We start from the raw sequence: 110,176 nt of genomic DNA, 5'->3' as shown, positions 1-110,176 counted from the left end.
TCTACTTTGTCCAGTTTAGATTTAGGCTCTTTATCCTATGGAATCTTTCTTTTTCTTCTCTCTTTTTCAGAAGAAATGTCTTCATGCTTTTTAGAGCCAAGAATCTTAGGTTTGGCTTTTTCACCTTTGAGTAAGTTGATTTCATCTCGAAGCTTCTGGTTCTCTGCCTTGAGGAATTCAATCTCTTCATTCTGTTTTTCAATTATAGCAAACAAAATGCGAAAAGCTTTGGCATATCTTTCATCTTTAATTTCATCAGGATTGATGTCCAGTGAAGCAAGCAATTGTTTTAAAGCTTCAAGTTCCATTTTTCTACTCCAAAATATGATAAGGGAAAATGGAACTACTATTATAGTTTTTATGTGGTCGAAAATACATTACTGCTTTCGCCCATACAATTTGAAGAGGATACATATTTTTGACTATGCTTTTGACATAAGCTATATTGGAAAATTATTAAATTTAAGTTCGGACGTGGTTTTATTAAACACACTTGCGCTTATTAATTCATGTTTTAACATCACAATAGTTATCTTTACACTTATCCTAATATTGTGGATTAAATATCTTTACTCAAAAAAACTTTTAATCCCCAAAATTAACAAATATGGTGCAGTTGAACTATCTTCACTGAATGTTTATTCATCATTTTGGTTTTTTATTGGAATTGTGTTTGGCTTGAATTTAGCTATATATGCGTATTTTATTGCAACTCTACATAATATCTCAATAATCGACAATAATTTTTCACTCAATAGAGCAAGATTTGATATTCTATATACAAACTTACTGTATCCAGAATTTCACGTAATTGTATATATAGTAGGATTTTTAGTAAGTTTTGTTTTAATAGTCATATCATATTCTGTAGCTAAATTGTACAATGACCAGGTTATGAAATCAATAACAAATTTTTATAAGTATGATTTTCCCTATATTAAAATTAAAACTGAATCAGGAGAAATTAAAGGTCAACTTAGAGATATACGAAATAATTCTTTAGTAACTCTGAGTGATAAAGGAGAATTAAAAATTGTAGCTTGGGATAAAATACAGATTATGGAAGCCAGTAACCCAAACAAAAATGGACAATTCTTTTTTGATGGTTCTGTAAAATGATTATGTAGTAAATGATGAGCAGAAGAGTCCAACTTATATCAGAATGTTCTTTAAGAACATATATAATACATTTTTTGATTTTTTTACTGTTTTCAAAGCACTTTGATTATCAAAATATACGCTTTAAAGGTCTTTTTCGGTATTTAAGTAAAAGGTTGTACGAATGAAGTCTTAGTTCTTTGTATCACTTGCTTATATTCAAATATAAACCCAGAATAACCTTCCTGAGAAGCTGTACAGCCTCCTATTTCCTGAGAAACTGTACAGCCTTGTTTTCAGTGTGCCACTAATCTCCTGCTGCCCATATACCTGACAGTCAGGACATTTTTTCAGGATATTTTCTTTTTTATAGCACTCAGGATTAGATCATGATACGAGAATCTGCAAGAGGCAGATAATCAATGCCCTCTGTATTCACGGTATAAGCTGCATCACAGATACCGTCTCCGTTCTTATCTGCATGGGTCTGGCTGAAGCCGTCTCCTTTTGGAGTACCCCAGAAATTCCCACCAAGGTAAGTTCCACCAACAATATTCTTTGCCGGTGTCAGGGTTGTATTCAGGCTCGTACCTGCGTTAGAACCTTGCAGATAAATATTGTTTACGTTGCTGAAATAGTTATTATAAATCGAGTTGCTTCCCGAATCAAGAAGGAAAAGCCCATACTCCGAGTTTGAAGTAACCCTGTTACTGTCCAGGATATTACTCCTGGAAGAACCCAGATAGATCCCATACCTGGAGTTTGAATTTGCCTGGTTACCTGACAACCTGTTATCGCTGGAATTTTTCAAATAGAAACCGAATTTGTTATTCGATACGTCATTCTCACTCAGGTTGTTGTTACTGGAATAGGCAATCCACATCCCGTAATTGCTGTCTGAGGCCGAGTTGTTGGAAAACGCATTTTCACTGGAATTCTGCAGATAAATGGAGACATAATTGTTCGAAGCTTCATTATTAATTAACGTGTTTTTGGTCGCTTCCCAGACACTGATTCCGGACACGGTGCTGTCTAACGCAGTATTGCCTGTAAGGACATTTCCACTTGATGTCTTTACATAGATACCGATCTGGTTATTTAATGCCCTGTTGTCGTTCAGCTTATTATCATTACTCGAAGAGTACAGCCATATACCATAATTGCTATCCGACACCGTGTTGTTACTGAGCAGGTTTGCGCTGGAATTCCTCAGAACGATAGAAACACTGTTATTCGAGGCTGTGGAATTGCTTAATGTATTTCCCACAGAATCCCACAGATTAATACCAGAGTTTATGCTGCCTGATACCTTACTGTTGTTCAGTACGTTTCCGCTTGAAACTTTCAGATAGGCCCCGATTTTATTGTTTGACAGAATATTTCCTTCCAGCGTATTATTGTTAGAAGAATCAACCCAGATACCGTAGTTACTGCCGGATACCGAATTATTGAGAAGCGTATTTTCCGCGGAATTACGCAGGAGAACCGAAATTCCGCTCCCTGAGACTGTATTATTGTTCAGGAGATTGTTGCTGGAAGAATCAAGACGGATCCCGGATCCTGTATCCGAACCTGAGTTATTGCTAACCGAGGAATTGTTCCCACTGAAAAGGTTTGAAGTAGGATCTATGTAATTGTTAGAGAGCTGATTGCTTTCGATATTACAGTACTTAACTCCATTAAGGTGGATGCCTGAACTGGGGTAGTCTACAGGCCCAATTATATTCAGCCCGCGAATTGTCACTCCATCCGCAATAATATAGAAAACATCGTCCAGACTGCTGGCTGCCTTGACAATAGTGTCCCCACTGGTGTCCCCATAACTGGAAGATTGGGAGGTCAGGGTCAAATTCGTTACGTATACGTCGACGTTTTCTTCATAGACGCCCGGGAAAATAAGGATTGTGTCACCAGGGAGTGCGTTGTCTATTGCCGCCTGGATAGAAGTATAATCCGCAACCGGCCCGGTACTATTATTTACAGTAATCACTACCGGCTCTAATCCTTTCAGGGGAAGATAGTCTATGAACTGGGTGCCTTCGATATTATACTGTGAATCAAATATTCCGTCAAGGTCACTGTCCCTGGCTTTTTCAGGATATGTAGTCCCATCAGGTTTTGCCCAGAAATTGCCTCCCAGGTAAGGGCCGCCAGCTATGTTGGTACCCTCGGTTTTAGTTGTGTTCCAGGTATTTGTTCCCGAAACTTCTTCGAACTCTACGTTTACCGTATTATTGAAACAGTTATTATAAATCAGATTGTTTGAAGTCCCGTAAATATTCAGCCCTGATTTCGTATTGAGGGTTACAGTATTACCTGCCAGAGTGTTGCCGTTTGATTCGCCTGTAAGATAAATACCTTCCATATTTTTAGAAATTGTATTATTCTCCAGGACATTGATGGAGGAGTCAAAAAGTGAAATTCCATTACTGCAATTTGAGATTGAATTATTGCTCAAATTATTGTACATGCCGCCGCCAATACTAATCCCGGTCAGACAGTTTGAAATTTCATTATTCTCAAGCGTATTGCTTGAGCTCAGTATATATAGATCGATACCGCAGCTGTTATTGAACAATTCATTGTTTTCAATGTGGCATTCAATAAATTCAAAAACATGAATACCTGCGGAATTGGACCCACTTATGCCAAAACCTTTAATGCTTACGTCGTTTGCCCAGATACTGAAGACATCTTGAGAAACGTCGGCTGCCCGGACTACAGTATCGGAGAATTTTCCAGATTCGGAAACAATAGATATGTTCTTATTAATTACAATATTCTCCTCATAAATACCGGGTTTGACAACAATTTCATCTCCTGGATTTGCAGCAGCTACAGCCGCCTGGATGGTAGTAAAATCTGCAGGCTGACCAGTGTTGTTACTTACAGAAAGCACATTAGCTGCTGCACTTCCTGCAGTCATCAGGTGAAGTGCGAGAATTATTAAACAGATAATTTTCAAGATTCCTTTTACATACATCATAATACGCCCCATATTAAAATTTCATAAGTTGTGAGATTCCTCTTTTACAGCAACTATTGCAGTTAATAGCTAGATATGGAAAATTTATGTGAGGTATTACAGGATGTTTCATAACCGAGGAAATTGAGATTAAATCAATTAGATCGGTAAGATCGGTTGAACCTTTTTGACTGGTTTATCGGTTGAACCGCTTTGACTGGTTTATCGGCCAGGTAATTTGACTGAATAGTATGGAATTGCTCATAGTCCCCATAACTCCAGACTTTGAGGTCACATAAAAAAGACGAAAGAAATCAAACACTCACAACAATCTTTTTTATTCTGACTCTTATCCGGTTTATTGTCCTGACAGGCTAGCTGTAATTATAACGTAGAAGAACAGCGTTTTTAAGCAGGAAACTGTACGAATTTTGAAACTAATTGCATATATAAAAAATTTATACTGTTATAAAAAATTAACCCAAGAGTTAAAGAGTGCGCTCAAAAAGATAGAAATCATAACAATAAAACAGCCAAATTTAGAATTTCTCATTGATCAAAATAGGAAAACAGACTCTCTATAGACTTCTCTCTACGAGGATTCAGTTCCAAAATATAGTGATAAAAGTAAGTGTAACCTCACACTACATAGATTTATAATTCTGAAGAAAAAACAGTATTTTAAAACCTGATTTGTATGATAATTAATCTTTAATAACCCCGTCCGTAATCCTGAGCACCCTCGAACACTCCTTTGCAACCTCCGGGTCATGCGTCACAACAAGAATCGTCTGCCCTTTTTCGCTCAACTCTTTGAAGACCCGCACAATTGAATCCCTGGTTTTGCTGTCCACCTCACCTGTGGGTTCATCCGCCAGTATAACCGCCGGCTTATTCGCAAGTGCCCTGGCAATAGAGACTCTCTGCTGTTCTCCTCCTGATAATTCCGAAGGCTTATGGGAAAGTCGGTCTCCAAGGCCAAGTTCTTCTAGCAGCTTTCTGGCCCTGTCTCCTCTTTCTTTTTTGGGCACTCTGGAAAAGCGCATGGAAAGCTCAACGTTTTCAAGTGCAGAAAGCGTAGGGATAAGGTTATAGTGCTGGAAAATAAAGCCTATTTTTTCCCTTCTCACGCGGGGAAGCAGTTTTTCAGGCACAGATGTGAGATCCGTCCCGTCAAGAATGATTTTTCCGTCCGTGGCTTTTTCAAGCGTGCCTATAAGGGCAAGAAGAGTGGACTTTCCGGACCCTGAAGGCCCCATTATCGCAAGCAATTCCCCTTTTATCACAGTGATACAGGCACAGCGAAGGGCATGGACAGGGATTTTGCCCTGGGAATAGGTTTTGGAAAGGTTTTCAACCTGAAGTATGATTTTCTGATCTTCGTTACCCCAATTAAGCTTATTATTTTCTTTTTCCGGCTTATTCGAGACCTCAAGCCCTTCCCCCTCAATCTCGACCTCATGCATGCTTCAAAGCCTCCATAGGGCTCATTTTCGAGGCCCTGTACGCAGGATAAAGCCCTGAAAGAGCCCCTATCAGCAAGGCAAAAAGCATGGCAATTACAAGAAGCCGGGGCGTTATCAGGAAAAGCACTATCCTTGTGTTTGCGAGCCATGCATTCATAATATAGACGGCCACGGAACCTACCAGAATTCCGAGGATTCCGCCGAAAAGGCCCATAAATGAAGCTTCCCCAAGCGTGAGGAGCAAAATATCCTTTGTTTCGGCTCCAATGGCTTTTAAAATTCCAAATTCTCTTGTCCTCTCGGCAACGGACATCAGCATTGTATTCATCACGCAAAGCCCGCCTATGATTGCTGCAAGAAGCCCTGAGCTGATAGTGATTACACTGAAAATCATAAAGGACTGCCTTGCCTGCACCTCAAGCTCTCCGGGAGAAAGGGTGCTTGTGCCTTTAACGCTCAATTCTATGCGTTTGGAGAGTATTTCGGCATCCACTCGTTCGTCAGGCACCGCAAAGATATAGGAAATTGAATTGCCCACATCATATAGATCCTGCGCAGTTTCAAGAGGTATGATTACCGCGTTATCGAAAATCGAACCCGTGTAGTCCAGAATTCCTATAACGGTAAAATACTTGTCATGGATCTCAAACTTGCTCCCGATCTGGAGTTTATATTCCCTTTGTATGTTGCTTCCGACAACAACATTATAAGAGTCTCCCGGATTGAGAAAACGGCCTGCTTTCAGCTCTACGGGATAAAGGGCAACGCTGGATTTTTCCGGTGGGACTCCCAGAATTTGCTTCCCGGTCATTCCCATTTTGTCCTCATCAAAAGTAGTCATTAAAAGCCCATACGCATCTTTCACACCTGCCACCCGGAGTACGTCGCTCACCTTATCGTCCGTAAGCCCCCCTCCAAAGACGCCGCTTTCGGCAAAAACCCGAATTTTGTCGCTGGTCACACTCATGGAACGCTCAAACGTCTGATGGAAATTTTCGGACATCGCACCCATAACTATAACTGCAAAGATCCCGAGGGCAATCCCGCAGACTGTCAGTGCACTCCTGACCTTTCTGTTCATTATATTCCGGATGATGAGGTCAAACATGATGATCCTGCATTCGAATTTTATACTATTTTGGGCTTTCAAGGCTTTCAAAGCTTCCAAAACTTCCAAAGCTTCCAAATTCTTTCAAGATTTTCAAAGCTTCCAGGACTTTTTATTTTCCTTTTTCAGAACTCTTTATTTCCTTTTCCTTCCAGATAAGATTCCAGCACATAGAAAAATCTCCAGAAATGTAAGGAAGCAAATAGCCGGAGATTCTTCAACAGGGGTTGCTTCAGCAACAGGTTCAAAAACCCTCAAAACCGTTTCATGGCTGTCCAGAATTTCTCCTTCGGAATTCAGCACATAGATCTTTACATTATAATCTCCCTTTGGGACTCCCTGCCAGATTATTCCTACAGTATCTTCTTTTCCCGAGATCAGGATATCTGCAGTTTCCTCAAAAATCTGTACCTTCCCACTCTCAGGCGTCAACACAACCCTTACAAATCCGTCAAAGGGCACCTGAGATCTTCCAACAACAGTAACACTTGCTCCGTATTCATCCACATCGATATCCCAGTCAACAATTTCCACTTTTTCTTCGGCCCTGAAATCCGATCTGTAAGCTGCAGTAACATCAGGAGAGTGGGAATGGACCTTCAAAAGAGCAGTGTAGTTTTTATCTTTTTCAAGCAGGAAAGGCCAGTAGCTTGCATTATAATAAGTGCCTGTAACGGGGATATTCTTATGCTTTTCAGAATACACGATTTCCGTTCCTGAGAGAAGTTTCAGGTCAAGGTCGATAACGCCGGGTTCAGGCGCCTGTATACTCCTGAGGTTAGCAGGGCTTGTAAGACTCATTAAAACTAAAGCTTTCTCGGAATCTGCGGAGAAGTCAACAAGTTTAAGCTTTGAAAGGATGGGATTTCGGTCGGAAAACGAAAGTTTTCTGAAAGCAAGGCGTTCATTCCCGTTTTTAACATAAACCTGCGCTGTATAAGAGTCCGTATCTTTTCCAAAATCGTTCTCAATTTCCCAGAAAAGTACTTTTGTAACTTCCTGCCCTTTCTTAACAGACCCTAGAAGAAAAGTTTCCGATTTCAGCAGTTTTTTCTCCGAATTCAAAGTAAAAACAAGAGAAACATTTTCAAGAGGCTGCTCAAACCGTACTGTAGTATCCGCAAGCTCATTGTCCGAGAAAATATCCATGATAACGGCATCTCTCTGCCTTTCCTTTTCAAAGGCTGTCCCATCTACTGCAGCAAAAGCGGGAATGAGATCAGCGCAGAAGATTATCAGGAATAGAAGAATGAAAAAAAAGTGGAAAATAAACCCTCTCTGTCTAAAAGAACTCTTTCTTTCAGGCAAGCTCAAACCCGACTCCTCCTCCCTTTAAGAAATATCAGGACAGAAACTTCAGGAAACTGGCTTTGTAGGAGTTCTAAACACTAAACCGGCACTTCCGTCTGTTTTCTGTTATTAAGATATATGTCGGAACCTCTATGTTTAAGTTTTCATTTTCTGTAAAAATAAAGATTTTGAAGCCAGCTTTTATTTTTCGAACTCTATCTTGTCTGGCTGTTAATACTGGTCTGAGCCTTAATTGGTTTGAACTTTAAGTCTTAATTGGTTTGAACTTTAAGTCTTAATTGGTTTGAACTTTAAGTCTTAATTGGTTTGAACTTTAAGTCTTGATTGGTTTGAGTTTTGAGCCTTAGATCTTTGTCGTAATCCAGGTCCCGCAGGATATGGGAGTCTTTTTAACGGCCTCTCCATCGAGAACTTCTCCGAGCATGGCAGGATTCCGGGCATCCATGACAAGTGCATCGAGCTTGCAGCGTTCTATAATTTTTGCGGCTACAGGGTCAACAGGAGATTTGGAGCCTGCTTTCATCTCGATTGCCATGACTATGTTTATGAGCTTCTCAGGAGAGATTTTATCGTACTTTACTGCCGAAGGGTCACAGTTAGGGTCTGCGGAATAAACTCCGTCAATCGAGGTTGCAATTGCCAGCAGGTCTGCCCGCAGGAACTCCGCAAGAATTGCAGCGACGGCATCCGTTGTCTGGCCAGGGGTAATTCCTCCCATGACGACTACCTTTCCGGGACGTATAGCCTTTGCAGCTTCCAGATAATTTGTAGGAATTTCCGGACAGGCATCGGGCCCAAGAGCTGCAGCAAGCAAGTGTGCATTCAGGCGAGTAATTTCGATACCAATGTAGTCGCATGTAACTTCATCGGCACCAACTGCCCTTGCAGTTTCGATGTAATTCCTTGCCGCTTCTCCTCCGCCGGCTACTACAAGCAGGGTATGTTTTTTCGAGAGCTTACGGAGAACATCCGCATATTTTAAAAAACGATCGGGATCTAGATTTTTTGCGAGAATTGAACCGCCTAATGAGAGTACTATGAGCATGATGATCTCTACACATTAACAATTCGGATTTTTAAATGTATCGCTGGATATTTTTTACTTAAGTTGCCAAAAATCCCTTGTGGACTGCAATACCAGCTAAAAGCCAAGAATAAAATGCCATAAAGTATTTATAATAACTTAATATTAAAACATAAATGACTAATCAGTCAATTATAGAGATAATACATGAAAGAACAGGTCAAAGACAAAAAAACAGCCATTCTGGAAGCAGCCTTAAAGCTCTTCACGGAAAGAGGCTTCCACGGTACATCCACTGCCCAGATTTCAAAAGATGCAGGTGTAGCCACAGGCACGCTTTTCAACTATTTTCCTACAAAGGAAGACCTTATTAACAGCCTTTATTTTGAGGTAAAAGGAGATTTAAGCCGCAGTATGGGAAAAGAAATTGAGGCACAGAATACCTTCAAGGATAAATTAAAAAAAATATGGTCAAATCTAATCAAATGGGGAGTAGCAAATCAGGAAGAATTCCTTTTTGTCGGGCAGTTCTGTTCATCCCCTTACATCACAAAGTTTACACGTGATGAAGTGATGAAAGAGTATGTATTCCTCCATAAGCTTGTGGATGAAGGAATAAAAGCGGGAGAAATCAGAGATTTTTCCGCAGAGCTTACCATTGCAATGTTTTATCAGGGTAGCAGGGCGGTGGTGAACCTTATCATTGATTCAGATTTATCACTGGATGAAAATAAGGTTATAGAAGATGGATTCCAGATTATTTGGAAAGGTCTGGCTAATAACTAATTTTTTTTCACTAGCCCCGTGAGTGATTAGTCAATCATCCATTAAATTAAGGAATCCGCTATCTAAAAGATCAAAGTTGCGCTGGCGTACCCTGCAGCAAGCTAGCGGGATATTCGACTGAAATAAAAAAGGAGATGCACACGATGAAGAAAATATCAGCTCTGACCCTCGTAATAATGACAGGCCTCTTCCTCTCTATCTGCGGATGTGCAGACAGCGACACGACAAATGTTGACGTAAACAGCACACAGGTAGAAGCAGAGGACAATAGCCCCAATGTTACCGCCCCAGAAGAAACCAGTTTGCCAAATATGGAAACTGAAAGTGAGAATCATACACAAATGGATTCAGCGTCAAAAAAAATTCTTGTGGCTTATTTTTCACATACTGGCAATACACGTGTAATTGCTAATCAAATCCACGAAAAAGTCGGCGGGGATATCTTTGAAATTGTGACCGTAAATCCATATCCCACGGATTACGATGCTGTAGTTGATCAGGCAAAGCAGGAACAGGAAGATAACTACAGGCCCCAGCTGAAAACAAAGGTTGAGAACATGGACTCCTACGATGTGGTTTTCATAGGTTATCCCAACTGGTGGGGAACGATGCCGATGTCGGTATTTACCTTTTTGGAGGAATATGATTTTTCCGGGAAAACCATTATACCGTTCTGCACACACGAAGGAAGCGGCCTTGGACGAAGTGTTGAAGATATCACTGAGCTTTGCCCGCAGTCCACGATTCTGGATGGCCTTGCAATCAGGGGATCAAGTGTAGAAACTGCGCAGGATGATGTATCCGAGTGGCTGCGTAAAATCGGAATGGCAGAATAAATGAGGAGAAGCTTTTGGATCGGAAAATCTTGTTTAAGCTAGCCATTGACCTCGTTATGACGGTTATCATGCTAGTAGCCATGGCTTACTACCTAACAGGAAACGTGATCCACGAACTGTTAGGAGTTTCCTTGTTTGCTTTATTCATTGTCCACAATGTTTTAAATCGACGATGGTATCAGACAGTTATAAAAAGAAAGCACAATGGACGCCATGTTCTTAATACATCTGTCAATCTGCTTCTTCTTGTAATGATGCTGATGCTAATGTTAAGCTCCATAATGATTTCCCGTACCTTGTTTGCCTTTATTCCGGTAAGCGGTGGCATGATTGCACGGCAGATACACGTTCTGGCCACATACTGGGGTTTTATCCTCATCTCCATACATCTGGGAATGCACTGGGGAATGATTACAGGTGTGGCCCGAAATACACCGGGAATTCCCTTTCCAAACCGTAGCCACACATTTGCGCTGCGAATCATGGCAGTGTTGATCGCTGTACATGGAGTGTATTCATTCTTTGAAAGAGACGTGGGTTCCAAGCTGATTTTGTACTATACATATTCCTATTGGAACTTTGATGAATCAGCTGTGTTTTTCTTCACGGATTACCTTTCCATCATGGGAGTTTATATTTGTGTGACTTACTATGTTCTAAAATTTGTCCAGAATAGGAAAAAACAGCGCCTATTCAAGAATTATCAATAATATCGGAGAAAGCAAAAAGGAAGTTGAACATAGAAATCTGCCACATGTCGATGGAAAAGTCAGTACTGTTGGCATTGGAGCAGGAGGCCTGCATGAAACTACATCGCAGGAAATCAAAGGCATCTCTTCCGTCTTAACATGAGGATTCCGCTGTGCTGTGTATGCAGAGTAGCTCAGGGTTGTCCGACTCTATTCTGAACTGTCTTACAGTCCGGGCAGAGACGTAAAAAAGCGCAGAATGGGATCTCCAATTAGCTGCGTAAAATTGGAATTACAGAAGTGAAAATATGAAAAGGATTAAAAAAATGGGGTTATATTTACTCAGTTTTTTGCTTCTATTGGGTGTCTTTATTATCTTGTTTATAAACATAGACCCGGCTTTCGGTGGGAATCCAACAAAAGAACAAACAGAAATGTATCAACATTTAAATAATTATGTTGATGGGAAATTTATTAATGAGGATCCTACAGAGTTGGTTATAAATTCCTCAGACGCTTCATTAATGAATGAGGATTCTGCTTCAGAGGCTAAAGACCGCAACCCGAGTGGTCCAATTCCTGTTTCTGCCATTGACTGGAACAAAATTAAAAGTGAAACTGATAGTTTGACCTGGTTTGGACACTCTGCTTTTCTGCTTAGCATTGATAATAAAAAGCTATTGATAGACCCTATGTTGAGTCCTATTGCTTCCCCTGTTTCATTTGTGGGAATTAAAAGATATGAATATAGTAAAGATATTATGCTGCATCTTATTGATGAAATGCCGCCTATTGATGCAGTTTTTATCACACATGACCATTATGACCACTTGGATTATCAATCTATTGTTAAACTAAACAGCAAAGTATCACATTTCTTTGTTCCTCTGGGAGTTAGTGCTCATCTGGTTCGATGGGGTATTCCAGAAGAAAAAATTACGGAACTCAATTGGTGGGAAGAAACGGAATATCAGGGCTTAACCGTTGTTTTGACACCAGCCAGACATTTCTCCGGAAGAGATCCGTTTAATATCGATACTACTCTATGGGGTGGATGGGTCATCCTGGGAAACAAAACTCGAATATATACAAGTGGAGACGGTGGATACGGTCCACATTTCAAGGAGATCGGAAATAAATACGGACCTTTTGATATAACCTTGATCGAAGGTGCCCAATATGATCCGAGCTGGTCGGATATTCATATGGTACCGGAACAATCTGTTCAGGCTAATCTGGATGCGAATGGTGAGACCATGATGTTGATGCATTGGGGAGCATTTACATTAGCTAATCATGGTTGGAATGAACCAATAGAAAGAGCACTAAAGGAGGCAAAAAAAAGAGAAGTAAACATAATTGCCCCGGAAATTGGTGAAACCGTTCTATTAGATTCAAACCTACACATGCCTTCGACTCCCTGGTGGGATTTTTGAAAGAACATTATCTAAGGAGATGATGCCTGGAATGGAGGGATATCAGAGGAAACAAAGTCATAGAGTTGGGATATGAATGAGAAAAGCGGTTTGAGCGAAGGAGAAGAATCCAGGCATGTTGAAAAATTATTTTTCAATTTTTTACATTTTACCTTTCTCTGTATGGCTTACTTTTATATACCATTAAATCCTATACGATGACTGATCAGTCACTCATGAGATTGATCGAGTAAACGATTAAGAAAAAAATTGTGACAATCATAATGAAAGTAAAATAAGAGAGAACATTATGAAAGTTGTCGGTATTAACGGTAGGCCACGGCTAGTAGACTTTTCAGTAAGAATATTTGACATTCAAGAAATTAGGCATCATGAAAAATGAAAAGGGGGACCAAAATATGGACAAATCAAACTTAAGTGAAAGCGTGATCTTTCCGAAAGGAGAAGAACTTCCGGAAATGTTCAGCAAGTATTTTTCAGGTAAAGCATGGCTTAGCATGCTGGTAGACAGGGATAATGAATTTAATTGTCCCATAGGCAATGTGACATTTGAACCCGGCTGTCGGAATAACTGGCATAAGCACCCTGGAGGACAGATCCTGTTAGTAACAGGCGGACGTGGTTACTATCAGGAGGAAGGAAAGCCTGCACAGAAACTTAATCCTGGTGATGTAGTAAAAATTCATCCAAATGTAAAGCACTGGCATGGAGCGGCTCCAGACAGTTGGTTCGTACACCTTTCTGTAGAGACAAATGTCAATGCGGGTCCTGCTGAATGGCTAGAACCCGTAACAGATGAAGAATATAACAATTTAAGTTAACAGCATCATCAAAAATAAAAATTGCAGGAAGCAGAATAGATTGGGTTAAAAGCGATTATTAAAGGCATAATTGGGGCATGAGAATGAAAGTATTATTAGTAAACGGAAGTCCGCATGAGAAAGGCTGTACCTATACGGCTCTTTCAGAAGTAGCAAAGACCTTGAATGAAGAAGAGATTGACACAGAAATTTTTTGGATCGGAAAAAAGCCTCTTACCGGGTGTACTGCCTGCAAGAGCTGTGCCAAAACAGGGCTCTGTGCATTTAATGACCGCGTCAACGATTTTCTTAACATTGCCAAAGATGCAGATGGATTTATTTTCGGTTCCCCTGTGCATTATGCAGCCGCAGGTGGAGCGATTACATCTTTTATGGATTGCGTTTTCTATGCTGATCTACTAGGAGGCAGACAGTCTTTTTATCTGAAACCAGCGGCAGCAGTTGTTTCTGCAAGGAGAGCAGGGACGACAGCCACACTTGACCAGCTTAATAAGTATTTCACCATTTCGGAGATGCCTATTGTTTCTTCTCGCTATTGGAATATGGTTCATGGAGCAAAACCCGAAGATGTGAAAAAAGACCTGGAAGGATTGCAGATCATGCGTGTGCTTGCAAGGAATATGGCATGGTTCCTGAAGTGCAAGGAGGCTGGCATGAAGGCTGGCGTACAGTTGCCGATGAAAGAAAAAAGCATCTATACAAATTTCATCCGGGAATAATCAGTAGTTAATTTTGGATATGAATAAACAAAAAGAAGGCGAGGGACAAGGAATGGCGACTTTAAAAGAAGAGAAATGCCTGATAGCCTGTTTTTCACGTGAGGGGAATAACTATGTCAGTGGAAAGATCGTGAATTTGCCTGTCGGTAACACAAAAGTAGTAGCCGACATGATCCGGGAAATAACAGGAGGCGACGTTTTCCGTATTGATACAGTGAAGTCTTATCCCAGGGATTATACTGCAACAACCAACGTGGCAAAAAAAGAATTGAATAACAATGCCAGGCCTGAGCTTTCCAGCCATGTAGAAAATATGGACTCTTATAATGTGATATTTCTGGGTTATCCCAACTGGTGGGGAACGATGCCGATGCCGGTGTTTACATTCCTGGAAGAATATGATTTTTCCGGAAAGACCATTGTTCCATTTTGTACACATGAAGGAAGCGGATTAGGCCGCAGTGAAAAAGACATTGCAAAACTTTGTCCTAAGGCAACACTTTTGAAAGGGCTCGCGATCCAGGGCTCTCGTGTAAGTGCAGCGAAAAAAGATGTCGCAGATTGGTTGAATAAAATCAGTATGACCTTGTGAGCTGGTCGAGTCCACAGGACATTTGTGGATCATTTAGCAAAGGGAGATAAAATGGCAAAACGATTAGGTTTTGGCTGTATGAGATTACCACTTCTGGACAAAGATGATCAGACATCATTTGACACAGAAGCATTAAACAAATTGGTAGATACATTTTTGGAAAGAGGATTTACTTACTTTGATACAGCATATACATACCATGGATTCAAGAGCGAGGAAGCTGTTAGAGAAGCTTTAGTAAAAAGACATGACAGAGATGAATTTACTCTTGCGACGAAACTTCCTCCCAGAATGTTAAAAGCAGTGGAAGACCAGGATAGAATTTTTAATGAGCAACTGGAAAATTGCGGTGTTGAATTTTTTGATTATTACCTGCTTCACAATATTGGTGTGAGTGCTTATGAGCAGGCATGCAAATTTGATACATTTGGTTTTGCTTTGAAGAAAAAGGAAGAAGGCAAAATAAAGAATCTGGGCATCTCTTTTCATGATACGCCGGAATTACTGGATGAAATTCTAACTGCTCATCCTGAACTGGATTTTGTTCAGTTACAGATCAATTACATTGACTGGGAGAATCCAGGTATCCAGTCAAAAAGATGCTATGAAGTTGCAAGAAAACATAACAAACCAATTGTTGTAATGGAACCCTGCAAGGGTGGAAATCTTGCCTCAGTTCCAGAAAAAGCAGAAGAATTGATGAAAGCATATAATCCTGAATTATCCATTGCCTCCTGGGCAGTCAGATTTGCTGCCAGTCAGGAAGGCGTCATGATGGTCCTTAGCGGTATGAATACCATGGAACAGGTACTTGATAATACCTCATATATGACAGACTTCGAGCCTCTGAATGAGGAAGAATACAGGACCATCAGCCAGGTAATTGATATTATAAATGAAGATACTGCGATTCCCTGCACAACCTGCAGATATTGTGAAGCAGGGTGTCCTGAGAATATTGCAATACCTGATTACTTTGCATTGTATAATAGTGCAAAGCGTGCTGTAACTGATAATATCTCAAGCCAGTTTGTTTATTATCTGAACCTTACTTCAAATCATGGCAAAGCTAGCGATTGCATAGACTGTAAACAGTGTGAAAAGTCATGCCCTCAGCATCTGAAGATAACAGAGTACTTAAAAGATGTGTCAGCGGAATTTGAGGCCGGCCCGGGATTACCGACAAAATAAAGATGAATGAGAATTTGACCGAACAATTTTCGGAACAAACTGGCTGTCAGGAGGAAACGGTGAAACGGTGAAACGGATTCCGAATATCCTCCTGGGCAAAAAGAGAGGTAAATTATGAGTATCAGTGAAACAGCAAACAAGAACCATGAAGAATTATTTCCCAATCATAAATCAACACTAAAAATAACAGATCCGGAACTCATAGAAGTTTTCGATAATTTTGCTTTTGATGAAGTGATCAGTTATGGAAATTTAGATACAAAAACCAGATTGATGGTCATCTTGGCATCTCTAATCGCAAGCCAGACTTTAAGCGAATATAAAGTAATGCTTGGTGATGCACTCAATGTCAGTGTGACTCCAATCGAGGTTAAAGAGGTTGTATATCAATCCGTACCATATGTCGGGATGGCAAAAGCATTTGATTTTATCCATGCCACAAATGAAATACTGGAAAGCAGGGGAATAAAACTACCCTTAGAAAGCCAGTCTACAACTTCACCAAAAACACGATTTGAAAAAGGGCTGGAAGTTCAGAAGGAAATATTTGGTGACATAATCGATAAAATGTACGAGGCAGCACCAGCAGATCAGGTCCATATTCAAAAATACTTATCTGCAAACTGTTTTGGTGATTACTACACCAGAAAAGGACTGGATATAAAAACAAGAGAACTCTTGACATTCTCTGTGATTTTATCCCTTGGAGGATGTGAGCCCCAGTTAAAAGGACATATGCAGGGCAATCTGAATGTTGGGAATGACAAAGAAACGCTGCTCAGCACAGTTACGCAGCTATTGCCATATATCGGATATCCCAGGACATTGAATGCGATTGCGTGTTTGAATGAAGTAATACCCGATTAGGTCTAATGATACAAAGAAATCCATGTGTTAATCCATAACAGGATGCTGGATACAATTTTTTGAGAAGTAAGGATAACTCAAGATATGGAGATAATTTCAATGAGTAAAAAAGTATTGATACTGTCCGCCAGCCCGAGGAAAGGCGGAAACTCCGACATGTTGTGCGACCAGTTTATGCTTGGAGCAAAAGAAGCAGGCAATCAGACAGAAAAGATCTTTTTGAGAGATAAAACAATCAATTACTGCACAGGATGTGGAACCTGTTTTAACATGGGAGAGGGCTGTCCCCAAAAAGACGACATGGAAGAAATCCTGGAAAAAATGATTGCGGCAGATGCGATTGTAATGGCAACGCCGGTGTACTTTTACACAATGAACGGTCAAATGAAGACTCTAATTGACCGCACTTGCTCCCATTACATGGAAATCAGCGATAAGGATTTTTATTTTATTGCGACGGCAGCAAACGATAGTAAGCAGGCTATGGAGAGAACATTTGAAGGATTCAGGGGATTTACTTCCTGCCTTGAAGGAGCAAAGGAAAAGGGTATTATCTACGGAACCGGTGCCTGGAACATTGGAGACATCAAAGAAACAAAAGCAATGGAACATGCATATGAAATGGGAAAAACGGTTTAATCGAAGGACAAGATACAATTAACAAAGCAAAATCATGCGAACAGAAATTTGAATAATTATCTGGAAAGGTCTAACTAAAAACTAATTTTTCCTGTTAAAAAACTCTTTTAACTTACTGTTATTCTTTTTTGCCGCTGCTTGAGCAATCTGCGTCAGAATCCATCTTTCTCCCTTTGATCCCCTCTTTGTGATTCTTCCGTTGTGGTATTTATCTGCAGATTGATACACATTATCGAAGTTGGAGTAAAGTCATGGATCACTTGTATACGATATATGACTGTAATAACAGAAATTAAAAAAGCAAAATAATTTTGGGATAAAATAATTTTGGGATAAAACACTTTTCTATATATTGAAAGGCTGTTTCTATTCAAACTTTTTTTAAAGAAAGTACAATTTCTTTAAATAATTTGTGCAATATCATTATTATAAAGATATTTTGCAGTTGTTTTTATAACTTTAAAATGATTTAATTGCTATCAAGATAGAATTCGCTTAGGCCCAATGGTGAGTACATTTTTGATCTAGTCTGCTTAAAGCAACAAACAAAGTGACCCCTTGATTTTCGGAGAAGGTTCTGAATGGAAGAAAAACTGAGGAAACCTTGTACTGAGAAGAAGCAAGTAGAGGAAGCACTGAGCCAGAATGAGCAATATTTTGGGTTGAAGTTAGATAATAACCTCTCACCTTCCAGGATAGCAGGAAACTTTGAGCTGGCTGATATTCTTGATATTCCAGCGATTCAGTCTCTCATGGATGACTTGTATGAACTTACTCACATTACTACAGCACTGGTCGACCTCAAAGGTAATGTTCCTGCAATTGCTGGGTGGCAGGATATCTGCACTAAATTCCACAGGTTTCATCCAGAGACCTGCAAATACTGCGTAGAAAGTGATACAAAACTGTCCCTGGGTGTTGCTCCTGGAGAACTTAAGCTGTACAGGTGCAAAAATAACATGTGGGATGTTGCGACTCCTCTTATTGTGGGCGGCCAGCATATAGGCAATATCTTCTCAGGGCACTTCTTTTTTGAGGATGAACCTCTTGAATATGAATTTTTCCGGTCCCAGGCTAGAAAATACGGCTTCAATGAAGAGGAGTATATAGCAGCGCTTGAAAAAGTTCCACGGCTTAGCAGACAGGCTGTAAACAAAAACATGTCCTTCTTCATGAAACTTGCCAACATGATCTCGCAACTAAGCCACAGTAATTTCAAGCTTTCACAATCGCTGGCCGAATGCGATACTCTGCTGGATGCGCTGCGGGAGAGCGAGGATAAGTACCGCAACATCGTAGAGACAGCAAACGAGGGTATATGGGTAGTTGACGCTGAAAACAAGACTATCTATGTAAATAAAAAAATGACAGAGATGTTAGGATTTAGCCAGGAAGAAATGATTGGCAGATCTGGGTGGAAATTCACAGATGAAGAAAATAAAGTTGTTTCCATACCGAATATTGAAAAAAGACAGCAATATATTGGTGAGAGCCATGAATTTAAACTAATATGTAGAGACGGCTCACCCTTATGGACTCTTGTAAATACTAGATCCTTCTTTGGCAAAGATGGCAAATTTGCAGGCTCTATAGGCATGTTTACTGACATCACCAGGCGTAAGCAAGAAGAGAACCGTATTTGCAGATACAACCGGATTCTAGAGGGAATAAATAAAATTTTCAGCAATGTAGTACAGGCAAAAACAGAAGAAGAACTGGGAAATACGTGTTTATCTGTCGCCCTGAAAATGACCGGCAGCCAGTTTGGGTTCATCAATGGAATGGACGCCGACGGGTTGCTACACGATGTTGCAAAAAGCGAGCTTGCATGGGAACAGTGCCTTATGTACGACAAGGCAAAGCATCGTAGTCCACCTGGTGATTTTGCTGTTCATGGCCTGTACGGCAGTGTCATTATCAACGAGAAAGCTTTCTTTACCAATGATCCACAGTCACACCCAGACAGCAGAGGCTTGCCGGAAGGGCATCTCCCAATCAGATCGTTTCTGGGAGTGCCCCTTGTTCAGGACGGGAAAACAATAGGCTTGATTGCGGTTGCAAACCGTAAAAACGGCTATAGTTACGAGCAGCAGGAGGATCTTGAAGCTATAGCACCGGCAGTGACGCAGGCCCTGCAAAGGAAAAAGTCGGAAGAAGCTCTGAAATTCTCAAATCTTTATAATCGTAGCCTGATTGAAGCTAGCCTGGACCCATTAATAACCATCGGGCCTGAAGGAAAAATTACGGATGTAAATGGCGCTACAGAACAGGTTACTGGATATTCCAGAAACGAATTGATTGGAACTGATTTTTCATATTATTTCACTGAACCTGAGAAAGCCTTTACAGGATATCAACAGGTATTCCTAGATGGTGAAATTAGGGATTATCCTCTGGGAATTCATCACAGGGACGGACATATAACTCCTGTTTTGTATAATGCTTCATTTTATAAAGACGAGAATGGCAAGGTTATTGGGGTTTTTGCTGCCGCACGTGATATTACAGAGCTTAAAAAGGCAGAAGAAGCTCTAAAACGAGCGCATGATAATTTAGAAAAACTGGTTGAAGAGCGTACGTCAGAGCTTGAGAAATCTTACAATTCATTGAAGGAAAGCGAAAAAAACCTTGCAGAAGCTCAAAAAATAGCACACCTTGGAAGTTGGGAATGGAATCTTATAACTAAGGAAATATGGTGGTCTGACGAATATTATAGAATTTTTGGACTGAAACCCCAGGGATCAACTCCAACTTATAATGAGTTTTTAAGTTATATACATCCTGAAGATCGAGACATTGTGATTAATGCAATTAAAGAAGCTTCAAATGGGAAACTTTTCAGCATTGACCATAGGATTATTTTACCCGGCGGAGAAGAAAAAATAGTTCATGTACAGCCAGAAATCACTTTTAACGAGGAAAATAATCCTGTTAGAATTAGGGGTATACTTCAGGACATTACCGAGCGTAAGAAAACTGAAAAAGCGCTCAGGTTAAGCGAGGAAAGATACCGTATAGTGGCCGAACAGACAGGACAGATCATATACGAGTATAATATTAAGGAAGATACTTTTGCCTGGGCAGGCGATGTCGAGAAGATAACAGGATTTACTCCTGATGAGTTTAAAAATATCGGTTTAAGAAATAAGAATCGTGATTTCTGTCTGTCCCGTATTCATCCGGAAGACCGAGATCTATTCCTTGAAAATCACGAAAACTTTCAGATGCCCGAAGATACTTACAGAATCGAGTACCGTTTTAGAAATAAGAATGAAGAATATATTTTTATTGAGGACAACTTCATCTGTCAGAGAGACGAAAACGGGAATGCATATAGGATTATTGGGGCATCTAAAAACATCACAGAAAGAAAAAAGACAGAAATTTTCCTTGCGAATATCGAAAATGCCCGTAAAAGGGAAATCCATCACCGTATTAAAAACAACCTTCAAGTGATCTCATCCCTGCTTGATCTTGAGGTTGAAAAATTCAAAAGCAGAGGGCGCGTTGAGTATTTGGAAGTTCTTGAGGCCTTCAGGGAAAGTCAGGACAGAATAATCTCAATTGCCCTGATTCATGAAGAACTGCATGAAGGCAATGGAAATAATGAATTGAACTTTTCTCCATATCTTGAGAAGCTTGTTAAGAACCTTTTCCAGGCTTATAGTTTTAAAAATATGAACATTGACTTAGATATGGATCTTGAAGATAATATTTTCTTCGATATCGATATTGCAGTTCCTCTCGGGCTGATTGTCAACGAAATTATTTCAAACTCTCTCAAGTATGCATTCTCAGGCAGAACTAACGGAATAATTCAAATCAGGCTTTGTAAAGAGCTTTGTAAGGAACTTTTTAAGGAAGAAGACACAGGTATTTTAAATGACGCATCAGGAAGCATAAAAGGTGATTACGAAAATAAGGTTGCTAACTTTATCTTAACCGTTTTGGACAATGGAGTGGGTATCCCAGAAAACATTAATATAGAAGGTTCTGATACCCTTGGCTTTCAATTAATTGCTATCCTTGTAGATCAGCTAGAAGGAAAACTTGAACTAAAAAGAGACTCTGGAACTGAATTTACTATAAAGTTTGCAATACCAGTGAAGGAATAAGAATTCTCTCAGGGACTTTCGTTACTCTTATATTTAAGTTTTACAGTAAATATGGGTGTATAATTTCAATCTTAAGAAAAGATTAGAGTCACTAACATTATACCGGGTTATTGCACCAACTCGAGTATAAATAAGAATAACAGTGTCTGTCAGTTATCGAAAAATAACATGTATATAAATTTGCATATGTTTACTCAAAAACAACAAATCCACTCATTTTTTATAATTGATTGACAATTCACGGACATAATCTAAGAAAGATTGATTTTATTACTTTTAAACGGTGTTTAACAATGTCTAAAAAAACTTCTAAACCGATGTCTCGTAGAGAACACGATCAAATGAAACGCAATAGAGTAAATAATAACAAATCAGAATCAGTTAATGAAGGTATAATTGAAAAATGCAAGAACCTTCTCAAGAGAAAAAATTCGGAGAATTAAGTAAATAAAATTGAAAATTACTTTTACCATGATTTCAAGTTCACTATACGCTTTATATAGATACGCATTATATAGAAAAGAAAAACAAAGTTTTTATAATCAATTAAAGACTGTTGATTATTCAGGAATGATAAAAATATAACCTCAAATTTGCAGTTCAGGAACTGACCCTTAATTTCAGTATCCCAATAATGATTCTTGGCAATAAATACTTTGATATTATAATTGAATCATTCCGTCGTCATTTTTATTTTTACTACTTTTTTTTGTTTTCCATTATTTTTTTAATATGAACTGCCCTTCGAGTTATTTTTATATGTTACTCCCGCTTTGAACCTTTTTTGCATTCCAATCTTTACTTCTCGCTGTCAAAAATGTCAAACTGCCAGCAGTGTTAAACAGGTCAGCAGACAGACAATTTATTAAAACATAAGGGATTTTATTAAATTGGGGAAATTATCATGAGCGAGATTAAAATCGGGGACAAAATTCAGGATTTCAGGCTAAGAGACCATAAACAGATAGAGGTGCACCTCTATGATTTCGCTGGCAAGAAGGTTCTTTTATCATTCCATCCACTCGCCTGGACAAGCGTGTGTGCAGAACAGATGAAATCACTTGAGGAAAATCACGAAATGTTCTCCAGATTGAACACGGTGGCTTTTGGCATAAGTGTGGACCCTATACCTTCAAAAAGAGCCTGGGCTAAGGAACTTGGAATTACACACATCAAGCTTCTTTCAGACTTCTGGCCTCATGGGGAAGTTGCCAGAGCATATGGAATATTCAGAGAAAAAGAAGGGGTCTCTCAGAGGGCGAACATAATTATCAACGAGGAACAGAAGGTTATATTCTTCGAAGAATATCCTGTACATGAACTTCCCGATATGGAAAAGATTGTAAAAGTTCTGGAACAAGGGAGTAAGATTCAGCTCTAAAAAACAAAGCAATAGAGAGATAAAGTAAGTAATAAAATTACGGGAAGAAAGAAGGGGAAAAGTAAACTACGAATCGTAGAATGAAAGCGGGAAAAAGAAACCTGGGATTTATATGATTTAATCCATTGTAAATCCCATATTACTTAATTCCGTATCAATGCCCTCAAAGAGTTCCCTCAGTGCGATCCTGAGCCTGCGGACCTCTACCTGCCAGATTCTTTTGCTAACCTGCTTGTCTCCCCCGGCTTTAACAGCTGCTATCCAGGAGTATTTTCTGGCAATTTTTTTGTTGTTTGATGGGAAACGGAAAGCTTTTCCAGTTTTCTGGTTAGCGTATTTTTCGTTGATAAGGAACTCGTATATTTCCTGAACTCTTTCAAGCAGTTTTTTTTCACTTTCAGAACCTGACGATCCAAACAGCACAAGATTCCAGAGGCGGAACTGTACATTATGAAGCTCATGAGAAAGCATCTCGGAAACCGAGATTTCCAGCATCTTCTTAAACTCAAGGTAAATGCCCGTGTTTCCAAAACCTGAAGGCAGGATGTTTCCAAGCGAAATCATAACGTGAATACACTCGTGAAAAAGAATTCTGGCTATCAGGAACTCAACCCTCTCCTGCAAATTCCAGAATTTGTTTACAAGAGCTTCGTCCCAGAGCTGGTAAGGGTTAACGAGGATCATAGACCTGTAGACAATTCTTTTTTCTTTCTGTGAGACCAGGCGCTTGGGATAAAGAGTCATTCCCAGCATTTTTCCAAAAAATTGAATCCTGACGGCAAGATCCCAGCAGTACTCCCACTCCCCTGAACTTACACACTTTACCCTGTAGTAGTTTCCATCAAAGTGAACGTTCTCAAGCAGCCGGTACATATCTTTACTGTGTACCTTGATCAACGACTTTATCATGGGCTCCCTATAGATCCGGAGGTCAAAATAAGGTGCATTCGGAATAAGAGCAGGAAGTGAACTAGGAAGTGGAGCAGGAAGTGAAGTCGGTGAAGAAATATTCAAATCCTGAAATCCATAATTCAAATCCTGAAATCCATAATTCAGATACTGAAATCCATAAGACCATAAATTTGAGTTCTCGTTCAAACCATTGACTTCCTTCTCAACTGGCATGGTCTTCTTTTTCATCCAATTCCCTCGCACAAGATCCCCTGTAATAAGATACCCTATAAGATATTACCCTATACCCTATAAGATATTATTACTGAAGATATATTAAATTGGTCAATAGGCGGCAGGGAATCGAAATAAAGTTTTATCTGGATTCAAAATAGTAAAACTCTCATTTGTTTCCACGCATTGTCTTAAGATTTCCACAAACAGGACAATTATTTAGCTTTGAGAGTGATATTTCGCTGAAATTTCCAGAAAGCCCATTCCAGAACAGGAGGCGACCTTCCAGAAGTTTTCCCTGTCCTGTCAGGAATTTAATGACTTCATTTGCCTGGATGGAACCGATGATCCCTGGGGTTGTCCCTAAAACCGGAAAAACTTCCTTTTTGGAAATACGTGGGAAAATACAGTAAAAACAGGGAGTTTCTCCAGGAACTATTGTTGTTACCTGCCCGTCATAACCGGTAACTGCTCCATGTATTAAAGGAATCCTTCTTTTAATGGCAAGCCTGTTAAGCATATGTCTGGTTTCGAGATTATCAAGCGCATCAACTATAACATCACATTCAGGAACAAGGGCTTCGAGATTTGATTCGGTAAGCATCTCTGCTATAGTTTCAACCTCAATATCCGGGTTCATGGAGAGCAGTTTTTCCTTTGCAGACTCTACCTTAAGCCTTCCGATGTCCTTTTGATGGTGAAGAAACTGTCTATTTAGATTGCTGGGGTCCACGGAATCGAAATCTGCAAGAATTATTTTTCCGATTCCTGCTATTGCTAGATAGGTGGAAACCGGACTTCCCAGTCCGCCTGCCCCGGCAACCAGTACTGTTGCATTCTTCAACTTTTCCTGTCCCTCTTCCCCAAAAAGAAGAATCTGACGGCTGTATTTTTCACGCTCGAAATCATTCATGCAGTGACTTCCGGAATTTGATTTATTTAAGGATGCGATTTTTATTTATTCGTCACCAGGAATATTCTCATTCAGGTGAATTTAAATCATTCTCATTAATCATCACCTTCCTTATGCATAACCCCTTCGGATGGTAAAAGGCAGGATCGGTGGGGCCGATAGGGTCGGAAAAAACTTTTACAAGATGGATCCCAGCGTATGAGACCTTATAAAAACTGGGCTTCAGTATCAAAGCAGAAAGGTATATCTCGGGGAAGAAATATAATCCGCAGGCATATCGGTGGTAGGGATAAGAATTTTTAGAAAAATTAATTAAGGCAAGGCCCATAAAAATAGGAAATTCATTTTTTTATATTATTCTAACCGGCTATTGCAATTCACTATTGTAGCATCTTTCTCACATACTAAAGGCGGGATGCTGAAAAAAAGAAATTTATATAGGTCTTGGAATTTATGAAAATTCTGGATTTAAAGAATACGGTTATCAATATCAAACAGGAGTTTTCAGGCTACTTTAAAGAACGAGATGCTGAAATTAACGGGTCTCTTCTTGCACTCCTCTCCGGCGAGCATGTCCTTTTACTTGGCCCACCCGGAACTGCAAAAACCCTGCTTGCAAGCAAAATCTGCGAAACTATAGAAGGGGGAAACTTTTTCCATTATCTTCTTACCCGCTTTTCCACGCCTGAAGAGGTATTTGGGCCGCTTTCCCTTAAAGCGCTTGAGAGAGACGAGTTCAGCAGGCGGGTAGAAGGTTACCTTCCAACTGCCCATATAGCCCTGCTCGATGAGATTTTCAAGGCAAACAGTTCCATCTTAAACAGCATGTTGACTGTATTGAATGAGAGAAAGTACCATAACGGCAAGGAACTTATTGAGGTGCCTCTGTTTACGGTTTTTGGGGCTTCCAACGAGCTGCCGGAAGAAGACGAAAGCCTCGAAGCTCTCTACGACCGTTTTTTGTTCAGGTACAGGGTGGATTATATTCAGCACGAAGAGAACCTTGAAGACCTGATCTTCAAAAACACCGAAGATTTCGTACCCTCAACGAAACTCAGCATAGAAGATATAAAGGAAACCCAGAAGAGAGCAAGAGACCTCCCTGTTGATCCCGAGGTTCGGTCAATTATAAAGGCACTCCGAAGAGAACTCAGGAACTCAAATATTTTTGTATCGGACAGGCGCTGGAAGAAAATTGTAAATGTACTCAGGGTAGCTTCAGTCGTAAACGGGCATACCAGTGTAGACCGGATGACTGCTGTCCTGCTACAGCACGTACTCTGGGAAGTACCGGAACAGAAAGAAGCAATCAGGAAACTTATTCTGGACAGGGTTGTTTCAGGGGGCACGGATACTGGCAAATTGAAACTGGATGTCCTTGATCTGAAAAATTCCATTTACAGTTGTTTGCAGCAGGAACTTCCGGATCTCGTAGCCTGTAATAAGTGCTACGAAGAAGAAAGAAGGACAACAGGCAGCCTGAAAAGCTCAAGGTTTTCAGGGGTCAAAGCGCAGAGGAACCTCACATTCGACAATGCCCTTGACCTGCTAAAACACCATACCGAATTTCCAACCCATTCTTACAGTTTCGGGCTCGACTACAGCAATGTCAACAGTTCCCTGAACTTTGAGTCCCTGGCAGAACAATTCCGCAGAAAATACGGGTTTGAATTCAAGATCAGCCTTGATTACGGAGATAAGAAGCTCTATGAAAAAGAGTACGAAAATCTGGAAGAAAGACTGAACTATTTCAGAAGGCAAATCCAGGAAGAAGAAAAAGCGCTTGAGAACACCCTGAGAGAAAATCTCTGGGTTTCAGGGCAGGACAGCCAGGAAATCCTGATGAAATATCGCTCCAAAAATACCGATGTTTACGAGATTGCAAGCAGTCTAAACGAGGTAAGGCTCCTGCTTGAAAAACCCAGGGTATTTGATGTAACCATTGAAAAAGCAGAAGAGATAGCTGAAACCTGAATATCTCCAAAATATAGCTGAAAAACCTTTAAAATATGGATGAAAAACTCTAAAATATGACTGAAAAACCTTTGAAATATAGATGAAAAACTCTAAAATATGGCTGAAAAATTCTAAAATATGGCTGAAGAGTTTCTCTGAAATATAATAGATAAGAAGACAACTTAACTATAAAACTCCTAAAACTTATCAAAAACTCCTAAAACTTAGGAGAATTTCCGGAAAAGGAAAAATATGCAGGAATTAAAAAAGCGGAAAGAAGATTTCGAGGGCATTCACAGATTAGGCTCATCTTTATCGTTTAGCCACGCCTTCAATCCTTCCACAATATTGAATATTGAGCTCAGGGGTGTCCTGGCAACTCCACGAAAAATACCAAGGCAAGTCAGGGAAGAAATTGCGGAAATTCTTGTTTATGAGCTCTTTTCAGAAGAGGGATACGAAATAAAAGATGTAAAGCTGTTTATGAGTAAATTTGGAGCTTTTTATCCAATATTTCTAGGCTTAAGGGATTTTGGGGTCTGGGCTGAAATAAAAACTCTTGCAGGAGCCAACAACCTGGCAGGTGTTTTTATACTCAGGGCCCTGCTTGAAGAAATTTTTACACTTCTGGATGACTATGGAAAGTTGGAATCTGAATTTTCAAAAAAGTTCGCAAGAAACCTGGAAAAAAGCCTTAAAGCCCTGAGGAAGCTAATCGATGAAACTCAATCGGCTTGGGAACGAAACAGAATAAGAGATCTTGAAGAAAATTCCTGGTTGCAGGAAAATCCTAACACATCCAATCAACAGGCAACTCAAGAAAGAAGACAGGAAAGTCCCCTCGAACAAGAAAGTTCCCTCACACAGGAAAATTTTCTCAAAGAGGAAAGTTCCCTTACACAGGAAAATTCTCTTACACAGGAGCGTTCCTTCCAGCAGGAAAATTCTCTCAAAGAGGGAAGTTCTCTGCAAGACCTCGAGCATGAGACCTGGGAAAATCCAGATATTCAGACTGGAAATACTGCGGGGTCCGAAAGACTTGCTTCAATGACTCTGAACTTTATGTCTTCAGAAAAGGCAGGAGAAGCTCTTGATTCTGTTATAGAAGAAAGCATCGCTGTAAAAATTGAAGAGCTTATCCCTGTGCTTGAAGACCACCTTGAAATGCTGGAAATTCTCTCAATGCTCTTTCCGGGCAGAGCATGGGATTACTCCTTGAGGGCTCTCCACAGAGAATACTTCGGAAACCTTGAAAAATACGCCGCACTTCTTAGAAAGAGCTCGTCTATTCACGAAATTCTTGAGCAGGTCGGAAGAATCGAACTTGAATACGGTTCAAAAAAGCTGAGTTTATCTCCGTACAGTAAAAGCGAAGTCCATTCGGTCACTTTATCGGGAGATATCCAGACATTACTTCCAGCAGAAACCGTAAAGCTAAAAAATCCCCTATTGAAGCGTAAATTCTATGCTGATATGCTTGAAGGAAAACTCCTGACCTACCAGCTAAAAGGAGAAAACTGGAACTCGGATAATGCAGGAAAAAAGAGAAAAGGGCCTGTAGTCGCCCTTGTAGACACCTCGGCATCGATGCGGGGAAGCCCAGAGCTTCTTGCAAAAGCCGTAGTTCTGGCAGTTACGAGAAGAATGTTAACAGAAAGCAGGGATGTTAAAGTGATTCTCTTCTCCTCTAAGTGGCAGACCGTTGAAATTGAACTTACGAATAAAAAGCGCATGGGGGAGGAGTTTCTGGAGTTCCTGAAGTTTACTTTTGGCGGCGGCACCGATTTTAATACCGCACTTCGCGCAGGCCTTAAGGCTATGAAAAATGAAAAATCCTTCGAGGGAGCTGATCTTCTTTTCCTTACCGATGGTTATTCAGAACTCTCAGAAAAACCCCTTATTAGGGAATGGAATGAGATAAAAGCCGAAAGAAGAGCCAGGATCTTTTCCCTGATTATCGGAAATTATGATGCTGGCGGACTGCAACAGATTTCGGATCACACATATCTCATAGGGAATGCCGAAAATTGGGATGTTGCAGAAAGCCCTGCAAGTTTTGTGAAAGCTATAAGCAAACCTTACAGGTTTTAAGTTCCCGGATATAAGTTCCCGGATATAAGTTTCCAGATATAAGTTCCTGGATATAAGTTCCTGGATATAAGTTCCTGGATATAAGTTTCCGGATATAAGTTTCCAGATATAAGTTCCCGGATATTTTTGATTCTCTAGCATTTTTGACTGCGTGGTATTTATTAAGATGTTTTTGGTATTTCGCACTGTAGATATTTTTTGTCCTTCGTACTTTAATGCCTGCGCTTAAAAAGTTTCTGCAGACCTTCTCCAAAATCTTCCAGGTCTTTCCGTGCTGGGGTCTGGCGCCTGGATATGCTTGAAAGGACGGAAAATGCAGCCTGTTTACTCCGGCTGGCTCCTTTAAGCAGCCCAATCTCGATCATTGCAACAATTAATTCGGAAATGATTTTTTGATCTCTGGGACTCAGGTTATTCCATTTTTCGTTTATCTTTTTCGAGGAATCAATTATTGATTCTTTTCCTTCGGATGCTATTGTTGAGGCTTTTGAGGAAGCTACTTTTGAGGCGTTTATTATCTGTTTTCTTCCATAGGAAGCCGTTTCCAGAAAGACTTTGAAAGCATTCTGTGAGATCTTTTTTAGTCTTGCTCTTTGATTAATAGGGATCTCCTCTCCAGATGCCTTTCGGAAATCATTTTCAGAGCCTCGGCTCTCCAGAATTTTACGGACTTCTCTAAAGATCTCCAAAATCTCCTCCTCAGACCTCGTTTTAAGGTATTCTCTGAGTTTTTCCAGAAGGTCCGAGTCGATTGGTTCTGAATCCGCTTCATGAGATGAGTTCGAATCGCTGAAAAATTCCTTATCTGCCTCAATGTCATCTACTTCAACGTCATCTACTTCAAAGTTACCTACTTCAACGTTATTTACTTCAACGTCATCTATCTCAACGAAATCAGCATCAATTATAGGACTGGACCCAAAGATAGCTTCACGTGATGAAGCCTTTCTGGATTTGGATTTATTCCGGATCTTGAAACCTGCATCTGAAAGTCTGTCGAATACTCTGTCTTTAAGCAAGAAAATGCACTCCTTCCTGAAAATAAATGCCTTCCCTCTTAAAACAAAAAACTTTACTTACACGTGAATAATTCGTGGCCGGGCAACTTTAGCATTAACTAGCTGTTTAATATAATATTATTTAATTACCTGCATATCAATCTAATTACCTATATGGAGTTTAATTTTAAGACTTCATATCTTTTTCTGTTCATCTCTTTTCAGCAAAGTCTGAACTTCCAGATTTGGATGGAAAAGATCAAAGCTCCAACACAATAATGAAATCGTATCCAAGCCGCTTGCACGCTTTCACCCTTCTCATAGGAGTCCACCTCCTGTCCTCTGCGTCTGAAATTCAGGTAAAACTGCAACTGGAGCAATTGAAATCATTTTTTCCCGTACCTGAGTTTGATTACTACAGAGAAAAAGAGAATATGCCAGGCTATTTTTCCATCAAATTAAGCTACAAGTGATAGTTCGGGAACAAATTTCGGGTTTTTACGGAGGTATTCAACGAGCTTTCCTTCATTGGGCTGCCCGAAAGCAAGATTGATTACTTCAGATTTGACGGTAAAAATCTCCTCTCAATTTGAAAAAGTTCGAACCAATATTAAATAATTTTTATAAAAAGTACAGAGCTAATTATCGAGATACCCTTTTTAGTAGAATTTATATGTTTGAGAGATTCATTTAAAGAAAGTTTAAGAAAAAAATGGATTTTATCTGAGTTCATAATTTTACACTCCTCCAACCTGTCCTTATAAAATCTGTAAAACGGAGCTCCATTTATGATCCACCTTTTCAGTGCAGGAAAACTCGCTTTTGGAAGCATTAAAAGTGCAAAGCTGCGTTCGACCCTTACAGTGCTTGGAATCGTCATAGGAGTTGCAGCTGTAATTGCAAATGTGTCTCTTGGGGCAAGTTTCAACCAGCATTTTACGAATGAAGTGACCAATATAGGATCGAATTTCATTTATATTCAGGGGATGCAGCCCAAACTTTTTTACGACAATGAGTTGAAGATCGTTGAGAACACACCCGGGATTTCGGGAGTTTCTCCTTTGAAATCACAAACTGCAGAAGTCACGTACATGTCCGAAACCAAAAATATTATGGTTAGCGGCGTAGGGAAATCCTATGATGAGGTGGCAAACACAAAGCTTCAGAAAGGAGATTTTATCACTGACAACGACGGGTATGTGGCAGTTATCGGGTACAAGGTTGCAAACGAGAAATTCGACCGGAACATCTCGGCCCGGAACTCCATAAACATAACATTCAGGGTAGGAGAAGACGAAAAAGTTACAAAGACCTTTAAAGTTAAGGCAATAATCCAGAACCCGGAGAACACTGTTATCCAGGCGTACAATGACAACGAAGCCGTTCTTATCCCAATCGATGTCATGAACGAGATCCTTGGAGAAAAAGATTATGGCGGGGCTTTTGCAATGGCTGATGACCCCGCAAAAGTTCAGGAGACTTCGGATGAGGTCGACGAGCGTCTTGCCAGAAATTTCGGGATTTCTGAAAGGGAACTTGAAGATAAAGATTCCCGCCCTTATATCATTGTCAATCAGGCAGAGGTACTGGAACAGACGGATATGATGGCGGCAGCTCTAAGTTCGTTCCTGACGGCCGTTGCGTTAATCTCACTGCTGGTTGGCTCAATAGGAATCATGAATATCATGCTCGTAAGCGTAACTGAAAGGACAAGGGAGATAGGAGTGCTCAAATCTCTTGGATTTACAGGCTTTGACATTCTTTTTCTTTTCATGATAGAATCAATCCTGCTCGGAGTTTTCGGGGGCCTCCTGGGGAGTACGGTTGGGATCGCAGGTGCATACAGTGTTGAAACCCTCCTCAAACTTCCTGTCGTCTTTCCTTTCAGCCTCATTGCGGCCGGATTCTTCGTAGCCGTTTTCGTGGGCTTTGTCTCAGGAGTCTACCCTGCAAGAAAAGCCGCAAAAATGAAGCCTGTGGACTCACTAAGGCACGAGTAAAGTTCAGCAAAAATTGAAATGGATAATTTAATTTAAGAATTCGTGACGGATTTTTATCCAATCATTTACTTAATTTTTTACTTGATGATTTATCTGCTTTTAATTTATCTGCCTTTATTTGTGACTTTACCGCTGCCTGAAACCTGCGTGTTGAACTCTTCCGGGTTCCCTCTATAGAATACATTTCCACTTCCGCTTATATTAGTGTCAAGTTTCCGGTCCGCGTAGACATTTGCATTTCCCGCACCCCTGATACTTACTCTGGTCACCTCGGTCCTGAGTTCAGGAGCATCAACACTTCCCGAACCTTCTATATTTATTTCATGTGAAGAGGCATTGCCTTTCAGGAGGACACCCCCAGAACCGGAAATCAGGCTCTTCAGAGAGCTGGCATTTGTCTCCAGTTTGATATTACCTGAACCTGTGATTGCGAGATCCAGGTTTTCGGAATCAATCGGCGTAGTTCCTATAATATCCCCCGAGCCACTGAGGGAAAGGCTCCGGACTTCTTCCATCCCTGCATAGATCTTAATAGTTTTCTGGGGGCGGATGCATTTTTTCGCATTGATTACCAGAACTCCGTTTTCCACGCTGGTCTCCAGGAGGGGCAGGATATTATCTTCTGCTTCAATTCTAAGGCTGCTGTTCCCTTGCTCAATAAATACGTTTCCTGAAATACGTGAATCCAAGCTGTGAAAAGGTTCAATGCTACGGGTTATAGTTTCCACATTTCCTGAGCCACGTTCGCAATCATAGTCCGTACATCCGCTTTCAGCCATCACCACAGCCAGCAATAGGATTCCCAGGAGAAAAACAGAAGTCCCTGCAGGCTTGGTTACGCTCACTTTTCCTTTCATTTTCCCAATCGATATTTTTTCCCATCTTACTTTTCCTGCCCTTTCAAGCCGTTTTATCATTCCCTTCTCATTTCCGGTCATATCTCTATCTTCCTCATACCTTTGTCCCTTTTCTTTTGACATCGTTCCTTTTAGGCACCCTCATATCCTGATAGAAGCGAAGAGCTGAGTCATGGAGTACATACTCATAGTATGTTTGCTTCGAGTTTTTATTCTAGCTCATTTTGAATCAGGGTTTTAAAGAGCAGCATAAGAACTGATGCCTTACCTCGGAGTTTTTAACTGAATAAGAGTAATAGGGTCCTCTTAAATTCACTACCAAACTGGAACTTCTTCCTCCTTTTTTCAGACAATTAACTAAGATAGTAGTGTTTCCAAAAAAATTACCATTTATTTTCAGGTTAAAATCCAATTAACCTTCCTAAAAACCGCAAATTTTGGTGAGGAGCACGTATAATCTCCCCTGGCTATGTATTGTGAAAGCTCCAGTTATATCACTAAACGAAAATTTCAAATGAAAATTGTTATCCAAAATATTAAAAACTTTTTGAGATGAGATCTTGCAGGCAAATACTTACAGGGAGCTCTGTCCAAAAATACTATTCTTTAGCCGTATTTTTACTGGAAATAACTGTAAGTTACGGCATTACAGAAAGAAAGGAATTACAAGCCTTCTCTGAATGAATAAGTCAAGAAGGATCTAAAAACTATATTTCTTAAAGGCTTTTAAGAGCATATAGCCTTAAATAGGCCAGATTAAAGTATTGAGCTTTCAAATCGGCTTATACTGGAAAAAAAGCTTGAAAATTACGAAAACCAGAATAAAGAGCCCAAAACCAATCTTGAGGAGCACTTTCCCACGCTCAATGGCTCTTTTTTGGCTTTAACCGCTCCATATCAGACCTGCCCCAATCCAAATTCCGGAGGGAAAACAGAACGCAGCCTGACGCATGTGATTCGATCTGGATATTACAACCATGGAAAACACGGAAAGCACGGAAGAAAAACGCCTTTACTATTGATTTCCGTGTCTTCCGTGCTTTCAGTGGTTTTCAAAAAATTCATTTCTGACATACTTTGGAATCGATGAACTAGAAAATAAAAAGGCAGAGTAAACTTTCCAGGGTTAATTTGTTTAAAAACGATAACTTCAAAGACTGCTGCAAGAAATATAAAGGACTCAAAAAATAGTAATATCGCTGGAACAACTAAATCATATACAAAGGGGGTTCACACATGGAACAGAAAGTGGGTGAAAAATCTGAAGAAGAATGGAAAAAAGTACTTACTCCTGAACAATATCACGTCCTGCGAAAGAAAGGTACGGAAAGTCCCTTTTCCGGCAACCTGTACTATAACAAGGAAAAAGGAGTTTACACCTGTGCTGCCTGCGGGCAGGAGCTCTTTTCCTCGGACACCAAATTTGAGTCCGGAACCGGCTGGCCAAGTTTCTCTGACGTTATTTCCAGTGACAGGGTAAGGCTCAAAGAAGACACCAGTTATTTCATGAACAGGATAGAAGTAGTCTGTTCTCGCTGCGGAAGCCACCTGGGCCATGTATTTGAAGACGGACCTTCACCAACCGGAAAACGCTACTGCATTAACTCCATTTCTCTTAATTTCAAGAAAGAAGGAGAAGAAGGCAAGTAAGGCGGAGAAAGAAAGTAAAAAGAGTGGAAAAAAGTAGAAAGAGTAGAAAGAAAGTAGAAAGAAAGTAGAAAGAAAGTAGAAAGAAAGTAGAAAGAAAGTAGGAAGTAAAGTTCAACAAGCCAGATCTTGTGATTTATAAGTTTATGGATTGGGGAGAGGGGGCTCAGATAAAACTTGAAACCAGCAAAAATATACTTTGAGATAATTGGCTTTTTTCTCTTCTTAATTTCCTATATTTTATTTTTCAATATATTATTTTCTGTTAAGGGATTAGGGTCCTCTATTTATGTTCCGGGCACACTCCTTTTTGCCCTCTTAGGATATTGGCTGGGAGGGATTCTGTACGAGAAGTATTTCAAATGAAAAATCTGCTCAAAAAATAATCAGGGTATCACAACCTAATAGATCTCTATAGAGATATTATAGAACTTTATTTTTCATAATATTTATTATAGATTATAACAATCTATTAAATAGATGTTAAAAGCAATAATTTTTGATGTGGACGGAGTTCTTATAGATTCCATGCGTTTCCAGGCCGATGCCTGGGTTAAAACCTTCAAGGAAATTGGTATTAACATTACCAGAGAAGACATTTATGAGCTCGAAGGCTCAAACAACAAAAGATTAATTAAATCAATTTTCGAAGAGGCCGGAAAGGAGCCTGAACCCTGGCATTTAGAGCAATTGCCTGAAAAGAAACGTGAAATTCTCGAATTTGATCGGATAAAGCCTTATGAAGGTATCCCGGACTGCCTTAAGGCATTGAAACGGCATTTCAAGCTCGCTCTGGTCTCAGGGTCACATACTGATACCGTAAATAAAGTTGTCAATAAGTATTTCTCTAACTGTTTTGATGTCATAATTACCGGGAGTGACCTTGAGCGCGGAAAACCGGACCCGGACCCTTACCTTAAAGCCCTTGAGAAACTTGACCTGGCAAAAAACGAGTGCATGGTAATTGAAAATGCACCTCTGGGGATAACCGCCGCCAAGAGGGCAGGGATTTACTGTGTTGCAGTTACAGGTATGCTTGAACCTGAAAAGATTGAGCATGCGGATCTTGTGCTCGAAAACCATGCTGCCCTTTTCAAGTATCTGAAGAATCTCATTCCAAAGTGATATTAAAAAGTGATATTAAAAAGTGATATTAAAAAGTGATCATGGTTTTTCCTGATCACTTCCTTCATTATGCAGGATTTGTAGAAGTATTGCGGAAACTGAAGAGGCTTTTCACAAAATTTTCTCATTACAATCTTTTTCAAGCATTTCTCTTACAGCACGAGGCCCGTCCAGTTCTCTGGCAAGTCTTCGTAGCCTTTCGGTTTTATTCCTGTATCTTTTTTCCTCAAGGACTTCCCGAATACATTCGAGTACGACCTCAGGAGGCGTGGAATAGCTGAGCATCCTTCCGTAGCCTTCTTCCTCGATTACTTCAGCATTATTTTCCTGCTCACTATGCCCCCTGTCAGGAAAAGAAAGGATAGGAATCCCAAAGCTCAGGGCTTCCATCATAGTACTGTGCCCTCCTGGAGCTATTACTGCATCAGAACTTTTCAGGTATGGATATGTATCTTTTATGAACTTAAGAATCTGTACATTTTCTGGCAGGCCAACCAGGTTTGAGGGATCGAGGGAAGGACCTGAAATCAGGGTGTAATTAATGGACGACTCAAGTTTTGCTGTTTCAAGCACCTTTCTGAAAATAGGCTCTCTGTATCCGAAGCCCCCTATAAGTGAAACAATATGTGGTTTCTTAAGGGGAATTGACTCCACATCTTCGTATTTTTCTTTTATAAGGGGACCGCTGAAGAATAGCTTTTCCTGAACTCTACCCCGAAAATTAAGGTTTTTCTTGCAAACGGTATAAGGAAGCGGGTAATCAGGAATAATTATTTTATCTACTTTTTCAAAAATCTGGGTATAGAACTTTCTGGTCACTTCTCCAAGAAGCCTCAAGGATACTCCACGGTTTTTGAAAAACTCTTCCATATTTGATTGGTTCAGGATGAGGTATACCGGAATTCTAAGTGTAAAACCAGCGAGAGTTCCCAGATAATAGCTGTCCGAAATAACGACATCAGGACCAATCTCTTTGATCAGTTTAAGGAGTTTTGGTCCTCCTAAAATGTCAGCACTTTTAAGGGTAGCCTCAATTGAACTTGTAAGATCCAGGGCTCCAGCTTTTCCGATCAGCTTTATTTCTGAAGGGATTTCATGTGCCGAATACCCTGTTTTTTCGACCAGCTCCTTTGAATATCCATATGCTCCGAAATGCACTTCGTGTCCGCCAGAAAGGAGTTCTTTTCCCAACGCAAGGCACCGGCTGGTATGACCAAGCCCTTCTCCACATATCAGAATAATTATTTTCATTTATCCGTCCCCCTTAAAAGTACATTTATTTCTCTTTGTTCTCTCCTTAATTCTCGATTTTTAATTCTATATTCCGGGCTTTTTTCAAAGAATTTGCGGATAATTCCTGATCCGTCTAAATAATCGAAAATTAGTAATGTATTCAAAATCAGTATGTAAATTGAGCATTCACAAACCTGGTCATTTCGAGTGCTTATTTCATACACAACCTGATAGAGTTCTCCTGGAAAAACAGATCAAAAATTCAGCTTTAGAAATTGTTGAGGAACTACTGTAACAGCTTCCATACATAAATGAAACATATTAACCCTAAAACGGGATCATTTTAAGAGTTCAAAATTAAAGGAAGAAAAAGTAACATGGGAGAATTATTTTAACTCCTTACTGATGGCACGGTTTTTGTCTGTTCGTATATTTTTTGTCTGATGGTATATTTTTTTGTCCCACGCTACTAATTATCGATACTCCACTAATGTATATATGTTTTTTCTTTTTTTCTATGTAATTATTAAATTAAATATATTCTTATGTTTTGAAAAGATATATTCTCATGCTCTGAAAAAATATTCTGTTCCTCAAATTTAATTGCACGATATTTCGACATTGATTATTTTATTTTTATTATGTTGTTCTATATATTACTTTCTTTTTTTATCGGTCTATTAATTAGGGTAACATCTCGCCCGAGTTCTGCAAGCTTTTTTTGAAAAGGCCTGACCGAAAACCTCAACAACAATATGGTCGGCGTGACCGCAACTCTTTAAAAAAAGCTTGAGCTAAAACATTGTGAAGTGTGGTCAAGTGGGGAAACGCTTGTGATTATAAATTCTATGAATAAAAGTGAAGCGCGTACATGCAAAATTGAATTACACAGGAACTCAGAACAGAAGAAAACGACAAAACCATGCAAAACAAAACAGCCAGAAATATTAAGAATTATGGAGATTCAAAACAAATTTAAAACAAATTTAAAAAAAAAGAGAACCGGAGGGTTCGGCTTAAAGGCCGTAGTTCTCCGGCAGGAAGACTTTAACTTCATTCTTGTATTTTGTGAAGCAGTCGTCCATGAACTTGTCCATGTCGTCTGGAAGAGCTGAGAGAGCTGCCTTTGCGTCTGCGAGGGCTTTGGTTTCGAACCTGGAGAGCTCGAGCTTGCCAGCTGCACCTTCTTCGACAATGTTGCAGCATTCGACTGCAGCGTTCTTTGCCCTGAGGTAGATGTTTTCTCCGTCTTTGACAATTGCCTGACCGACTCTGTATGCATTGTCGTATGCAAGCACATATGCCTGGGGGTCTCTGTATCTGTCAGAGAGCATCATAAGGTCCCTGAGAACTTTTTCGTTCTTGGTTTCAAGAGCGGTGTTCATGAGGGCACAGTCGTATGCGAGGGTTTCAGACCAGCACTGGACAGTTGTACCGCCGAATTCACCGTGATACTCAACAGATTCATTGGACCAGCAGTCACAGCACTGCATGACCAGGTTACCCATTACATCAGAGTGGGCGCAGGTTGAGGTTTTACCTTCCATGGTCATCGGCATACCTGTGATGGCTTTGACGATGATGTTTTCATATCCGCAGTCTTTTCCGGGTCCTACTGCACCTGCTTCATATGCAACAAGGGACCTTGGAGCAGAGATTGCCCTGGCCAGAATTGCAATTGTGTGAGCGAGGTTCTTGTTGAGCAGTCCACCACCAATGAACATTGCAGTGTTTGCCTGTGCACAGTCTGTGTCACCTGCAGAAACAGTGCCGGTCTTCTTTGCAATGTTGGAGATGTCGGTCCAGATCATTTCCATGTCAATGGAGCCGAGACATCCAATTGCGTAGAGCATACCGGGGACATCGTTCCTGAGAACTGCATAGTCGAAAACTTCCTTACCACCCATGCTCTCTACAGAAAGCAGGTCTGCACCACTCTCGGCACACTGTTCGAAGGCCTCAAGGAAGACAGAGTATTTGTCGCCTCTGAGCTGCATGAATTCTCTGTTCTCACGGATGTCACCAATGGTGTGGCGAAGTGCACATTTTATACCGTATTCATCATGGTATTTTTCCATAATGGTTTTCTGGGCGTGTGCAACTTCTGCTCCCCAGGAAGGGTTGTTGGACATCTGCTGAACGTGTTCGGTTTCGAGGATAACTGCTGGGAAACCAACCTGAACCATTCTCTCCATAATGTCAGTGGTGATCCTCTCGTATTCCTTTACGAGTTTTTCCTTGGATGCACCAGCTTCAGGTCTAGGAGCATAATTAATTTCAGGAATAGTGTAACCTGCACCGATCTCGAGGTCAAGACCTGCCTTTACAGGGTACTTGGATACGCCGAAAGTCATTTCGTCTGCGCTTGCGTATGCCATTGAAGTGTATCTTTTTGCTGCCATTTTACTCACCTCAGTGCTTGTGGAATCTCTCTCTTAGTTCTGTGACATCTGTTGTACCTGCAATGATTGCGTCAGCAATCTTGGGGGCATCAGCGGCTTCTTCACCATATACACCAAGTGCAAACTGGGATACGAAGTCCTGATTAACTGCACCGCCACCACATGCGAATGGAATCTTTATTCCGTTTTCAAGAAGCTTGTCATTAACTTCCTTGAATGCATACATGGTGGTTGTCATGAGGGCAGTACCTGTGAGCAGAATTGGCTTCTCTTTTTTGACTGCAGCAAGAACTTCTTCTGAAGGTACATCTCTTCCAAGGTCAACTACATTGTAGCCATTTGCCCTGAGAAGAGCTGTAACGATGTTCTTTCCAATGTCGTGAACGTCACCTTCTGCGACGTGGCAGACAACGGTTCCTTTGGTTTTTGGAGCAGCACCAGAGTGTTCCTTACAATACTCGATACCTTCAAGCATGGCATCAGCAGACATCATGACGTTGGGGAGGAAAATTACACCTTCATCATAAAGTCTTATGACAACTCCCATACCGACCATAAGAGCGTCATCGATAAGATTAATTGGGTCCTTACCAGCTTCGATTGCGGCCTGGAGCCCCTCGATAACGTCATCTTCTTCTCCTTCAAAGATGGCCTTTGCGATAGGGTAGATAAGTTCATCTTTAGGATAGAGTTCTTCTGCGGCTTCTTCAGGCGTCAATGCCTTTTCCAGAGCCACGTTGTATCTGGTTAAAACCTTTTTCAGACTTGCCTCTGTAAAGTCCAACATATTTTTAAACCTCCGTTTTGGTTTTTGGCAAAAAGGTCACTACCGTTGCCGGGTCTGCAGTCCCGGACATGTTCGGTGTCATGATGTTCCGGCTTTACCTCCGTGAAGTCTTTTCTTTCGAGGATATTAAGACCTGGAAATCTACAGTTCATCCGTTCTACAGGATTTGATCTCTAGATTTTACTCAGAGTCTACCAGCGAAAGAATTTTCTCCTTCTCACCGGAACTTTTCCTTTTTGATTAATTCGCGTGTCTGCTAATGCTGACACGTCTTTACAGCATTATTAGGGGAGATTATCACATATACCATAACCGACGGGAATTTTTTTCTGATTTTTACAGGACAATAAGAGGTCTGAAATTTTGAATCCATTACAGAGCATTTTGCCCTGAAATTTTATGTGCCCGTTTTTCATGAGATACAGCCCTTAAATTTTTGAGGTAAATCTGTAATACATTTAAATATTATTTGGATTCCGGAAGTTTTAGATTCGTGAGGAGAAACATGATAAAATTGTTTAAACAATGAGATTATTAAGATAAAGCCTATCAAAAATTTCAATGATCGTACTCTACTATTTCAATTTTATACAACTTGATTATTCTGTCATTTAAGGCAGTAAAAATTTAAAAATGCATTTAATGCTATCGTTTTTATGAGTGCCTGAAATTAGTTTAAGACTTTTTGAATTATATCTACAAGATGCCTTCGCGTTTAAAATTATTAATCCAAACTCTTTTATATAAATGGATATATCGAATCTCAATAATGGCACAAACGCTTCTTCCTATTCAGGTCGTATAAAGCAGACTGAAGGTAGAATTTACATCTGTCTTTGTGCGGAGACTTTAGTGTCACATGATACAGAGATTCTATATTAATACAAAAACGCGATAGAAGTGGTTTGAATGCAACACGAGTTAATAGATGTAGTATTTCGTTCCCAGAAAAGAAAAGACCTCCTTTTACTCTTGGGAGAGGAACCAAGAACAATGGAAGAAATTAAGACCCTTCTTGATGTTTCTCCCACGGCTATCTTACCCCAGATCAAACGGCTTACAGACAGTAACCTTGTTATTCAAAAAAATGGCAGCTATGAATTGACAGATATGGGAGATCAGGTCTTTAAAAAAGTTCAGTCCCTTGTCAATGTCCTTACTTTACTCGAACAAGATAATTACTGGATCGAACACGACCTGAGTGGAATTCCTAAGTATCTCCTCGACAGAATAGGAGACCTGAAGGACTGCAAGCTGGTTGAACCCGATCCTAGCCAGATTTTTGAGCCGAGTACTGAACTTTTGAATTTTTTCTCCTCATCACGTTATCTGATGGTATTTTCGTCTTTCTATAGGCCTGAGTTTCTTCCCCTTTACACAAGGCTTGGAAGGCTGGAGTCAGATATTACCCTTATTTTCACTGAGTCGGTACTCGAAAAAATTATGCAGAATTATGAAAAGAAGATAAGAAAACTTGCTACGCTGGAAAACACCGAGCTTTTTGTATGTAATGACGGGGTCAAGCTGGCTGAACTTATGGTTTCAGACCGTGGGATGATAATTTCTCTCTTTGACAGCAATGGAAGATTTTATTACGAGTATATGTCCTGTTCCGGACCTGAGGCCATAATCTGGGCAAAAGAGCTTATTGAGTTCTATAAATCAAGAGCCTGGCAGATCGAGAACGAGCAATGTATCGATAATTTTATTGGTACAGCCGAAAGCGAAGCTTTTCCGGAATCCATGATGTTCAGCCTGCACTGATAAATAGAGAAACCAGCTGGCAAGAACATATATAAGGCAATTTGTAAGCGGTTGGTAAGGCAGTTTGTTCAGGTGTAAACCATCAGTCGAATCTCCAACCACATTTCAGAATCGCTTCAGAATCCCTTTCCGGAGGTTATATTGAATGAGTACAGAACTTCAGTTAATAGATACAATTTTTTTTTCGGACAAGAGGAAAAATTTGCTTTTACTCCTGAAGGACGGGCCAAAGACAATTGAAGAAATTAAGAAAGGGCTTAAAGTCAGTTCCAGTCCTATAATGGCCCAGATCCGAATCCTTCTCAAAGAAGGGCTGCTGGTGCAAAAAGGGGACAGTTATTGTCTTTCTGTAAGAGGAAAGCTTATTGTCCCAAAAATGGAACCTCTTCTCTCCACTTTTCGGGTCTTCGACGAAAACCATGAATACTGGGCAAGGCAGAATTTGCGGACTCTTCCTCCTCACTTGCTGGACCGAATTGGAGAACTTGGTAGCTGTAAAGAGCTTTTACCTGAGAAAACCCACATTTTTGATTACCCTCCTGAAATTATGGACCCTCTTTACAAGTCCAGGACAGTCATGGAGATTTCTTCAATTTTCCGCCCCGGATATCCGAGTCTATATCTGGACCTTGCAAAAAGAGGCATTGAGGTTTCGCTTGTTCTTGAAAGGCAAATATGTGAAAAACTAGTTTCCGACTACAGGGCAGATGTGGAAGAGTTCTTAAACATGGAAAATACGCACCTTTTTGTCTGTGACCATAAAATTGAGCTCGCTTCCAGCATTGTTACAGATCGCTTTATCTCCTTATCCATGATCTCTAAAGAAGGAAGGTACTATAACCATGAGATGGTAAGTTTCGAGAAAAGCGCCCTTGTCTGGGGACAGGAACTTTTTAACTATTACAAAGACCTGTCCGAACAAATAACTCAAATTTAATTTTTTAATCAATTTAATTTTCAAACCGTTTAGTTTCCAACTAATTTAGTTTTTTAATCAGTTTAGTTTTTAATCAGTTTAGTTTTTGATCAGTTCAGTTTTTGATCAGTTCAGTTTTTGGTCAGTTTAGTTTTTGATCAGTTTAGTTTTTGATCAGTTTAGTTTTTAATCAGTTTAGTTTTTGATCAGTTCAGTTTTTGATCAGTTCAGTTTTTGGTCAGTTTAGTTTTTGATCAGTTTAGTTTTTGATCAGTTTAGTTTTTTTGCTCCCAAAGTTAGAAATAATCGTAAGTTCCAGATTCTTTAGAATGAAAAAGCAAGGTTTCCCACCAGTCATTGACGAAAATACCGAAATCCTGATTATCGGGTCTCTCCCAGGAGACGTTTCTATAAGGAAGCATCAATACTACGGGCATCCAGGCAATGATTTCTGGAGGCTGCTTGGCAGTATTATCGGAGAAGACCTTCAGAGCATGGATTATCAAAATCGGCTTGAGATCCTGAAACGCAATAAAATAGGCCTCTGGGATGTTTTCAAAGCCGGAAAAAGACAAGGAAGCGAGGACACAAAAATAAAGGAAGAAGAAATAAACCAATTTTCAATGCTAAAAGATATGGCTCCGAACCTGAAGCTGGTTCTTTTTAATGGCAAGAAATCAGGAGAATCTGAGCCGATTTTGAGGGCAATGGGGTATGAAACAAAAGTCCTCCCTTCGTCAAGCGGAGCAAACCGGCGATATTTACAAAGTAGAAAATTGGAATGGGAAATGGCTTTCAAGCATTGATTGATTCTTCTTTACTGATCAGCTTTGTACCCATTCTTCCGAATAATCGGATTTTGTCGAATCTATTTAAAACGTGAAATTCCGACTCATTCAAGTTGTTCGATCGTTATGGCTTCATTGGGACAGGCTTCTTCACAGGCTCCGCATTCAACACATTCATCTTCATCGACAACTGCACAACCTTCGTCCTCATCAATAACGATTGCTTCTACCGGACACTCGTCCACACAGGTTCCACAGCCCGTACATTCTTCTTTATTGACTTTTGCTGGCATTCTATATGCGTCTGAAGTCAAGGTTAGCCTGAACCTATTTTTAATTATGTCATATTAAATATATAAAATTTGAATGTATAAATGTTCCAACCCATTTTACCAGCAAAGTTTTCTTTTTGTTCTTTTTCACTTGTCGAGAATTCGGGATTTATCCAACCGATTTAGAATTTCAAGCAGCTTCTTTTTGAACCTGTTGACTTTCCGAATCTGATTAAGATATACTTCCCACTCCTCTTTCTTTCCAATAGATTCCAGCGTCTCCTTTATTTTTCGGAGGTATATTGATGCTACTTCATATGAGTTTACTTTTGTCTTGGAGATCAATTCTTCTGCAATGGTTTTCCAGATTTCAATCGCAACCTCAGGGTACTTGTCCTTAATAGCATTTGCAATTTCTTCTCCTAAGATAGATTGTATGGCTATTTCGGCTGCACCTTTGCTTTTTTTAAGCTCTTCATACCAGTGGACTACCTCATCAGCGTCATTTTCTTGAATAGCTATATGAATCAACAGATCAAGGACAGGAGGTTTAATTTTTTCTAACGAGCTTACTTCCAGCAGCCCTGATTCCGGAAGAATGCCCGGAATGATTGAAAACTCCCCCGTAGTTCTGGACTGGCGGACGGGTAACTCTCCGGTTCGCAAGTACTGGAGGGCAACTTCTCGGATTTCCGGCCACTTCCCAATTTTTATGGCTGCTTTCTGCATTTTAATATAACTGGAAAGTTGGGGATATCTGAAAAAATCTTCCGTTTCAAGGGCAGCTATGAAAAGCCAGTTTCCTTCGCTTTCTTTAATTTCAATAAGGGTTTGCAAGAGCTCGTAGGCAGTGCCAGGGTCATATTCTCTTAGTTCTTTGATCCCTTTATAAATCCAATCTTCTGCTCTCTTTTTTTGCCCGGAATCGAGCAGTTCTCTAACAAGCCTCGTATAATTGCCTGTCATTTCGACTTCGAGCTCGGAGATCGGGATAATCTCCTCCGACCGCCCAGCTTTTCTCAGGGCATCGATAAGTCTGTCAACAATATAATCTCGTTCCCAGGATGACTCGTACAGGATATCGGTTTCTTTCTCTTTTTCTTTTTCAGCTTTTTGCAACCTGACTTTCAGGGTTTCTGCAAATAGATTCCACTCTTCCTGAGAATAGGCTTCTCTCCAGATAACAGGTTCATTAAGAATACTGTGATTATCTTTTAGCTCAAGATCAAGAGCATAAAGCATTTTCTCATGTGCAGGAAGAAAGGATTGAGATAAGGCTCTGAACACCACATCCATGCAGCCGGAGATTTGTGTTCCTATATCCCTTTCTTCGTCATATTCCTCAATTTCATTATATCGGTCCATGAGCTCTTTTCCGATATCAAGAATCTCATCAGGATGACCTGAATCAAGGAGGCTTTCAAGCCGAACCTGTAACTTTGAAAAATCAGGCACTTCTTCGCTTTCGTAAGACCAGAAATCAAAACTTTTTAATTCTCTCCAGAGCCCATCCAGCTCGGAATAGATATTTCCAATAACTCCTTCCGGATTTTCAGATGAAAGGTGCTGACGGTCTGTCAGATATATGCCAAGCATGTTATCTTTTTTTGCAAACGTTGTCAGTATCTGGATTAATTCCGGCTTCTCCAGCTTTTCTAGATATTCCTGGAGAACCTGTGAAGATTTTTCGACCTGGTAAGCTCCAGAAGTTCCGGCTCCTGCAAATCCTCTTCTGGATCTTTTAATAAGTGGGTCTTCCTCAGTAACAACCGGCACATCTTCTCCCTGTTCAATAAGGTCAAGATATTCAAGTACAGCTGCAACTCCGTGTTTGCAGTCATACCCGACAGGACAGGTACAGATAGAACTCAATTTCCCGTTTTCAAGGGAAACTTCAGTGAAATACTCTATCGTCCCCTCTACCCGCGCGACCAGGCTGCCTATGGAAGTGCATTTGATTTCTTTCACCCGACCCTCTTCTTGATACTTGATCCCCTTTGCAGTTGCTTTCCCTCCAGCCCAATCCTGGAGGTCACTCCATTTAAGTTCCTTGAAGTTCCGGGCAGTTTTGCTTTCTTCTGGCATATGTGAGTATTTATATAAACGTGGTATAAAAATAAACTTATAACCTCTGTGATATAGTTCAGTGTTTTAGATATCCTGCTGCAATCCTGCTGCAAAACAGCATTGCTGAGGATGAAATCTTGTTTTCGGGATGTTAACTACTGAACTGGCATAGAGTTACTGCATATCGAAGACGTTCTCAATTACCTCTTTTAAACCCCGATGGCTGTGCCTCAATGGTGTGGAACCGTCAGAGTTTAAGTCCGAAATTCCCTGTGTCAATCCAGTTCATTGAGATAAGAGACCAGAAATCCACTGCGAACTTACTCAGGACATATTCATAGGGCAGCCAACCATATCCCTGATCTCCCCAGCCTGTCCCCCAGGAGTTGCGAATCAGGAGAGCGCCAGTGGTTTCCTGGTTGCTGAGAGTGTTTTTGATTTTTATATCATCGTCATATCCGACAGCAACGACTGCATGACCCCATATTGCCTGTTCTTTGGGGCCTGGGAAAGGGATTCCGCCTTTTACATCTGTATCGTTGAAAGAGGGAAAACCAAAGAAACCAAACATTGAAGGTATTCCTGCTGCAAGGTACTTTTTCACGCTAAAAAGAACATCTGAAGGCAGGATGTTCATACCCTGCGGGTCGTGGCAGAAGTACTTAAGGGCCTCGAAATCGTCGGCAAGCGAATATACAAAATTCGAAGGTTCTTCATCAAAGGTCGGTTCCCCTGCCGGGCCCGGGATTTTTCTGTCAGTATAAGGGTGATATTTTTCAGGAGGGACCCCGCAAAGAACAAGAGCTGCCATAGTATCTCGAAGCCAGGCTCCGGTGTCTCCCTTAACGCCCATCAGGTTTCTTGTCGTCTTGTAAACAAAAAGCCTTGACCCTTCGATGTGCTTTCCAAAAGCCCGCCTCTGGAAGTATTCAATCACTCCTACGCCTGCGTGGGCAGTACAGGAACCCAGATCCATCTGGTTTTCAACCGGCGAACACCAGCTTCTAAGGTCTACCGATGCATGCAGCTCAGAAGCTTTAGATTTCTTTTTGAAAGACAGGAGCCCGAGTTTTTTTGTTATTTCAGGAATTTGGGCATCTTCTTCTGTTGTTCCTTCTGTGTAATCTCTCAAGTCCGGCAATGGAGGAAGCCAACCAGTTGAAAAAGTTTCCCCAGTCTCCGGAATCTTCACCTTTTCAAAAGCAGCTGCTATACCAATCATTTCATTTACCCCACTCACTTAGAATAATATTTTTTATCCATTATGACAATTTATCTACACGTAATTATTATTTTATTTGCATTATTTTAAACATTATTACTTGTGTTTTAATCTTAAAGTTAGTATATTTTCCATGTTTTCCTGGTTCTCGCAAAGAAAGCAAAGCACTTTCGAACTATCAAGACTACTTACTCAAGCAAGTAGTTACTCAAGCAAGTAGCTTCGAAGTAACAGCGAGATTCATCCTAATAATGTCCAGCGCGAGTCCGTAATTGATGTGATCAAGAGTATCATTAGCAGTATGGACATTGAGATTTGAGCTGTCAGTTCCCTCAATCGTGAGAACCGCGGGAATAAGTTCACCGATAAAAGGTACGTGGTCGCTTCCGAATGAGCTTTCTGATGTCTGGACAATCAGGGATGTGTATGTGGCCGCGGCTCCTGCAAGTTCTTCCATTAAAGTCCGGGAAACTGGATCACCCTCAAGCAGGACAGCTTTCGATGCGGTATTTAAGGTCGCGATCATATCCATATTGATAACTGCACTAATACGGATGCGCTCATTTTTTGACAACCCGCTGACATATTGTTTGCTCCCATGAAGTCCCTCCTCTTCTCCTCCAAAAAGGATAAGTCGCAGGTCATTTTTTGCAGGACGCTCAGCAAGCACGCGTGCAATCTCCAGAACTCCTGCAGCACCGCTTGCATTGTCGTCTGCACCTGGAGCAGGTGCATCCGCTCCACCTTTTATGTTAATTGAATCCAGGTGAGCAGTAACAAGCACAAGTTTACAGGATCCACTTTCACTACCTGGTCGATCTGCCACGATATTATAGCTATTGCCGTCTCCAATATTGATTGGATACAGTTTTACCTGATAACCAAAGCTTTGCAACTGATCTGCAGCCCATTTTGCTGCACTGGTAAATTGAGAGCTTAAGGAATGGCGAGTCAGGAAATTCACCAGCGAAGTCAGATAAGAACTATAGGTAGATTGTGATACAACATCGACATTTGCCTGTACTCTGGAAACGGCTGCTCTTACTTCCGGTTTTATTATATCCATAATCACGCTGTCCATTGCCAGAGGGCGTATCGTCCACCAATCATTTTCACGTTTAGAGAAACGGCTTAATTCTTCAGGAAGAAAATCGGCCACCAGGTAACGGCCTTTTTCCACGATTATCCGAACTTCAGGATGTTCATCCTGGAATGCCCTTCCAGTCTGGATAACAAGATAAAACTGACCTTCCAATTTGCGACCTTCTGCCTGGTCGAGACTCATGCCTGCCTCTATGGCTTTATTGGCGAAAGTGTCCCATTCTTTAGAAACTGTCCATACTACAGTTTTATCTCCCAGACGAACCCAGTGCGCTCCGAAGTTCCTTGCAGATTCTTCAACACTGCGTTTTTCGCTTGAATCCGAGAGTACTATATATCTCCCCATAATTTCACCTCGAACACGAATCATGAAGATTCTGGCAATTTCCGCACCTTCAATACTTCTGAATCACATTGAAGGATCTCTATGACTGTAGAAGGTCGAGTGCTCTCTTCAAAAGACACACTTACACGCCCAGAACCCTCTATCTTCCAGTGTCCATTAATTCCACGAGTGGCATCAGTAGGACCAATTTCCCAGGAGATAAACGCTCCATCTGGCCTGAACTCAATACCACCTCGACCGCGAGCTAGTGGAAAATCATACTCCACTGGCCTATACACAGTTATTCCATTCGTATCTTCTTCAAAGGAATGTATCCATTTTCGGAAGATCTCGTCAGGTAATTCGGTCATAGCCTGTCCTTTAGATATACCATACAAAATCAAAAGTTAGCAGTAACCTCATCCACTTATTCAGAACATTTACTGACTGGTTCCATTTTGAGTTGTTTCATTGTGGCACAGGACAAAATTGATACAGAGGAAGAAAACGGCAAGGTATTCCTTCCTCAGGCAATGATACTTTTATCTTCCTCAGAGATACTTCACCTTGGCATAGGCATTTTACCTTCAGATGATGCTCTCTTGACCTCTGCTTTTTGCGCCGCAGTAAGGAATGATGACCGTGGCCCTTCAAGACATGCATTTACACGAACGGCCTGGCCCTGTGTGAACATAACCATGCATCTGTCATCAACGTAGTCCATGTAATTCATGAACATATCACCATTAGGCCCGTTGTTACAACTAATATGTGGAAATGCCGGAACGCCAATGTTTTCATTTGCCTGGTTTGGAGTATCATCAACTTGATCCGAGCGTGAACATGGGTCTTCAAAACTCAATTCATCACCCCATATATGATATAGGTCTAACCAGTGGCCTATTTCGTGGGTAGCTGTCCTCCCTTCGTTAAATGGTGGTCTGGCAGTGCCAGTGGTACCAAATCCTGTGTAAGTAATAACTACACCATCTGTTTCAGCTGGCCCTCCTGGAAACTGTGCGTAACCCAGAAGACCCCCGCCAAGCTTACATACCCACATATTCAGATAACGGTCAGCCGGCCATGCATCCTCACCGCCAGAAGATTTGGATTTAACTTTGTCATCGACAGTGAAAGATGTCACTGAGGTTTGAGTGCGAGTTATTCCTGAAGTCGGATGCCCATCTGGATCTTTCGTTGCGAGAGAAAATTCAATTCCCAGGTCTGCCGTAAGATTGCTCCAGACAGAAGGAACCTGCGATATGTCTGAATTCGACTTGCGGAAGTCTTTATTAAGGACATCTATCTGGCTCTGGATCTGGGCATCAGAAATATCCTCTTCTTCTTTATTCCATACAACATGAACAACCACAGGAATCTGGACAATCCCGGTCCGAGATACTGCTCGAAGCCCTCGTTTATATGCAAGAGCCAGATTTTCAATTTGATCGCGGTTTCTGGCATATGATTCAGATTCCGCTAACAACCTGTGATGAACTTCCATCGCTCCGCATCTACGTTGGGTTGGTGCTTCCGAAGACTCTTCCCTTATCTCCTTATTTTCAAATTTCTTAGCCATGTGTATACATCCCCCTACTCAATTTTACTACCACTCAGTGATTTATTGAAACTTTATTTATTATATTTTATATGTAATAATAATATGGGCATATCGCCTGAAATAAATATGCCATCCAAAATTCCTAGAATGAACGACCGATCAAGAATTATGATTATCTGTTGCCCTGTTACGGATAATATTACGGAATATACGTATTTTGACATCCGAAAAAGAATTTTAAACCTTCTAAATTTAATAAGGCAATTGAATTTAATACGGTAGTTAAATTCAATACGGCAGTTTAGTTTAACAACTAAAAATAAATTAGATCTCCGGAGTATTTAGTTAATCTAATGAATAATATAAATATAATATAATAATAACCGAATTTAAGATCCTTAATAGTACTCAGGAACATTAAAAACTCTTTCAAAAGCCTTTCATTTCATTTTCAGGTTTTTCGCAAAAAAAGAAAGCTCAGGCCCTCATTAGATAAATCTCTCTTGTACCCAATTAATACATCAATTTCATCTTTTTGCAATATTTTGTTTTGAGAAATAACTTACACTTGAATCAAATCCATGGAAAACCTTTGTATATATTGTAAGATGTTTCTATATTATGGCTAAAGTTCCATAGGATGGTAATTGATGACAATTGGTGAAACGGCAAATACAGTGATGCATTCTTCATATGCCACATTTGAAAAGAATAAGAACACAAATGAATATACTGAAGAATATATTACAAATTCAATAGAAGAATGCGATCTTTTAATGGAAGATGCATTGAGTAAACTCAGCGATGTCATAGAAGCTCTTTCACGAGATTACTTCAAAGAAGAGAAAGATCAAATGTCAGTAACCGATGCTACGGCAATGCTTTCTCTTCGGAATGAATTTATCCGTGAGTTATCTGAAGCAAGAAATTACCTGATTGCAGAACTTGTAGGCTATCGAAAGTACGTCAACGAGATGTCGAAAGAAGTAGATACTATGACGGAAACATTCTGATGAAACATTCTGATGAAACAGTCCAATAAAAGTCAGTAAGGTCAAGACCTGGGCATTACAACATTTTATATTATTATAAAGTGGGGGAAAACGTAGACAGCATTCTGAAGGAACAGAGTTGCCCTGAAAATTAACAGCTTGGTTTATAAATAGATATTTCCGTTACTTAATGGTCTATGAAGACAGATTCTGAACCAAAAACAAACAGCTGCCAGAGGGCTCGAACCCTCGGGCCTGCTGATTACAAATAAGCCACTATACCTATAAGCAATAAAGATAAATGCGCAGGAAAAAATAAGCAGACTGAAAATGGCGATCAAGATTAATTATTTTTCATTTAAGAGCTTTTTTCTCGATATTAAGGTTTAAATTTTCCCGTCCCAGTCTGACAATTTTAAACGAAAGAACGAAATGGGGGGTGTTTTGGATAGATCCCCCAAGTTCTCCACATGAACTACCCCTAAGATAAAGACTCAGGGGTTTTACGCTTCGTCATATAAATCAAACAAACATGGTGAAAGCCACATAAGTTATTATTACCATGCTTACGCTGTACTTCAGGCCCAGATACGCCGAGCCCTGTCCCATCTTCCCGGCAACAATCCCGGAAGTGAAAGCCTGTACCAGGGCGGAGTGGAACATGAGCATACTGTACTCTTCGACGTTAAAATATCCGCCGATTCCCCCCATACCCTGCGAAGAGGTGGAAAAAGAAGCCGTTTGTGGGAAGAAGTTAGTAGCAAGGATATAAACTATGAAAAGGAATACGAAAAAGGCTACATAGATTGTAATAACGTAGACTACCATTGCTGATGAGCGCTCTTTTTTCATATCCTCGTCATTTCTAACCTGTCTAGCAGTAATCGAGAGCACGTTTTTAAGGTCACTTGTTGATTCATTTGCTTTTACTAGAATGTGAAGGATTCGGCTTGAAGAAGGTGTTCTGATGCTGTTTTCAAGGTTCAGAAGGGCTTTAGAGGTGGAAGTACCCCAGGAAAGGTCTTCTTTTAACTTTTTAAGTTCTTTACTGAGGATCCCCATTTTGGATTCAGCAATTATTTTTAAGGAGTTGGCAAGCATAATCCCCGATTCATTCATGCTGGAAAGGCTTTTCAAAAAATCAGGCATTTTCTCGTCGATTTTGCGCATCCTCCAGGCCTTTATTTCGTAAAAAATTATAAAAGGAATAAGGGCAACGACAATAAAGATGACAAAATAATCATCGACAGCAGTAACTAGCTTTATAGCACTGTCAGTGACATGGTCAAAACTTATGTTCAGATGATGAAAACTAGAAAATAGGCTGTTTCTGAGGTTTCTTGGAAGTTGGGTAAGATAGTACAATCCGAGCGGAACTCCGAAGAAAAACGTGTATCTTGGCTCATTCCGGATAGTCCTGTAAGGGTTAAGCACCATGTCTTTTAGCCTGTGAAGCTCCCTGTACAGCATGTACATCTTTTTCCTTTTTTCCTCCACCTCTTCAGTAAGTCCGGAGTCGATTTCCGGGATATCGGAAAGGTTTATTGTAAAACTTCGAATATCACCTTTTTTCGGATCAATGGAGAGTTCTCCCACAGTATCGAGAAGTACTAAATAGAGCAGGGTTGCGAGAGGTAATATTATATAAATAAGCATGTAAAGGATCTGAGCTGAAGCCGGCCGGAAAAACTGTAGCACAACAAGGGTTACCATTACGAAAAGAGGACCTGCAACAAGAGCCGTCACGTAGATTTCGGCAAGTACATCCAGTCTCTGTAATAAGTTTCTATTTGCCATCTCGGCCAGACCCTGATATTGTTCAGACTTATTTTTGATATATTCGGTTATGGTCCCACTGCTTGAAACAATAATCAATCCATCAACAAAGTCTTTGAAAATTTCAGAAGGAGTACGTTCCTTGGCAATTTTAAGGGAACTTATGAAATCTTTTCCCAGATAGTCCATGTCTCTTACAACGTAGGAGATTTCTTCCGCAGTTGCTCCAAATATATAGCTGTACCTGCTCAAAGACCGGAAAACGTCATAAATTGACATGCCTCCTTTTGTCAGAGCATACATGTAAGTTATTGCCGGAAGCATGGATTTATCGATAGATGCTTGCCGGTTATTTGCCTGGAAATAAGGATAGATATATGCCACGAGAAATACGGCAAAAAAACTTACAAGAAACAGTATAAGGCCAACTAGAAGCGCAAGAGGATATACATATTCACCTGCAATGTCGGCACGTCCAGGATCTGCAAAAAGGCTAAGTCGGGAAACCGGATTCCCAAAGATTTTTAGTCCCAACCATAAGCCAAAGATTCCTGAAGTAATTCCTACAATTACGGAGTACATGAAGGTAGAAGCCAGATATTGGTCTACTGACATAGAGATATGAGAATGACGTATTTTTACCTTTAAATCCTGAAAATATTCTTTATTTTTATAGAAGAAGTCCCCATAAAATAGGTATGCTAATTCATCCAGAATAGTATAAGTCATATTCCCCCTCTTAAGCAACCATATTCCTGTACAGAAACCGTTAAGTGCAACCGTTGACCCGCAACTGTTGACCCGCAACCGTTGCGCCGGTTGATCACGCCGATAGGGTTTGGGGATAAGTTCATCAAACCCAAATATTGGCTCATGGTTTTCGGTCAAGCCTTTTTTGAAAAGGGTTGCGGGCAAGCCTTTTTTGAAAAGGGTTGCGGGCAAGCTTTTTTTTAAAAGGCTTGCAGGCAAGCAGTTTTTTTAAAAAGGCTTGCTCTTAAGCAGCTATACTCTGTATCATACTCTCCAGAGTATCGTTATCTATAGCTTCCATAACCATCTTTGGATGAGTCTGGTATGCCTGAACTACAATGGACACCTGAACATAGTTCCTTATGCTTTTTTCGTACATATAAGCCAGAATTTTTCTCCGATTTTCCATCTCGTTTCTCAACTGACTGGTATCCCACCCTCTTACATTCATAATTTCCTGCAGGATATGAGAATCTCCTACCTTAGTGAAGCAGTCCTCTAAAGGTTCCCAGTTAAAAAGCTCATTTATACCCAGATCTCCTGTTTCAGGATCGACATTCAGGACTTCTACAAGACTTCGAGTTCGTCTAACTCTTTTTTCTTCTATGTACACTTGCTCCTGAATACAGAGCACATTCAGAGACTGCAGCATGACGTGAGGCACGTTTATTGGCTCGTGGGTGAGCCTGTTTACAACGGTCTGTACATCTCCTGCGTGCATTGTTGAGCTTGTTGCATGTCCTGTTGACATTGCCTGGAAAAGAGTAAGAGCTTCACTGCCTCTCACTTCACCCACAATAATATAATCTGGGCGCTGTCTGAGAGCAGCTCTCAAAAGGTCGTACATGGTAATTTCTCCCGAAGAGTCTGCAGCAAAACCCTCTCTTGCAACCCCGGAAACCCAGTTATTGTGGTAGAGTAAGAGTTCCCTTGTATCTTCTATCGATACTATCTTCGTTGTAGAAGGCATGAACAGGGATGTAGCGTTCAGTATAGACGTTTTTCCTGACGCCGTCCCCCCTGCAAAAAGCATGTTGTGGCCGTTTTCGATAACCATCCAGAAATATACAAGCATGTCAAGGTCGCACGTCTTATAGCCAAGCAGGTCTATAGGAGTCATTGGATCTTTTCTGAACTTACGGATAGTAAAAGAACTGCCTCTGGGAGTAATCTCTCTTCCTAGAACAGCCTGAAGTCTTGAACCGTCCTGAATTGTTGCATCCACGATTGGCTGGCTTACAGAAACGTGTTTATTGTTCAACTGGCACATCTTGATTACAAGAGCATCAAGTTCCTCTTCTTCAAAAGTAATATTACATTCAACATTGAGATATCTGTTATGATAAACATAGAGAGGGACTCCCACTCCATCACATGAAATATCTTCTATATAAGGATCATAAAGGAGAGGATCGATTTTCTCGTAGCCTAGCAGGTTTCTTCTAAGATAATAGATAATTTTTAGAAGTGTGGCTTTCGAAATGTCAGCTTTATAACGTTCAAGAAGAAAGAGGGCTCTATCTACCAGAAATGCATCCTTTTCGGCTTTGGAATGCGTAGACCCAAGAATCAGGATATCTTGAAAATCTTCATATATTCTTTCAAGAAGCTCCTTATCAAATTTTGTCAGAGAAGGTTCAATAAGCCTGTAATATGTTGATCTACGGTCTTCCAGGATCGAGACAAAAGAGTAAGGTTCCTGAAGCCAGTATCTTTCGAGTTCTTTTAACCCGTCAGGCACTATAAAATCTACAAGAGGCCCTTCTTTTTCCGAGTCATAAGCTGGTAGAGTCCTCAAAGGCTTATCAAAGTAGCTTCTAGCCTTTTTTACGACCTCAGCTATGGAGTTGGAGTTACTTTTTTTCCCAAATAACTCCGAAACAAACTTATTCTTCGCTATCTTTCCTTTTACATCATTCAAACTCTCGCCCTCAGGTTTCTTCTTAGGTCATATAAGTTGAACATCTTATAAAAACTTTACATGTTAAGATGGGCCCTGGTAAACAGTAAGATATCCAGATCAAAATTTCCTAATGCAACATGCTGTTTTTCTTGATTCTAAACCATTTTCACGAGAATTCGGCTTGCTTATAATCCTTAAAAAAGTTAAATAAGTTTAATTACAATTTAGGAATTGGTCGTGTCCTTGAGTTTCCAAAATAGATTTCTCATAAATATAGGGATTGAATAAAGATTGTCCTAATTATGGAATGAAAATCAAAGGAATATAGTCCTTAAAGAAAGATACGGTAAAAATAACTATGAACTTCTTAAATGTAAAACCTGCAAGCATTGCTTTAGTGAAACCAGAGGTACAGCATTTATTGGACTCAGCATTTTTTGGACTCGACAGTCTTCAGAAAAAAGTTTTAAGAACCTGGAATGATTCCTGAAAGTTGACTCTGGAAATAGAAAATGGTTCCAAAAAACTCCATCAGTGGCCAAAAAAATAGCTGATCACATGTAGAGTGTAAAGGAAATTATTAACATTCAGAATTCCGGTTCAGTAACTTAGAGACGCAACCCGGTCACGTAAGCATGCAAGAATTATAAAGCTGGAAATTCATTGTTTTTTAGCAACTAAATAGATTCTTTTAAACTTTAAGTTAATCATTCCTGAATTATCTGCCTGTTCTTGAAGAGCTTCTTTAACTAATTCACGAAAAGCACTAATATAATCATCTGTCAAAGTTACTGTGTAAAACGATTGGTTCAAGTAACCGTTTTCAGCTCCTGATTGATATATTTTATACGCCTGTTCAACAGAAAAGAGAGTTGACTCTTCACGAAGTTCGCTATAAATTATATCAAATCCATGATTTCTAAAAAGTTGCTCGTATTCGTCCTTGCTGTCAAAGAAAAACCATGGACTTTTAAAGTGATTAAATACCTCTCGTGTATATGGATGCATACGGATTTTTTCTATTGCTGAAATAAAGTTAGGGCAATAAGCTTGAGTAGCCGGAGCCTGTATCCCTATTCTACCTCCTTCCTTAAGCACATTAAAACAACGCATTAATACTTGTTCTGGTTTTTGAAACCACTGAAAACACGAGTTACACACAATAACATCAAATTTTGTATTTAGCTCAAAACTTTCAGCATCCATGACAGAATATTTTAAGTTGGGAAGCTCTTTGTTGGAACTTACTGCCTGTTCTATCATACCTTGAGAGACATCGATGCCCAGTACAGTTCCTTTTGTAATTTGTGCAATTTTTTTCGTGATATGACCTGGCCCACAGCCTATATCAAGTATATCTTCTTCAGGTTGAATTGATAATAAATTCAAGAGAACTTCAGAGGCTGACTTTTGAACCAGTGCATTATCTGCATATGTAAAAGCCTTGGAATTAAAATTAACTTCTGACATAGTTTTAATCACTTTCCTCAATCAGTGTTTATATTATTTAGGACTTGCGTGGTTGAACCGGAAAATCGATATGCCTTTACCCTTCAACTATCTAAAACGCATATTTTACATCAATGTCTTTTGTGCTTAATTTTGCACCCCAGGTGCCCTACAGTCCGATTATTATTCCAAAATCAAATTTACTGGTATACAAATTCAAGCAACGGTAGATTATATTCATCAATTTCAATTATCGATAACAAGAAAGATGAACCTGAAAGATTTCCTTATCTAATGGCTTTTGAGACTATCCGATAAATTTTCTTGAAGAATAGCAATCTTGAAAATTCTGTATTGATTAAGCCATATTACTACAATTCAGCCCTCTTGAGCAAAGCGGAGCGAGCGAAAAGGGCACCGTCCTCCCGAGACGGGACTCGGGAAGTTAAGAAACCAATGCCTTAAGCCCTGCAACTGCATTTACCAGTATATCCACTTCTTCGTCGGTATTATAGAGTGCAAAAGAAGCTCTTACAGTGCTGTCTACATTTAGGAAGCGAATGGTCGGGATTGCACAGTGATGCCCACTCCTGACACAGATTTTCCTTGTCTGGTCAAGGATCAGTGCAACATCATGGGCATGAAGCCCTTTTACATTAAAAGGTACTATCCCTGCCCTGTCTTCAGGCCCATATACCTCTACATGCTCAAGTTCGGAGAGCCTTTTTGCAGCTTCCCTGGACAACTTTATTTCATGTGCCTCGATTTCCGGCACCCCTATTTTTTCTACATATTCGACTGCTCTTCCCAAGCCTATAACTCCAGGGATATTAGGAGTGCCGGCTTCAAAGCAGGCTGGAGAAGGCTCCAGCACGTAAGTACATCCCTCAACATCCGAAACCGTACCGCCCCCCACTGAAGCGCTATCGAGCACATCCGGTTCTTTGATATAGAGGACGCCAGTACCCTGCGGCCCAAGCAAGCCTTTATGTCCGGCAGTTGCAAAAAAATCACAGTTAAGGTCTTTAAGGCTGACCGGCATATGTCCTGCAGACTGAGCCCCGTCAACCAGGACTTTTATGCCGTATCGGTGGGCAAGTTTAGTAATGGTTTTTACATCCTGGACAGAACCGAAGACATTTGAAATATGATTTATGGCCACCAATCTGGTTTTTTCAGTAAAGGCTTTTTCTATCGAAGAGATATCGATTTTTCCATTACTGTCCGGACTTACAACCGTAACATTTACTCCTTTTTTCTGCAGGCGCAGCCAGGGCAGGAGATTAGAATGGTGTTCGAGAACGGTTGTAACGATATGGTCTCCAGCCTCCCATGGGTAACTGTTTGCAATAAGATTGATTCCCTCAGTGGTATTTTTCGTAAGAACGGTCTTTGAAGGCTCAGCATTCAGAAAATGCGCAACTGTTTCCCTTGCATCTTCATAGCGGTTTGTAGCCTCCCTGGCCAGACGGTGGGCTCCTCTCCCGTGATTTCCAGCATACCTGTAAAAGTACTCTACCATAGCTTCAACTGCAGGTATCGGAGTCTGAGTAGTTGCCGTACTGTCAAGGTACACGACTTCTTTAAGAACAGGGAAATCTTCACGGACCGCATATACGTCGTACATGCTTCTTTTGTAGGAACGAGAAATAAAAAAAGGTTTTGCAGGTTATTTACCCTGCACCCCGCCTATCATAAAGCGGTAAAGGTCTAGTTCATCTGAGTCCAGGTTGTCGGTACAGCCTTTTACAACGGCATGATAACCATTTTCCTGGTGCTTACGTCCATATTCTTTTCTTTTTCTGTGTTCGTGCATTAATTCACTCATAAAATTTCCTCCTGTCTCTTCAAAACCTGCGCTTAAATGTGGGTCATAGTAGTCCTTGCGGATTTGAGGGCCATGCAATTCAGGTTAAAGTTTTCAGCCTTTTCGGGAGCGGCAATTGAATGCAGGTTAGAATTCCCAGTCCCTTCAGGGAAATTCAATCAACGTCATTCTCTAAATCCCTGTGGACAAACTCCTGCAATAAGGTCCAGAACCTCAATTGTTCTGGATAAAACCTGAAAGCGGGCCAGAATTCTTTTCCTATGGGCTAAAAACCCCATGACAGCGCAGCATGCGTTGTTCTCCACAACAAGTATTAATTGTCAATCGTAATATATATTGATTCCGGAATTTCTTTTAGATACGCTTGAAATTTTTTTAATTGAGTTAAATTTTTTGATTAAACGATTGGAATAACCCCCAATTTTTAAACTTTAAAAAAATTAGTATGTGTTTATTATTTAGCTTCCAAATTTGCCATAAGCCCAGAGAGATGAGCCGGAATCGCCCCTATGGCAGTACAGGTCTCAAGAGAAAGCCCTTTGCAGGTAATGTCAAGATGGTATTTTCCTCTCTCGAAAAGCTCTTTTGGAAGCCCTTTGTGCCCGAGCCCTACAAGAAACAGAAATGAACGGTTTCGAAGAGCTTCTTCGGCAATCTTTATGGGCAGAACCTGTCTTTTGGGATCAGGTTTTGAGGTAGTGATTACGATTTCCCCAAACTGGGAAGGAAACCCTTTTTTTGGAAGATCGGATACTGACAAGTGGTTTTTTTCATAAAGGATTTTGAGATAACTTCCCGATTCTCCTATTGTGGTTTTTTCCATCACATAAGCTACCAGTTCTTCTGCGGTCATCTTGAAAGGAAAATCGTAAAGAGCGAGGTGGAATCCAAAAGCATGGCAGATCGGAGCAGCTCTTGCTATTGCCCGATAATGCGCATCTAGAACCTTGATTTTATCGTAGGTATTTACTATTCCAAGAGTGAGCATAAGGTGCTTCATTATTCTTTTTCGTAAAATAATGTTTCGTCAACTTTTATTGATTTTTCTTAAGTTTTTCGGGTTTAATAACTCCTTAAACAGTCAGTTACTTAAACCGCATTTAAAATAACGGCCTTCAAATAGATAAAAAGGAATAAAGCTCCTGTTCTTCAGTTTGATATTTTACTATTTAATTTACAGCAAAACAAAAAACAGAAGTTTGTCAGCGTAACCTAATAACTCTGAATAATCTTATTATAATTCTGTATTTAAGATTTCAGAGGTTTCCTGTAAAAAATGATTATAGATTCCACAGTAGTTTTTATCCAATGTTTTTGTACATGTGTAAGAATCATCTTTATACCCAGCACACCTCGATCTGTATTCACATTTATTGTGAAGCAGATTTGTTGTCCCAAAAGCTATGTTAAAAAATTTCATATATTAATATATACTTTTTACATATTTAAATTTATCAAACCGTATCAGGATATGGAACATCTCGTCTCAAGCTGTCTCAAAACCCAAGCCATTTTTACTACAGATTAACCTTATAGTCAAATATAATATCTCAATTGTAGAATCGAGTTCATATTTGAGACAGTCTATATGATAATTTTCACTTTATTATGTATCGGTTTTACGACTCTATCCTAAAATCTGTTTTATACTGAATCATCAAGAATTTTCAGGCTCATTTTCCATGATCATATATTCGACTAACTGTTCCAAATTTGAGGTTCAAAAATCAAATTGTGAGTTTCGATATAGATTCATGTATAAGTGTTCCACTTATTTTTATATGTTGCATTGTGATATATTTTTTAATATAATATGCTTATTTTTTGGAGAATTTGAGATTTCGCCTGCTGCTGGCTATACTATCGCTAGAAAACCGAATAAATATAAAAATTTTTGTGATTGAAATCCCAACCATGTTCAATAGTTATCAAATGAATGTTGAGTTTATATAAAAATACCTTGTGACTTTTTAATATTATAGATGTTGACACAAAAAAATAAGAGAATAGCTGAGACTATCTCAAGTTGGTTAAAAATAAATTAAAGAATTGAATTTAAGATCAATTAGTGAAAAATTATTAAAAAATTTCAAATCTGACAAAAGGATTACTTTCGCCTTTTTGTCAGATTTGATCGATGATCATACATATCCTTTTAACCTTGGTCTTTTTTCGTTTTTCAATTTAAGTGTTTATTTGCTTTCAGAGTATATACCGGGTCTTGTATTTGTTGTCACTTTTATGTAATTTGTTTTTGTTACAGTACTGCTGCCTGCCGCATTGCTTACTGTAAGTGTAATCTTATATTTTCCTTCCTGTAAATACTGATGTTTTGGATTTTGCTGAGTTGAAGTCTTTCCGTCTCCAAAACTCCATTTCCATTTAGTTGGTATTCCCGTACTTTTATCAGTAAAAGCAACATTTAATGGTGCTTTTCCTGTGGTTGGAGAGGCAGAAAATGAAGCAACCGGCTTTGTTACTACTTTTATATAATCTTTTTTTGTTACCGTGTTACTGCCCGCAGCATTCTTTACTGTCAAGCTGACTGTATATTTTCCTACTTTGGAATACTTATGCGTTGGGTTCTGCTTGGTTGACGTTGTTCCGTCTCCAAAAGTCCACTTCCATGACGTTGGCGATCCTATACTTTTATCAGTAAAGGTTACAGTTAATGGGGCCTTTCCTGTAGTTGGAGATGCAGAGAAAGCAGCCGAATTGAGAGTACCCATATAGACATCAGCATTTCCGTTACGCATATCTGTCCATACTATCCTGTCGCCGTAGATCTCGGGATCGTACTGATCTGATTTCTCTGTAGTGTGACATTCCTGGCCAGTGGCTAGATCGTACACATAGATATCCCAATTTCCGTTGCCGTCATTCCATGTTATCTTATCACCATAAATTGTAGGATAGTATGAATCCGATGGATTGGTGGTGATCTGAGTTTCCTTTTCAGTAGAAAGATCGTACATATAGATATCCCAATTTCCGTTGCGTGAATCCATCCACACTATCCTGTCCCCATAGATCTCGGGATCGTACTGATCTGATTCGTAGGTGGTAATCCGAGTTTCCTTTTGAGTGGAAAGATCATACATGTAGATATCGGAAAATTCATTGCGATAATCTTCCCATACTATCTTGTTACCGTATATTGCAGGATAATATGAGCATCCATTGTTGGTTATCATTTTTTCCTTTTTGGTGGAAATGTCGTACACACAGATATCATACCAATCGGAGAAGTCACCGTAGGGACAAGCTATCCAGACAATCTTATCACCATAGATTGAAGGATTCCAGAGATACCCTTCATTGTTTGTGATTTGAGTTTCTTTTTTAGTAGAAAGATCATACATGTAAATGTCAGAGGTTCCACTGATATCCTCAGGATTTCTATTACGCTCATCTACCCATACTATCCTGTTACCGTAGATATATGGAAAGTACTGATTTGATTCATTGGTAGTGATCTGAGTTTCCTTTTTAGTAGAAAGATCGTACATGTAGATATCCCAGTTTCCACTGCGATTGTCATGCCACACGATCTTGTTATCATAAAGAATTGGGTGCCACTGTTCTGATTTATCGGTAGTAATTTGAGTTTCAGTGATCTTGAGCCCAGCAGGTTGTATAGATTCCGAGGCTGTATCAGTTACTTCTGTAGATAATTCATTTAAAACAACTTTGTCATCGGAAGAAGCTCCGGATCCAACTGTGATTGCTGGTGTGATGAAGCTGTGAAGATCTTTTTCAGGAAGCCCCGATGCCGTAGATGAGACAAAAATCAAAAATAAAATAATAAACGTTGAAACTAAAGCTATTGAGTACGCTTTTTCTCTCTTTATCACTTATTCGTCCTCTTTTCCATTTATTTTAATGATGATTATTCTCCAGGGTTGTCGAAATAGAATATTGATTCTGCTTGCAATTGGCTACAGTAGCTAGAAAATCTGAAAATATCAAAAATTTATTTCTTAAGCGCTTAGATATTTTCAATTGTTGTCAAAAGAATGTCAAATACTTATATAAAAATACTTTGGACTTTTGATTATTAGATGCTTTGACAGAAAAAGTGAGGAGAAGACAGAAAACATCTCAAATTAGCTTAAAGAAGTTAAAAGGCTGGATTTTAAGATCAATATTGAAAATTGTAAAAAAGAATTTTCAAATCTGACAAAATGATTACTTTTGCCTTTTTGCCAGATTTGATCGATATTCCTACCTAACCCTTAGACCTAATCTTTTTACTCACTTTTCAGTTTAAAATATTCATCTTTTGGAAACCGTAATGTATCCAGAAACAGTTTTGGTATTACTGCCTTTTGCATTCTTAACTGTTAAGCTGACAGTATATTTTCCGGCTTTACTATATTTGTGTGCAGGACTCTTGGATGTTGAATACGTTCCATCTCCGAAACTCCATTTCCAGGAAGTCGGACTATTGGCACTTTTATCAGTAAACTGCACCTTCAGTGGGGCTTTTCCTGATCGAGGAGAAGCTGAAAAAGCAGCAACTGGCGCTTTCAACGCATTTACAACAATATAGTTCTTTATTGTTTTCGTGTTGCTTCCTGCAGCATTCTTTACTGTTAAGCTGACAGTATATTTTCCGGCTTTACTGTATGTGTATGAAGGATTCTTGGATGTTGAAGTTTTTCCATCTCCAAAGCTCCATTTCCACGAAGTTGGAGAGCCTGTACTTTTGTCAGTAAATTTTACTTTCAGTGGAGCGTTTCCTGAGGTTGGAGATGCAGAAAATGCAGCAACTGGAGAGGTTGAAAGAGTACCCATGTAAATATCAGCATTTCCATTGCGCATATCTGTCCATACTATCCTGTCGCCGTAGATATCTGGATTGTACTGGTTTGATTTATCAGTAGTATGACTTTCCTGGCGAGTGGCTAAATCGTACACATAGATATCCCAATTTCCATTGCGATCATCCTCCCAGACTATCCTGTCACCGTAGATTTTTGGAGAATACGAAGCTGATGGATTGGTGGTTATTCTTTTTTCCTTTTTAGTGGAAATGTCGTACATGTAGATATCAGCGTTTTCATTGCGCCAATCCGTCCACACTATCCTGTTACCATAGATTGCAGGAGAGTTTGCGAGTCCGTTATTGGTAATTTGAGTTTGCTTTTTAGTAGAGAGATCGTACATGTAGATATTGCTAAGTCCAGCGTTATTGTCTTCCCACACAATCCTGTTACCGTAGATAGCAGGAGAATATGCTTGGGCAGCTATCATTTGTTCCTTTTTAGTGGAAATGTCATACATATAAATATTGTAACCTTCGTAGTCTTCACCCGGATAACCTGTCCAGACAATTTTGTTACCGTAAATTGCAGGATCCCAGTTAGCTACTTCATTAGTGATTATACGAGTTTGTTTTTTATTAGAAAGATCTTCCAGATAGATCTCAGTCTTTCCGTTACGCTCATCTGTCCACACAATCTTGTTACCGTAGATGTCTGGAGAATACTGATTTGATTTATTGAGAGTAGAGATTTCCTTTTTAGTAGAAAGGTCATATATGTAAATATCCCAGTTTCCATTACGATAATCTTCCCACGCAATTTTGTTACCATCGATAACAGGGGAATACTGCTCTGCTGCATTGGTGGTGATACGCTTTTCAGTGATCTTGGGTGCGGCAGAAGGTTGTATAGATTCCGTGGCTGTATCGTTTTCTTCTGTAGATAACTCATCGGACAGAATCTGGTCATCTGAGGAATCACCTGCTCCACTGCTGATCTCCGGTGGAGCAACGGTTCGCTGATTTTGTTCAGGAGCCGCCGATGCTGCAGTTGAAATAAAAAGCAAAAATAAAATTAGAAACGTTGAAGCTAAAGCTATTGAATACACTTTTTCTTTCTTTTTCATTTGTCCTTTCTCTCCCATCTTTTTCATTTATTTTAGTGCTTATTATCCCCCAGAGTTGTCGAAATTGAGTACTGATAAATCTGTCATTGATTTTACTTGCAACTGGTCACTATTGCTAGACAATCCGGAGAACATTGAGTACTTATTGAGCTGAGACTACAACTCAAAATTACTTTTTTAGATCGCATTTTGTAAGTGAGCCAATCCCTAAACTCAAAATTGCATATCTGAATTTTCAAAAACCAAATAACCAATCGAATTTCCAATCGTGAAAAGGTTCTGAAATTTTTGATATGATAAATAAAATTAGTTTTGGGACGAACTCAGTAACTAATCGAGCTTTGAGATTTTTGGGTTCCAATCGTTAGTTTTCACACCCGATTGAAGTCCAAACATTACAACTTATTAACATCTATATAATTTGTATTACCAAAGTATCTAACAATTAGCACTTTATGCTCAGTTCCAAAATATAGTATTATGGCAACTTAATTATCAAGCATAATTTTAGATAGTTTTTCGTTAATAGATAGCGATTTAGAGTTAAAATATGTTTAATAACTAAATTTTCAAAATACTAGTGGTTTTTGTATATCTTTATAGTGTTTTTAAACTCTCAGCAAGGCGTTTTAATCCCTTTTTATAATTAATGAAGAAAGCTATGAATGTCCTTAAATAGAATACAGTTGAAATCTTTTTAATTCCTTTTGAACTCGTCAAAATTAGGTACTAACCCGGCAACAGTTAACTCATCAATTTAAAATTCCGAATATGAAAAAAAACTCTTGTTTTCTCGAGTTGCCTAACAGAGAATATGGATATTGTGTCCGGAAAATCTGGAGTGGAGGTTTAACAATTGAGTTGGAAGTTTATCACTTACAAGAATACTTCATTGCATGCTGCGTGCACTTTTCAAAATGCTCACAATTTTCACAATCTTTCCAGAGGGATAACTTTTCAGAATTTTCTACTTTTTTAAAATTTAGTTTTTCAAAAAAGATGGGGGCAGTTGTCCTGACATACAAGTCGCAGCATGAGCCCCCAGTAGTTGTTAGAAGATACTTAACAAGCCTGGTTCCAACACCTTTTCCCCGGAAGTTCGGATGGACTGCAATAGAATGAATCTCCAGGAAATTATTACCGTGGAATTCGGATTTTATAAGGGCAGCACATCCTGTAATTTTTCCATCGATTTCAGCCAGCACAAAATCTTCCGGTGCAAGTCCTTCCATGTCAAGAAAGTAAGTTGACAGTAACCTTTGAATTGCCAGCAGGTCAGATTTTCTGGCTTTTCGAATGCAGATATCTCTCATAATTTTCCTTATTTTCCGTAGTTGTTTTCTTGTAGTCAGGCTTTCTTCATCTGGTAGTCAGATTTTCTTCATCTGGCAGTCAGGCTTTCTTCATCTGGTAGTCAGACTTTCTTCATCTGGTAGTCAGTTTTCTTCATCTGGTAATCAAGCTTTCTTCAAGGTATAAGGTTCATCCATGCTCCCGCTCCGAAAGCCCTCAAGATCAAGAGTTACGTAGTCAAAGCCCAGGGATTTCAAATGACGCGAAATTTTCTCTCTTTTCCGCAAAGCATGTTCAAATTCACTTTGAATAACTTCTATACGGGCTAAATTTTCGTGCATTCTGACTCGGAACTGAGTAAAACCCAGGGAAAAAAGAAATTCTTCAGCTTTTTCGATTTTCTGGAGAGCCTCTGCCGTGATTGGTTGTCCGTAGGGAATTCGGGTGGCAAGGCAGGCTGCAGACGGCCTGCTGGCTGCTGAAAGAGAAAGTTCAGAAGCGAACTCCCTGATTTCTTCCTTTGTCACGTTAAAGTCCACAAAAGGAGAAAAGACCATTTCTCCGGCTTCCTGGACCGCCCTGTATCCCGGACGGTTTTCCCCGTGTATTTCAGAGGAATTAGTGCCCTCAAGTACAGCATTATATCCCGATTTTTCCGCGAAATCCAGCAGGGCTTCAAGCAGCGCTTTTTTACAGAAATAGCACCTGTTTAGTGTATTTGCGGAAAAATAAGGAAGGCTCAACTGAGAGAAAGAGAGTATTTTGTGCTCAATCCCGATCTCACAGGCTGTCTTGACAGCTATTTCAAGTTGTGTCCTTGGAAAAAGTGGAGAATTTATTGTTACGGCAAGAGCTCTTTCTCCAAGTACCTCAAAAGCAAAGGCTGCAAGAGTAGCACTGTCCACCCCTCCTGAAAATGCAATGACTGCACTTTCTCTGGCTTTTATAGCTTCCTTTATCAGTTCTATCTTTTCACTGGCCATTAATAACGGGTTTTTAGCTAATAAGATATATGTATTTGCCAGCCCTATAATCAGATAATTTGAAACAGCCGATAGAGAAGATTTATGGATTTACTAATGGATACTATTTTTAAGTTTGAGGATCTTCTCAAAATAGAGGCATTTTGAAATCATTGTAGTGTTTTTATTACCAGAGCTTCGTTCCATATCAGAGCTCTATTTATTATAATAATTCAAAGTAAAGAGTAAATTTGCCTGAACGACAGAATTTTCATTCAAATTATAAAGACGGAGATCTTACATGGCATTATTCGGAACTAATGGTGTACGTGGTATCGCCAATGAATATATAAATCCAGAACTGGCAGTCAATTTAGCCAGAAGCCTTGGTACATATATGGGTTCAAAAGGCACGGTTGCTATAGGCTGTGATACCCGGATTTCAGGTCAGATGCTGAAGTCTGCCGCAATTGCCGGGGCTCTTTCAACAGGTCTGAATGTAATTGACGTGGGAACTCTCCCTACTCCTTCTATTCAATACTATGTGCGTGATTATGCCGATGCAGGAATCGTTATTACTGCGTCTCACAACCCAAGACAATATAACGGAATCAAATTAATTGCTGGAGATGGTACGGAGTTTCCCAGGGATGGAGAAAAAGATATAGAAAAAATTTACTTATCTGGAAAATATTCCATTGTATCCTGGGAGAAAACCGGCAGTTTCAGAGTCGATCCAGGAGTCAATGACTATTATATCAGAAATATTATTAACGCAGTAGATGCCGAAAAGATTCGCAGCCGCAAACTCAAAGTAGTCATTGATACAGGTTCCGGAGCAGGTTCGCTTACTCTCCCCTTCCTGCTCAGAGAACTGGGCTGCAATGTGCTGACTCTTGGAGCTCAGCCCGATGGAACCTTCCCCTGGCGAAATCCCGAACCCATTCCTGATGCTTTAACCGAGCTCTCCGAACTTGTGAAAATGACCGGGGCCGATCTCGGAGCAGCTCACGATGGGGACGCAGATAGAATAGTCTTTATGGATGAAAATGGCGAGTTTTTAAATGAAGAAGTTCTGCTTGCCATGATGGCAAAATATATGCTTGAACGCGAAAAAGGTCCTATAGTAACTCCTGTTAGCTCCTCACAGCGGATGGCTGATGTAGCAAAAGAAGAAGGAGTCGAGCTTTACTGGACAGCAGTTGGCTCCATCAACGTCGCCAGGAAGATGATGGAAGTAAATGCAGTATTCGGAGGCGAGGGCAATGGAGGCCTTATTTTCCCCAAACATCAGTATTGCAGGGATGGAGCAATGGCCTGTGCCAAAATCCTTGAAATCCTGGCTGGTGGGAAAAAGCTTTCCGAGCTTGCTAAGAGTGTACCTCAGTACTTCAACGCAAAAACCAAAGTTCCTTCTGTAAACACGCAAGCTACGATGGAAGGAGTAAAATATGAAGCTTCAGGCCTAGGGCTTAAAATGGACACCATCGACGGAGTCAAAATCCGGTACGAAGACGGCTGGGTCCTTATCCGTCCCTCGGGCACGGAACCGATTTTCCGAATCTTTGCCGAAGCAAAGAAGCAAGAACGGGCCGAAGAACTCATGCAGGAAGGCCTGCAAATGGTCATAAGAGCAGAAAAAGCTTCAACTCCCAAATAAGTCCCGAATCTCCTGGGACTTCCACTCAAACATTTTTTCAAAATGGTTGTCCCACAACCGTTGCGCCGGTTGATCACGCCGATAGGGTTTGGGGATAAGGTCCTCAAACCCAAATTTTTTCCGGGTTTTCGGTCAAGCCGTTTTTGAAAAGGGTTGCGTTCAAGCCTTTTTTGAAAAGGGTTGTGATCACGCCGGAGAGGGGCTGGGATAAAGTCCTTAAACTCAAACTTTGAGCAGTTTTTGCTCAAACTTTTTTAAAAGACTTACACCACTTTGAGCTTTGGTTAAGCTTTCTCCGGGAAGGTTGCAGAACTCAGATGAGTATTTTATTTAATTGGTATGCTTTATTTAGAGATTAGTAGCAACAAATTATAAATACATTAATCACTTTATTACATATGGGACTAAAAATGAACGGTCCTAAGTTATAGAAGTGTGTCAGTATAAGAGCCTCCTAAGCTCAAAGAGTATCTATTCTAAACTGGAAATGTAGTAAAAGCTCTAAGTATTGTTTGATTAAAAGAACAGCCGGTAGTACAAGATCAATCGAAAGTGCAAGACCAACAAATAAATTTACAAATAAATTTGAAAATTGCAGACTCTGTCAAAATGAAACTAAATAAAGCCTATTCAAAAAATTAAATGTGGAATGAAGCTATGGACTAGAACTCGAATTCAAGTTATGGAGTTGATAGGAGAAAGATAGAAGAAAGATAGCAACAGAACCAGAGTAGATAACATGTGCGTAAATCTCAAAAATAAATAAATTGTGCTCAACGTCTCAGGGAATTTACGAATCCAGAACAATAAGATTTGGTTTCAAAGCCGGTAACGAAATCCGTATATCGACCTTCAACCTTATCCCTCTAATTTTACTTTTTATCAAATTTTCGGTGTTTTTCCCAGTATCCTGTAAGTTTGCCCCCAAGGGCAAGTTTTCCAAGCTCTCGCCTGACCCTATCGCTAACTTCTGAGGGAACAGCCGATGCATATGGAGTTCCCGGCAAAGGGGTCAGGTAATGGGCCCTTACAGTGCCTTCTTTCTTGCAGATCCAGCGGACAAGGTCAAGGCTTTTTTCCTGGTCCTCCTCAGTTTCGGTGGGAAGGCCAAAAATGAAATCAACAGCGGGAACAATTTCATGTTCCAGACAGCACTCAACTGCTGAAATACTGTCTCCAACAGTATGCCCTCTGCGGATCTCCTTTAGAATTCGGTCACTGCCGGACTGAGCTCCAAGGCTAAGACTATCGTTTGCGCAGTATTTTCTTACAAGTTCAACCGATTCATTGGTTACGAATTCTGGGCGCACTTCCGAAGGAAAAGTCCCGAAAAAGAGTTTCTTATCAGGCAGTTTATGAAGTGCAGAAAGCAATTTTTCCACCTTATCAAACCTGGGGTGAATTCCGTCACTGCCGTAACCAAAGGCATTGGAAGCTATAAAGCGGAGGTCATTATAGTACCCTGCATTTTTCACAATGGAATCTATGCTTCTGTGCCTGACTTCTCTTCCGAAAAGCCTGGGAGTCTGGCAGTACTTGCAGCCCCAGGGACATCCCCTGCTAATTTCAATAGGAGACCGGAGTTTATGAGGGTCAAAGCAGGGGTAGGAATCAAGGTTTACATATGGCCTTTTCGGAGTTATGGCAACCTTGCTTGTTTTTACATCCCTGTATGCAATGCCAGGTACTTTTCGTGGGTCTCCATTTTCCTGGATCGTTTTCACAAGTTCCGGAAGGGTTTCCTCTCCTTCCCCGATCACAACATAATCAAAGTATTCAAGTGTCTCTTCCGGAGCGCCGGATGGGTGAGGTCCTCCAGCAATAAAAATCGAATCCGTGCCTGCATTTTTCACTTCCATAAATACTTTTGCTGTCTGGCGCGTTGTAAAACTGTAGATCATGATCCCGTCTACGGGTCTGTCCACAAAACCGGCTTCAGGCAGTAAAGGCGAAAGGACTGCAAAGCTGTAAGAATTTTTCTTGCTGTACCGGAAGTGCACGTCCATTATTTTTTCTCCGTTTTTTAGAAATCCAGACTCTTTCAGGGAATTGGCTTAAAAGGTATCAGAGTAAAGCAGAGTAAGCCCAGGATAAAGGTAATGATCCCTATAAAAATGCGTTTTTTATCCAGTTCGACTTTATCGTGCAGGGGAGACGGATGCCCTACCGCAGCAAAAATCCAGAGGAAAAGGGCCCAGGAAATCCATATAAATCCGTCTTCCTTCAGCCAGTAAATTACATAAAGCCCTATCAGGAACAGGACACGCGGCATCATAAATGAAATTTTTTCCGCTTTCTTACCCAGCATAGCCCTCAGGATGTGCCCACCGTCAAGCTGCCCGGCAGGAAGGAGATTGAGCAGGGTAACAAACATTCCTACCCAGCCTGCAAAGGCCACGGGATGAAGGTTTTCTCCTGTAACTCCAACAAGGTTCTGGATAAACACGAAAAGTGGAGGCAGGCCAAGACCGAGCATCATAGACTCCGAAAGGGGATTTACTGCAGGCGCCTTAAGGTTAAGTCCAATTACAGTCACTGCGACCGACATGAACAGACCTACCAGTGGCCCTGCAACTCCAACATCAAAAAGCGCTTTTCGACTGGGTACAGGCCCTCTGTAGCGAATTAATGCTCCCATAGTGCCAATAAAAGTCGGAAAAGGAATGAAATACGGAAGAGATGCCTTCATTCCATGGTATCTGGCCATTACATAGTGAGCCATCTCATGAGAACCAAGAACTGTCATTATCGCAAGGGTAAATGGTAAGCCCCGGATAAGCTGGGAGGGATCGATTTCGAGGTCTGCTCCTGACATCCAGGCCCCGCAAACCATAGTTGTAAAAAAGGTTGCTATGAAAAGGACAAGGTTTATCCAGGTCTTTTCCTTTGCCTTCTTTTCAGGAGAAACCAGCAGTACATATTCCCCAAGCTCATACTTCAACGTATACCCAAACCCAAAATGCTGTAAAGGTTCCCAAAGTTCTCCTGTAACATTTTCGGAATTAGTTCTAGGGGTTCCATAGAAGTAAAGAGCTTCCCCGGAATTCTGGACCTCATAAACGTCGAATACCCTGGCTATGTAAGGATATAGACGCGAGACCGTTTCTTCGGCGTTGAATTTTCCCTTGCCTTTCTTATGGTTTTCCGGGTTCATTTTGGAGTTCCTGTGTCCCATCTTAAAACTTAATTTTTGGGTTTATCCATTCAATGTTATCAGTTAAATTTGATCAGTTAAATTTGATCAGTTAAATTTGATCAGTTAAATTTTATCTGTTCAGCTTTCAGGACTTAAATAACCTTTTTTCGTTTGCTGATTATGTTTCAGTTTCTTTTCAGCTTTCAGGAGTTAAATAACCTTTTTTCGTGTGCTGATTATTTTTCAGTTTTGCTCTTTTTCAGTTTTAATGGTTTCCTGTTTGAGAAGTTCAATATATCCTTTACTTCCGTTAACCAGAACAAGATCTCCATTATTTAATACTTCGTAAGGGTTTCTCTCAAGCATATCAACAAGTGGGATTTCGGAAATAATGGCTCCAACTGCAACTATGGGCTCGGTTTCCAGATTTATTATCGCTGAAGGGGCGACCCCATTTTTCTTCAGTTGATACATAACATACGAGCCAACTGTAGAGCCTTTGCCGTGTGGAAAAACAAGAACTTTATTCTGGATTGATTTTCCTTCAAGGACGTGATTCTCTTCAATTACAACCCCGGTTTTCGGGTCTACACTGCCAAGGAATGAAATGGGATCTCTGGAGAGCAGTACTTCCCCCTGTGCACATCCTCTTGAAATCGTCCTGCCTTTAAGTTTAATAGGAACCACCTGCCTTTTTTACTACCTTCTTTGCTACTTCGCCTACTGCTTCCTTGACACAGGCCTCCATACTTCCGTATACGGCTTCAGCTCCGCACATCCCCGGCACGTAAGCAAGCGCTTTTCCTGAGTTCACCATGACACAGGAATAGCTGTTGGTAGCAGGAGAAACTACCATGCAGGTGTCACAGACAACCTTAGCTCCACTTTTTTCAATGGTCCCGACATACTCAGGATAGCGCTTTGCAAGTTCCCTTGAAGTAAAAATCCAGAACTCTTTTGAAACTGTTTTTCCTCTCAGGAGTTCGGCTGCTTTTTCGAGCTCTGCTGCCGAGCAGTGAGGACACCCTATGGTTATCAATTCAGGCTCTTTGCAGGCTTTTTTCAGGCTCGCATAAACCTCGTCAAGCTGGCTTTTCTCAATAGTTATTTTTTCTGACGGCTCCTCAAAATCCACCCTGCGAATCTCAGGTGTGACTCCTTCAACGTGGTAAAGGGCAACTGCTCCTGACGCTGCCATTGCAGCTCCCAGCGCTTTTAACTCATCCGCATCCGGAGTACTCCTTAAATGAAAAACAGGCACCCTGCTCCCTGCAAGTTTCCCAGCTACATAACCGAGTGCACCATAATCCGATCCCTTCAGTGGATATTCTACATCAAATGAAATCTCAGGCACACGGTTTTCATCCAGATGGAATCCATAGTTTGCGGTTTTCCCAAGAAGTGCAGCAGAAAGGGCTGAAGGCCCACCTTCCCGGTTAGTCCTGGCCCCAAGTACGGAATTTGCATAGGAAACGGCTGATGATTCGCTCCATGCCAGGTGGTCACCGTAACCGACATCAAAACCCTCGAGATTATAAGGCGTACATGTACACTCACACCGAATTCCCAGTTTTTCGTATGCCTGGACAATCAATTTTTGTTTTTCCGCAAACTCGGGCGAGATCCTGAGCCTTTTCCAGTCTTGCAGATCCATCCCGGCAGGATTTAGAATCGCAGGAACCTTAACCTTCCCCTGCAGGTCTGAAATCCATTCAAGACCCGCATCGCCCATAGTTTTGTAAGAAACCCCTGCTATCTGGGCACTTTTGATGGGAATAAGCCCGTCTGCACCGTAAATATCCCCAAGGGCCACCAGGATTTCAATAGCTTGCCTTAGAGTCTCTCCGGCGTCTCCATTCAGGATTTGCTCTTCTTCTTTTGTAAGATACATTGAAATTCACTCGGTAATTACCAGATGCTTAAAATAATTTTTACTTATTATTCAGGAATTATTCAGGAATTATTCAGGAATTACTGCCCTTTCAAAATTTTCCTTTTCTACGAGCACTTTTGTAGCATCAATTCCCACTTTTGTGGTCGTTCCATCAGGAGCTCCTCGTGGGTCAAGGGAACTTCCCCGAACATTGGGGATAATCAAAATGTCCATATCCCCTTTTACCCTGGTAGCAATTGCAAATTCAACATCATTCGGATCAAAAATATTTATATCTTCGTCCACAACTACCACGTGCTTAAGGCTCGTATGAGCTGCAAAGGCTGCCATGATAGCGTTTTTCCCATCCCCTTCAGTCTGCTTCTCAATCTGAACAACTGCATGGAGATAACAGCATCCTCCTTCGGTCAATACCACGTTCTTGACTGTCGTAACCTCCCCTACGGATCTGTAAATCCTTGGCTCGTAAGGCACTCCCATCATCAGGAGATGTTCAGGGCCAGCTGGCAGAATTCCGTGATAAATCGGGTCTTTTCTATGGATAATTCGGGTGATATGGATAACAGGTTCTTTTCTTACCACATCATAGGTTCCGGTTATGTCTACAAAAGGCCCTTCATCAATCCTCTCTACAGGATCAATATAACCTTCAAGCACAATCTCCGCATGAGGAACTTTTACCCCGTTTGCACACTCAAAAAGCTCAATTGGAGCGCCTCTAAGGGCGGCTGCGTATTCAAATTCTTTTCCTACAGGAACCCTTGTCGAAGTCGCGTAAATAATTGTAGGGTCGCATCCAAGCACGATTGCAACAGGCAGAGGTTCACCTTTTTCGGTGGCTTTTTTATGCAGGAGATAGGTATGCCTTGGAGGAACCAGCCGGGATGCAAGTTTATCTTTTCCTGCTAGCATAAGCCGGTGGATAGAAGCATTAATCGTACCTCCGTATTCGGAAACCACAATTCCTGCAGTTATATAGGGAGCTCCATCTTTTTCAAAATGCGTGAGGATAGGAAGTTTTGTCAGATCGACCTGGTCTTCTATAACCTCAAGCGTTGGAGATTCTGACACCAGCTTCACTTCCCCTTCAGGAGAAACTTCCGAAAGCTTCTTTATAATCTCTTCTTTAGGGACTCCGAGCATGGAGGCCAGTTCATCCCTTGACCCAAGCAGGTTCATTATGACTTTTGAACCTGAAATATCATGGAAGAGAACGGGAGTTTTTGTGTTTTTTGCAATTTTTGAAGCTTCAAATCTCGGAGACACAGATTGGAATATTTCTACCAGTTTTCCATTTTCTTTTAACTGGTTGATAAAAGTTCTAAAACTCATGGGTATCTGGATATCAGAAAGCTGTCAGATGATAAAAAGATTATCTGACAAGTTTTTAAGAATAACTTGTAAAAAACTTGCCTGCAAGACTTTTTTAAAAAAGCTTGACCACAAACCTTTTCAAAAAAGGTTTGATCGAAAATCCGTAGCAGTGGTGGGAACCTTTTTAAAAAAGCCTGAAAAGGTCATCTTAACATTCATCAAGCATGAAAGCCCTGGGCCTTATGATTCTTTTCTTTTCGTACTGGTCAAAGCAGTGAGCGATCCAGCCTGAGACCCTGCCGATTGCGAAGATTGATGTTGCAAGTTGAGGGGGGATATCCATATACTTGTAAATAACTCCCGAGTAAAAATCAACGTTCGGATAAATTGGCTTTCCTTTCTTTTCTACGAGTTCGCGGACAACAGTGTTTTCTACTATTTCAGCAATATTGTACCAGTGCATATCCCCTTTTGCTTCTGCGAGTTGTTTAGCAAGCTGCTTGAATATCGTGCCTCTAGGATCATAAGTTTTGTAAACTCTATGTCCAAAGCCCATAATTTTTTCTTTTTTACTCAGCTTATCAAGGACATAACTCTCCGCGTTTTCGGGGCAAGTGATCTCTTCGATCATGGCTGTGACTTCTGCCCTTGCTCCCCCATGCAGAGGACCTTTAAGAGTGCAAAGCCCGGAAACAACAGCAGAATAGAGGTCTGAAAGAGTCGAAGCAGTAACTCTTGACGAAAAAGTAGAGGCATTTAGTTCGTGTTCGGCACTGAGGATGAAGTCTTTTTCCATGACCTCAGCTTCCAATTGAGTTGGTTTGTTTCCTCTTAACATATACAGGAAGTTAGCTCCATGGGATAGGGACGGATCGGGAGGAACAGGTTGGTTTCCGTTTGCGATTCTATAATACGCAGCAACTATGGTTGGTATCTTGGCAATTAACCTTATGGCTTTTCTCTTATTTCCTTCAGGAGAGCTGTCGTTGATATCCGGATCGAACTGTGATATAAAAGAAACGATTGTACGCAGCGCTTCTATAGCTTCAATGTTGAAATTGCACATATGGATAACGTCTATCGCCTCCCTGTTGACTTCACGCTCCCCATGCAGGCAGGCTGAATACTCGGCAAGTTCCTGATCTCCGGGGAGATCTCCGAGGATAAGCAGATAGGAAACGGCATCATAAGGAAGATCAACCAGCTTGTTAATGTCTATCTCCCTGTATTTCAGAATGCCTTCTAACCCATCAATGAAACAGATATTTTTACTCATTTTATACCTCACAGTTATGCCAAGAGGATTTTCAAAAAACTTTGAAGTTTGGGGAATCCTCTACTTATATGTGGAAAATTTAACGCAAAGGGTCTTACAAGACCCAAAAATAGGGTGACAATGCATTCCTATTATCGTTGAATAAGTATATTAAATTTGTTGAAATTATATTTCAGTACCATTATAATTATTTTTTTAATATTAAGGCTGCTACGGCCTTAAACCTCTAAGTTACATTAAAAATGAAATGTGCTCATTTCAGAATAAAGTTTTCCTTAAAAATGCCTGTAAAATTAAAAAACTCTTTATAAATCTCTTTCCGATCCTGGAAAAGAAAAAGGTTTCAAAAAAGCAGGAAGCTTTATGTAAAGCTTGCGAAACCTTCTCAAAAAGATTCTTTATTTAATTCCGGCATTTCTAACCTGTTATTTTTTCTTCACTGAATCCCGCAAGAACTTATGCAAAATTCCGCCGTTCAGGTAATACTCAACTTCCACAGCAGAATCCAGCCTCAAAGTTACCTGAAACTGCACTTCATTACCATTTTCGTCCTTTGCACTTACAGTGAGATTTCCGTGGGGTTCCATGTATTCAATGCCCAGAATATCATAGCTTTCCTTTCCTGTGAGGCCCAGGATATCGGCATTTTCACCTTCTTTAAACTGCAATGGAAGAACTCCCATGCCGACAAGGTTACTTCTGTGAATACGCTCGAAAGACTCGGCAATAACTGCTTTAACTCCAAGCAGGAACGTACCTTTTGCTGCCCAGTCCCTGGAACTGCCTGTCCCGTATTCCTTTCCTGCGAGAACGATAAGAGGAATGTTATTTTCTGCATAAAGCATAGCTGCATCATAAATCGGGATTCCTCCGCAAGTGTCCTCTGGGAAGTCTTCTTTTCTGGAATGGTATACGGTCCATCCTCCTTCCCTGTCCACGAGCCTGTTCCTGAGTCGAATATTCCCAAAGGTTCCACGCATCATTACCTCATGGTTACCCCTCCTGGACCCATAAGAATTGAAATCTTCAGGGCTCACACCCCAGGAAATCAGGTACCTGCCTGCAGGACCATCTGAAGGAATGTCCCCTGCAGGGGAAATATGGTCCGTGGTAATGCTGTCTCCAAAAAGAGCCAGAACTCTTGCATTCTTTATATCCGCAGGCGAAGGTGGAGCAGGCGGGAAGTCCATAAAATAAGGTGGTTCCTGAATATATGTGGACATAGAGTTCCAATCATAGAGGGTGCCTGTCGGGGCTTCCAGCTCTTTCCAGCGTTTGGGACCCTCTAGAGCACTCGAGTATTCTTTTTCGAACATTGAAGGTTTGATGCTGTTCTTTTCAGCGTCCCTTATTTCTTCTTCTGCAGGCCAGATTTCCTTGAGGTAAACAGGGCGTCCGTTGGGATCATAAGCAAGAGGATCGGTTTCAAGGTTGATGTTCACGGTACCTGCGATTGCATAGGCCACAACAAGAGGCGGAGAAGCAAGGAAGTTTGCTCTGACAAGCGGGTTAATCCGCCCTTCGAAGTTTCGGTTTCCACTGAGTACGGCTGCGACAGTAAGGTCATTTTCCTTAATTTCTTTTGAAACTTTTTCAGGTAAAGGCCCACTGTTTCCGATACAGGTTGTACAACCATAACCAACCTGGTGGAAACCAAGTGCTTCGAGATAGGGCAAAAGTCCTGCCGTTCTCAAATATTCCGTAGCTACTCTTGAGCCTGGGGAAAGGCTTGTTTTTACAAAAGGTTTGACATGAAGGCCCTTTTCTACAGCCTTTTTGGCGAGCAGTCCGGCTCCTATTAAAACTGAAGGGTTTGAGGTATTGGTACAGGAAGTAATTGCTGCAATCACTACGGAGCCATGTGTTACCCTGAAAGCCTTTTCCGAAGATTTCTTTATTTTCTCTTCGGCACCGAGAATTTCAGGTCCCTCTAAAGGTTTCCCTCCGTCTTCTGTCCAGCGCTGGTAAGCAGGGTCCTGGGAAAGTTCAAGCCCTGACTCTTTCTTTCGGATAAAGGTCTGCTGCATAGTTTCACGGTAATTTTCAGGCACCTCACTCAAGAAAAGCTGGTCCTGAGGACGCTTCGGGCCCGCAAGACAGGGCTTTACCGTGCTCATATCAAGTTCCAGAGTAGTGCTGAAAACGGGATCAGGTTCCTGAGACGAATAGAAAAGGCCCTGGGCTTCCAGATACTTTTTGACAAGGTTAACCTGCTCTTCACTTCTGCCAGTTCTCCTCAGGTAGTCGAGCGTCTCTGCATCAGGCGGGAAAATTCCAAGGGTTGCACCATATTCAGGTGCCATGTTGGAAATCGTTGCCCTGTCCGGAAGACTCAGTGAATTTAACCCGGGCCCATAAAATTCCACGAATTTGCCGACAACTCCCTCTTTTCTAAGCATCTTCGTAATTGTCAGGACAAGATCGGTGGCAGTGACTCCAGGTGCAGTTTTTCCATAAAGCTTGAAGCCCACTACCTGAGGCACAGGCATATAATAAGGCTGCCCGAGCATTACGGCTTCAGCTTCTATGCCTCCGACTCCCCAGCCGAGTACTCCAATTCCGTTAATCATTGTAGTATGGGAGTCTGTCCCTACAAGAGTATCAGGGAATGCAGACAACTCACCGTCTTTCTCTTTAAGGTGCACAAGTGGAGTCAGATATTCAAGGTTCACCTGATGGATAATTCCCCTTCCGGGGGGCACGACTCTGAAATTGTCAAAAGCTTTCTGGGCCCAGCGAAGGACGGAATAACGTTCCGTGTTGCGTTCAAATTCCTTTTTCTCGTTTTCCTCTAGGGCATATGCCGTGCCGTAGGAGTCCACCTGGACCGAGTGGTCAATAACAAGATCAGCAGGAATTACAGGGTTTATTTTTGCGGGATTGCCTCCGAGGCGCTGCATTGCCGAGCGGAGAGCTGCCAGGTCTACTACAGCCGGAACGCCTGTAAAGTCCTGCATTATTACCCTTGATGGGATGAACGGAATATCCCTGTCACTTATATTTTCAGGACTCCAGCGGGCAAGAGCCTCCACATCCTCAGCCGTTATTATATGCTTTTCAGTATCTGCATGCCTTAGCAGAGATTCCAGCAGGATCCTTATGGAGTAAGGAAGAAGGGAAATTCCTTCATAGCCCTTTTCTTCCAGTTTGCCCAATCTGTAAATCGTAGCTGTTCCGGCAGCTGTTTCAATAGTGTCTCTGACCCCAAATGGGTCCGGCCCTTCTCTCATGTATTTCTTACCTCCAGCAAAAATATGAAATTAAAATTATGATATTATAGATATTTTCTTTATCGTATGTATCTCTTTATTGTGTGAAAGCCCCATCTTATCTTCAGACTATTTTATTCCTTCGGGTTCACTATTCCCTTTTTACATACAAAAGTTTGCTCCCATTGAAATGTTGTCCTCTACTTTTTTTGAAATATCCGAAAATTGCGCTCTAATATATCATTAAGCAGTGTAATAATTGTGTATCCTCTTCAAATTGTGTATCCTCTTCAAATTCAATCGAGAATTTTCCAGCTCGAAAAATGTGTAACAGTTTGAGTATACAGTTGTAAAGTTGAATGTATCGTTTGAGGTTGTTAGTTAAATTTGGGAAAATTATTAAATTTTCAGCAAATACATGAAATTTACTTTTACCCATACAATTTCAAGGGAATACGAAAAAGAGGATTTTAAGTGGGTAAAACATGTGAAATTGAGTAAAAAGCGTAAAGAAGCAGATGCCAAAAAGAACAGGATATTCTTTGAATAACATGTACAAACAATGAAAATGCTTGCAGATGGCACATTTTCATGTTAAAACAAAAAATATTAAACTGAAAAAATCAGAGAAGCGGGATCAGGCTTGACTCGCTTTTTCTAAACTCAGGACCAGAAAAAGGAGAAGCTGAAACCAATTTACCGAGTTCTCTTGCTTTTTCAAGCAGCCTGGGCCTGAATGAGACTTCAAGATTATCCGTGCCAGCCGCAATAACCGTTTCCAGGACATCAAAGCCGAGATAATAGAGAAGGCCGGCTGTGTATTCAAAATACAGTTTGAAGGCATCCCTGTCTGAACTGCCCTGGGAAAAAACAAGGATCAGTTTTTTATTATCAAGCCTGCTTGAAAAATCGGGTTTTAAAAAAGCTGTCAGACGGTCAATTAAGAGTTTAGTTTGGGCCGTCATCTGCCACATGTAAACAGGAGAGCCGATTACAATAGTGTCTGCAGCCTGGATTTCGTGGTAAAGTTCCTGCATGTCGTCGTCTATTGCACAGCAGCCTGATTCCTTGCATCTGAAGCAGGCGTCACAACCTTTAATATTTAGAGAAGCTAGATTGTAAATTACTTTTTCGGCACCGTTTTCAGCAGCTCCGTCGAGAATTGCATTTACAAGCTTTGCAGTATTCCCATTGATATTAGGACTACCCACCAATCCAAGAATTTTAATGTTAAGACCCCCATTGAAGAGTTTAAAAAGTTAAAATGTCAAACAGTATAACAAAAGTATAAATGATAAGTAAGCATAAAAAAGTTTCTCTTATTTTAAAAAACAAAGAAGTTTTCATGAAAGTTCTGGGGAAAGACAAAGAAGTTTTCATGAAAGTTCTGGGGAAAGACAAAGAAGGTATGGGGTAAGACAAAGAAGGTATGGGGTAAGACAAAGAAGGTATGGGGTAAGACAAAGAAGGTATGGGGTAAGACAAAGAAGGTATGGGGTAAGGAGGAAAAAATATGACTTATAGTCAGTATCTTATGTTCTTAAGGCAATGTACATTAACGGTTTGGGGTTTGCCGAGCGTCGTCTTTTACCTATCCTTTTTTTGAAAACTTACCCGCTGAAAGGTTACTGGGAAAAGGTGTCGTGAGAAAATACCTTAATGATGACGTTAGGACTTACGCACTGAATGTGAAAACTCAAGCACAATAGACGCTGAGGCTAAAGGCATATTTTAGATAGTTGAAGGTTTAATTATTGAGTTTTCATTTAAACCGCGTAAGTCCTGGTAACTTTTCAATATACATTACTGACTTTCATGATCGTCTCTTAACTTTTCTTTCCTTTTAAAAGGGCAAAAGCTCCAAGCCCCGCAAGAATCACCGCGAGGGTGTTGAATCCGGGAATTGGGAACCCCTTCTCTTCTGTTTGTGTTTGAGGCAGTCCTTTATAAGTATCGTAGTTGAAAATCGAGACTCCCAGGAAAGCCGAATCATTGGAATAATAGTCTGAAAGGCCGGTAAAAAGCCGGCTTATTGAATATTTATCCTTAAAGCCTTCTTCCACAGAGATTTCTATTATTCCTCTTGAGCCAGCGCCTCTTATCTCTCCCATTTCAAGGGCAACGGCATCAACAATGTTGGAAACGGAATTAAGCTCTTTATCTTCGCCGGGATAAGCCTTGATAATAAAGAAATCAACAAAAGGAGCGATTTCCTTGATTTGAGAAGCAGTATAATTAAGCGGAAGGCTTGCTGAGATGGATACGCTTTCTTTAGCCTCTTTATCGGCTGTTTCAAACAGTGTCCTGTAATCGATTGCGTTTTCTTCAGAGCTTTCCCAGCCAGAAGAGTTTACGTCGATATCAATCCCATCAAAGGGAGCAAGGGATTTTTCATTATAATCAAGTACTGTGTCCAGAGTATTCTGGCAGATGTCACCAGCTCCTTTTTTTGTGCAATTTACGTCTTCCAGAAGCACAGCATGTACGAAAATCCCCTTTTCATGAGCCATTTTCACAAAACGTTCATATTGCCATACGTCTTCGCTGTCTACGCTGAGGAAAATCGTGTTTATTCCTGAGGAATTCAGTTCATTTACAAGGTCAGAGAAATTGAACTCGTATGGGGAAGAAAGCCTGATTCCGGAAGTTTCGGAATTTGGTTTGGATCCAGCCGCGGTTTGAGGCTCGGAAATGTTTTCAGAGCTGCTTTTAAAGCTATATTCAAAGTTGTCTTCAGAGACGTTGTCAGAGTTATTTTCAGAGATACTCTGTTCAGAAATACTCTGTTCAGAGGTTCCATTTGAATCATTTCCTAAAGAGTTCCCATAGTTAGTCTCAGAAACGCTTTCAGAAGAAACTTTGCTTTCGTCCTGAGCTGAAATAATCTTCACTGTGGGTTCGGCTCCAACAAATTTCCGAACCAGCACATAATCGACTGCCATAGAGCCTGTATTTTTTGAGGCATCCTTGTAAGAAGCAGCATACAGATAAACATGCATTGGGATATTGGTTACGGAATCGTTTGAGGCGAAGTCCATTCTCGGGTCACGAACACCGTTTTTAAACCAGGATATTTTGCGAGTATTGTTCTCTTCATACCAGGCAATTCCCGAGACATACCATTCTCTTTCAGGAACATTGACATCAGTAAGATCATAGAGGTTCTTTTTTTGTTTCCTGTAAATCGTTTCCAGGTTCACTCGGCTTTCGTTTGCAAGCTCGGTCTCATGCTTGATTTCGTTTTTTTTGCTGTCTATATGGTCTATGAAACCCTGCTGCAACACAGGCCCTCTATTGTCCGTACCCGTGGTGACTTTCATCCTTTTGACTACAAACATAGAATTTATCTCAAAATTTTTTTTGCTGTAGATCATAGAGGAATCATAGGCATGGACCTTAGGAGCTGAGACGTTACAGATCCCGTTTTTAACCTCAACCAGTCCTCCTCCTGCACTTTCAGCGCTCCAGTCCAGTTCGTTAAGGTAATTGCCCTCAAAATCATCAAAAAAGTCAAAAGTTTTTTCTCCACTGCTTACGGCTTCGGCCCCGGAGTTATCGTATCTCATGAGAATTTTAGTGGTTTGATTCGCAGAAAGAGACGGAAGCCTGACCCAGATAAGAGCTTCCTCGTTTTCAGGGTCCCAGGTTTCAATCCAGTAATTGAATGTTCTATTTCCTGAGGAAAATCGAAGGTCAGAGCCATCAATTTTTGCCTCTGAAAAGTTAAAATTCGAAGAGTTCAAAACAACAGCAACAGGGTACCCTTGCAGGTCTTTACCGGCGTTCTCAGTAATTAGGATTTCCTTAGAGCAATTCCATGAATTCTTTTCTGTGGGAAGACCCGACGTGCCGCCCGTGGCAGCCAGGGCACAGCCTGTTAATAAGAATATGAAAAATACAAAGGAAATCACGTATACAGTAGATCTTTTTGCTATCATTAAAAGCCTCTCGTAAGCTCGTTATTAAAACCAATTGAGCATTAGTTTGAATATTTAGGATGAAAATACTGCCATCTGCAAGCACTTTCATTGGTTGTGCATGTTATTCGAAGAATATCATGTTCGTTTTGAGAGTTAGTGATTATGAATATCTTGATAGGTAGTGGTTATTTACCTGATAAGAATAAACCTTTTCATAAATTCTCGTTTAATATAATAAAGATAATAATATTAGTACTTGAAATAAAAATCAAAGAGGATAATATCCAGAAAAGGATAAAACCATAACATGAAATCCGAAACAGTAATAAAGAATCTTTGCAATTACATTTCCGATGACGCTTCTATCCAGCACCGAACTGAGAAAACTTATACAGGCAAAGCCTCCTTTGCTTGAAAATGCCATTGATATAGAAACCCAGATCCAGCCTAACGGACTTGAGCTTACCCTGAAAGAAGTGAAAACAATAGAAGGTTCTGGAGCTGTGGATTTTGATAACTCTGAACGAAAGCTTCCAGATGGAAAAACTCTTGAATTCGGAAATGATGGTTGGATTCACCTGCCTGAGGGGATTTACAAGGTACTTTTCAATGAGATTGTAAATATTCCCATGAATCTAGCTGCGATTGCAAAGCCACGTTCAACTCTTATTCGATGCGGAGCTACCCTTGAAACCGCGGTATGGGATGCAGGATACAGAGGCCGCAGCGAGTCGATGCTGGTGGTTTATAATACGGCAGGATTCAGACTGAAAAAAGACGCCCGAATTATGCAGCTTTTATTCTATACTCTGGATGCTGAAGTAGAAAAAGGATATTCAGGGATTTATCAGAACGAAAATACAAAATAAGTCATCAAAAAACGTTTAAATTTTTTTTAACATTTTTAATGGTTCTAACCTTTGTAACCTTTGTAACCTTTGTAACCTTTGTAACCTTTGTAACCTTTGTAACCTTGTAACCTTTGTAACCTTTGTAACCTTCGTTAACCTTCTTAACGTTTATAATTTCAATTAACCTTTTTAATTTTTTAACCTTCACCTGAATTTTTTAAGTTCTTGTTCACAAATCATGTAAATTTTTTAAAGCAGAGTAAGTTTTCTAGTCTCTGCCTCCCGAAAATCTGATTCATGAAAAGTAAGCAAGAGAAATCCTGGCATTTGGTTCCTTAAAGATATACTGATAAAGTTTATATTCTCTAATTCGAAATATGCAGCCTATGAACACTATAGGTAAATCCGTGAGGCTGGAACGTATATTCAATCGAAGTACCGGTAATGCAATTATTATTCCTATGGACCATGGAGTTAGTGCAGGTCCAATTGAAGGGCTTAAAAACCTTCAGGAAACTGTAAACAAGGTTGCAGAAGGCGGGGCAAACGCCGTGCTCGGACATATGGGGCTTGCAAAGTACGGACACCGTGGATACGGACATGATGTGGGCCTTATAATACATCTTTCAGCTTCAACTTCTCTTTCTCCTGATCCAAACCATAAGGTTCTGGTGACAACCGTAGAAGAAGCTATAAAAGTAGGGGCCGATGCCGTATCAGTTCATGTAAATATCGGGGCTGAAGACGAGTATGAAATGCTGCAAGGGCTAGGCTATGTGGCAGGAAAGTGCGATGAATGGGGAATTCCTCTTCTTGCGATGATGTACCCACGCGGAAAAAAGGTTCGTTCTGAATATGATGTGGATGTTGTAAAACATGCAGCTCGAATTGGAGCCGAACTTGGAGCTGATATAATCAAAACAAATTATACCGGAAGCCCTGAAACTTTTAAAGAAGTAGTTGAAGGATGCCCTGTACCTGTAATCATCGCAGGCGGTCCAAAAATGGATTCTGAACAGGAACTGCTGGAAATGATCGCAGGGTCACTCGAGGCAGGAGGAAGAGGTGTTGCTATAGGAAGAAATGTTTTCCAGTCCCGTGACCCAACAGGCCTTGTCCAAAAAATTGCAAAAGTTGTTCACGGGGGCGTAAGTGTGGAAGAAATATCAAAGTCGAACAGGTAAATCCTGAAGGTTAAAAAGACTGATGTAAAAATTAAAAGATAAAGTTTAACTGAAAAGGAAAAGTGGAATTTAAAATCATACCGAAAGAAGAAGGTCAGAGGGGTAAATTCCACTTTTTCCAATGGAAATAAACGGGTTATAATTTTTTAGATAGAGTTTTTCTGCTAGATATTATGAAGAAACACATTAGAAAAATAATAATGGGCTTGGATAAGACTTAAAAAATTCCTAAAAGTAAAAAGCCTCGGTTAAAAACTTTAAATTTCATGTTCTGTACTCACTAATTAGTCATAGCTTGTTATTTTCCAAAACTTTACTCCAATATTCAAATTCGTTCATTTTTCTATTTTAAAGCTTCCAACCTAATATCTATCAAAATCGAACCATCTATCTAAATTGAATTCTATTTTAAAGCTGCTAACCTAATATCTATCTAAATTGAACCCTAAAAGTTACATTTTAACAAATAGTTCTCAGGTACATAGCCTAAGAACAAATTACCTTAAAATCATCTCACATGCTATGTACAGAACGAACAATAAAAGAAAAATGCCGAATGATAAGTGAACAAATGCAGAATAAGTGAACGAATGCAGAATAAGATAAAGTGCTTTTTAAGCGGCATGAACTCTTTTTGAGATATTTTTTGCGTTTTTTTGAAAAAGCCGGAGTTAAACTCAAGTGTATGTATATATTCCATGAAAACCCGGCTGTTAACCAATAGATTCCAGTGGAAATGAGGGGGTACTGAAATTATCAGGAACGAAAACAAAAAGATCAGATTGAATGCGATAATAAAACAAACATTTGAGTACAGTAAGCGAACTGCCGACGGGTTATAATAAATATAACTGGATAAAAAGTGTTTCAAAATTTTTAAAAATTACATTAAAAAAGTAAACAGAACCGTTTTCACATAAAAATTAAAACTCAAAGAACAAACTAAAAAAATATATAGAACTACAAAAAAAAAGAAAAAAGTAAAATTCTCAATAGCAACAAAAAAAATTAACCCGTGGAAGTTTCCAGTGGAAATTATGGGGTTCCTCTTAAAGAAATAAAAGCAGAAATTATGTGGTTGAAATGGAATATAGCATTAAACCTTTAGTTGCCTAAAATGCAGGTTTAACAGAAACATATATTGTACCTGGTTTTACTACTTAAGTCATAAGTTCCGTTTACTACAGGCTCTTTGAGAAAAGGCAAATTTTCAAAAGAAAAAAGAAAAAAGTGGAAATTAAAAATCAACGAAGGGAACGAGGTCGCAACCTGTACATTTCAGGCACATTGTCTTTGCAAGCCCTGGATCGAGCCCGTATTTCTTGAGTATTTCGGCTTCAAGTTTTGCAAGCGTTAAAAGACGCTCAGGGGACGGACGTTCTGTAAAGCAATCTCCGGCCCTCAGAGGATGCGGGTTTACAGGCCGCAGGACAGGAATCACTCCCATTTGTGCAAGGGTCTCGATTCCATCTCTTACAGAATCGTCACTTTCCCCAAGCCCTATTATAAAATTACTGAAAACCCGGTTTTTCCCGAAAACGTCAACAGCTTCCCGGAGTCTATCCAGAATGTAATCAAGGGAAAGGTCTCCGCAGACTTTTTTGAAGATTTCCTGGTCCATAGTTTCAACATTGTACTTGACTTCAGAAGCTCCGGCTTCATAGAATTTTCTGGAACATCCTTCAGTAGGGTACACCGAAACTCCAATGGGGACATTGTATTTCTTGAGAGCAGGAAGCAATTTAAGCACACGTTCAACCTCTCCTTCTATTGAGGTTTCAACTCCCGAAGTAAGGGAAATAGCTTTCAGATTTCCTGCTCGTAAAACATCATCGATTATATTCAGGACTTCTTCATCACTCTTAACGTGCCCCTGTAACTTGGGTACAGGACAATATTTGCAGTCAAATACGCACCTTTCACAAAGGGTTATAAATGCCTGATCAGGGCAGTGCGCAGGTGCAGGTTCAAGTTTTCCCCTTACGAGCTCTTTTCCTTGATAGAAGACTCCAACATCTCCTTCACCTTCAACTTTCAAAATCGAAAGCGGAGAGTCTTTATTTATGCTGAGCCTTACCCGTTTATTTCCCGACCTGAAAAAAACTGAACTCGTACCTGCCCCCGGACCCGCAGTCGAACCTCGGGACCGTGGGATAAGTGAGAGGTCTACGGAAACCGAACCTATAGAAATAAGGAAAGCTTTAATTTCCGGCGTAATTAGCTTGCTTTGCATGCAAATTCTCCTGAGAGTGATTACAAAGTGAATACAAGGGCAACTATCAAGCGACTACTAAGTGATCACAAAATGATTAAAAGGGATTAATCACAAGTAATTCCAAAAATTAATTTAGTTCTGCAGCTTCGTTATTTTCTCTCATCATTAAAGAAATATATAAATTATTCTGTTATTTCAGAATAATTTTCGATCTGAATTTAAAGGTAACAATTCCAATTATCCAGTTATAGAAGTGGGTCAAATTTGAGACAACCTGTTAAATTGTTTTCAGCCAATTCAATACCAGAAGAAATATTTTTCAGATCTTGCTGCCCTAACCTTTGCTTAGAGTAGCTTGCCTCTGACCGTTGCCCTAAATTTATCCCCTCAAACCAGGACTCACGCACCTGAAAAACAAAATCAATTGCGTTAAAGGTTGCGAATTAAAGTCACGTTTTATATAGTTAACGATTTGATGCTGTCGAGTTTTCAGTTCAACTGCATATAGTCCTGGTTATAACAATCATATAAGCTTAGAATAATGGATTGAAATTATAATGATATGCTAATATCAAGATAACTACATAACATTCTGTGCTAAAAATATTATATATGGTAAGCGCATAGTATGAATTGCGTTCTCATCCCTTTAACACCCAATTCATTAGTATCTACTCCATAATTAAGGGGATCAAACGGAAAGAGAATTAACCAAAGCTCGCAACCCGTGAGTCCAGTACCTCAGTATCTCTTCCCATATAAAAATCTCTTAGAGCCGTTCAGAACTTCCAGGTTCCTTGATGAGAACGCAATCTTTTTTTTCAAATATTAAGGCCAAATAGCCGTATGCGTCGACGGTTAAGAGTTATGATTAAGAGGGAAATATAAAAAACCATTTATAACATGTCTATTCACTATTACCTGGAAATACCAAATGATATCATTGGTTCCCAATGCTAATGCCATAAATGGAAACAAAGCTGAATGGCACATGCTCAAGGATCCTAGATGAGAGAAGTCTATGTAAAGTGTGAAACACCGTTTTTGTCTGGACTGGGAATATTCAAACTTTGCATATTCTATTGACAGCGTTTATTCTGCTTAAGAAGAAGTAAACCAGTTATATACTAGTGTTATATTTTTATTTTTGAAATAAGATCAATGGTGTGGAAATTTATGAAATTTGGTTTCAGAAAACCATCTTTGAAAAAGTCTATTAAAGCAAGGACTACAGGCAAATTAAAACGTAAAGTAAAAAAGGCTGTAGTACCATTTTATGGAAAAAAGGGAACGGGACTTATAAAGAATCCAAAAAAAGCAGTGTATAACAGGATTTACTATAGGACATCGTTTAGTATATTTGGTTTTTTAAAAAAGCGATCTAAAAAATAAATTCAACATGTCTATTTAGAATCATTCAAATTGCCCGGGAAGTCGGAAGAAAACGTTGACAAAATAAGATACAAGAAATTTATAGGACGAAGCTTAAAACCCCTGAGTCTTTACAAGCTGTCCGACAATTTCTCCCGGTAATAAAAGAATTTATTCTTTTTTGGTTTAAAGGTCTTAGTTGCTTCTTTTTAGCAATTTTCGACCATGTCGTTGTTCGAGGTTTTCGTTCAAATTTTTGATAAATGGCTCGCAGGCAAGCAGTTTTTAAAAAGGGTTGAGCTGCAATTCTGCTGATTCGGGCGGCACTGCCAATTTTATATATATCTTAAAATAGATTATACCACTCGACCGTCTAAAAAACAATTTTATTATTGAAAAAAGGAGAGAGACATGAAAGTCATGATCATAGGAGGTTTTCTCGGAAGCGGGAAAACAACCACTATACTGAAAATCAGCAGGCAGCTCAGTAACGCAGGAAAGAAGACTGCGATTATTGTAAATGAAATAGGGGAAATAGGGCTTGATGGGGATATTCTTACAAGGCCTGGCATTGTAACCGAGGAACTTACAAGTGGCTGTATTTGCTGTACACTCAGGATAAGCATGCAGTATACCCTTCAGACTCTTGAAGAAGAGTTTATGCCTGACGTTGTTATTATCGAACCGACAGGAATCGCCTTCCCTGGTCAGATACGAGAAGAAATCGAAACAATGGGACTCTCTGAGCTCTCCTTTGCCCCGATAGTAACCCTTATAGATCCTGGCCGGTTCGGGACCGAGGCAAAACAGATCCCGAGGTTTATAGAGACGCAGATAAAAGATGCTGAAGTTCTCTGCATAAACAAGATAGATGTAACGCCTGTAGAAACTGTCCTGGCTGCTGAGAAAATGCTCTACGAGATGAACCCGGAAGCCCGGATTCTGAAATTTTCCGCAAAACATGAAGATGAACAATTCGAAAAACTACTTCTTCACCTCGCTGTACCGGGATTTAAAAAGCCTTCCCAGGAAAAGAAAAACTCCATTGAACTCTCTGAAGTTTCAGCTTACTCAGCTCTCTATACCCTTGAACCACGGGAGTTCAGCCCTGAAGAAAGTGTACGTTTCGTAGAAGAAAACCTTCAGACCATTCAGGATAGAGTTCGGAAACTTAATCCTGAGTTTATAGGGCATGTAAAGCTTTCCATGAAACTTCCGAAATCTGCGGTTAAGGGCAGTGTAACCTCATCTAAAGAAGTGCCTCAGGTAGAGCTTCTTCCTGCTCTGGAAAATGAGAACATAGAACTCAGGCTCCTTTCCGCAATTACAAAGGTCTCAAAATATAAACTCATAGAGATAATTGAAAGTACTATTGAAGGAAATCTCGAGAAATCAGGTTTTGTCTTTGAAAAAGAGGTTCATGAGCATGGTACTGATGCTCACGCTGAGAGTCATGGTGAACATGAAAATGAGCAAATATGCAAGGTTAATATATACAGGAAAGACGATTAAAAATATGTCAGGCTCAACTTAAAGATAATTTAATGCTGAACTTAGGCTTGACTCAAAGTTAAATTAAAGCTGGACTTACAACTAAACTTAAAGGTATGGTAGAAACCTGTAAATTAATTAAGAGGTTTGCAATCACACTTATCCTTTTCGGAACTGTATAAAAAAGAGTGGAGATTTTATAATTACAAAAAAATAATGGAGTCTTAACATGAGCGAGGAAATTGATGAACTTGATGCTTATTTCGAAAACAAAAGAGAGCCTACTGAAGGCGAAGCTGTCAAGATGGAACACATGATGATGGAAAAGATTTCCGTAAGCCCTGAAAGAAGAAAGCTCCTCCGGATTGTTGGAATCTTTGGAAAGACTGAAAAACAGCTAAAGGATGAATCCGGATTAAATGACTTCTTCTTTAAGTTCCATATGGATTTCCTGCTAAAGGAAGGCTTTCTGAAACTCGAAGATGGAATGTATCGCCTGACCGCTTCTGGAATTTCCATGCACGATTCGGTGTGTTAAATAAATTTTTTTTAATTTTCCCTTTATTTTATAACTTTCAATAAGATTTTTTAGTTGCCTGGTGGTTAACTCCATCCTGATTTTAGAAGGCTTCCTTTTGCTAAAAAGCGATAAGTTTTTATGTTTGTCTTGTCAATGGCGTTATGACCAAACTTTTCGATATCCTATGGAAGTTTCAAAAACGTCCCATTTAATTTCCGTATATATCGAGTAATCAAAAAGGAGTGTGAATAAATATGCCAGCAACAGTTAATGCAGATGAATGTTCCGGATGTGGAACCTGTGTAGATGAATGCCCCAATGATGCAATCACTCTTGATGAAGAAAAGGGAATCGCAGTAGTCGACAATGACGAATGCGTAGAATGCGGTGCATGTGAAGAGGCATGTCCGAACCAGGCAATTAAAGTAGAAGAGTAAAAAGGTAACTAGTTGGAATAATCTATTTATTCCAATTTTCTTTTTCCTTTTTATCAATCGGTTTTATTAATCGTTTTTATCAGTTGTTTTTATCAATCGGTTTTATCAGTCGGTTTTATAAATCGTTTTTATCAGCTGTATTTATCAGTCGGTTTTATGACTCTGTTCCAAAATCTAGTGATTTTTGCATTTTTGGATTGAAAATCTGAATTAACCACGAAGAAGCCAGTTATCATCAAAATCAATATTCGACATCTAAAGACTTCAATTCTTAAGTCGTATCACAAGGATTGTGACTAATTACAAAATCTAGTGATTTTGAACTTTACATTCATCACTAGATTTTGGTACTGAATCGGTTTTATCAATCAGTTTTATAAATCGGTTTTATCAATCAGTTTTATCAATCAGTTTTATCAATCAGTTTTATCAATCAGTTTTATCAATCAGTTTTATCAATCAGTTTTGTCAATGACTCTTATCTTTCCGGAGGTAGCTTAAATGGTAGCAATTAAAGCGGGTATTTTAGGCGCCACAGGCGCTGTTGGGCAGAGATTTGTAGAAGCACTTGCAAACCACCCCTGGTTTGAGATTACAGCCCTCGCAGCATCCGAGAGAAGCGCCGGCAAAACATATAAAGAAGCCGCAGGCTGGAGGTTAGATACAGCTATGCCGGAAAGCGTTGAAGATATCAAAGTTGTTCCGGTAGATCCAAAAGCCGTAGATGCGGACGTTGTGTTCTCGGCCCTTCCTGCAGACCTTGCCATGACAGTGGAACCCGAATTTGCAAAAGCCGGATTTGCAGTGGCAAGCAATGCCTCATCCTACAGGATGGAAAAGGACATACCTCTTGTGATTCCGGAGGTAAATCCAGAACATCTCGAGCTTCTCGAAGTCCAGCAGGATGCAAGAGGATGGGACGGATATATCATTACAAACCCCAATTGTTCCACTATTGTCATGACCGTTACCTTAAAGCCTCTTATGCAGTTTGGACTTGAAACCATACAGGTAGCCACAATGCAGGCGATCTCAGGAGCAGGTTTTTCCGGAGTTGCCGCAATGGCAATTTACGACAATATCATTCCGTACATAGGAAACGAAGAAAATAAGATGGAAACTGAAACTTTAAAGCTCCTTGGAGAGTTCAACGGCTCTGAAGTCGTGCCTGCAGATATGAGAGTCAGTGCTTCCTGCAACAGGGTTCCTGTAATAGATGGGCATACCGAAGCCATCTGGGCCGGAATGAGGGATAAACCGACGCCTGAAGAAGTAAGGAAAGCTTTCCTGAAATTTGACCCCAGGCTGAAAGAACTTCCTTCCGAACCTGCAAAACCTTTAATTGTAAGAGATGAAATTGACAGGCCTCAGCCGCGCCTTGACCGCAACATGGGCAAAGGCATGAGTGTCTCAGTAGGCCGTATAAGAGAAGGAATCCGCTACATCGCAATGGGACATAACACCATCCGTGGAGCAGCCGGGGCAAGTGTGCTGAATGCGGAACTCCTGCATTCAATGGGCAAACTTTAAATCTGGATGGCTTACAAGCAAAATAGAATGAAAAGTGAAAGCCTCACAGTTTAAGAAGGCTTTTGCTTTCCAGCTTTACTTTTCAGACTTACTTTTCAACTTTACGTTTCAACTTTACGATTCAACTTTACTTTTCAGATTTACTTTTCAACTTTACTTTTCAGCTTCGCTACTCATTTTAAATCTGTTTCGTTCTTTATTTTTTTACTGATTTCAGACCTTTTAAGGATTTCATGAGAAAAGCTTTCTTGCAGCTTCCTCTGCCTTTCTCATAACCTCTTTTACAGGGATGCCACTCGCTTTTGCGATTTTTTTGCAATCCTCAAACTCGGCAGAAATATTGAGCAGTATTCCCTCAGAGTCCCTGGCAATCTTGACCGCAGATTCATATATCTGCCCTTTGACCTCAAACTTAACCGGTTCTATTCGTCTGGCAGCCATCAACCTGTGCCGGGTAGGGATAACTCTCACACCCAGAGACCCTGTTTCGATAATGATTTTCCGGGCGAGTTTTTCAGTGTCCTCAGGTTTTGCAATGACCTTAATAACATGAGCAGGACGGCCTTTTTTCATCGTTGCCGGGAGAATTGCAACATCCCTTGCCCCCATAGCAAGTAACTCCTCAAACAGGTTCCCCAGTACTTCTCCGCTCACATCATCAGCGTTCGTTTCGAGTACCTCAATTATATCCGGAATCAGGCAGGAATCAAGTTCACATAACATTCCCTGCAGCACATTGGGCCCGGCAAGCTCGGAATCCCCGGCTCCATAACCTATTGAAATTACTCTTCCCTGAGGAAAAGCTTTCAGAGGTCTTGCAAAATGAGCAAGAATGGCAGCCCCTGTAGGAGTAAGAAGCTCCTTTTGCTCAGCCCCTCCCCTGAAATAAAATTTTCCTTTCTTGAGAAGCTCAAGGGTTGCAGGTGCTGGCACAGGAAGAACTCCATGTGCGCATTCTATTGTCCCACTGCCTACATTTATAGGAGTGCAGTAAACGGAATCGCAGTTAAGGGAATAGATAGCTGCCGAAGAGCCGATTATATCAGCAAGCGCATCACTCTGCCCAACCTCATGGAAATGAAGCTTCTCAAGGTCAGTCTGCCCATGAACTGAAGCTTCGGCCTCGGCCAGCTTCGAAAAGATATCAAGGGCACTTGCTTCCACACCGAAGGGCAGTTTTGCGGCCTTTACCACGTCCAGAATTTCTGGATATGTACGGACTGGTTCTTTTTCAGGTACGTTAATCCGGACATCCAGGGCCTTTATTCCCTTTTTCATAACTTCTCTTATATCTACGGATACGTTGACAGAAGCTTCTATCAGCTCTTTAACCATTTTTCGGTTAGCTCCGAGATCGAGAGTGCATCCAAGGATCATATCTCCTGCTGCCCCTGAAAAAGGGTTGAATACAAGTGCTTTCATAAAACTCTTTCCTGCATTTCGATTCCTTTTCCTTTTTCTTTTCCTTTTAGTCCTTTTTTATTCCCTTTTTATTTCCTTTTTATTGCCCTGTTACCCTCTTGCCTGCCCTGCCCTATCTTCTTTGCCGTGGGCATAAGCAGCCGCAATCATATTTGCGATTCTGGCCGCATACGCTCCCGCAACAAAGCCTGCATCAATATTCACAACTGCAAGTGTGGAACAGGATTGGAGCATTGACAGCAGGGCAGCCTTTCCTCCTCCACCTGCTCCGTAGCCTGTCGAAACCGGAAGCCCTATTACAGGCACGTCAACTAATCCTGAGACTATTGTGGGAAGCGTTCCTTCCCTCCCGGCCGCAACGACGATTGCTCCTGGCATCCTGGCTTTCAGTTTATCCAGCGCCGGGATAAGCCTGTGGATTCCCGCAACTCCCACATCATAAACCGCAACCGTCTCACAACCCATTTCTGAAGCTACAACCCTGGCTTCTTCCGCAGCCGGGATATCTGCCGTGCCTGCTGAAACGAACCCTACGACTCCCCCGGTCCTAGGGGCAGGCGTGCCGTCATGGATAACAACTGTACGAGCCCTGCTGTTCCACTCCAGTTTATCCTGGCCAAAGGCCTGCTTTAAGGCTTCGAGATGCCCTGGCGAGACCCTTGTAATAAGGGCTCTTTTGCTCTCAGCAACCATGACCCTCGCAATTTCTACCACGTCATCAGGATCTTTACAATCGGCAAGAATAGCCTCGATTACTCCTGTTCTGCTTTTTCTGTGAGAATCAAGTTTTGCTATATCCATATAAGAGACGAACCCCAGGCCCCGAGCCTGCTGCTCCGCACTCTCAAGATCCATTTTTCCCTCTTTAACAGCCTTAAGTATGTCAGTAAGATCCATGTATTAACCTTTGCTTAAAAGAATTAAATGCTTTAGCAATAAACAGTTTAAATATCAAGTTGTTGGATAACAATTTATTCGTATGGAGACTTTTTAGAGTTTGACTTTATAGAGTTTAGCACTATACTCATACAAGCTAGCACTATACTCATACAAGCTTGATTTTCAGAATTATCTGGTTGTTGCTTTGCAATTTGAGGTAAAAATTCACAATTTCAAAGCTAAATGAATATAATTAACTAAACATAAAGATGAACAGCGGAAAATGAAGATATCGTTTTGTCTGATTTTTAAAGATTAAAAGATATCTTCATTTGCTTTTTTGGCACTTAGAATTGTTCTCGCTTTTAAATTTGCTTCTTGAACAACTGCTTTGCCATGCCAACTCTCTCCTCCAGGTCAGATCCTTCAAGTTCTTCGACAACGGATTCAAGCATCGTTGGTATATCAATGTGCTGGGGACATTTTTCAAGGCACTGTCCACATTGTACGCACTGGGATGCAAATCCGGATTCGCCAACGGATATGGCACCACTCAACTGTGCAGCATAGAAGAACTTTACATCGTCTGCATTGTTGGACATGTAGAGATTGTTGTACAATTCGAAACAGAGTGGAATGTTCACCCCTGACGGACAGGGCATACAGTATCTACAGCCTGTACAGCCTACTTTCATCAGTTCGCGGTACTTCTGTTCTACTTTCTTTATTAGCTGCAGTTCGGTTTCTGTCAGGGAATTCGGATAAGCCTCTCCTGCCACCTTAAGGTTCTCTTCAACATGTGTTTCCTCATTCATTCCGGAGAGGACAACCGTGACTTCGGGGTGGTTCCATACCCAGCGAAGAGCCCATTCTGCAGCGGTCCTCTTCGTCGGAGCCTCATCCCAGATCTCTTTTACAGCAGAGGGTACTGGATTTGTGAGGTTTCCCCCACGGAGAGGCTCCATAATGATTACTCCAAGGCCTTTTGAAGCTGCATATTCCAAACCCCTGGTGCCTGCCTGATTCTTTTCGTCCAGGAAGTTATACTGGATCTGACAAAAGTCCCAGTCATAGGCATCCACTATTCGATTGAAGTCTTCTCCCGAACCGTGGAAGGAGAAACCTGCGTTAATTATTCGGCCATCGGCTTTGGCTTTGTCAAGGAAATCAGCTACACCAAGCTTTTCAATATTGTCCCACAGGTCACCAACAAGAGCGTGGATAAGGTAATAGTCAACGTGGTCGGTTTTGAGTTTCTCTAATTGAGCATTGAGGAATCTATCCATATCTTCTCGGCTCTCTATAAGCCACGAAGGGAGTTTTGTTGCGAGTTTCACTTTTTCACGGTATCCGTCGGCAAGGGCATGACCTAAGAAAGGCTCGCTCTCTCCCATGTGATAGGGCCAGGCAGTATCAATATAGTTTACACCCTGGTCGATTGCATAGCGCACCTGCTTGATGGCTCTTTCTTCATCTATACTACCGTCTTCTTTTACGGGGAGGCGCATGCATCCGAATCCAAGTATCGAGAGCTCGTCCCCGTTCTTTGGCATTTTTCTGTATAACATTTTAATTCTCCTGAATTTTTGAATTGTTTAGCTGCATTGTGATTGACTAATCACGTACAGGCGAGACCGAAAATAAGTATCCAGCCTGCCATCTCCAGATAATTGTTCAAATTTCGGTTTGTAGAACACCGCTCTGTTCATTTGTGTAACCTAGATATTTTGCAAAGAATGATTCTAATTTGTCAAATGGAATCATGTCGGTCCTGTCGTACAGATCAATATGTCTTGCTCCCGGAACTATGTAGAGTTCTTTGGGTTCGGCAGCTCTTTCATATGCATCTTCACTGAAATATCTTGAGTGAGCATTTTCGCCGATGATGAACAAAATTGGTCTTGGTGAAATGGTATCAATATAGTTCATCAAAGGGAAGTTCATGAATGACATGCTACTTGTAATAGTGAATGCGGCTCCTGCATTCGGATGATGTCCACGCCCCATTCCGTAGTATTCAAAAAATTCACTTGAAATTGGATCTAATCCTTCTGGAATTGAATCAGCTGGTTCACCCGGGAAACCCAACGGCACTTCTGGAGTGCCATTCTCAAAGTCTTTCCATCGCTGCTCGCCCAACTGAACTAAAGTTTGAGCACGCTGTTCATCAGTCATTGTTTTCCCAAATCCATCTCTTATCATGCTACTTATATCATACATACTTGCAGTAGCAACTGCTTTGATACGTGGGTCAACTTGAGCTGCAGTAATTGAAAATCCGCCACTTCCACAGATACCGATAGCACCAATCCTGTTCCTGTCCACGAAAGGACGTGTCCCCAAAAAATCTACTCCCGCACTAAAATCTTCAACAAATATATCCGGGGAAGAAACATGTCTTGGTTCACCACTGCTTTCGCCATTAAAAGATTCATCGAACGCAATGGCAACGAATCCTCGTTCTGCCATATTCTGTGCGTAAATACCAGCACCTTGCTCTTTTACACCACCATAAGGTGTTCCTATGGCAATTGCCGGATATTTTTTGGACTTATCCATATCTTTTAATAAGTACATGTCTGCTACAACAGTAATTCCGTATCGGTTTTTATAGGATACTTTTTCTACAGTTACTTTTTCACTGAGTTCAAAAGTTTTCATACTTGATTCATTTTTAGATTCCATATTTCCCGACATTTTTAATTCTCCTGAATATTAGAATTGTATCACATAACATCGCCACTGACTGACTGAACAGTCAGTAATGATATGGCTTTTAGTATATGTATTTTTTGATTGACTAGCCACTCATAAAAAACCCACATGAAATTCTTCGAATAACAGGCACAAATCAAAGTTGCGCTGGCACACCCCGCAGCAAGCAACGTGGTATTCGACTGAAATGATGAGTGAAATATTTGCAATTACGAGAAAAGAGGACGAAGAGAGCTCGTAAAGAAGAGATCCCCATATACTTTCATGTTAAACGTACATGATACTCTTCGAATAACATGCACAACCAATGAAAATGCTTGCACATGGCAGCATTTCATGCCAAATTAGCTCCTTACGAATAAGGATATCGGTGCATTTTTCAATGACTTTAAACGTTTTTGAACACTCATATAGTCACAAGTGCCTGTTCTCACCCAAACTGACTCTTTGGAATAGTAGTAAAGGCTCTTCGCTGTTTTGTGCGGATTGATAATAATTGCTCAGTTAGAAAGTAGCCAGGTCAAAAAGAGAAACATGAAGCTTGAATATGATTTTTCACAATAAGTGTATCTAGATATTAGATATGTTACTTTAGCATTTAGGAGATGAATAAAAGTTACCCATACAAAACAGCGAAGAACTGGATTCAAAATTAGTAAAAAGCCCCGTGCGTGATTTGAACACGCGACCTAGTGATTACAAGTCACTCGCTCTACCGGGCTGAGCCAACGAGGCAATTAGAAAATACTGCGACTTACCTAAATACAATACTCACAGATAAACTTTATGGCCGGATTCTTTATCCGGAAGCCAGCCGTCTTTATTTGCCTGTGATCTATTCTCTTTTTTGCCGGGTACCAGAGGAGATAGTACATAAACCTCAGAGAGTCCTGTGTTTATCTCGCTTAAGACATTATATCCAGGGTAACTAATAGAAGGATCCGACTCCTGTGATTTCTACTTTTGAAGCAGAGAGAAAGCAGAGACATTATTGAGAGTAGCAAAGGAAGCACAGGAAAGAAAAAGACTTTATGAGATGTGGAAAAAGGAAGTTTACGAGGCTTGGCCATGGATCGAAGACAACGTATTGAAAAACACGACTGGTTACTCTCAAAAACTCAAAGCATACTTAAACATTATATCTGTCCTGAATCATGTAATGCGAGTTGCTGCAAACATCATATTATTGACTTTCATAGAAAAGAATATGAGAAAATATTAAAAAATGCAGATAGAGAAAGTGCGAATATTTTAAAATCGAATGCGGTAAAATCAGAGTTGGAAGGATGTTATAAAGCAATAAATGCCGTCGAGCAGTGCCCATTATTGATAAATTCGAAATGCAGAATATACGATAACAGATCGGAAGCATGTAGAACATTCCCGTTTGTAATATTTCAGGATGAGGAAGCAGGATTTGGTTTAACGTTGTTATTGTGTCCGATGTCTGTTAACATAATTCACGATTATGCGCAATGGTATAAACCAGTAAACTCAACAATGTATAATCAATTAACTTCCATGTACGAACAATATAAAAACATAGACAAAAATAATGATTTTTGTATTCAAATGAAAGAGCAGAATTTAGATTCTTTCATAGAATTTCTTGAAAGGACGTAATCATTAATTTTTCCTTTTTGTGTGATATTCTTAGAAGAAAAGCAGGTTTAGTATTTTAGAGGTTCTTGTTATTGGTGACTACAAGGACCCAAAGGATCTTTTGAAGAATAGAGCTGAGGTTAGCGTGCCCATTAAGCATACGCTCAAAACAGGTGAAGTTTCATAAAATTAACAAGATTAAATGGACTATAGTTTCAGATTTTTTAGACTTTAAGAAGAAAAGAAGAATTATTAGAGTCTTTTTTAGAAACATAACCGCAAACTTCTAAGCAATATATATTATTAACCAAATGTGTAATATACCGCTTACGATGTGGCAGGAAATCTCGAAATATGGGCGCAAGCTGGTTGAACACGGACTTGTTGAATCCAACTTTGGAAATATCAGCCTAAGGGCTGGCGACAGGATGCTTATCACCCGGACAGGCGCCGCACTTGATGAAATCACAGAGAATAACGTTGTTGAAGTTGACGTTTGGGACACTTCTTCCCTGGATATAATTGCATCTTCTGAAGCTGTCGTGCACAGGGAGATTTACAAGCAAACCTCAGCACTTGCAATCATTCACGCTCATGCTCCATATGCGGTTGTTGAGTCCCTGCTCGCAGGCCCTGAAGGAAGAATTTCACCTGTAGATAGTGAAGGGCAGTACTTCCTTGGGGAGATTCCAGTCGTAGGAGGAGGGATAGGCAGCCGCAAGCTTGCAGGAAATCTTGCAAATGCACTCTCAAGGCATAGAGGCGCTATAGTTTACAGTCATGGAACTTTTGCAATTGGAAGAACACTTGGAGACGCCTATATAGTGACCACGCAGCTTGAGCATTCCTGCAAAGTTAAGTACCTGTACGAGCGTGCAAAAGCAGAAAAGAAAAATAAATAAACTATAAACGCTCGCTTGCAAATGCTTGTTCGTGTGATTCCTTTCTATCCTTAAGAGTGTGACAGACGAAAGAGAAAATGAGTAAACATAAACGTTCGCTTGTTTAATCCACGAGTATAAGTAAGAGCTTGAAAAACAGGAAATAAAATGAGTAAACTTATCTATTGAGTAAGTGGATAACCATACAGCTTAAGTATAAATATAAAAAAGCAGGTAAACACAGAAATGAATAAATAAGCAAATCCAACCCAGAATACCGAGTAAGACGAGACGCCTGTTTCTGGAGCAGCTTTCTGTTACGAGTATCACCTAAAGAAAAATCTCGAGTACCATGACGTTTAACACCCTGAGACCTTTTGCCTCAAAAGTTATCGACCCACTGGCAGACTATTTCATTAGATATGAGGTATCACCCAACACGGTTTCCATAGCCTCCCTTATATGTGCATTCTTTGCAGGACTGAGTTTTTATTATTCGCCTGCATCCAGGGAATTTATCCTGCTGGCAGGCATCCTGGTAATACTTAACTCTATTTTTGACGCCCTTGACGGGATAATTGCACGGAAATCAAATAGGGCAACCCCAAGAGGTGACTTTCTGGATCACGTCATTGACCGTTACTCGGATGTTTTTATAATATGTAGCATCTTTTTTGCAGGTTACGTTTCCTGGCAGTTAGGAGTTACGGCAATTGTAGGTGTGCTCCTTACCAGCTATCTCGGAACCCAGGCCCAGGCGCTCAGCCTTGGAAGATACTATGGAGGGATAATGGGCAGGGCTGACCGACTTGTAGTTATAATTCTTGCAGCCTTTGGCAACTTTGTATTTCCAGGTCCAATTGCAGGTTTTTCAATTCTTGGCTGGGCCGTCATTCTGATTGCTGTAACCAGCCATATAACAGCAATCCAGAGAATCTACTATATATGGAAAGAGTTGCAGTAACAACATCCTTTTTTTAATAATTTTGCAACTTAGTTTTATTTCAATTAGAGTTCGGTCTCAATTCGTTGTCCAGATTTGTTGTCCAGATTTGTTGTCTAGATTCGTAGTCTAGATTCGTAGTCTAGATTCGTTGTCTAGATTCGTTACCCGAGATAAGGGAAATTCTTAGGCCTTAAAACAGATTTATGCGGCAAATAAGTTAATTAACAAAAAACACAATTACCTGGCTATGTCATCTCAAGGAAAACAGTATGAGTATCTGGATCACACTGCAGATATAAAGTTCCAGGCTTACGGAAAAACACGAGAAGAAGTATTTGAAAATGCGGCTCTCGCTATGTTTAATGTTATAATTGATACAGGAAAAATCTCGGGAGACACCGCAAGAGAAATTTTTCTCACGTCACCTGACCTGGAATCCCTGCTTGTGGACTGGCTTTCTGAACTTCTATATCTCTTTGAAGTTGATGAAATCGTTTTTAGGGAGTTTCGAGTTGAGAAAATAAGGGAAGAAAAAGGTGAATATTCAATAACAGCTCAGGCACTGGGCGAAAAGTACTATCTAGAAAAACTCCCCTTTGAGACTGAAATTAAGGCCGTTACCTATAACCAGTTAGAAATAACGAAGACTGCTGACGGCTGGAAGGCTCAGGTTGTTGTGGATATTTAAAGGCGCAGAAGTTTTCTTCCTATCTCCCGGAATTGGTTCACCGAATACTGGCTGTTTATCCTCTAACTACTAGCACCATGCATATCTTCATGTATAGGAATTATCCTATTCTGCACTATAATATATCAAGTACTATAATATTTCAAGTATATCTCAAGTTGAATTATCTAGTCCTGAATTGGTTCAGTCATATTTAGATCGACTTTGTTATATCGAACATTTAGATAGACTTTGTTATATCGAACCGATCTTAATCATCCGTTTCCAAAATTCATTGTGGCTCTAATCCAGCCTGACACAGTATATCTTGATCACATTTCCAAATTAATACGCAGAACCTTAGAAAACGGAAGATAAATTAGTAGTTCCAGGATTATATCTAAAGCATGAAGGAGCAGGGAGCATAAATCATGGTAGAGAGTGAAGATACAGCTATTGAGGAATTAAGCACGGAAAATATACAGAAGGATGTAAAGGGTATGGTCAGGAAGCTTTCCGAAAACGAATGGGAAATTCCTGTTGGCCACATCCCTAACATGCGGGTTCCAGGCCGCCTGTTTGTATCCCAGAGTTTGCTTGAAGGCATTGAACCCGAGACTATCGACCAGATTGCAAATGTAGCAACCCTACCTGGTATTCAGAAGTACTCCATGGCAATGCCTGATGCTCATCTTGGCTATGGCTTTGCTATAGGAGGAGTTGCCGCTTTTGATGTAGAAGAAGGTGTTATCAGCCCGGGTGGGGTGGGCTTTGATATCAACTGCGGAGTAAGGCTAATCCGCACCAACCTTCAGAAAGAAGAGGTAGTTCCAAACATAAAGAGGTTAACTGACGAGCTTTTTAGTAATGTGCCCGCAGGCGTTGGTTCCAAAAGCCGGATCAGGGCTTCGGATAAAGAACTGGACAGTGCTTTTTTAGAAGGGGCAAGCTGGGCTGTAGAAGCCGGGTATGGCGTAGAAGCTGATGTCAAGCACTGTGAAGCTAATGGGTATATGGAAGGAGCTGACCCTGCCCAGGTAAGCACAAAAGCCAGAAACAGAGGAAAACCTCAGTTAGGAACTCTTGGAAGCGGCAACCACTTCCTTGAGGTTCAGTACGTTGATAAGATCTATGATCAGGAAATAGCCTCAACTTTTGGGCTTCAAGAAGGCCAGGTTACGGTAATGATCCACTGTGGGTCAAGGGGTGCCGGGCACCAGATCTGTACTGACCACTTAAAGGAACTCTCTCAGGCCGTAAAAAACTATAAGATAGAAATTCCGGACAAACAGCTTGCCTGTGCCCCTGCTAAGTCAAGGGAAGCACAGAACTATTTTAAAGCCATGCTCTGTGCTGCAAATTATGCATGGGCAAATCGTCAGATAATTACTCACTGGACAAGAGAATCATTTGAAAAAATATTTGAGATAGATGCTGACGACATGGGCATGGATTTGCTTTATGACGTTGCTCATAACGTAGCAAAACTTGAAAAACATACCGTGGACGGCAAGAAAAAAGAGGTGTATGTGCACAGGAAAGGAGCAACAAGAGCCTTTCCTCCAGGGCACCCCGAAGTCCCGGCCGTATACAGAGATGTAGGCCAACCGGTGCTGATTCCTGGGAGCATGGGGACTCCTTCTTATATACTATGCGGTTCAGAAGAGGCTATGAATGTTTCTTTCGGTAGTGCCTGCCATGGGGCTGGCAGGGTCATGAGCAGAGCACATGCAAAGAAAGAATTCCGCGGACAGAGCATAAAAGAAAACCTTGAAGCTCGAGGCATTACAGTAAGAGCCACCCATCCTTCAGTCATTGCAGAGGAAGCTCCGGAGGTATACAAGTCCAGCAGCGAAGTGGTAAATGTCGTGCACGAACTCGGAATTGCCCGTAAGGTTGCAAGAGTTCTTCCTTTGGGGGTTACAAAAGGTTAACTCAGGTAAAACAACCGGTTTAAACAATAAGTGTCAGAAATTATAGGTTTCAGTACCTGAAGTTTCTATGGGAACTTTAATCTACGGGCTAAAGTTTTACCCTTTAATTTTAACCCTGAATTTTACCCTTTAATTTTAGCCCTGAATTTTTTCAATGGGGTCATAAAAATATTTTATTTATTTTCTGGTTCTGGCCAATATACCTTTGAACTCAGTAGACCTTTGAACTCCAGTAAACCTTTGAACTCCAGTAGACCTTTGAACTTCTTCAGGTTATTCTGATCAATTTAATCGGGATCTTTCATTGATTCTATCAAACATAAATCTGAACTGTCAGGTTCTTGCCCCTGGAAGAACCGAAATACAATCATGCTTGAATATGAAAATGTCTCAAAAGGCGTGCCGTTTTCCCGGAATATATTTGAAAAATACTTAACTAGATTACGAATAACCCTTTCATCTTTGAAGTCATGGAAAATGGTTACTGATTCGTTTCCAGGTTCAAGGGAGATTTCTATATTTTTGACAAGCTGAGTTGCAAGGTACATTTTTCTAAAATGAACCAGCAAGTCCGGAAGAGTCATTTCACTTATCAACTGCTTGCAAAGACGCTCAAGAATTTTTGTCGGGTTTGGGACTTCTCCAGTTGCAAAAACTTCAAACTGGCTCCGATGAAGAGTCACGAGATTGAACCGCTCAGCACTATAAGTATACATAAGCTGAGTCCAGAACTCAGTATTGTCGTCCAATTCCTTACATAAAATATCAAGATATCCAAAATTCTTCCGGATTCCGGGCATAATCTCGTTCGATGAAATAGAGGTATTTCTTTTGAAAGAAATCTGGGTCGAGTTTGATCTCCTGAAAACATGCTCAACATCAAGCTGTTTCCATCTTGAAAGAAAATGAGCCACAAGCTGAGCAAAAAAGTCTCTACTGTATACTGTCGAGTTGGAAATAATTACCAGTGCAGATTCAGGATTATTAATATCTTCACACTTTATTGAAGTTCGAATTACCCATTGATAGCTTCTGGAAACCCTATTAAGGTAATCTTCGAGTTGTTTCATATCCTGAATCTCAAATGGATTGATAAGCTCATTAACAAGATCTTCATCCGTTAGCCTACCCCTGGTACACCTGAACAGCCATTCAAGCATCGTTTTATTTATAACGATATTCTCTCCGTTCTGGATTGTCTCATTTAACTCTTCTTTTGCAGGAGTTTCTTTTAAAAATCGAATTGCTTCATCAATACTTTTATGACATAAAAGAGCTGTATCCGCAACTTCAATGGTATCCCTGACTGCGGCACTCAAATTTCCATTATTGGCATCCAGAAGGGGCTGCAACTTTTTAAGGTATTTATCATCCAGGGAAATGTTCTTTCTGATCAGCATATTTCCACCCGATAGATCCGGTTTCCTGGCTATTTATGCTATGATCCGTTTTGATGCCCGTAAGATCAGGACTTTTTGTGGTTTCCGGTTAGAGATTTAGAAAAACATTTTTTCTGAAGAAGTACACTTTGAGTTCTAAAAGTTCTTATTTAGGACTCTATTTATGATACTGGTAAGTGCTACCGAATATTAAATCTTTCTATTTATTACTACTCTTTGATTATTAGGATTAAAAGACGTTCCATCCAAAGTCCCGATTAATTTTAAAATATAATAACAATATTGGCATACCTATAAATTCCGTCGAATTGTCTGGATGTATATTTTAGAATGTTGTCCTACTTTCAAAGTGTAATTAAGTTTCGTTAGAACGTTGAACTGAAAGCTTGACAAACGACCAGAAACGAATGGTACTGGTTCACAACTCTTTATATATATATGTTAAGAGAGTGTACAATATGTAAATTAAAAATATTGGGATGTAAGTCGGACTGCTATAACCTGGAAGATCGCATTATTGATTTCACCCTATCCTTACAGTTTGTTTAACCTTCGATTATCTACCCTAATTTAATTTCGAGAGTATAGGTTGACATGTTCAAAAGCCGTGAGTTTCTGAGTAGATTGTATAGCTCCTGCTTAAGCGCAGGATAAAAACTCACAGGTTATTACAATTTTCCTGAAAACTCACAATCTTCAGAGGCGATAACAGTCCCAAAAAGCGAGTTTGGGAGTGGAGTCATAAGTACCTGGCAGGTTCAGATGGATTATTTAGCCAGCCAGGGACTTTTCTCCTGATGAAGGACAGAAGCTTATCATTATCTTTTCCTTTCTAGCTCATTCATAACACACTTATTTGCCCTTAAATTCATATTATTCCTATTCACTGGCATTATTTCCTGGCTTACCAGAATATTCTATTTTTGGCTCTTTGCCATCCTATGACAAAATGATTTTCAATTCAAGACCACATTTAGTCACAAAGCTAAATAATGCAACTGCCAATGAGGCACAGTGGAGTTTTTTTGTTGCAACAATTACAGGCATAACTATTGGTTTTTATGAGAATATTGTGAGAATATCCACACAAAACAACGAAAAATCCTATCATCTGGAGATTATATTCAAGAGTAGACAAACATAATATGAAAGTAGACAAGTCAAATAAAAATATTCTCAAAGTAATATAGAGAATAAAGACAGAAAGCACTGAGGGAAGCAAAAACCAAAAAATCAAGAATAAGAACCTGAATTAGAGAAAAAGACTACAAAACTATTTAAAAGAAGAAAAAAGCAAAGGAAAATTTCCTCTGCTTTTGAGTCCTGAGACTCTCTGTAATTTTTTTCTTTTTGATTATGTCAACTTGGTTACCGGGTGGTTTGCCAGGTCTGCGATCTCGACACCAAGTTCCTTTGCAGTTTCACCGAGCATGATGTCTACCATTGCAACAGCCGGGAAAATCTGGTTTACGTTCTCGATTGGGCCGTAGAGCAGGTAGTCGGACCCTGCAATCAGAGCCACCAGGTTGGTACCAATGTCTGCAGGCATGTAGATTGCCTTGGGGTCAGGCTGAGTCTTCTTGAATTTGCGGAGCCAGTCCCATGCAGAAGCCATGTTGTGGTATCCGCCACCGATTGGCAATCCGAACTTTGCTTTCAGTGTGGGTACCGAACGGATTGTTGCACCTGAGCCTGCACCAAGAGGCATGGCTGCAACGTCGATAATGGGATACTTTATTCCACATTCCTCTCCGACCTGGAGCATACCCTTGGTCTGTCCGGAACCACCGACTTCAAGGATATCTACCTTTCCTTTTACGGTCGGGTCGGTTGCATTGAAGGCAAGAACGATTGCAGCTGATACGTCGCTTTCTGTGAGAATATCGATTTCTTCCTGTTCAATACTTGCGTTGATCGAGTTGTGGATTGCCCTGTCTGCAACACCTATTTCAGTACAGTACTGAGCTGCGGCTGCACGCACATTTCCAGCGGAGGAGTCGATCAGGAAAGGTGTCCTGTCGTCAATCTCAATGAACCAGTCAATATAGCGCTTGATCGCTTCAGGGGTTTCTCCTACAATCTGGTTCACATAGGGGAGACCTGTGGCGTCGCTCAGTGAAACCTGGGTGTTCCAGAGGGTTTCTGCAGCTGCCCTGTCGAAGATACCCTTATCTTCATCGGTCACAATCTTGTGCCTTGCATAGAACATAGTACTGACTAATACGGTTGGGTTTTCACCCGGCTGTCCACCGAATTTAACTCCACCTATTTCAAAAACTTCCTGTTTCTTGTCAAACTTGAACATTTTGATCCCTCATTTACATGAACATTGATGATACCACGGTATATATCAGGAAGAGCAGCAGGCCAATAAATCCGCCGTACAGAATTCCAATGTCCCTTCCTACTTTCTTTCCGATTTTTTGCGCAACTTCACTGTTGACAAACTCAATCTTTTCATCGATCTTATCGAGCCTTTTCATTACTTCGTTAAATTCACCTGGCTCTACAAATGCTGCTGGTGCTTTTCCATCCATATTATTTCACCTCTCACCAGACTAGTAACGGGAGTACGATGACCATCAGCAGCGAAAAGATGAAACCTGCTGCAAAGCCGATCACTCCGGTAGCCGCAACCCCGGAATCCAGCTTCTGGTTTCTCGCAATCAACTGTGCTCTATATCGAATGCTCTCAACAGTAGCATCAATCGCGCCCATCTGAGGGGCAAGCACCATTGGGACGCCTTTATCGTAGTCTTCTGCCATTTCCATTACCTCCCTAGCAGTAAGAACCCAAGCAGGGATATGGTTATTGTCAAACCGATCATGGCACCTTCGATCTTTCCTGCGTGAACTCCTGAGTGGAACTTGTTCAAGTTTCCTATATCAAGCATGCGGGATTCAATTGCTTTCAGTCTGCTCCGGATAACTGCAATTTCCCCGGAGACAGGCCTGACAACACCGCCCTCTTCTTCTTCTCCGCCCTCTTCACTGATTTCCACAACCAGTGGTTCTGCATCAAAGGCACCCGGGTCTTTTGAGGCGAGTTCTCTCACCTTGGAGGTAATAGCACCCATGTCTTCAGTATCCAGAAGGTTGACAACCTCAACCTGTTGCTGGAAGCGGGCAATTGCATCTGCATTCAGGTTTTCCACATATGGAATTGCGCCTACTGCCCCTGCAATCCTGTTTTCTTTTACACCGTTTGCATGGAGGGCCATAATTGACTGCCCGGTAACGTGCCCCTTAACTTCAGAGCCAGTCACAAGCAGATACCTGATATTAGGATTTGAGATAACGTGGGCAACTACCTTTTCAATACCAAGATTTTCGGTTTTACAGGACCCTGTAACGGCTGCTCCTGCATCAAGGACTGGCTTTCCCGGGAGGTGTGATCCGCAGGTAATTACCAGTACACAGTTCTTGGCATCGCCTACTTCATATTCTCCTTTCAGGATAGGCCATCCTGGGGCTGGTTCTCTCTTATCTGCCATTTTACACCACCCCTTTCATCAAACTTGATATATATATGATAAGAGCCAGTAGCCCGCTGAAGGCAAGACCTACAACAACTCCGTAGAAAGTGTTTCCATAAAATCCTGCCATATAGGAGGTATTCTCACGGCCTGGCCAGGAATTAAGAAGCGGTTTGCTGGGCGAAAGGGAATTCAGCAGGTCTTCTGCAATTGCGTCCAGTTTGTCCACTCTCTCAAATACGGGTTCCATAGAATACTGAATCGAGTCTTTCCGTTCTTGTGTCACGGTTCCCGTGTCTGGGTCCAGAACTAAATTTATCTCGGGAGCTATTCTAACCATGCTCATTGTAGTTCCTCCGGACTTGGCAGCATACCACTACCAACCACTGCGTATGCATCTCTCTTAATGAGTGCGTAGTGCTTGCTAAAGGCAACATACCAGATGACAATTCCTATAAGCATGTTTAAGCCAGCAGACATTAGTCCTTCATGGAGTGAAGAAGCAAAGCCTGCAATTATTAATGCAATTGCTCCCTTTTCAACAGCAAGCATGAGGGTTCTGTCCTGCTTCTCATCAGGTCCCAGGCTAGCGTTGAAGGGGTGAAGGATTCCCATACCACCTATTATAAAGATCAGTGCAATGTATCCGTTTGCAACGACGTTTTGGACAACTGCAGCAAAATCGAAGGATCCAGCAATGACGACACTCAGCCCGAGAATTACAAGAGTACCTGCACCTGCAATCTCTACCATTGCCTGTTCCATAATAGGAATACCCATGCCGATTATTTTGTTCGCAAGGGCACCAATAACACCACCTATAATTGCTGCTACAATGAATGCAACTATGGGTCCTGCAATGCCTCCTATTGAAAGCCCGAAGAGGGATGCTAAAATACCCATACCAAGGGCAAGCATACCGATTGATGGGACACCTGTACCAAGTCCATAGCTTGCAACACGGCGAACCGCATCAGCACCCCAGACCGTTGCGCAGATTGCCCCAATTCCTCCGAAGAAGGAATATGCTGGAGGCATGAAATTACCAAGGTAGATTCCGACAAGGCCGCCGACTATACCTAAAGCCATTATTGTTTGTGGAGGATAACCGCCTTTGGCTTCTCCTCCTGCTCCACCTGCAGACATTTTAGATACCTCCAAGCTGTGCAATTGCAATTACCGCCACGATAGAACACAGTAATGTTGC

General features: G+C 40.6%; 93 protein-coding genes, 1 tRNA gene and 2 pseudogenes (1 of these 96 running past the window's edge). 40 read left to right on the top strand and 56 right to left on the bottom strand.

What is annotated here, in order from left to right; translation table 11 throughout:
• Positions 1-35 precede the first annotated feature (35 nt).
• A complete protein-coding gene (locus FXW07_RS10380; RefSeq protein WP_229395360.1) occupies positions 36-308 on the bottom strand; it encodes a hypothetical protein in 273 nt (90 codons plus the stop codon).
• A gap of 91 nt (positions 309-399) precedes the next feature.
• Here FXW07_RS10380 and FXW07_RS10375 point away from each other — a divergent pair, with 91 nt between their 5' ends.
• Positions 400-1,119 (top strand): hypothetical protein, encoded by a 720-nt coding sequence (locus FXW07_RS10375; RefSeq protein ID WP_229395359.1) that lies wholly within the window; start codon positions 400-402, stop codon positions 1,117-1,119.
• 361 nt (positions 1,120-1,480) lie between these two features.
• On the opposite strand, the gene FXW07_RS10370 is transcribed toward FXW07_RS10375, so the two are convergent.
• The 5 genes from FXW07_RS10370 to pyrH form a co-directional block, all read right to left on the bottom strand.
• Positions 1,481-4,084 carry a NosD domain-containing protein gene (locus FXW07_RS10370; protein ID WP_229395358.1) on the bottom strand — a complete coding sequence of 868 codons (2,604 nt, stop codon included), beginning with the start codon at positions 4,082-4,084 and terminating at the stop codon, positions 1,481-1,483.
• A 683-nt stretch (positions 4,085-4,767) separates the two neighbouring features.
• Positions 4,768-5,529 (bottom strand): ABC transporter ATP-binding protein, encoded by a 762-nt coding sequence (locus FXW07_RS10365; protein ID WP_229395357.1) that lies wholly within the window; start codon positions 5,527-5,529, stop codon positions 4,768-4,770.
• Positions 5,522-6,637: an ABC transporter permease gene (locus tag FXW07_RS10360; protein ID WP_229395356.1), complete on the bottom strand. Its 1,116-nt coding sequence runs from the start codon at positions 6,635-6,637 to the stop codon at positions 5,522-5,524. Before FXW07_RS10360 ends, FXW07_RS10365 begins: the two co-directional genes overlap by 8 nt.
• A gap of 135 nt (positions 6,638-6,772) precedes the next feature.
• Entirely contained in the window at positions 6,773-7,951 is a 1,179-nt protein-coding gene (locus FXW07_RS10355; protein ID WP_229395355.1) for a hypothetical protein, read from the bottom strand.
• A gap of 340 nt (positions 7,952-8,291) precedes the next feature.
• Complete coding sequence (gene pyrH, locus FXW07_RS10350) at positions 8,292-8,993, bottom strand: UMP kinase (RefSeq protein ID WP_229395354.1); 702 nt, start codon at positions 8,991-8,993, stop codon at positions 8,292-8,294.
• Between the two features lie 186 nt (positions 8,994-9,179).
• Between pyrH and FXW07_RS10345 the strand changes: the two genes are divergently transcribed.
• From FXW07_RS10345 to FXW07_RS10295, 11 genes are all read left to right on the top strand, one after another.
• Positions 9,180-9,758, top strand: a complete 579-nt coding sequence (locus FXW07_RS10345) for a TetR/AcrR family transcriptional regulator (RefSeq protein ID WP_229395353.1) — start codon at positions 9,180-9,182, stop codon at positions 9,756-9,758.
• A 143-nt stretch (positions 9,759-9,901) separates the two neighbouring features.
• Positions 9,902-10,594, top strand: coding sequence for a flavodoxin (locus tag FXW07_RS10340; protein ID WP_229395352.1), 693 nt, complete (start codon positions 9,902-9,904; stop codon positions 10,592-10,594).
• A 56-nt stretch (positions 10,595-10,650) separates the two neighbouring features.
• Positions 10,651-11,304, top strand: coding sequence for a DUF4405 domain-containing protein (locus FXW07_RS10335; protein WP_346655648.1), 654 nt, complete (start codon positions 10,651-10,653; stop codon positions 11,302-11,304).
• Positions 11,258-11,446 (top strand): hypothetical protein, encoded by a 189-nt coding sequence (locus tag FXW07_RS10330; RefSeq protein WP_229395351.1) that lies wholly within the window; start codon positions 11,258-11,260, stop codon positions 11,444-11,446. The genes FXW07_RS10335 and FXW07_RS10330 overlap by 47 nt, the downstream gene beginning before the upstream one ends.
• A gap of 145 nt (positions 11,447-11,591) precedes the next feature.
• The gene (locus tag FXW07_RS10325) at positions 11,592-12,719 is read left to right on the top strand and encodes an MBL fold metallo-hydrolase (RefSeq protein ID WP_229395350.1); all 1,128 of its coding nucleotides are present in this window, start codon (positions 11,592-11,594) and stop codon (positions 12,717-12,719) included.
• Positions 12,720-13,117: 398 nt separating this feature from the next.
• Positions 13,118-13,540, top strand: a complete 423-nt coding sequence (locus FXW07_RS10320) for a cupin domain-containing protein (RefSeq protein WP_229395349.1) — start codon at positions 13,118-13,120, stop codon at positions 13,538-13,540.
• Between the two features lie 83 nt (positions 13,541-13,623).
• Positions 13,624-14,259, top strand: a complete 636-nt coding sequence (locus tag FXW07_RS10315) for a flavodoxin family protein (RefSeq protein ID WP_229395348.1) — start codon at positions 13,624-13,626, stop codon at positions 14,257-14,259.
• Positions 14,260-14,311: 52 nt separating this feature from the next.
• Positions 14,312-14,851, top strand: coding sequence for a flavodoxin (locus FXW07_RS10310; RefSeq protein ID WP_229395347.1), 540 nt, complete (start codon positions 14,312-14,314; stop codon positions 14,849-14,851).
• Between the two features lie 51 nt (positions 14,852-14,902).
• The gene (locus FXW07_RS10305; RefSeq protein WP_229395346.1) at positions 14,903-16,042 is read left to right on the top strand and encodes an aldo/keto reductase; all 1,140 of its coding nucleotides are present in this window, start codon (positions 14,903-14,905) and stop codon (positions 16,040-16,042) included.
• A 114-nt stretch (positions 16,043-16,156) separates the two neighbouring features.
• Entirely contained in the window at positions 16,157-16,909 is a 753-nt protein-coding gene (locus FXW07_RS10300) for a carboxymuconolactone decarboxylase family protein (protein WP_229395345.1), read from the top strand.
• Positions 16,910-17,008: 99 nt separating this feature from the next.
• The gene (locus FXW07_RS10295; RefSeq protein WP_229395344.1) at positions 17,009-17,548 is read left to right on the top strand and encodes a flavodoxin family protein; all 540 of its coding nucleotides are present in this window, start codon (positions 17,009-17,011) and stop codon (positions 17,546-17,548) included.
• A gap of 87 nt (positions 17,549-17,635) precedes the next feature.
• Here FXW07_RS10295 and FXW07_RS10290 read toward each other — a convergent pair.
• Positions 17,636-17,779 (bottom strand): annotated as a pseudogene (locus FXW07_RS10290) (transposase); the annotation flags it as partial.
• 350 nt (positions 17,780-18,129) lie between these two features.
• Here FXW07_RS10290 and FXW07_RS10285 point away from each other — a divergent pair.
• Positions 18,130-21,663: a PAS domain S-box protein gene (locus FXW07_RS10285; protein ID WP_229395343.1), complete on the top strand. Its 3,534-nt coding sequence runs from the start codon at positions 18,130-18,132 to the stop codon at positions 21,661-21,663.
• A 904-nt stretch (positions 21,664-22,567) separates the two neighbouring features.
• Positions 22,568-23,044, top strand: coding sequence for a peroxiredoxin (locus FXW07_RS10280; protein ID WP_229395342.1), 477 nt, complete (start codon positions 22,568-22,570; stop codon positions 23,042-23,044).
• 117 nt (positions 23,045-23,161) lie between these two features.
• On the opposite strand, the gene FXW07_RS10275 is transcribed toward FXW07_RS10280, so the two are convergent.
• The 3 genes from FXW07_RS10275 to FXW07_RS10265 all read right to left on the bottom strand — a co-directional run bounded on the left by FXW07_RS10275 (position 23,162) and on the right by FXW07_RS10265 (position 25,410).
• Positions 23,162-24,184: a hypothetical protein gene (locus tag FXW07_RS10275; RefSeq protein WP_229395341.1), complete on the bottom strand. Its 1,023-nt coding sequence runs from the start codon at positions 24,182-24,184 to the stop codon at positions 23,162-23,164.
• Positions 24,185-24,338: 154 nt separating this feature from the next.
• Entirely contained in the window at positions 24,339-25,082 is a 744-nt protein-coding gene (locus FXW07_RS10270) for a HesA/MoeB/ThiF family protein (protein WP_229395340.1), read from the bottom strand.
• Positions 25,083-25,149: 67 nt separating this feature from the next.
• Entirely contained in the window at positions 25,150-25,410 is a 261-nt protein-coding gene (locus tag FXW07_RS10265) for a hypothetical protein (RefSeq protein WP_229395339.1), read from the bottom strand.
• A gap of 125 nt (positions 25,411-25,535) precedes the next feature.
• Here FXW07_RS10265 and FXW07_RS10260 point away from each other — a divergent pair, with 125 nt between their 5' ends.
• The gene (locus FXW07_RS10260; protein ID WP_229395375.1) at positions 25,536-27,056 is read left to right on the top strand and encodes an AAA family ATPase; all 1,521 of its coding nucleotides are present in this window, start codon (positions 25,536-25,538) and stop codon (positions 27,054-27,056) included.
• 234 nt (positions 27,057-27,290) lie between these two features.
• Complete coding sequence (locus FXW07_RS10255) at positions 27,291-29,129, top strand: VWA domain-containing protein (RefSeq protein WP_229395338.1); 1,839 nt, start codon at positions 27,291-27,293, stop codon at positions 29,127-29,129.
• 212 nt (positions 29,130-29,341) lie between these two features.
• Here FXW07_RS10255 and FXW07_RS10250 read toward each other — a convergent pair whose 3' ends face one another.
• Positions 29,342-30,148: a hypothetical protein gene (locus FXW07_RS10250; protein WP_229395337.1), complete on the bottom strand. Its 807-nt coding sequence runs from the start codon at positions 30,146-30,148 to the stop codon at positions 29,342-29,344.
• A gap of 257 nt (positions 30,149-30,405) precedes the next feature.
• Here FXW07_RS10250 and FXW07_RS10245 point away from each other — a divergent pair, with 257 nt between their 5' ends.
• Both FXW07_RS10245 and FXW07_RS10240 read left to right on the top strand, forming a co-directional pair.
• The gene (locus tag FXW07_RS10245; RefSeq protein WP_229395336.1) at positions 30,406-30,600 is read left to right on the top strand and encodes a hypothetical protein; all 195 of its coding nucleotides are present in this window, start codon (positions 30,406-30,408) and stop codon (positions 30,598-30,600) included.
• A gap of 315 nt (positions 30,601-30,915) precedes the next feature.
• Positions 30,916-32,127 (top strand): ABC transporter permease, encoded by a 1,212-nt coding sequence (locus tag FXW07_RS10240; RefSeq protein WP_229395335.1) that lies wholly within the window; start codon positions 30,916-30,918, stop codon positions 32,125-32,127.
• A 104-nt stretch (positions 32,128-32,231) separates the two neighbouring features.
• On the opposite strand, the gene FXW07_RS10235 is transcribed toward FXW07_RS10240, so the two are convergent.
• Positions 32,232-33,107: a head GIN domain-containing protein gene (locus FXW07_RS10235; protein ID WP_229395334.1), complete on the bottom strand. Its 876-nt coding sequence runs from the start codon at positions 33,105-33,107 to the stop codon at positions 32,232-32,234.
• 1,113 nt (positions 33,108-34,220) lie between these two features.
• On the opposite strand from FXW07_RS10235, the gene msrB reads away from it, so the two are divergent.
• Entirely contained in the window at positions 34,221-34,634 is a 414-nt protein-coding gene (msrB, locus tag FXW07_RS10230) for a peptide-methionine (R)-S-oxide reductase MsrB (RefSeq protein WP_229395333.1), read from the top strand.
• Positions 34,635-35,111: 477 nt separating this feature from the next.
• Complete coding sequence (locus tag FXW07_RS10225; RefSeq protein ID WP_229395332.1) at positions 35,112-35,756, top strand: HAD family phosphatase; 645 nt, start codon at positions 35,112-35,114, stop codon at positions 35,754-35,756.
• 111 nt (positions 35,757-35,867) lie between these two features.
• Here the strand turns inward: FXW07_RS10225 and FXW07_RS10220 are convergent, their stop codons facing one another.
• The 3 genes from FXW07_RS10220 to mtaC form a co-directional block, all read right to left on the bottom strand.
• Entirely contained in the window at positions 35,868-37,007 is a 1,140-nt protein-coding gene (locus FXW07_RS10220; protein WP_229395331.1) for a glycosyltransferase, read from the bottom strand.
• A gap of 998 nt (positions 37,008-38,005) precedes the next feature.
• A complete protein-coding gene (gene mtaB / locus FXW07_RS10215; RefSeq protein WP_229395330.1) occupies positions 38,006-39,391 on the bottom strand; it encodes a methanol--corrinoid protein co-methyltransferase MtaB in 1,386 nt (461 codons plus the stop codon).
• A gap of 10 nt (positions 39,392-39,401) precedes the next feature.
• Complete coding sequence (gene mtaC / locus FXW07_RS10210; RefSeq protein WP_229395329.1) at positions 39,402-40,178, bottom strand: methanol--corrinoid protein MtaC; 777 nt, start codon at positions 40,176-40,178, stop codon at positions 39,402-39,404.
• A 17-nt stretch (positions 40,179-40,195) separates the two neighbouring features.
• On the opposite strand from mtaC, the gene FXW07_RS10205 reads away from it, so the two are divergent.
• From FXW07_RS10205 to FXW07_RS10190, 4 genes are all read left to right on the top strand, one after another.
• Complete coding sequence (locus FXW07_RS10205) at positions 40,196-40,348, top strand: hypothetical protein (RefSeq protein WP_229395328.1); 153 nt, start codon at positions 40,196-40,198, stop codon at positions 40,346-40,348.
• Positions 40,349-41,087: 739 nt separating this feature from the next.
• Positions 41,088-41,942: a winged helix-turn-helix domain-containing protein gene (locus FXW07_RS10200; protein WP_229395327.1), complete on the top strand. Its 855-nt coding sequence runs from the start codon at positions 41,088-41,090 to the stop codon at positions 41,940-41,942.
• Positions 41,943-42,087: 145 nt separating this feature from the next.
• Positions 42,088-42,879, top strand: a complete 792-nt coding sequence (locus FXW07_RS10195; RefSeq protein WP_229395326.1) for a winged helix-turn-helix domain-containing protein — start codon at positions 42,088-42,090, stop codon at positions 42,877-42,879.
• Between the two features lie 308 nt (positions 42,880-43,187).
• Positions 43,188-43,664 carry a DNA-deoxyinosine glycosylase gene (locus FXW07_RS10190; protein ID WP_229395325.1) on the top strand — a complete coding sequence of 159 codons (477 nt, stop codon included), beginning with the start codon at positions 43,188-43,190 and terminating at the stop codon, positions 43,662-43,664.
• Between the two features lie 86 nt (positions 43,665-43,750).
• Here the strand turns inward: FXW07_RS10190 and FXW07_RS10185 are convergent, their stop codons facing one another.
• The 6 genes from FXW07_RS10185 to FXW07_RS10160 form a co-directional block, all read right to left on the bottom strand.
• On the bottom strand, positions 43,751-43,939 hold the full coding sequence (locus tag FXW07_RS10185) for a 4Fe-4S binding protein (protein WP_229395374.1): 189 nt from the start codon (positions 43,937-43,939) through the stop codon (positions 43,751-43,753).
• 126 nt (positions 43,940-44,065) lie between these two features.
• Positions 44,066-46,003 (bottom strand): SWIM zinc finger domain-containing protein, encoded by a 1,938-nt coding sequence (locus FXW07_RS10180; RefSeq protein ID WP_229395324.1) that lies wholly within the window; start codon positions 46,001-46,003, stop codon positions 44,066-44,068.
• A gap of 229 nt (positions 46,004-46,232) precedes the next feature.
• Positions 46,233-47,207: a C1 family peptidase gene (locus FXW07_RS10175; RefSeq protein WP_229395323.1), complete on the bottom strand. Its 975-nt coding sequence runs from the start codon at positions 47,205-47,207 to the stop codon at positions 46,233-46,235.
• Between the two features lie 208 nt (positions 47,208-47,415).
• A complete protein-coding gene (locus FXW07_RS10170) occupies positions 47,416-48,654 on the bottom strand; it encodes a M28 family metallopeptidase (protein WP_229395322.1) in 1,239 nt (412 codons plus the stop codon).
• A gap of 20 nt (positions 48,655-48,674) precedes the next feature.
• On the bottom strand, positions 48,675-49,004 hold the full coding sequence (locus FXW07_RS10165; protein WP_229395321.1) for a hypothetical protein: 330 nt from the start codon (positions 49,002-49,004) through the stop codon (positions 48,675-48,677).
• Positions 49,005-49,195: 191 nt separating this feature from the next.
• Positions 49,196-50,212: a zinc metalloprotease gene (locus tag FXW07_RS10160; RefSeq protein ID WP_229395320.1), complete on the bottom strand. Its 1,017-nt coding sequence runs from the start codon at positions 50,210-50,212 to the stop codon at positions 49,196-49,198.
• Positions 50,213-50,844: 632 nt separating this feature from the next.
• On the opposite strand from FXW07_RS10160, the gene FXW07_RS10155 reads away from it, so the two are divergent.
• A complete protein-coding gene (locus FXW07_RS10155) occupies positions 50,845-51,207 on the top strand; it encodes a hypothetical protein (RefSeq protein ID WP_229395319.1) in 363 nt (120 codons plus the stop codon).
• Positions 51,208-51,708: 501 nt separating this feature from the next.
• Here FXW07_RS10155 and FXW07_RS10150 read toward each other — a convergent pair.
• The 11 genes from FXW07_RS10150 to larE form a co-directional block, all read right to left on the bottom strand.
• A complete protein-coding gene (locus tag FXW07_RS10150) occupies positions 51,709-53,904 on the bottom strand; it encodes a type II secretion system F family protein (protein ID WP_229395318.1) in 2,196 nt (731 codons plus the stop codon).
• Between the two features lie 52 nt (positions 53,905-53,956).
• Positions 53,957-55,633: a type II/IV secretion system ATPase subunit gene (locus tag FXW07_RS10145; RefSeq protein ID WP_229395317.1), complete on the bottom strand. Its 1,677-nt coding sequence runs from the start codon at positions 55,631-55,633 to the stop codon at positions 53,957-53,959.
• A 642-nt stretch (positions 55,634-56,275) separates the two neighbouring features.
• Entirely contained in the window at positions 56,276-57,085 is an 810-nt protein-coding gene (locus FXW07_RS10140; RefSeq protein WP_229395316.1) for a methyltransferase domain-containing protein, read from the bottom strand.
• A 424-nt stretch (positions 57,086-57,509) separates the two neighbouring features.
• A complete protein-coding gene (locus FXW07_RS10135) occupies positions 57,510-58,691 on the bottom strand; it encodes a cysteine desulfurase (RefSeq protein ID WP_229395315.1) in 1,182 nt (393 codons plus the stop codon).
• Between the two features lie 42 nt (positions 58,692-58,733).
• Positions 58,734-58,892 (bottom strand): hypothetical protein, encoded by a 159-nt coding sequence (locus FXW07_RS10130; RefSeq protein ID WP_156150929.1) that lies wholly within the window; start codon positions 58,890-58,892, stop codon positions 58,734-58,736.
• A 164-nt stretch (positions 58,893-59,056) separates the two neighbouring features.
• A complete protein-coding gene (locus FXW07_RS10125) occupies positions 59,057-59,197 on the bottom strand; it encodes a hypothetical protein (protein WP_229395314.1) in 141 nt (46 codons plus the stop codon).
• A 149-nt stretch (positions 59,198-59,346) separates the two neighbouring features.
• Entirely contained in the window at positions 59,347-59,892 is a 546-nt protein-coding gene (locus FXW07_RS10120) for a DUF531 domain-containing protein (RefSeq protein WP_229395313.1), read from the bottom strand.
• Positions 59,893-61,084: 1,192 nt separating this feature from the next.
• A complete protein-coding gene (locus tag FXW07_RS10105; RefSeq protein ID WP_346655642.1) occupies positions 61,085-62,746 on the bottom strand; it encodes a PKD domain-containing protein in 1,662 nt (553 codons plus the stop codon).
• A gap of 421 nt (positions 62,747-63,167) precedes the next feature.
• On the bottom strand, positions 63,168-64,784 hold the full coding sequence (locus FXW07_RS10100) for a PKD domain-containing protein (RefSeq protein WP_229395312.1): 1,617 nt from the start codon (positions 64,782-64,784) through the stop codon (positions 63,168-63,170).
• An 872-nt stretch (positions 64,785-65,656) separates the two neighbouring features.
• On the bottom strand, positions 65,657-66,097 hold the full coding sequence (locus FXW07_RS10095) for a GNAT family N-acetyltransferase (RefSeq protein WP_229395311.1): 441 nt from the start codon (positions 66,095-66,097) through the stop codon (positions 65,657-65,659).
• A 144-nt stretch (positions 66,098-66,241) separates the two neighbouring features.
• Positions 66,242-67,060, bottom strand: coding sequence for an ATP-dependent sacrificial sulfur transferase LarE (gene larE / locus FXW07_RS10090; RefSeq protein WP_229395310.1), 819 nt, complete (start codon positions 67,058-67,060; stop codon positions 66,242-66,244).
• Between the two features lie 280 nt (positions 67,061-67,340).
• On the opposite strand from larE, the gene glmM reads away from it, so the two are divergent.
• Complete coding sequence (gene glmM, locus FXW07_RS10085) at positions 67,341-68,699, top strand: phosphoglucosamine mutase (protein WP_229395309.1); 1,359 nt, start codon at positions 67,341-67,343, stop codon at positions 68,697-68,699.
• Between the two features lie 872 nt (positions 68,700-69,571).
• Here the strand turns inward: glmM and FXW07_RS10080 are convergent.
• The 8 genes from FXW07_RS10080 to FXW07_RS10045 all read right to left on the bottom strand — a co-directional run bounded on the left by FXW07_RS10080 (position 69,572) and on the right by FXW07_RS10045 (position 80,757).
• Positions 69,572-70,705, bottom strand: coding sequence for a TIGR04013 family B12-binding domain/radical SAM domain-containing protein (locus FXW07_RS10080; RefSeq protein ID WP_229395308.1), 1,134 nt, complete (start codon positions 70,703-70,705; stop codon positions 69,572-69,574).
• 35 nt (positions 70,706-70,740) lie between these two features.
• Positions 70,741-71,874: a site-2 protease family protein gene (locus tag FXW07_RS10075; protein WP_229395307.1), complete on the bottom strand. Its 1,134-nt coding sequence runs from the start codon at positions 71,872-71,874 to the stop codon at positions 70,741-70,743.
• Between the two features lie 204 nt (positions 71,875-72,078).
• Positions 72,079-72,522, bottom strand: a complete 444-nt coding sequence (locus FXW07_RS10070) for a DUF126 domain-containing protein (RefSeq protein ID WP_229395306.1) — start codon at positions 72,520-72,522, stop codon at positions 72,079-72,081.
• Entirely contained in the window at positions 72,509-73,726 is a 1,218-nt protein-coding gene (locus tag FXW07_RS10065; RefSeq protein WP_229395305.1) for an aconitase X, read from the bottom strand. The genes FXW07_RS10070 and FXW07_RS10065 overlap by 14 nt, the downstream gene beginning before the upstream one ends.
• A gap of 69 nt (positions 73,727-73,795) precedes the next feature.
• Positions 73,796-75,061, bottom strand: coding sequence for a UbiD family decarboxylase (locus FXW07_RS10060; RefSeq protein WP_229395304.1), 1,266 nt, complete (start codon positions 75,059-75,061; stop codon positions 73,796-73,798).
• 190 nt (positions 75,062-75,251) lie between these two features.
• Positions 75,252-76,319 (bottom strand): citrate/2-methylcitrate synthase, encoded by a 1,068-nt coding sequence (locus FXW07_RS10055; protein ID WP_229395303.1) that lies wholly within the window; start codon positions 76,317-76,319, stop codon positions 75,252-75,254.
• Positions 76,320-76,744: 425 nt separating this feature from the next.
• Entirely contained in the window at positions 76,745-79,549 is a 2,805-nt protein-coding gene (gene acnA, locus FXW07_RS10050; RefSeq protein WP_229395302.1) for an aconitate hydratase AcnA, read from the bottom strand.
• A gap of 602 nt (positions 79,550-80,151) precedes the next feature.
• Positions 80,152-80,757: a flavodoxin family protein gene (locus FXW07_RS10045; protein WP_346655647.1), complete on the bottom strand. Its 606-nt coding sequence runs from the start codon at positions 80,755-80,757 to the stop codon at positions 80,152-80,154.
• Positions 80,758-80,819: 62 nt separating this feature from the next.
• On the opposite strand from FXW07_RS10045, the gene FXW07_RS19315 reads away from it, so the two are divergent.
• Both FXW07_RS19315 and FXW07_RS10040 read left to right on the top strand, forming a co-directional pair.
• Entirely contained in the window at positions 80,820-80,945 is a 126-nt protein-coding gene (locus FXW07_RS19315; protein ID WP_255679021.1) for a hypothetical protein, read from the top strand.
• Positions 80,946-81,052: 107 nt separating this feature from the next.
• Positions 81,053-81,198 (top strand): annotated as a pseudogene (locus tag FXW07_RS10040) (DUF4277 domain-containing protein); the annotation flags it as partial.
• Between the two features lie 156 nt (positions 81,199-81,354).
• On the opposite strand, the gene FXW07_RS10035 reads toward FXW07_RS10040, so the two are convergent.
• Complete coding sequence (locus tag FXW07_RS10035; protein ID WP_229395301.1) at positions 81,355-83,466, bottom strand: DUF2341 domain-containing protein; 2,112 nt, start codon at positions 83,464-83,466, stop codon at positions 81,355-81,357.
• A gap of 335 nt (positions 83,467-83,801) precedes the next feature.
• Here FXW07_RS10035 and FXW07_RS10030 point away from each other — a divergent pair, with 335 nt between their 5' ends.
• The gene (locus tag FXW07_RS10030; protein WP_229395300.1) at positions 83,802-84,317 is read left to right on the top strand and encodes a deoxyuridine 5'-triphosphate nucleotidohydrolase; all 516 of its coding nucleotides are present in this window, start codon (positions 83,802-83,804) and stop codon (positions 84,315-84,317) included.
• A 4-nt stretch (positions 84,318-84,321) separates the two neighbouring features.
• On the opposite strand, the gene FXW07_RS10025 is transcribed toward FXW07_RS10030, so the two are convergent.
• Positions 84,322-84,507 (bottom strand): hypothetical protein, encoded by a 186-nt coding sequence (locus tag FXW07_RS10025; protein WP_229395299.1) that lies wholly within the window; start codon positions 84,505-84,507, stop codon positions 84,322-84,324.
• Between the two features lie 178 nt (positions 84,508-84,685).
• Between FXW07_RS10025 and FXW07_RS10020 the strand changes: the two genes are divergently transcribed.
• Complete coding sequence (locus FXW07_RS10020) at positions 84,686-85,483, top strand: 2-amino-3,7-dideoxy-D-threo-hept-6-ulosonate synthase (RefSeq protein ID WP_229395371.1); 798 nt, start codon at positions 84,686-84,688, stop codon at positions 85,481-85,483.
• Positions 85,484-86,720: 1,237 nt separating this feature from the next.
• Here the strand turns inward: FXW07_RS10020 and FXW07_RS10015 are convergent.
• The gene (locus tag FXW07_RS10015) at positions 86,721-87,716 is read right to left on the bottom strand and encodes a radical SAM protein (protein ID WP_229395298.1); all 996 of its coding nucleotides are present in this window, start codon (positions 87,714-87,716) and stop codon (positions 86,721-86,723) included.
• 1,158 nt (positions 87,717-88,874) lie between these two features.
• On the opposite strand from FXW07_RS10015, the gene FXW07_RS10010 reads away from it, so the two are divergent.
• From FXW07_RS10010 to asd, 5 genes are all read left to right on the top strand, one after another.
• On the top strand, positions 88,875-89,090 hold the full coding sequence (locus FXW07_RS10010) for a hypothetical protein (RefSeq protein WP_048117226.1): 216 nt from the start codon (positions 88,875-88,877) through the stop codon (positions 89,088-89,090).
• Positions 89,091-89,480: 390 nt separating this feature from the next.
• Positions 89,481-90,581: a GTP-binding protein gene (locus tag FXW07_RS10005; RefSeq protein WP_229395297.1), complete on the top strand. Its 1,101-nt coding sequence runs from the start codon at positions 89,481-89,483 to the stop codon at positions 90,579-90,581.
• A 208-nt stretch (positions 90,582-90,789) separates the two neighbouring features.
• Positions 90,790-91,098, top strand: coding sequence for a hypothetical protein (locus FXW07_RS10000; protein ID WP_229395296.1), 309 nt, complete (start codon positions 90,790-90,792; stop codon positions 91,096-91,098).
• Positions 91,099-91,334: 236 nt separating this feature from the next.
• Positions 91,335-91,517 (top strand): 4Fe-4S binding protein, encoded by a 183-nt coding sequence (locus FXW07_RS09995; RefSeq protein WP_048117218.1) that lies wholly within the window; start codon positions 91,335-91,337, stop codon positions 91,515-91,517.
• Positions 91,518-92,018: 501 nt separating this feature from the next.
• Positions 92,019-93,047 carry an aspartate-semialdehyde dehydrogenase gene (gene asd, locus FXW07_RS09990; RefSeq protein WP_229395295.1) on the top strand — a complete coding sequence of 343 codons (1,029 nt, stop codon included), beginning with the start codon at positions 92,019-92,021 and terminating at the stop codon, positions 93,045-93,047.
• Positions 93,048-93,278: 231 nt separating this feature from the next.
• On the opposite strand, the gene larC is transcribed toward asd, so the two are convergent.
• The 5 genes from larC to FXW07_RS09965 form a co-directional block, all read right to left on the bottom strand.
• Positions 93,279-94,469 (bottom strand): nickel pincer cofactor biosynthesis protein LarC, encoded by a 1,191-nt coding sequence (gene larC / locus FXW07_RS09985; RefSeq protein ID WP_229395294.1) that lies wholly within the window; start codon positions 94,467-94,469, stop codon positions 93,279-93,281.
• A gap of 90 nt (positions 94,470-94,559) precedes the next feature.
• Positions 94,560-95,366, bottom strand: coding sequence for a nickel pincer cofactor biosynthesis protein LarB (gene larB / locus FXW07_RS09980; protein WP_229395293.1), 807 nt, complete (start codon positions 95,364-95,366; stop codon positions 94,560-94,562).
• A gap of 347 nt (positions 95,367-95,713) precedes the next feature.
• Positions 95,714-96,916, bottom strand: a complete 1,203-nt coding sequence (locus FXW07_RS09975) for an aldo/keto reductase (protein ID WP_229395292.1) — start codon at positions 96,914-96,916, stop codon at positions 95,714-95,716.
• A 106-nt stretch (positions 96,917-97,022) separates the two neighbouring features.
• Entirely contained in the window at positions 97,023-98,045 is a 1,023-nt protein-coding gene (locus FXW07_RS09970) for an alpha/beta hydrolase (RefSeq protein WP_229395291.1), read from the bottom strand.
• Positions 98,046-98,724: 679 nt separating this feature from the next.
• Positions 98,725-98,798: transfer RNA gene (locus FXW07_RS09965), tRNA-Thr, on the bottom strand.
• Between the two features lie 333 nt (positions 98,799-99,131).
• On the opposite strand from FXW07_RS09965, the gene FXW07_RS09960 reads away from it, so the two are divergent.
• The 5 genes from FXW07_RS09960 (at position 99,132) to FXW07_RS09940 (ending at position 104,093) form a co-directional block, all read left to right on the top strand.
• Positions 99,132-99,686, top strand: a complete 555-nt coding sequence (locus tag FXW07_RS09960) for a YkgJ family cysteine cluster protein (protein ID WP_229395290.1) — start codon at positions 99,132-99,134, stop codon at positions 99,684-99,686.
• 290 nt (positions 99,687-99,976) lie between these two features.
• Positions 99,977-100,567, top strand: coding sequence for an aldolase (locus tag FXW07_RS09955; RefSeq protein WP_346655641.1), 591 nt, complete (start codon positions 99,977-99,979; stop codon positions 100,565-100,567).
• Positions 100,568-100,898: 331 nt separating this feature from the next.
• Positions 100,899-101,510, top strand: a complete 612-nt coding sequence (locus FXW07_RS09950; protein ID WP_048117197.1) for a CDP-alcohol phosphatidyltransferase family protein — start codon at positions 100,899-100,901, stop codon at positions 101,508-101,510.
• Positions 101,511-101,739: 229 nt separating this feature from the next.
• Positions 101,740-102,180: an archease gene (locus tag FXW07_RS09945; protein WP_229395289.1), complete on the top strand. Its 441-nt coding sequence runs from the start codon at positions 101,740-101,742 to the stop codon at positions 102,178-102,180.
• Between the two features lie 410 nt (positions 102,181-102,590).
• Complete coding sequence (locus FXW07_RS09940) at positions 102,591-104,093, top strand: RtcB family protein (RefSeq protein ID WP_276573347.1); 1,503 nt, start codon at positions 102,591-102,593, stop codon at positions 104,091-104,093.
• Between the two features lie 287 nt (positions 104,094-104,380).
• Here the strand turns inward: FXW07_RS09940 and FXW07_RS09935 are convergent, their stop codons facing one another.
• The 8 genes from FXW07_RS09935 to mtrD form a co-directional block, all read right to left on the bottom strand.
• Positions 104,381-105,493 carry a hypothetical protein gene (locus FXW07_RS09935; protein ID WP_229395288.1) on the bottom strand — a complete coding sequence of 371 codons (1,113 nt, stop codon included), beginning with the start codon at positions 105,491-105,493 and terminating at the stop codon, positions 104,381-104,383.
• 1,354 nt (positions 105,494-106,847) lie between these two features.
• Positions 106,848-107,798, bottom strand: coding sequence for a tetrahydromethanopterin S-methyltransferase subunit H (gene mtrH / locus FXW07_RS09930; protein WP_229395287.1), 951 nt, complete (start codon positions 107,796-107,798; stop codon positions 106,848-106,850).
• A gap of 13 nt (positions 107,799-107,811) precedes the next feature.
• A complete protein-coding gene (gene mtrG, locus FXW07_RS09925) occupies positions 107,812-108,030 on the bottom strand; it encodes a tetrahydromethanopterin S-methyltransferase subunit G (RefSeq protein WP_011306266.1) in 219 nt (72 codons plus the stop codon).
• A gap of 13 nt (positions 108,031-108,043) precedes the next feature.
• Positions 108,044-108,265 carry a tetrahydromethanopterin S-methyltransferase subunit F gene (locus FXW07_RS09920; protein WP_229395286.1) on the bottom strand — a complete coding sequence of 74 codons (222 nt, stop codon included), beginning with the start codon at positions 108,263-108,265 and terminating at the stop codon, positions 108,044-108,046.
• Positions 108,265-108,987 (bottom strand): tetrahydromethanopterin S-methyltransferase subunit A, encoded by a 723-nt coding sequence (mtrA, locus tag FXW07_RS09915; protein ID WP_048117178.1) that lies wholly within the window; start codon positions 108,985-108,987, stop codon positions 108,265-108,267. Before mtrA ends, FXW07_RS09920 begins: the two co-directional genes overlap by 1 nt.
• A 1-nt stretch (position 108,988) precedes the next feature.
• The gene (locus tag FXW07_RS09910) at positions 108,989-109,315 is read right to left on the bottom strand and encodes a tetrahydromethanopterin S-methyltransferase subunit B (protein WP_048117176.1); all 327 of its coding nucleotides are present in this window, start codon (positions 109,313-109,315) and stop codon (positions 108,989-108,991) included.
• Positions 109,312-110,115, bottom strand: coding sequence for a tetrahydromethanopterin S-methyltransferase subunit C (gene mtrC, locus FXW07_RS09905; RefSeq protein WP_229395285.1), 804 nt, complete (start codon positions 110,113-110,115; stop codon positions 109,312-109,314). The genes FXW07_RS09910 and mtrC overlap by 4 nt, the downstream gene beginning before the upstream one ends.
• 1 nt (position 110,116) lies before the next feature.
• Positions 110,117-110,176: the final stretch of a tetrahydromethanopterin S-methyltransferase subunit D gene (gene mtrD, locus FXW07_RS09900; protein ID WP_229395284.1), read on the bottom strand. 693 nt of this gene lie beyond the right edge of the window; 60 of the gene's 753 nt are visible here — the last part of the coding sequence; its start codon lies off the right edge, out of view; the stop codon is at positions 110,117-110,119.

This window comes from Methanosarcina sp. DH1 (genome assembly GCF_020804205.1).
Taxonomy (GTDB): Archaea; Halobacteriota; Methanosarcinia; order Methanosarcinales; family Methanosarcinaceae; genus Methanosarcina; species Methanosarcina vacuolata.
The sequence above is the reverse complement of the archived record's forward strand: the minus strand, read 5'-3'. Positions and strand labels throughout refer to the sequence as shown.

Excerpts from the sequence above, each read along its gene's own strand:
- FXW07_RS10380 (WP_229395360.1), bottom strand. The coding sequence starts at position 308 with ATGGAACTTGAAGCTTTAAAACAATTGCTTGCTTCACTGGACATCAAT.
- FXW07_RS10370 (WP_229395358.1), bottom strand. The coding sequence starts at position 4,084 with ATGATGTATGTAAAAGGAATCTTGAAAATTATCTGTTTAATAATTCTC.
- FXW07_RS10365 (WP_229395357.1), bottom strand. The coding sequence starts at position 5,529 with ATGCATGAGGTCGAGATTGAGGGGGAAGGGCTTGAGGTCTCGAATAAG.
- FXW07_RS10360 (WP_229395356.1), bottom strand. The coding sequence starts at position 6,637 with ATGTTTGACCTCATCATCCGGAATATAATGAACAGAAAGGTCAGGAGT.
- pyrH (WP_229395354.1), bottom strand. The coding sequence starts at position 8,993 with ATGCTCATAGTACTCTCATTAGGCGGTTCAATTCTCGCAAAAAATCTA.
- FXW07_RS10345 (WP_229395353.1), top strand. The coding sequence starts at position 9,180 with ATGAAAGAACAGGTCAAAGACAAAAAAACAGCCATTCTGGAAGCAGCC.
- FXW07_RS10340 (WP_229395352.1), top strand. The coding sequence starts at position 9,902 with ATGAAGAAAATATCAGCTCTGACCCTCGTAATAATGACAGGCCTCTTC.
- FXW07_RS10335 (WP_346655648.1), top strand. The coding sequence starts at position 10,651 with ATGACGGTTATCATGCTAGTAGCCATGGCTTACTACCTAACAGGAAAC.
- FXW07_RS10325 (WP_229395350.1), top strand. The coding sequence starts at position 11,592 with ATGAAAAGGATTAAAAAAATGGGGTTATATTTACTCAGTTTTTTGCTT.
- FXW07_RS10320 (WP_229395349.1), top strand. The coding sequence starts at position 13,118 with ATGGACAAATCAAACTTAAGTGAAAGCGTGATCTTTCCGAAAGGAGAA.
- FXW07_RS10315 (WP_229395348.1), top strand. The coding sequence starts at position 13,624 with ATGAAAGTATTATTAGTAAACGGAAGTCCGCATGAGAAAGGCTGTACC.
- FXW07_RS10310 (WP_229395347.1), top strand. The coding sequence starts at position 14,312 with ATGGCGACTTTAAAAGAAGAGAAATGCCTGATAGCCTGTTTTTCACGT.
- FXW07_RS10305 (WP_229395346.1), top strand. The coding sequence starts at position 14,903 with ATGGCAAAACGATTAGGTTTTGGCTGTATGAGATTACCACTTCTGGAC.
- FXW07_RS10300 (WP_229395345.1), top strand. The coding sequence starts at position 16,157 with ATGAGTATCAGTGAAACAGCAAACAAGAACCATGAAGAATTATTTCCC.
- FXW07_RS10295 (WP_229395344.1), top strand. The coding sequence starts at position 17,009 with ATGAGTAAAAAAGTATTGATACTGTCCGCCAGCCCGAGGAAAGGCGGA.
- FXW07_RS10285 (WP_229395343.1), top strand. The coding sequence starts at position 18,130 with ATGGAAGAAAAACTGAGGAAACCTTGTACTGAGAAGAAGCAAGTAGAG.
- FXW07_RS10280 (WP_229395342.1), top strand. The coding sequence starts at position 22,568 with ATGAGCGAGATTAAAATCGGGGACAAAATTCAGGATTTCAGGCTAAGA.
- FXW07_RS10275 (WP_229395341.1), bottom strand. The coding sequence starts at position 24,184 with ATGAAAAAGAAGACCATGCCAGTTGAGAAGGAAGTCAATGGTTTGAAC.
- FXW07_RS10270 (WP_229395340.1), bottom strand. The coding sequence starts at position 25,082 with ATGAATGATTTCGAGCGTGAAAAATACAGCCGTCAGATTCTTCTTTTT.
- FXW07_RS10265 (WP_229395339.1), bottom strand. The coding sequence starts at position 25,410 with ATGGGCCTTGCCTTAATTAATTTTTCTAAAAATTCTTATCCCTACCAC.
- FXW07_RS10260 (WP_229395375.1), top strand. The coding sequence starts at position 25,536 with ATGAAAATTCTGGATTTAAAGAATACGGTTATCAATATCAAACAGGAG.
- FXW07_RS10255 (WP_229395338.1), top strand. The coding sequence starts at position 27,291 with ATGCAGGAATTAAAAAAGCGGAAAGAAGATTTCGAGGGCATTCACAGA.
- FXW07_RS10245 (WP_229395336.1), top strand. The coding sequence starts at position 30,406 with ATGAAATCGTATCCAAGCCGCTTGCACGCTTTCACCCTTCTCATAGGA.
- FXW07_RS10240 (WP_229395335.1), top strand. The coding sequence starts at position 30,916 with ATGATCCACCTTTTCAGTGCAGGAAAACTCGCTTTTGGAAGCATTAAA.
- FXW07_RS10235 (WP_229395334.1), bottom strand. The coding sequence starts at position 33,107 with ATGTCAAAAGAAAAGGGACAAAGGTATGAGGAAGATAGAGATATGACC.
- msrB (WP_229395333.1), top strand. The coding sequence starts at position 34,221 with ATGGAACAGAAAGTGGGTGAAAAATCTGAAGAAGAATGGAAAAAAGTA.
- FXW07_RS10225 (WP_229395332.1), top strand. The coding sequence starts at position 35,112 with ATGTTAAAAGCAATAATTTTTGATGTGGACGGAGTTCTTATAGATTCC.
- FXW07_RS10220 (WP_229395331.1), bottom strand. The coding sequence starts at position 37,007 with ATGAAAATAATTATTCTGATATGTGGAGAAGGGCTTGGTCATACCAGC.
- mtaB (WP_229395330.1), bottom strand. The coding sequence starts at position 39,391 with ATGGCAGCAAAAAGATACACTTCAATGGCATACGCAAGCGCAGACGAA.
- mtaC (WP_229395329.1), bottom strand. The coding sequence starts at position 40,178 with ATGTTGGACTTTACAGAGGCAAGTCTGAAAAAGGTTTTAACCAGATAC.
- FXW07_RS10200 (WP_229395327.1), top strand. The coding sequence starts at position 41,088 with ATGCAACACGAGTTAATAGATGTAGTATTTCGTTCCCAGAAAAGAAAA.
- FXW07_RS10195 (WP_229395326.1), top strand. The coding sequence starts at position 42,088 with ATGAGTACAGAACTTCAGTTAATAGATACAATTTTTTTTTCGGACAAG.
- FXW07_RS10190 (WP_229395325.1), top strand. The coding sequence starts at position 43,188 with ATGAAAAAGCAAGGTTTCCCACCAGTCATTGACGAAAATACCGAAATC.
- FXW07_RS10185 (WP_229395374.1), bottom strand. The coding sequence starts at position 43,939 with ATGCCAGCAAAAGTCAATAAAGAAGAATGTACGGGCTGTGGAACCTGT.
- FXW07_RS10180 (WP_229395324.1), bottom strand. The coding sequence starts at position 46,003 with ATGCCAGAAGAAAGCAAAACTGCCCGGAACTTCAAGGAACTTAAATGG.
- FXW07_RS10175 (WP_229395323.1), bottom strand. The coding sequence starts at position 47,207 with ATGATTGGTATAGCAGCTGCTTTTGAAAAGGTGAAGATTCCGGAGACT.
- FXW07_RS10170 (WP_229395322.1), bottom strand. The coding sequence starts at position 48,654 with ATGGGGAGATATATAGTACTCTCGGATTCAAGCGAAAAACGCAGTGTT.
- FXW07_RS10165 (WP_229395321.1), bottom strand. The coding sequence starts at position 49,004 with ATGACCGAATTACCTGACGAGATCTTCCGAAAATGGATACATTCCTTT.
- FXW07_RS10160 (WP_229395320.1), bottom strand. The coding sequence starts at position 50,212 with ATGGCTAAGAAATTTGAAAATAAGGAGATAAGGGAAGAGTCTTCGGAA.
- FXW07_RS10155 (WP_229395319.1), top strand. The coding sequence starts at position 50,845 with ATGACAATTGGTGAAACGGCAAATACAGTGATGCATTCTTCATATGCC.
- FXW07_RS10140 (WP_229395316.1), bottom strand. The coding sequence starts at position 57,085 with ATGTCAGAAGTTAATTTTAATTCCAAGGCTTTTACATATGCAGATAAT.
- FXW07_RS10135 (WP_229395315.1), bottom strand. The coding sequence starts at position 58,691 with ATGTACGACGTATATGCGGTCCGTGAAGATTTCCCTGTTCTTAAAGAA.
- FXW07_RS10130 (WP_156150929.1), bottom strand. The coding sequence starts at position 58,892 with ATGAGTGAATTAATGCACGAACACAGAAAAAGAAAAGAATATGGACGT.
- FXW07_RS10120 (WP_229395313.1), bottom strand. The coding sequence starts at position 59,892 with ATGAAGCACCTTATGCTCACTCTTGGAATAGTAAATACCTACGATAAA.
- FXW07_RS10100 (WP_229395312.1), bottom strand. The coding sequence starts at position 64,784 with ATGAAAAAGAAAGAAAAAGTGTATTCAATAGCTTTAGCTTCAACGTTT.
- FXW07_RS10095 (WP_229395311.1), bottom strand. The coding sequence starts at position 66,097 with ATGAGAGATATCTGCATTCGAAAAGCCAGAAAATCTGACCTGCTGGCA.
- larE (WP_229395310.1), bottom strand. The coding sequence starts at position 67,060 with ATGGCCAGTGAAAAGATAGAACTGATAAAGGAAGCTATAAAAGCCAGA.
- glmM (WP_229395309.1), top strand. The coding sequence starts at position 67,341 with ATGGCATTATTCGGAACTAATGGTGTACGTGGTATCGCCAATGAATAT.
- FXW07_RS10080 (WP_229395308.1), bottom strand. The coding sequence starts at position 70,705 with ATGGACGTGCACTTCCGGTACAGCAAGAAAAATTCTTACAGCTTTGCA.
- FXW07_RS10075 (WP_229395307.1), bottom strand. The coding sequence starts at position 71,874 with ATGGGACACAGGAACTCCAAAATGAACCCGGAAAACCATAAGAAAGGC.
- FXW07_RS10065 (WP_229395305.1), bottom strand. The coding sequence starts at position 73,726 with ATGTATCTTACAAAAGAAGAAGAGCAAATCCTGAATGGAGACGCCGGA.
- FXW07_RS10060 (WP_229395304.1), bottom strand. The coding sequence starts at position 75,061 with ATGAGTTTTAGAACTTTTATCAACCAGTTAAAAGAAAATGGAAAACTG.
- FXW07_RS10055 (WP_229395303.1), bottom strand. The coding sequence starts at position 76,319 with ATGAGTAAAAATATCTGTTTCATTGATGGGTTAGAAGGCATTCTGAAA.
- acnA (WP_229395302.1), bottom strand. The coding sequence starts at position 79,549 with ATGAGAGAAGGGCCGGACCCATTTGGGGTCAGAGACACTATTGAAACA.
- FXW07_RS19315 (WP_255679021.1), top strand. The coding sequence starts at position 80,820 with ATGATAAGTAAGCATAAAAAAGTTTCTCTTATTTTAAAAAACAAAGAA.
- FXW07_RS10035 (WP_229395301.1), bottom strand. The coding sequence starts at position 83,466 with ATGATAGCAAAAAGATCTACTGTATACGTGATTTCCTTTGTATTTTTC.
- FXW07_RS10030 (WP_229395300.1), top strand. The coding sequence starts at position 83,802 with ATGACGCTTCTATCCAGCACCGAACTGAGAAAACTTATACAGGCAAAG.
- FXW07_RS10020 (WP_229395371.1), top strand. The coding sequence starts at position 84,686 with ATGAACACTATAGGTAAATCCGTGAGGCTGGAACGTATATTCAATCGA.
- FXW07_RS10015 (WP_229395298.1), bottom strand. The coding sequence starts at position 87,716 with ATGCAAAGCAAGCTAATTACGCCGGAAATTAAAGCTTTCCTTATTTCT.
- FXW07_RS10010 (WP_048117226.1), top strand. The coding sequence starts at position 88,875 with ATGAAATTTGGTTTCAGAAAACCATCTTTGAAAAAGTCTATTAAAGCA.
- FXW07_RS10005 (WP_229395297.1), top strand. The coding sequence starts at position 89,481 with ATGAAAGTCATGATCATAGGAGGTTTTCTCGGAAGCGGGAAAACAACC.
- FXW07_RS10000 (WP_229395296.1), top strand. The coding sequence starts at position 90,790 with ATGAGCGAGGAAATTGATGAACTTGATGCTTATTTCGAAAACAAAAGA.
- FXW07_RS09995 (WP_048117218.1), top strand. The coding sequence starts at position 91,335 with ATGCCAGCAACAGTTAATGCAGATGAATGTTCCGGATGTGGAACCTGT.
- asd (WP_229395295.1), top strand. The coding sequence starts at position 92,019 with ATGGTAGCAATTAAAGCGGGTATTTTAGGCGCCACAGGCGCTGTTGGG.
- larC (WP_229395294.1), bottom strand. The coding sequence starts at position 94,469 with ATGAAAGCACTTGTATTCAACCCTTTTTCAGGGGCAGCAGGAGATATG.
- larB (WP_229395293.1), bottom strand. The coding sequence starts at position 95,366 with ATGGATCTTACTGACATACTTAAGGCTGTTAAAGAGGGAAAAATGGAT.
- FXW07_RS09975 (WP_229395292.1), bottom strand. The coding sequence starts at position 96,916 with ATGTTATACAGAAAAATGCCAAAGAACGGGGACGAGCTCTCGATACTT.
- FXW07_RS09970 (WP_229395291.1), bottom strand. The coding sequence starts at position 98,045 with ATGTCGGGAAATATGGAATCTAAAAATGAATCAAGTATGAAAACTTTT.
- FXW07_RS09960 (WP_229395290.1), top strand. The coding sequence starts at position 99,132 with ATGGATCGAAGACAACGTATTGAAAAACACGACTGGTTACTCTCAAAA.
- FXW07_RS09955 (WP_346655641.1), top strand. The coding sequence starts at position 99,977 with ATGTGTAATATACCGCTTACGATGTGGCAGGAAATCTCGAAATATGGG.
- FXW07_RS09950 (WP_048117197.1), top strand. The coding sequence starts at position 100,899 with ATGACGTTTAACACCCTGAGACCTTTTGCCTCAAAAGTTATCGACCCA.
- FXW07_RS09945 (WP_229395289.1), top strand. The coding sequence starts at position 101,740 with ATGTCATCTCAAGGAAAACAGTATGAGTATCTGGATCACACTGCAGAT.
- FXW07_RS09940 (WP_276573347.1), top strand. The coding sequence starts at position 102,591 with ATGGTAGAGAGTGAAGATACAGCTATTGAGGAATTAAGCACGGAAAAT.
- FXW07_RS09935 (WP_229395288.1), bottom strand. The coding sequence starts at position 105,493 with ATGCTGATCAGAAAGAACATTTCCCTGGATGATAAATACCTTAAAAAG.
- mtrH (WP_229395287.1), bottom strand. The coding sequence starts at position 107,798 with ATGTTCAAGTTTGACAAGAAACAGGAAGTTTTTGAAATAGGTGGAGTT.
- mtrG (WP_011306266.1), bottom strand. The coding sequence starts at position 108,030 with ATGGATGGAAAAGCACCAGCAGCATTTGTAGAGCCAGGTGAATTTAAC.
- FXW07_RS09920 (WP_229395286.1), bottom strand. The coding sequence starts at position 108,265 with ATGGAAATGGCAGAAGACTACGATAAAGGCGTCCCAATGGTGCTTGCC.
- mtrA (WP_048117178.1), bottom strand. The coding sequence starts at position 108,987 with ATGGCAGATAAGAGAGAACCAGCCCCAGGATGGCCTATCCTGAAAGGA.
- FXW07_RS09910 (WP_048117176.1), bottom strand. The coding sequence starts at position 109,315 with ATGAGCATGGTTAGAATAGCTCCCGAGATAAATTTAGTTCTGGACCCA.
- mtrC (WP_229395285.1), bottom strand. The coding sequence starts at position 110,115 with ATGTCTGCAGGTGGAGCAGGAGGAGAAGCCAAAGGCGGTTATCCTCCA.